Source organism: Mycobacterium sp. 134 (assembly GCF_048282715.1).
Lineage (GTDB): Bacteria > Actinomycetota > Actinomycetes > Mycobacteriales > Mycobacteriaceae > Mycobacterium > Mycobacterium septicum.
Genome location: NZ_JBLVUN010000008.1, coordinates 4,705,226 through 4,819,506, shown reverse-complemented (window position 1 = coordinate 4,819,506; position 114,281 = coordinate 4,705,226). Strand labels below are relative to the sequence as shown.

The 114,281-nt window shown below is 66.3% G+C and carries 103 protein-coding genes, 1 tRNA gene and 1 pseudogene (2 of these 105 running past the window's edge); 48 read left to right on the top strand and 57 right to left on the bottom strand.

Annotation, left to right across the window (positions count from 1 at the left end):
* Positions 1-1,050, bottom strand: the 5' portion of a protein-coding gene (locus tag ACNQVK_RS27720; protein WP_418032094.1) for a DEAD/DEAH box helicase. Its footprint begins 450 nt before the window's first position; 1,050 of the gene's 1,500 nt are visible here — the first part of the coding sequence; the start codon lies at positions 1,048-1,050; the stop codon falls past the left edge of the window.
* A 294-nt stretch (positions 1,051-1,344) separates the two neighbouring features.
* On the opposite strand from ACNQVK_RS27720, the gene ACNQVK_RS27715 reads away from it, so the two are divergent.
* Positions 1,345-2,043 carry a ferritin-like fold-containing protein gene (locus ACNQVK_RS27715; protein ID WP_418032093.1) on the top strand — a complete coding sequence of 233 codons (699 nt, stop codon included), beginning with the start codon at positions 1,345-1,347 and terminating at the stop codon, positions 2,041-2,043.
* A gap of 37 nt (positions 2,044-2,080) precedes the next feature.
* On the opposite strand, the gene ACNQVK_RS27710 is transcribed toward ACNQVK_RS27715, so the two are convergent.
* Positions 2,081-2,848 (bottom strand): hypothetical protein, encoded by a 768-nt coding sequence (locus ACNQVK_RS27710; RefSeq protein ID WP_418032092.1) that lies wholly within the window; start codon positions 2,846-2,848, stop codon positions 2,081-2,083.
* A 230-nt stretch (positions 2,849-3,078) separates the two neighbouring features.
* Between ACNQVK_RS27710 and ACNQVK_RS27705 the strand changes: the two genes are divergently transcribed.
* The gene (locus ACNQVK_RS27705) at positions 3,079-3,318 is read left to right on the top strand and encodes a DUF3107 domain-containing protein (RefSeq protein WP_044516780.1); all 240 of its coding nucleotides are present in this window, start codon (positions 3,079-3,081) and stop codon (positions 3,316-3,318) included.
* Between the two features lie 2 nt (positions 3,319-3,320).
* On the opposite strand, the gene ACNQVK_RS27700 is transcribed toward ACNQVK_RS27705, so the two are convergent.
* On the bottom strand, positions 3,321-3,977 hold the full coding sequence (locus ACNQVK_RS27700; protein WP_003882780.1) for a TetR/AcrR family transcriptional regulator: 657 nt from the start codon (positions 3,975-3,977) through the stop codon (positions 3,321-3,323).
* 201 nt (positions 3,978-4,178) lie between these two features.
* On the opposite strand from ACNQVK_RS27700, the gene ACNQVK_RS27695 reads away from it, so the two are divergent.
* From ACNQVK_RS27695 to ACNQVK_RS27685, 3 genes and pseudogenes are all read left to right on the top strand, one after another.
* Complete coding sequence (locus ACNQVK_RS27695) at positions 4,179-5,216, top strand: DUF3152 domain-containing protein (protein ID WP_418032091.1); 1,038 nt, start codon at positions 4,179-4,181, stop codon at positions 5,214-5,216.
* A 125-nt stretch (positions 5,217-5,341) separates the two neighbouring features.
* On the top strand, positions 5,342-6,520 hold the full coding sequence (gene moeZ / locus ACNQVK_RS27690; RefSeq protein ID WP_418034372.1) for an adenylyltransferase/sulfurtransferase MoeZ: 1,179 nt from the start codon (positions 5,342-5,344) through the stop codon (positions 6,518-6,520).
* Positions 6,521-6,556: 36 nt separating this feature from the next.
* Positions 6,557-7,410: pseudogene (locus tag ACNQVK_RS27685) on the top strand (TIGR02569 family protein).
* Between the two features lie 15 nt (positions 7,411-7,425).
* Here the strand turns inward: ACNQVK_RS27685 and ACNQVK_RS27680 are convergent.
* Complete coding sequence (locus ACNQVK_RS27680) at positions 7,426-7,722, bottom strand: MGMT family protein (protein WP_211158080.1); 297 nt, start codon at positions 7,720-7,722, stop codon at positions 7,426-7,428.
* A 1-nt stretch (position 7,723) separates the two neighbouring features.
* Positions 7,724-8,497: an alpha/beta fold hydrolase gene (locus tag ACNQVK_RS27675; RefSeq protein ID WP_418032090.1), complete on the bottom strand. Its 774-nt coding sequence runs from the start codon at positions 8,495-8,497 to the stop codon at positions 7,724-7,726.
* Between the two features lie 124 nt (positions 8,498-8,621).
* Between ACNQVK_RS27675 and ACNQVK_RS27670 the strand changes: the two genes are divergently transcribed.
* Both ACNQVK_RS27670 and ACNQVK_RS27665 read left to right on the top strand, forming a co-directional pair.
* A complete protein-coding gene (locus ACNQVK_RS27670) occupies positions 8,622-11,768 on the top strand; it encodes an ATP-dependent helicase (protein ID WP_418032089.1) in 3,147 nt (1,048 codons plus the stop codon).
* The gene (locus tag ACNQVK_RS27665) at positions 11,765-15,073 is read left to right on the top strand and encodes an ATP-dependent helicase (protein ID WP_418032088.1); all 3,309 of its coding nucleotides are present in this window, start codon (positions 11,765-11,767) and stop codon (positions 15,071-15,073) included. The genes ACNQVK_RS27670 and ACNQVK_RS27665 overlap by 4 nt, the downstream gene beginning before the upstream one ends.
* On the opposite strand, the gene ACNQVK_RS27660 is transcribed toward ACNQVK_RS27665, so the two are convergent.
* The 4 genes from ACNQVK_RS27660 to ACNQVK_RS27645 form a co-directional block, all read right to left on the bottom strand.
* Positions 15,070-16,041 (bottom strand): IS481 family transposase, encoded by a 972-nt coding sequence (locus ACNQVK_RS27660; RefSeq protein ID WP_047328137.1) that lies wholly within the window; start codon positions 16,039-16,041, stop codon positions 15,070-15,072. The genes ACNQVK_RS27665 and ACNQVK_RS27660 overlap by 4 nt on opposite strands.
* Positions 16,042-16,149: 108 nt before the next feature.
* On the bottom strand, positions 16,150-16,641 hold the full coding sequence (locus tag ACNQVK_RS27655) for a DUF2231 domain-containing protein (protein ID WP_418032087.1): 492 nt from the start codon (positions 16,639-16,641) through the stop codon (positions 16,150-16,152).
* 35 nt (positions 16,642-16,676) lie between these two features.
* Entirely contained in the window at positions 16,677-17,390 is a 714-nt protein-coding gene (locus ACNQVK_RS27650) for a VIT1/CCC1 transporter family protein (RefSeq protein ID WP_418032086.1), read from the bottom strand.
* 147 nt (positions 17,391-17,537) lie between these two features.
* Positions 17,538-17,927, bottom strand: coding sequence for a hypothetical protein (locus ACNQVK_RS27645; protein WP_418032085.1), 390 nt, complete (start codon positions 17,925-17,927; stop codon positions 17,538-17,540).
* A gap of 75 nt (positions 17,928-18,002) precedes the next feature.
* On the opposite strand from ACNQVK_RS27645, the gene ACNQVK_RS27640 reads away from it, so the two are divergent.
* Together ACNQVK_RS27640 and nudC are read left to right on the top strand one after the other, a co-directional pair.
* Positions 18,003-19,097, top strand: coding sequence for a potassium channel family protein (locus ACNQVK_RS27640; protein WP_418032084.1), 1,095 nt, complete (start codon positions 18,003-18,005; stop codon positions 19,095-19,097).
* Positions 19,098-19,129: 32 nt separating this feature from the next.
* Positions 19,130-20,077, top strand: coding sequence for an NAD(+) diphosphatase (nudC, locus tag ACNQVK_RS27635; protein WP_418034370.1), 948 nt, complete (start codon positions 19,130-19,132; stop codon positions 20,075-20,077).
* Positions 20,078-20,080: 3 nt separating this feature from the next.
* On the opposite strand, the gene ACNQVK_RS27630 is transcribed toward nudC, so the two are convergent.
* Positions 20,081-20,329 carry a mycoredoxin gene (locus ACNQVK_RS27630; protein ID WP_170856455.1) on the bottom strand — a complete coding sequence of 83 codons (249 nt, stop codon included), beginning with the start codon at positions 20,327-20,329 and terminating at the stop codon, positions 20,081-20,083.
* Between the two features lie 94 nt (positions 20,330-20,423).
* On the opposite strand from ACNQVK_RS27630, the gene ACNQVK_RS27625 reads away from it, so the two are divergent.
* From ACNQVK_RS27625 to ACNQVK_RS27615, 3 genes are all read left to right on the top strand, one after another.
* Positions 20,424-21,566: an acyl-CoA dehydrogenase family protein gene (locus ACNQVK_RS27625; protein ID WP_418034368.1), complete on the top strand. Its 1,143-nt coding sequence runs from the start codon at positions 20,424-20,426 to the stop codon at positions 21,564-21,566.
* The gene (locus ACNQVK_RS27620; RefSeq protein ID WP_418032083.1) at positions 21,563-22,576 is read left to right on the top strand and encodes an acyl-CoA dehydrogenase family protein; all 1,014 of its coding nucleotides are present in this window, start codon (positions 21,563-21,565) and stop codon (positions 22,574-22,576) included. The genes ACNQVK_RS27625 and ACNQVK_RS27620 overlap by 4 nt, the downstream gene beginning before the upstream one ends.
* Positions 22,577-22,670: 94 nt before the next feature.
* Entirely contained in the window at positions 22,671-23,198 is a 528-nt protein-coding gene (locus ACNQVK_RS27615) for a helix-turn-helix domain-containing protein (protein WP_418032082.1), read from the top strand.
* Positions 23,199-23,231: 33 nt separating this feature from the next.
* Here ACNQVK_RS27615 and ACNQVK_RS27610 read toward each other — a convergent pair whose 3' ends face one another.
* The gene (locus tag ACNQVK_RS27610; RefSeq protein WP_418032081.1) at positions 23,232-23,531 is read right to left on the bottom strand and encodes a hypothetical protein; all 300 of its coding nucleotides are present in this window, start codon (positions 23,529-23,531) and stop codon (positions 23,232-23,234) included.
* Positions 23,532-23,719: 188 nt separating this feature from the next.
* On the opposite strand from ACNQVK_RS27610, the gene ACNQVK_RS27605 reads away from it, so the two are divergent.
* The 5 genes from ACNQVK_RS27605 (at position 23,720) to ACNQVK_RS27585 (ending at position 29,236) form a co-directional block, all read left to right on the top strand.
* On the top strand, positions 23,720-24,511 hold the full coding sequence (locus ACNQVK_RS27605) for an aldolase (protein ID WP_418032080.1): 792 nt from the start codon (positions 23,720-23,722) through the stop codon (positions 24,509-24,511).
* A 37-nt stretch (positions 24,512-24,548) separates the two neighbouring features.
* Entirely contained in the window at positions 24,549-25,490 is a 942-nt protein-coding gene (locus tag ACNQVK_RS27600) for a dihydrodipicolinate synthase family protein (protein ID WP_418032079.1), read from the top strand.
* A gap of 25 nt (positions 25,491-25,515) precedes the next feature.
* Positions 25,516-26,271 (top strand): SDR family oxidoreductase, encoded by a 756-nt coding sequence (locus ACNQVK_RS27595; protein WP_418032078.1) that lies wholly within the window; start codon positions 25,516-25,518, stop codon positions 26,269-26,271.
* Between the two features lie 54 nt (positions 26,272-26,325).
* Complete coding sequence (locus ACNQVK_RS27590; RefSeq protein ID WP_418032077.1) at positions 26,326-28,440, top strand: ATP-dependent DNA helicase UvrD2; 2,115 nt, start codon at positions 26,326-26,328, stop codon at positions 28,438-28,440.
* Positions 28,441-28,924: 484 nt separating this feature from the next.
* The gene (locus ACNQVK_RS27585; protein WP_418032076.1) at positions 28,925-29,236 is read left to right on the top strand and encodes a WhiB family transcriptional regulator; all 312 of its coding nucleotides are present in this window, start codon (positions 28,925-28,927) and stop codon (positions 29,234-29,236) included.
* A gap of 79 nt (positions 29,237-29,315) precedes the next feature.
* Here ACNQVK_RS27585 and ACNQVK_RS27580 read toward each other — a convergent pair whose 3' ends face one another.
* From ACNQVK_RS27580 to ACNQVK_RS27570, 3 genes are all read right to left on the bottom strand, one after another.
* Positions 29,316-30,650, bottom strand: a complete 1,335-nt coding sequence (locus ACNQVK_RS27580; protein WP_418032075.1) for an ABC1 kinase family protein — start codon at positions 30,648-30,650, stop codon at positions 29,316-29,318.
* Between the two features lie 58 nt (positions 30,651-30,708).
* Positions 30,709-31,557, bottom strand: coding sequence for a cyclodehydratase (locus ACNQVK_RS27575; protein WP_418032074.1), 849 nt, complete (start codon positions 31,555-31,557; stop codon positions 30,709-30,711).
* A 61-nt stretch (positions 31,558-31,618) separates the two neighbouring features.
* Positions 31,619-33,031: a zinc-dependent metalloprotease gene (locus tag ACNQVK_RS27570; RefSeq protein ID WP_418032073.1), complete on the bottom strand. Its 1,413-nt coding sequence runs from the start codon at positions 33,029-33,031 to the stop codon at positions 31,619-31,621.
* 91 nt (positions 33,032-33,122) lie between these two features.
* Here ACNQVK_RS27570 and ACNQVK_RS27565 point away from each other — a divergent pair, with 91 nt between their 5' ends.
* From ACNQVK_RS27565 to ACNQVK_RS27535, 7 genes are all read left to right on the top strand, one after another.
* Entirely contained in the window at positions 33,123-34,151 is a 1,029-nt protein-coding gene (locus tag ACNQVK_RS27565; RefSeq protein ID WP_418032072.1) for a PDZ domain-containing protein, read from the top strand.
* 96 nt (positions 34,152-34,247) lie between these two features.
* Positions 34,248-37,259: a UPF0182 family protein gene (locus ACNQVK_RS27560; RefSeq protein ID WP_418032071.1), complete on the top strand. Its 3,012-nt coding sequence runs from the start codon at positions 34,248-34,250 to the stop codon at positions 37,257-37,259.
* Between the two features lie 81 nt (positions 37,260-37,340).
* Positions 37,341-37,880 carry a hypothetical protein gene (locus ACNQVK_RS27555; RefSeq protein ID WP_418032070.1) on the top strand — a complete coding sequence of 180 codons (540 nt, stop codon included), beginning with the start codon at positions 37,341-37,343 and terminating at the stop codon, positions 37,878-37,880.
* A 25-nt stretch (positions 37,881-37,905) separates the two neighbouring features.
* On the top strand, positions 37,906-39,081 hold the full coding sequence (locus tag ACNQVK_RS27550) for an ESX-1 secretion-associated protein (RefSeq protein ID WP_418032069.1): 1,176 nt from the start codon (positions 37,906-37,908) through the stop codon (positions 39,079-39,081).
* Positions 39,078-39,608 (top strand): hypothetical protein, encoded by a 531-nt coding sequence (locus ACNQVK_RS27545; RefSeq protein WP_418032068.1) that lies wholly within the window; start codon positions 39,078-39,080, stop codon positions 39,606-39,608. Before ACNQVK_RS27550 ends, ACNQVK_RS27545 begins: the two co-directional genes overlap by 4 nt.
* Before the next feature lie 118 nt (positions 39,609-39,726).
* On the top strand, positions 39,727-41,121 hold the full coding sequence (locus tag ACNQVK_RS27540; protein WP_418032067.1) for an FAD-binding oxidoreductase: 1,395 nt from the start codon (positions 39,727-39,729) through the stop codon (positions 41,119-41,121).
* A gap of 84 nt (positions 41,122-41,205) precedes the next feature.
* A tRNA-Met gene (locus ACNQVK_RS27535) sits at positions 41,206-41,282 on the top strand.
* A gap of 226 nt (positions 41,283-41,508) precedes the next feature.
* Here ACNQVK_RS27535 and ACNQVK_RS27530 read toward each other — a convergent pair.
* Positions 41,509-42,024 carry a hypothetical protein gene (locus tag ACNQVK_RS27530; protein ID WP_418032066.1) on the bottom strand — a complete coding sequence of 172 codons (516 nt, stop codon included), beginning with the start codon at positions 42,022-42,024 and terminating at the stop codon, positions 41,509-41,511.
* Positions 42,025-42,207: 183 nt separating this feature from the next.
* On the opposite strand from ACNQVK_RS27530, the gene ACNQVK_RS27525 reads away from it, so the two are divergent.
* On the top strand, positions 42,208-43,347 hold the full coding sequence (locus ACNQVK_RS27525) for a hypothetical protein (RefSeq protein WP_418032065.1): 1,140 nt from the start codon (positions 42,208-42,210) through the stop codon (positions 43,345-43,347).
* A gap of 543 nt (positions 43,348-43,890) precedes the next feature.
* Here the strand turns inward: ACNQVK_RS27525 and ACNQVK_RS27520 are convergent.
* Together ACNQVK_RS27520 and ACNQVK_RS27515 are read right to left on the bottom strand one after the other, a co-directional pair.
* Positions 43,891-44,160 (bottom strand): hypothetical protein, encoded by a 270-nt coding sequence (locus tag ACNQVK_RS27520; protein WP_418032064.1) that lies wholly within the window; start codon positions 44,158-44,160, stop codon positions 43,891-43,893.
* A gap of 76 nt (positions 44,161-44,236) precedes the next feature.
* Positions 44,237-44,674 carry a hypothetical protein gene (locus ACNQVK_RS27515; RefSeq protein ID WP_418032063.1) on the bottom strand — a complete coding sequence of 146 codons (438 nt, stop codon included), beginning with the start codon at positions 44,672-44,674 and terminating at the stop codon, positions 44,237-44,239.
* Positions 44,675-44,677: 3 nt separating this feature from the next.
* Between ACNQVK_RS27515 and ACNQVK_RS27510 the strand changes: the two genes are divergently transcribed.
* On the top strand, positions 44,678-45,424 hold the full coding sequence (locus ACNQVK_RS27510) for a hypothetical protein (protein ID WP_418032062.1): 747 nt from the start codon (positions 44,678-44,680) through the stop codon (positions 45,422-45,424).
* A 26-nt stretch (positions 45,425-45,450) separates the two neighbouring features.
* Positions 45,451-46,536, top strand: coding sequence for an IS630 family transposase (locus tag ACNQVK_RS27505; RefSeq protein WP_025997290.1), 1,086 nt, complete (start codon positions 45,451-45,453; stop codon positions 46,534-46,536).
* Positions 46,537-46,940: 404 nt separating this feature from the next.
* Here the strand turns inward: ACNQVK_RS27505 and ACNQVK_RS27500 are convergent, their stop codons facing one another.
* On the bottom strand, positions 46,941-47,657 hold the full coding sequence (locus ACNQVK_RS27500) for a nucleotidyl transferase AbiEii/AbiGii toxin family protein (protein WP_418032061.1): 717 nt from the start codon (positions 47,655-47,657) through the stop codon (positions 46,941-46,943).
* Positions 47,658-47,762: 105 nt separating this feature from the next.
* Positions 47,763-48,539, bottom strand: a complete 777-nt coding sequence (locus tag ACNQVK_RS27495; RefSeq protein ID WP_418032060.1) for a hypothetical protein — start codon at positions 48,537-48,539, stop codon at positions 47,763-47,765.
* A 353-nt stretch (positions 48,540-48,892) separates the two neighbouring features.
* On the opposite strand from ACNQVK_RS27495, the gene ACNQVK_RS27490 reads away from it, so the two are divergent.
* Together ACNQVK_RS27490 and ACNQVK_RS27485 are read left to right on the top strand one after the other, a co-directional pair.
* The gene (locus tag ACNQVK_RS27490) at positions 48,893-49,102 is read left to right on the top strand and encodes a hypothetical protein (protein ID WP_418032059.1); all 210 of its coding nucleotides are present in this window, start codon (positions 48,893-48,895) and stop codon (positions 49,100-49,102) included.
* Positions 49,103-49,185: 83 nt separating this feature from the next.
* Positions 49,186-49,797: a hypothetical protein gene (locus tag ACNQVK_RS27485; RefSeq protein WP_418032058.1), complete on the top strand. Its 612-nt coding sequence runs from the start codon at positions 49,186-49,188 to the stop codon at positions 49,795-49,797.
* A 313-nt stretch (positions 49,798-50,110) separates the two neighbouring features.
* Here ACNQVK_RS27485 and ACNQVK_RS27480 read toward each other — a convergent pair whose 3' ends face one another.
* On the bottom strand, positions 50,111-50,914 hold the full coding sequence (locus ACNQVK_RS27480; RefSeq protein WP_418032057.1) for a TIGR02391 family protein: 804 nt from the start codon (positions 50,912-50,914) through the stop codon (positions 50,111-50,113).
* Between the two features lie 437 nt (positions 50,915-51,351).
* The gene (locus ACNQVK_RS27475; RefSeq protein WP_418032056.1) at positions 51,352-52,704 is read right to left on the bottom strand and encodes a hypothetical protein; all 1,353 of its coding nucleotides are present in this window, start codon (positions 52,702-52,704) and stop codon (positions 51,352-51,354) included.
* A 482-nt stretch (positions 52,705-53,186) separates the two neighbouring features.
* Here ACNQVK_RS27475 and ACNQVK_RS27470 point away from each other — a divergent pair, with 482 nt between their 5' ends.
* Positions 53,187-54,158 carry an IS481 family transposase gene (locus ACNQVK_RS27470; RefSeq protein WP_043988055.1) on the top strand — a complete coding sequence of 324 codons (972 nt, stop codon included), beginning with the start codon at positions 53,187-53,189 and terminating at the stop codon, positions 54,156-54,158.
* A gap of 334 nt (positions 54,159-54,492) precedes the next feature.
* Here ACNQVK_RS27470 and ACNQVK_RS27465 read toward each other — a convergent pair whose 3' ends face one another.
* Entirely contained in the window at positions 54,493-55,248 is a 756-nt protein-coding gene (locus ACNQVK_RS27465; RefSeq protein ID WP_418032055.1) for a hypothetical protein, read from the bottom strand.
* A 52-nt stretch (positions 55,249-55,300) separates the two neighbouring features.
* On the bottom strand, positions 55,301-57,283 hold the full coding sequence (locus ACNQVK_RS27460; RefSeq protein ID WP_418032054.1) for a glycosyltransferase: 1,983 nt from the start codon (positions 57,281-57,283) through the stop codon (positions 55,301-55,303).
* Between the two features lie 128 nt (positions 57,284-57,411).
* Here ACNQVK_RS27460 and ACNQVK_RS27455 point away from each other — a divergent pair, with 128 nt between their 5' ends.
* Entirely contained in the window at positions 57,412-58,263 is an 852-nt protein-coding gene (locus tag ACNQVK_RS27455) for a TauD/TfdA dioxygenase family protein (protein ID WP_418032053.1), read from the top strand.
* A 4-nt stretch (positions 58,264-58,267) separates the two neighbouring features.
* On the opposite strand, the gene ACNQVK_RS27450 is transcribed toward ACNQVK_RS27455, so the two are convergent.
* Complete coding sequence (locus ACNQVK_RS27450) at positions 58,268-58,975, bottom strand: hypothetical protein (protein ID WP_418032052.1); 708 nt, start codon at positions 58,973-58,975, stop codon at positions 58,268-58,270.
* Between the two features lie 369 nt (positions 58,976-59,344).
* Between ACNQVK_RS27450 and ACNQVK_RS27445 the strand changes: the two genes are divergently transcribed.
* Positions 59,345-60,241 (top strand): glycosyltransferase, encoded by an 897-nt coding sequence (locus tag ACNQVK_RS27445; RefSeq protein ID WP_418032051.1) that lies wholly within the window; start codon positions 59,345-59,347, stop codon positions 60,239-60,241.
* Positions 60,242-60,265: 24 nt separating this feature from the next.
* Here ACNQVK_RS27445 and ACNQVK_RS27440 read toward each other — a convergent pair whose 3' ends face one another.
* From ACNQVK_RS27440 to ACNQVK_RS27400, 9 genes are all read right to left on the bottom strand, one after another.
* Complete coding sequence (locus ACNQVK_RS27440) at positions 60,266-61,051, bottom strand: sulfotransferase family protein (RefSeq protein ID WP_418032050.1); 786 nt, start codon at positions 61,049-61,051, stop codon at positions 60,266-60,268.
* Positions 61,048-62,301, bottom strand: a complete 1,254-nt coding sequence (locus ACNQVK_RS27435) for a hypothetical protein (protein WP_418032049.1) — start codon at positions 62,299-62,301, stop codon at positions 61,048-61,050. Before ACNQVK_RS27435 ends, ACNQVK_RS27440 begins: the two co-directional genes overlap by 4 nt.
* Positions 62,298-63,419, bottom strand: coding sequence for a KamA family radical SAM protein (locus tag ACNQVK_RS27430; protein WP_418032048.1), 1,122 nt, complete (start codon positions 63,417-63,419; stop codon positions 62,298-62,300). Before ACNQVK_RS27430 ends, ACNQVK_RS27435 begins: the two co-directional genes overlap by 4 nt.
* Before the next feature lie 21 nt (positions 63,420-63,440).
* A complete protein-coding gene (locus ACNQVK_RS27425; RefSeq protein WP_418032047.1) occupies positions 63,441-64,481 on the bottom strand; it encodes a hypothetical protein in 1,041 nt (346 codons plus the stop codon).
* Between the two features lie 15 nt (positions 64,482-64,496).
* Entirely contained in the window at positions 64,497-64,751 is a 255-nt protein-coding gene (locus ACNQVK_RS27420) for a hypothetical protein (protein WP_418032046.1), read from the bottom strand.
* Between the two features lie 1,196 nt (positions 64,752-65,947).
* Entirely contained in the window at positions 65,948-67,246 is a 1,299-nt protein-coding gene (locus tag ACNQVK_RS27415) for an NtaA/DmoA family FMN-dependent monooxygenase (protein ID WP_418032045.1), read from the bottom strand.
* Positions 67,247-67,271: 25 nt separating this feature from the next.
* Positions 67,272-67,886, bottom strand: coding sequence for a TetR/AcrR family transcriptional regulator (locus ACNQVK_RS27410; RefSeq protein WP_418032044.1), 615 nt, complete (start codon positions 67,884-67,886; stop codon positions 67,272-67,274).
* Entirely contained in the window at positions 67,883-69,709 is a 1,827-nt protein-coding gene (locus ACNQVK_RS27405) for a flavin-containing monooxygenase (RefSeq protein WP_418032043.1), read from the bottom strand. Before ACNQVK_RS27405 ends, ACNQVK_RS27410 begins: the two co-directional genes overlap by 4 nt.
* 107 nt (positions 69,710-69,816) lie before the next feature.
* Positions 69,817-70,860 (bottom strand): class I SAM-dependent methyltransferase, encoded by a 1,044-nt coding sequence (locus ACNQVK_RS27400; RefSeq protein WP_418032042.1) that lies wholly within the window; start codon positions 70,858-70,860, stop codon positions 69,817-69,819.
* Positions 70,861-71,037: 177 nt separating this feature from the next.
* Here ACNQVK_RS27400 and ACNQVK_RS27395 point away from each other — a divergent pair, with 177 nt between their 5' ends.
* From ACNQVK_RS27395 to ACNQVK_RS27385, 3 genes are all read left to right on the top strand, one after another.
* Complete coding sequence (locus ACNQVK_RS27395; RefSeq protein WP_418032041.1) at positions 71,038-72,483, top strand: DHA2 family efflux MFS transporter permease subunit; 1,446 nt, start codon at positions 71,038-71,040, stop codon at positions 72,481-72,483.
* A 112-nt stretch (positions 72,484-72,595) separates the two neighbouring features.
* The gene (locus ACNQVK_RS27390) at positions 72,596-72,889 is read left to right on the top strand and encodes a hypothetical protein (RefSeq protein ID WP_418032040.1); all 294 of its coding nucleotides are present in this window, start codon (positions 72,596-72,598) and stop codon (positions 72,887-72,889) included.
* Between the two features lie 58 nt (positions 72,890-72,947).
* Positions 72,948-73,694, top strand: a complete 747-nt coding sequence (locus ACNQVK_RS27385; RefSeq protein ID WP_418034366.1) for an SDR family oxidoreductase — start codon at positions 72,948-72,950, stop codon at positions 73,692-73,694.
* 70 nt (positions 73,695-73,764) lie between these two features.
* Here ACNQVK_RS27385 and ACNQVK_RS27380 read toward each other — a convergent pair whose 3' ends face one another.
* Positions 73,765-73,914, bottom strand: a complete 150-nt coding sequence (locus ACNQVK_RS27380; RefSeq protein ID WP_019348586.1) for a hypothetical protein — start codon at positions 73,912-73,914, stop codon at positions 73,765-73,767.
* Between the two features lie 237 nt (positions 73,915-74,151).
* On the opposite strand from ACNQVK_RS27380, the gene ACNQVK_RS27375 reads away from it, so the two are divergent.
* Positions 74,152-75,645: a PucR family transcriptional regulator gene (locus ACNQVK_RS27375; RefSeq protein WP_418032039.1), complete on the top strand. Its 1,494-nt coding sequence runs from the start codon at positions 74,152-74,154 to the stop codon at positions 75,643-75,645.
* On the opposite strand, the gene ACNQVK_RS27370 is transcribed toward ACNQVK_RS27375, so the two are convergent.
* Genes ACNQVK_RS27370 through ACNQVK_RS27360 form a run of 3 tightly spaced genes read right to left on the bottom strand, consistent with a single transcriptional unit; the run spans position 75,605 to position 79,433 of the window.
* Complete coding sequence (locus tag ACNQVK_RS27370; RefSeq protein WP_418032038.1) at positions 75,605-76,771, bottom strand: CaiB/BaiF CoA transferase family protein; 1,167 nt, start codon at positions 76,769-76,771, stop codon at positions 75,605-75,607. The genes ACNQVK_RS27375 and ACNQVK_RS27370 overlap by 41 nt on opposite strands.
* The gene (locus ACNQVK_RS27365) at positions 76,768-78,228 is read right to left on the bottom strand and encodes an aldehyde dehydrogenase family protein (protein ID WP_418032037.1); all 1,461 of its coding nucleotides are present in this window, start codon (positions 78,226-78,228) and stop codon (positions 76,768-76,770) included. Before ACNQVK_RS27365 ends, ACNQVK_RS27370 begins: the two co-directional genes overlap by 4 nt.
* Positions 78,228-79,433 carry an acyl-CoA dehydrogenase family protein gene (locus tag ACNQVK_RS27360; protein ID WP_418032036.1) on the bottom strand — a complete coding sequence of 402 codons (1,206 nt, stop codon included), beginning with the start codon at positions 79,431-79,433 and terminating at the stop codon, positions 78,228-78,230. Before ACNQVK_RS27360 ends, ACNQVK_RS27365 begins: the two co-directional genes overlap by 1 nt.
* Positions 79,434-79,640: 207 nt before the next feature.
* Between ACNQVK_RS27360 and ACNQVK_RS27355 the strand changes: the two genes are divergently transcribed.
* Positions 79,641-81,704, top strand: a complete 2,064-nt coding sequence (locus ACNQVK_RS27355) for an acyltransferase family protein (RefSeq protein ID WP_418032035.1) — start codon at positions 79,641-79,643, stop codon at positions 81,702-81,704.
* 3 nt (positions 81,705-81,707) lie between these two features.
* Here ACNQVK_RS27355 and ACNQVK_RS27350 read toward each other — a convergent pair whose 3' ends face one another.
* The 5 genes from ACNQVK_RS27350 to ACNQVK_RS27330 all read right to left on the bottom strand — a co-directional run bounded on the left by ACNQVK_RS27350 (position 81,708) and on the right by ACNQVK_RS27330 (position 86,449).
* Positions 81,708-82,130, bottom strand: coding sequence for a nitroreductase family deazaflavin-dependent oxidoreductase (locus ACNQVK_RS27350; protein WP_044516906.1), 423 nt, complete (start codon positions 82,128-82,130; stop codon positions 81,708-81,710).
* 60 nt (positions 82,131-82,190) lie between these two features.
* The gene (locus ACNQVK_RS27345) at positions 82,191-82,517 is read right to left on the bottom strand and encodes a hypothetical protein (RefSeq protein WP_418032034.1); all 327 of its coding nucleotides are present in this window, start codon (positions 82,515-82,517) and stop codon (positions 82,191-82,193) included.
* A gap of 91 nt (positions 82,518-82,608) precedes the next feature.
* Entirely contained in the window at positions 82,609-84,186 is a 1,578-nt protein-coding gene (locus ACNQVK_RS27340) for a M20/M25/M40 family metallo-hydrolase (protein ID WP_418032033.1), read from the bottom strand.
* An 18-nt stretch (positions 84,187-84,204) separates the two neighbouring features.
* Complete coding sequence (locus ACNQVK_RS27335) at positions 84,205-85,356, bottom strand: zinc metalloprotease (RefSeq protein WP_418032032.1); 1,152 nt, start codon at positions 85,354-85,356, stop codon at positions 84,205-84,207.
* A gap of 121 nt (positions 85,357-85,477) precedes the next feature.
* Positions 85,478-86,449, bottom strand: coding sequence for an NADPH:quinone oxidoreductase family protein (locus tag ACNQVK_RS27330; protein WP_418032031.1), 972 nt, complete (start codon positions 86,447-86,449; stop codon positions 85,478-85,480).
* 69 nt (positions 86,450-86,518) lie between these two features.
* Between ACNQVK_RS27330 and ACNQVK_RS27325 the strand changes: the two genes are divergently transcribed.
* Both ACNQVK_RS27325 and ACNQVK_RS27320 read left to right on the top strand, forming a co-directional pair.
* A complete protein-coding gene (locus ACNQVK_RS27325) occupies positions 86,519-87,616 on the top strand; it encodes an NAD(P)-dependent alcohol dehydrogenase (protein ID WP_418032030.1) in 1,098 nt (365 codons plus the stop codon).
* Positions 87,617-87,659: 43 nt separating this feature from the next.
* On the top strand, positions 87,660-88,583 hold the full coding sequence (locus ACNQVK_RS27320) for an alpha/beta fold hydrolase (protein ID WP_418032029.1): 924 nt from the start codon (positions 87,660-87,662) through the stop codon (positions 88,581-88,583).
* Between the two features lie 7 nt (positions 88,584-88,590).
* On the opposite strand, the gene ACNQVK_RS27315 is transcribed toward ACNQVK_RS27320, so the two are convergent.
* On the bottom strand, positions 88,591-89,943 hold the full coding sequence (locus ACNQVK_RS27315) for a flavin monoamine oxidase family protein (protein WP_418032028.1): 1,353 nt from the start codon (positions 89,941-89,943) through the stop codon (positions 88,591-88,593).
* 27 nt (positions 89,944-89,970) lie between these two features.
* On the opposite strand from ACNQVK_RS27315, the gene ACNQVK_RS27310 reads away from it, so the two are divergent.
* The gene (locus ACNQVK_RS27310; RefSeq protein WP_418034364.1) at positions 89,971-90,942 is read left to right on the top strand and encodes a TIGR03617 family F420-dependent LLM class oxidoreductase; all 972 of its coding nucleotides are present in this window, start codon (positions 89,971-89,973) and stop codon (positions 90,940-90,942) included.
* Between the two features lie 44 nt (positions 90,943-90,986).
* Positions 90,987-92,471, top strand: a complete 1,485-nt coding sequence (locus ACNQVK_RS27305) for a flavin-containing monooxygenase (protein ID WP_418032027.1) — start codon at positions 90,987-90,989, stop codon at positions 92,469-92,471.
* A gap of 39 nt (positions 92,472-92,510) precedes the next feature.
* Here ACNQVK_RS27305 and ACNQVK_RS27300 read toward each other — a convergent pair whose 3' ends face one another.
* Positions 92,511-93,266, bottom strand: coding sequence for a helix-turn-helix domain-containing protein (locus tag ACNQVK_RS27300; RefSeq protein WP_418032026.1), 756 nt, complete (start codon positions 93,264-93,266; stop codon positions 92,511-92,513).
* Between ACNQVK_RS27300 and ACNQVK_RS27295 the strand changes: the two genes are divergently transcribed.
* Complete coding sequence (locus ACNQVK_RS27295) at positions 93,265-93,663, top strand: DUF4345 domain-containing protein (RefSeq protein WP_418032025.1); 399 nt, start codon at positions 93,265-93,267, stop codon at positions 93,661-93,663. The genes ACNQVK_RS27300 and ACNQVK_RS27295 overlap by 2 nt on opposite strands.
* A gap of 6 nt (positions 93,664-93,669) precedes the next feature.
* Here the strand turns inward: ACNQVK_RS27295 and ACNQVK_RS27290 are convergent, their stop codons facing one another.
* Together ACNQVK_RS27290 and ACNQVK_RS27285 are read right to left on the bottom strand one after the other, a co-directional pair.
* Positions 93,670-94,785, bottom strand: a complete 1,116-nt coding sequence (locus ACNQVK_RS27290; protein ID WP_090433864.1) for a hypothetical protein — start codon at positions 94,783-94,785, stop codon at positions 93,670-93,672.
* Positions 94,786-95,931, bottom strand: a complete 1,146-nt coding sequence (locus tag ACNQVK_RS27285) for a phosphotransferase family protein (protein WP_418032024.1) — start codon at positions 95,929-95,931, stop codon at positions 94,786-94,788.
* A gap of 45 nt (positions 95,932-95,976) precedes the next feature.
* Here ACNQVK_RS27285 and ACNQVK_RS27280 point away from each other — a divergent pair, with 45 nt between their 5' ends.
* From ACNQVK_RS27280 to ACNQVK_RS27255, 6 genes are all read left to right on the top strand, one after another.
* Positions 95,977-96,585: a TetR/AcrR family transcriptional regulator gene (locus ACNQVK_RS27280; protein ID WP_090433868.1), complete on the top strand. Its 609-nt coding sequence runs from the start codon at positions 95,977-95,979 to the stop codon at positions 96,583-96,585.
* Positions 96,586-96,657: 72 nt separating this feature from the next.
* Positions 96,658-97,974: an MFS transporter gene (locus ACNQVK_RS27275; protein ID WP_418032023.1), complete on the top strand. Its 1,317-nt coding sequence runs from the start codon at positions 96,658-96,660 to the stop codon at positions 97,972-97,974.
* On the top strand, positions 97,971-99,335 hold the full coding sequence (locus tag ACNQVK_RS27270) for an LLM class flavin-dependent oxidoreductase (protein WP_418032022.1): 1,365 nt from the start codon (positions 97,971-97,973) through the stop codon (positions 99,333-99,335). Before ACNQVK_RS27275 ends, ACNQVK_RS27270 begins: the two co-directional genes overlap by 4 nt.
* A gap of 33 nt (positions 99,336-99,368) precedes the next feature.
* Positions 99,369-99,767 (top strand): SgcJ/EcaC family oxidoreductase, encoded by a 399-nt coding sequence (locus ACNQVK_RS27265; RefSeq protein ID WP_418032021.1) that lies wholly within the window; start codon positions 99,369-99,371, stop codon positions 99,765-99,767.
* A 2-nt stretch (positions 99,768-99,769) separates the two neighbouring features.
* The gene (locus ACNQVK_RS27260; protein ID WP_418032020.1) at positions 99,770-100,444 is read left to right on the top strand and encodes a PIG-L deacetylase family protein; all 675 of its coding nucleotides are present in this window, start codon (positions 99,770-99,772) and stop codon (positions 100,442-100,444) included.
* A gap of 30 nt (positions 100,445-100,474) precedes the next feature.
* Complete coding sequence (locus ACNQVK_RS27255; RefSeq protein ID WP_418032019.1) at positions 100,475-101,521, top strand: zinc-dependent alcohol dehydrogenase family protein; 1,047 nt, start codon at positions 100,475-100,477, stop codon at positions 101,519-101,521.
* Here the strand turns inward: ACNQVK_RS27255 and ACNQVK_RS27250 are convergent.
* The 11 genes in view from ACNQVK_RS27250 to nuoE are tightly spaced (at most 31 nt apart) and all read right to left on the bottom strand, a layout consistent with a single transcriptional unit that may run on beyond the window.
* Positions 101,518-102,285, bottom strand: coding sequence for an enoyl-CoA hydratase (locus ACNQVK_RS27250; protein ID WP_418032018.1), 768 nt, complete (start codon positions 102,283-102,285; stop codon positions 101,518-101,520). The genes ACNQVK_RS27255 and ACNQVK_RS27250 overlap by 4 nt on opposite strands.
* A gap of 19 nt (positions 102,286-102,304) precedes the next feature.
* Positions 102,305-103,870 carry an NADH-quinone oxidoreductase subunit NuoN gene (gene nuoN, locus ACNQVK_RS27245; RefSeq protein WP_418032017.1) on the bottom strand — a complete coding sequence of 522 codons (1,566 nt, stop codon included), beginning with the start codon at positions 103,868-103,870 and terminating at the stop codon, positions 102,305-102,307.
* Positions 103,871-103,872: 2 nt separating this feature from the next.
* Positions 103,873-105,486 (bottom strand): NADH-quinone oxidoreductase subunit M, encoded by a 1,614-nt coding sequence (locus ACNQVK_RS27240; protein WP_418032016.1) that lies wholly within the window; start codon positions 105,484-105,486, stop codon positions 103,873-103,875.
* Complete coding sequence (gene nuoL / locus ACNQVK_RS27235; protein ID WP_418032015.1) at positions 105,480-107,360, bottom strand: NADH-quinone oxidoreductase subunit L; 1,881 nt, start codon at positions 107,358-107,360, stop codon at positions 105,480-105,482. Before nuoL ends, ACNQVK_RS27240 begins: the two co-directional genes overlap by 7 nt.
* Before the next feature lie 7 nt (positions 107,361-107,367).
* Positions 107,368-107,667, bottom strand: a complete 300-nt coding sequence (nuoK, locus tag ACNQVK_RS27230; protein ID WP_044516943.1) for an NADH-quinone oxidoreductase subunit NuoK — start codon at positions 107,665-107,667, stop codon at positions 107,368-107,370.
* 4 nt (positions 107,668-107,671) lie between these two features.
* Positions 107,672-108,433, bottom strand: coding sequence for an NADH-quinone oxidoreductase subunit J (locus ACNQVK_RS27225; protein WP_418032014.1), 762 nt, complete (start codon positions 108,431-108,433; stop codon positions 107,672-107,674).
* Positions 108,430-108,954, bottom strand: coding sequence for an NADH-quinone oxidoreductase subunit NuoI (nuoI, locus tag ACNQVK_RS27220; RefSeq protein ID WP_418032013.1), 525 nt, complete (start codon positions 108,952-108,954; stop codon positions 108,430-108,432). Before nuoI ends, ACNQVK_RS27225 begins: the two co-directional genes overlap by 4 nt.
* A complete protein-coding gene (gene nuoH, locus ACNQVK_RS27215; protein WP_044516948.1) occupies positions 108,947-110,170 on the bottom strand; it encodes an NADH-quinone oxidoreductase subunit NuoH in 1,224 nt (407 codons plus the stop codon). Before nuoH ends, nuoI begins: the two co-directional genes overlap by 8 nt.
* The gene (locus ACNQVK_RS27210; protein WP_418032012.1) at positions 110,170-112,554 is read right to left on the bottom strand and encodes an NADH-quinone oxidoreductase subunit G; all 2,385 of its coding nucleotides are present in this window, start codon (positions 112,552-112,554) and stop codon (positions 110,170-110,172) included. Before ACNQVK_RS27210 ends, nuoH begins: the two co-directional genes overlap by 1 nt.
* 31 nt (positions 112,555-112,585) lie before the next feature.
* A complete protein-coding gene (gene nuoF, locus ACNQVK_RS27205) occupies positions 112,586-113,902 on the bottom strand; it encodes an NADH-quinone oxidoreductase subunit NuoF (RefSeq protein WP_418032011.1) in 1,317 nt (438 codons plus the stop codon).
* Positions 113,899-114,281: the 3' portion of an NADH-quinone oxidoreductase subunit NuoE gene (gene nuoE / locus ACNQVK_RS27200; RefSeq protein ID WP_418032010.1), read on the bottom strand. 346 nt of this gene lie beyond the right edge of the window; only the last 383 of its 729 coding nucleotides appear in the window; the start codon falls outside the window, past its right edge; it ends in the stop codon at positions 113,899-113,901. Before nuoE ends, nuoF begins: the two co-directional genes overlap by 4 nt.

The window sequence follows — 114,281 nt, the reverse complement described above, 5'->3', positions numbered from 1 at the left end:
GGCACGGCCGGTACGTCCGATGCGGTGCACGTAGGCCTGCTCGTCCTCGGGGCACTGGTAGTTGATGACGTGCGTGACGTCATCGATGTCGATTCCGCGGGCCGCCACATCGGTGGCAACCAGCACGTCGACGGCGCCGGTGCGGAACGACTTCAGGGCCTTCTCCCGGGCGCCCTGGCCCAGGTCGCCGTGCACCGCGTCGACCTTGAATCCGCGCTCGGCGAGTTCGTCGGACACCTTCTGCGCGGTGCGCTTGGTGCGGGTGAAGATCATCGTGGCGCCGCGGCCCTCGGCCTGCAGGATCCGGCTCACCAGCTCGGACTTGTCCAGCGCGTGGGCCCGGTAGGCGAACTGCTCGGTGGTGTCGTGGGTGGCCGCCGAGTGCGGGGCCTCGGCCCGGATGTGGGTCGGCTGGTTCATGAACGTGCGAGCCAGCGTGATGATCGGGTCGGGCATGGTGGCCGAGAACAGCATCGACTGCCGGTCGTCGGGGGTCAGCCGCAGGATGCGCTCGATGTCGGGCAGGAAGCCCAGGTCCAGCATCTCGTCGGCCTCGTCGAGCACCAGTACGGACAGCCCGCCCAGCTGCAGGTGTCCCTGCTGGGCCAGGTCGAGCAGCCGGCCCGGGGTGCCGACGACGACGTCGACGCCCTTGCGCAGCGCTTCGATCTGGGGCTCGTACGGGCGGCCGCCGTAGATCGAGGTCACCGAGAATTTCCGGTCGCCCGTGGTCAGGTACTTGGCCGCTCCGGCGAGGTCGCCATAAACCTGAATACAGAGCTCACGGGTGGGCACGACGATCAGGGCGCGGGGGGTGCCGTTGAGCGGGCGGGCCTCATCGGTGGAGATGCGATGCAGCAGCGGGATCCCGAAGGCGTAGGTCTTGCCCATGCCGGTGCGGGCCTGACCGATCAGGTCGTCGCCGGCCAGCGCCAGCGGGAGGGTCAGTTCTTGGATGGCAAAGGGGTGTTCGATGCCGTTCTCGGACAGTGCACGGACGATTTCGTCGCGGACGCCGAGCTCGGCAAACGTTTTATTCAGATGAGTCATGGTTGGAGGAGGTGGCCTTTCACTGTCAAACCTCATGGGCATCCAGCGCACACGAGTTTGACGGTGAAACGGTCGGGTTCGCCCGGATACGGTTCATATCCGTCGGCGCTGCCGATCCGTTGGGCCCAGCTCCACAGGGCGGGCCAACTGCGTGCACGCACATTTCCTGGTAGCGGTTCGGGCGCTGAAACAGTCGGCTCGAAGCCGTTACCAGATGCCATTGTAGCTGGTCGCGGGATCTGGACCCATTTGCCAGCAGATCACGGTGCCCCGACGGCGTCTAGAGTTGGCCTCATGAATTCGCCTCAGCCTGCCGCGGACCAGATCGTCGAACCGGTCGACTCGGGCGTGACGGCGGATCATCCTGGGGTCAACGAATTGTTCGCGGTGCTCGCCTACGGCGAGGTCGCCGCGTTCTACCGGCTCACCGAAGAAGCGCGCATGGCGCCGAACCTGCGCGGCCGGATCAACATGGCGAGCATGGCCGCCGCTGAGATGGCCCATTACGAGCTGTTGCGGGATGCGTTGGAGCACAGGGGAGTTGACGTCGTTCCCGCGATGACGAAGTACGCCTCGGCGTTGGAGAACTATCACCGGATGACCACGCCGAGCACATGGCTGGAGGCGTTGGTCAAGACCTACATCGGCGATGCGCTCGCCGCGGACTTCTATCTGGAGATCGCCGACGCGCTGCCCGAGCAGGTGGCCGCGGTGGTGCGTGCGGTGCTGTCCGAAACCGGGCATTCGCAGTTCGTGGTCGCCGAGGTGCGTGCCGCGGTGACGGCCAGCGATCGTCAGCGGCACCGGCTCGCGCTGTGGGCGCGTCGCCTCCTCGGAGAGGCCGTCACCCAGGCCCAGTTCGTGCTCGCCGATCACGACGAACTCGTCGACCTCGTGATGTCCAGCGGTGAGGGCCTGACGCAGCTGGCCGAGTTCTTCAGCCGGCTGCAGAACACCCACCAGTCCCGGATGCAGGAACTGGGCCTGGCGTAGTTCCGCCAGACCCAGTCGTCACTGCTCGGTTCGGTCGCTACTGCGTGCAGGTGGTGATCATGGTGTTGTTGGCCTGCGCGATGAGCACGGCGCCGGACGCGTCGGTGATCGAGCAGTTGAGCTGCCCTGCGACGCTCGTCGCGGTCACCGACTTGAGCGTGACACCCGGGTTGAGCACCACGGTCTTGGCCCAGGGCAGCGCGACGTTGATGTCGGTCTGCAGTGCGCCCTGCTCGTCGGTGTAGACGATGGTCACCAGGTCGATGAGCTGGCGGTTGCCGGTCACCCGGTAGGTGATGGCGTTCGGGGTCGCAATGCCCGCGGGCGGGGCCGCTTCTGGCGGCGCGGCAGGCGCGGGTGCGGCGGTCGCGCTGGGTGCCGGCGTCAAGGTGGTCACGGTCTCGGGTGACAGCGGCGCGGTCGGCGCTGCCCGTGGCGGAACCGGCTTCGTGCTGGCGTCCTGGGCCGGTTGGGTGGTCTGGGTCGGCTGAGCCGAGGGCGAGGTCAGCGTGGCCGATACCGAGCCGCTGTCGCCGCCGCCCAGGATCACCACGGTGCAGATCACCGCGACCAGCAGGATCGCGCCGGCGACGGCGGCCACCCAGATCCAGCGTCGGTCGATGGGGTCCTCGTAGAACGTGACCTCGTCGTCGTAGTCGGCGTCGTACCCGTAGTCCGTGTCGGCGTCGGTCGAGTAGTCCGTGTTGTAGTCAGGGGTGTGGCCGGAGTACCCGCTCGGCTCATACGGGCGGTCCCCGAACCGCTCGGTCGGGGTGGTGTCGTACGGCGAATAGTGCCTGGTCATGCGGGTGCCCCAGTCGTCTCGTCCAATATCGAAACTGATGCTATCGAGGCAGAAGTGACAGATGAGGTTGACCTCGGTGCGTGTCGGTCACGGTCAGGACTCGGTTCGGTATCTGCGTTTCGCGCACGGCGTACCTCTGGGCCAGACCGCTGGCGGCGGCGGGTCCCCGCTGTCCACTAGCCTGCTCAGGGAAGTCGACAAACGACGCGAGAAAGAAAGAAGGGTCCAGCGTGGAGGTCAAAATCGGTGTCACGGACAGCCCGCGCGAGCTCACCTTCAACAGTGCGCAGACACCCACCGAGGTGGAGCAGCAGGTAACCGAGGCACTCGCCAAGGATTCGGGTGTGCTGGCGCTGACCGATGAGAAGGGGCGGCGATTCCTGGTGCAGAACAGCCGGATCGCCTACGTCGAGATCGGCGCCGCGGATGTGCGCCGGGTTGGTTTCGGGGTCGGAGCGGAATCCGCCTGAGATCAGGACCGGGTGAGTGGCACGTGTGACAGTCCGCCCCAGGCGAACTGCACCGTGCCGTCCACGGCCGTGTTCCGGTCGATCGGCCGGTCATTGGTCAGCCAGTACCGCGCCGAGTCGACGCTGATGGCCACCAATCCGACCGCGATCATCCTGGCGCGGTGCGCCTCCAGACCGGAATCCCGGCTGATCAGATCGAACACCGCGTCGGTGCACGCCTCGGTGGCGACCTTCACCTGCGCCGCCACCTGTGGCTCGCTGACATAGTCGTTCTCGAAGATCAGCCGGTAGCCCTGGCTGTCGTGCTCGATGAAATCGAAGAACGCCTCGACTGCCGCGCGCAACCGCTGCCGGTTGTCGGTGGTGGTGCGCAGCGCCTGGCGCACACCGGACACGAGATTGTCGACGTGCCGCTGCAGCACCGCCAGGTACAGCTCGAGCTTCGACGAAAAGTGTTGATACAGAACAGGCTTGCTCACGCCCGCGCGTTCGGCGATCTCATCCATGCCCGCCGCGTGGTAACCGCGTTCGACGAACACCTCACTGGCGGCTGCCAACAGCTGTCCACGCCGCTCATCGCGAGGCAGACGATTGCCGCGTCGACCACCGGTCGCCGGCTTGTCACCTCGCCTCTCGGCGGTGTTGGCGAGATCGCTCATCAGGTCCTCAATCTGTATTGCTCTGGCGCACTTGGACATGTTCTTCCGAGCCGCTGATCGCACCGACACTACTACCGTGGCGGTCCACTTTCGCCGCGCGGTCGCTCGAGAAACGGGCAGGAGTTTCGAAATGACACCGGCGAGGTCACGGCATAGCTGCGCTGAGAACCGATCCACAGGAGTCTGTGCCATTCTGGTCCGGTGACCTACGACCCGGGACGTCGCGGGGGTGGCCGTGTCCCGGCGCTACGCAATGAGTGGCGGGAGCCGCTACGCGCTCAGCGAGATCCGATTGCCGCCGATTCAGGACGTGCGAGATCCAATCGGGACGACCACCAGCAGTGGCGTAAGCAGACGTGGATCGGCCGCTTCGTGTCCACCTACGGCTGGCGCGCGTATGCGTTGCCGGTGCTGATCGTGCTGACCGTGGTGGTGATGTACCAGACCGTCACTGGCACCAGTGCCCCACACTCCGCCCAGGACGAAGAGGGCCCGGTGCAGGGCCCGCCGACCATCGACGTGGCCAGCACCGCGATCATCGGTGCGCCCCCCAAGGGCCTGACCCAGTTCGACGCGAACCTGCCCACCGGGATCCTGCCCGCGGGTGGTCAGTTCACCGAGGCCGGGGCGCGGACCTGGCGGATCGTGCCGGGCACCACCCCGAAGATCGGTGAAGGCACCACGAAATCGTTCACCTACACCGTCGAGGTCGAGGACGGCGTGGACACCACGGCATTCGGCGGCGACGAAGGTTTCGCCCACATGGTCAGTGAGACCCTGGCCAACCCGAAGAGCTGGACGCACAACGGGCTGTTCGCGTTCACCCGCTTGGATGCCGGCAGTGGCGTCGAACCCGATTTCCGGGTGTCGCTGACCTCCCCGATGACCGTGCGAGAGGGCTGCGGGTACGACATCGAGCTGGAATCGTCGTGCTACAACCCGTCCTACGACGGGAATCAACCCAGGGTGTTCGTCAACGAGGCCCGGTGGGTCCGCGGCGCGGTGCCGTTCCAGGGGGACATCGGCTCCTATCGGCAGTACCTGATCAACCATGAGGTTGGTCACGCCATCGGCTACCAGCGGCACGAGGCCTGCGAGGCCAACGGCAAGTTGGCGCCGATCATGATGCAGCAGACGTTCTCCACCTCGAACGACGATGCCGCCAAGTTCGACCCTGGGACGGTCAAGGCGGACGGTCTGACCTGCCGGTTCAATCCCTGGCCCTACCCGATCGCATAACCGCATGTCGGCAGCCGGTAGCCGGGCGGCGGGAAGCATGTGCACCGGATTACCGTTGTGGGTACGAGCAGCTGGGACGATGAACCGACCCAGAAAAACTGAGGAGACATACGGTGTCCGCGAATTTGGACGTGTCGTTACCGCCGTTGGTTGAGCCGGCCGCCGAGCTGACGCGCGAAGAGGTCACGCGCTACAGCCGGCACCTGATCATTCCGGACGTCGGCGTGATCGGGCAGAAGAGGCTGAAGAACGCCAAGGTGCTGGTGATCGGGGCCGGGGGACTGGGGTCGCCGACCCTGCTGTACCTGGCCGCGGCGGGTGTGGGCACCATCGGCATCGTCGAGTTCGACGTGGTCGACGAGTCCAACCTGCAGCGGCAGATCATCCACGGCCAGTCCGACATCGGCCGGTCCAAGGCGCAGAGCGCCAAGGAGTCGGTGCTGGAGATCAACCCGCTGGTGACGGTGAACCTGCACGAGTTCCGGTTGGAGCCCGACAATGCGGTGGAGCTGTTCAGCCAGTACGACCTGATCCTGGACGGCACCGACAACTTCGCGACCCGCTACCTGGTGAACGACGCTGCGGTGCTGGCCGGCAAGCCCTACGTCTGGGGCTCGATCTACCGGTTCGAGGGCCAGGTGTCGGTGTTCTGGGAGGACGCGCCCGACGGGCTGGGGCTGAACTACCGCGACCTCTATCCCGAGCCGCCGCCACCGGGCATGGTGCCCTCGTGCGCCGAGGGCGGGGTGCTCGGCATCCTGTGCGCCTCGATCGCGTCGGTGATGGGTACCGAGGCCATCAAGCTCATCACCGGCATCGGCGAACCGCTGCTCGGCCGCCTCATGGTGTACGACGCGCTGGAGATGTCGTACCGGACCATCCGAATCCGCAAGGATCCGGCCACTCCGAAGATCACCGAGCTCATCGACTACGAGGCCTTCTGCGGCGTTGTCTCCGACGAGGCTGCGGCCGCTGCGGCTGACTCGACGATCACCCCGCTGGAGCTGAAGGAACTCATCGACTCCGGGAAACCGTTGGCGCTGATCGACGTCCGCGAACCCGTCGAGTGGGATATCAATCACATCGAGGGTGCCGAACTCATCCCGAAGCCGTCGTTCGAGTCCGGCGATGCGTTGGCCAAGCTCGCGGTGGACCGGACACCGGTCCTGTACTGCAAGACCGGGATCCGTTCGGCCGAGGTGCTCGCCATCGTCAAACAGGCCGGTTTTTCCGACGCGCTGCATCTGCAGGGCGGAATTGTGGCCTGGGCCAAGCAACTCGAGCCCGACATGGTGATGTACTGACGGCTGGTTTGCCGGTCAACACCTTAGGCTGAGGCTGTGAGTGTGGAACGGCCGCCGGAACATGTGCTGGCGGCGTTCGGCCTGTCCGGGGTGCGCCCGGTACCGCTCGGCTCTAGCTGGGAGGGTGGCTGGCGCTGCGGCGAGGTTGTGATGTCGATGGTGCCCGAGCACGCCCGTGCGGCGTGGTCGGCGAAGGTGCGGGAGTCGCTGTTCATCGACGGTGTGCGGCTCGCCCGCCCGGTCCGCTCGACGGACGGCCGCTACGTGGTCGCCGGGTGGCGGGCGGACACCTTCGTCGCGGGCACGCCCGAACCCCGTCATGACGAGGTGGTATCGGCGGCAGTGCGATTGCACGAGGCCACGGCGAAGTTGGAGCGGCCGCGCTTCCTCACCCAGCCCCCGGTCGCGCCGTGGGCCGATATCGACGTGTTCATCGCCGCCGATCGGGCTGCGTGGGAGGACCGGCCGCTGCACTCGTTGCCGCCCGGTGCCAGGGTTTCGCCGGCTCGTCGGACGGCCAACGCTCTGTGGAGCTGATCAATCAGTTGGCCGGTCTGCGCAGGCCGACCAGGAGTGCGAGCCAACTGGTTCACGGCGACCTCTATGGCACAGTGCTTTTCGCCGGGACGGCGGCGCCCGGAATCACCGACATCACGCCGTACTGGCGACCGGCGCCGTGGGCCGCGGGCGTGGTGGTGGTCGACGCGTTGTCCTGGGGCGATGCCGATGACGGCCTGATCGAGCGATGGCAGTCGCTACCGGAATGGCCGCAGATGTTGTTGCGGGCGTTGATGTTCCGGCTGGCCGTGCACGCACTGCACCCACGGTCCACCGCGGCGGCCTTCCCGGGCCTGGCGCGCACCGCCTCGCTCGTGCGGCTGATCCTGTAACTCGGCTGCTCGCGGTCAGAACCGGTGCCGGTACTCGGACAGGCGTACCCGCCCGTCGACGGCCAGCACCCCCTCGGCGCGCAGCCGCTCCAGCTGCCGGGTCGCGAGGTGCGGTGCGGGACGCCCCGAGGCGAGGATCACCCGGTGCCAGGGCAGGTCCGACGAATCTGTCCGCATGATCCAGGCGACGATCCGTGGGCTGGAAAGATCTGCGGCATCGGCGATGTCGCCATAGGTCGACACCTTCCCGGACGGGATCGCGGCGACCAGCGCCCGCACGGTCTCCACCTGTTCCTCGGTCACGGCAGGCATGTCAGCCCAATTGCTCGAGGATCAGTTTCGCGGTTTCGGCTGGTTTGGCCTGGGCCACCATGTGGTCGCAATCCCAGTCCAGCAGAGTGAAATCCGGACCGAGGTGCTCGCTCAGCGCGCCGATGAGACCGTCGCGCGCGTACGGCGGACTGGTGCGGGTGGCGCGGACCAGGACCGTGGGAGTGCCCTTGCGCGGCAGGGCGACCGCGCGGGCCAACTCGCTCCAGTAGGCCATCATGGCCGGGGTGCTGATCCGCCATCCGTAGCGGCCGTCGGGAAGTTCGACGAGATGCTCGTCGAGGTCACGCTCCAACTCTTCGGGGGCCACCTCGCCCCACGAACCATTGGCCTTCTCGGCGCGTGCCTCGGCGCGGTCGGGATAGTCGGGCGAGGCCAACATGGCATCGGCGATCTCTCGCATCCATTCGCCGTCGAGCTCCACCGCGGGGTCCAGCAACACCAGCCCGCTGACCAGATCCGGATGTGTGGCAGCGAGATTGAGCGCCACCGCACCACCGAACGAATGCCCGGCCACCAGGGTGGGGCCGTCCATTAGCGAGGCCAGGGCCTCGACGTTGGCGTCGAGCGACCACGGGGCAGCCCATGACGAGCGCCCGTGCCCGAGCAGATCGGGGGCAAGTAGTGCCAGCTCGGGCAGGTGCTGTTCGGCCAGGGTCTTCCAGCGTTGGCCATGCCCGGTCAAACCGTGGATGAGCAACAGCCGGGGCGGCTGGTCGGGGCCGTAGCGGTGAACGTGCAACTTCTCGGCTGACATTCCATAGATGCTGCCAGAGCAGCTACTTGTCGGGCCATCCGCTCCAATCCGCTCCGCTACTTGTCGGGCTATCGGCTCCAATCCGCTCCGCTACTTGTCGGTCCCTTCTGGTGTCATGCATTCCATGACCGCACACCACGTCCAGCCCACCCTGGCAGGCACCGAGCTGCTGGTACCGGGGCGCGACGGTGTGGTGCGGGTGCTGGGCGGCCCGGGCACCGGGAAGAGCTCGCTGTTGGTGAGCACCGCGGTCGATCACATCGCGGCAGGCACCGATCCCGAGTCGGTGTTGTTGTTGACCGGTTCGGCCCGGTTGCGCTCGGAGGCCAGGGCCGCCGTCACCGCGCGGCTGCTCGGGGCCGGGACCCATGGTGTGGTGCGGGAACCGCTGGTGCGCACCGTGCACTCGTATGCCTTCGCGCTGCTGCGGCTGGCGGCCCAACGCAACGGTGATCCGCCGCCGCGGCTGATCACCACCGCCGAACAGGACGGCATCATCCGCGAGCTGCTGGCCGGCGACCTGGAGGACGGTGCTGATTCGCCCGTGGGCTGGCCCGAGCAGCTGTGGCCGGCGCTGAGCACCGCGGGTTTCGCCACCGAGCTGCGTGATCTGCTGGCCCGCTGCACCGAGCGCGGTGTCGATCCGCGTGCCCTGCAACGGCTGGGCCGCTCGGCCGGGCGTCCGGAATGGTTGGCGGCGGGCCGGTTTGCCCAGGCGTACGAGCAGATCATGCTGCTGCGGTCGGCGGTGGGTATGGCCGCACCGCAGGCCACGGTGCCGGCACTGGGCGCGGCCGAACTCGTCGGTGCGGCGCTGGAAGCGCTCGGGACCGACGCCGACCTACTGGCCGCCGAGCGCGCGCGGATCAGCCTGCTGCTGGTCGACGACGCTCAGCACCTCGACCCGCAGGCTGCCCTGTTGGTCCGGGTGTTGGCCGCCCGGTCAGGTCTGACAGTCATCGCCGGCGATCCCGACCAGTCGGTGTTCGGGTATCGCGGCGCCGATCCGATGTTGTTGCGCGATCACGGCGGCGAGGACACCCCGGCGATCACCCTCACGCACTCGCACCGCTGTGCCCCCGCGGTGGCGTCGGCCATCTCGGGTATCGCGCGCCGGCTGCCCGGAGTCGGGCCCGGCCGCGTGCTGGAGGGCAACCCCGAACGTGGGGAGGGCGCGGTCATCCTGCGGTTGGCGGCCACGCCGCACGCCGAAAACGCCTTCATCGCCGATGCCCTGCGTCGCGCCCACCTGGTGGACGGGGTGCCGTGGTCGGAGATGGCTGTGGTCGTGCGTTCGATTCCGCGGGTGGGTGCGGGGCTGGCGCGGGCGCTGAGCGGTGCCGGCGTACCGGTGCAGTCGACGGGCGGCGATCTCGGGCTCGCGCAACAGCCCGCGGTCGCCGCCCTGCTGACGGTGTTGGAGGTGACCGCGTGCGGGCAGCTGGACGGCGACAGCGCGGTCAGCCTGCTCACCGGTCCGATCGGCCGGGTCGATCCGGTGACCCTGCGGCAGTTGCGCCGGGCGCTGCGCCGGGCCGATGGTTCCACGCCACCACGGGATTTCACCGATCTCCTGGTCGCCGCGATCGACACGGAGCCGGCCGGTTTGTCGGCAGAACACGTCAAGCCGCTGCGCCGGCTCCGCTCGGTGCTGGCCGCCGCCCGCCGCAGCCGGCGTGACGGCGCCGATCCGCGCTACATCCTGTGGCAGGCCTGGAACGCGTGCCGGCTGCAGCCGCGCTGGCTGGCCGCCAGCGAGCGGGGCGGCACCATCGGCGCGCAGGCGGACCGGGATCTGGACGCGGTGACGGCATTGTTCGATGTGGCCGACCAATACGTGAGCCGCACCGCGGGCGCGTCACTGCGCGGGCTCGTGGACCACGTGGCGACGCTGGGAACGTCGATGTCGGCCTCGGATTCGAGCCCGCAGACCGAGGCGGTTGCGGTGCTCAGCGCGCATGCCGCCCTCGGCCGGGACTGGGACTTCGTGGTGATCGCCGGCGTGCAGGAAGGTTTGTGGCCCAACACTGTTCCGCGTGGTGGCATCCTGGGTACGCAGAATCTCGTGGATGTGCTCGACGGGGTGGCCGCCCCGGACGACCGTGCGGTGTCGACCCGTGCGCCGCTGCTGGCCGAGGAGCGACGGTTGTTGATGGCCGCCATGGGCCGGGCCCGGACCCGGCTGCTGGTGACCGCGGTGGACAGCGACGGCGGCGACGAATCGTTGCTGCCCTCGCCGTTCTGCGCGGAACTGGCCGAGGTGGCGACTGAATCCATAGCGCTGCCACCATTGGCCGCGCCGCGGGTGCTGCTGCCCTCGGCGGTGGTCGGTCGGTTGCGGGCCGTGGTGTGCGCGCCTGAAGGGGCCGTCGATGACGAGTCCCGGTCTTGTGCGGCAACTCAATTGGCCAGGCTGGCAGCCGCAGGGGTGCCCGGGGCCGACCCGTCGCAGTGGCACACCATGACCGCGCTGTCCACCGAGGAGCCGTTGTGGTCGGATCCCGAACACGTGGTGAAGCTGTCGCCGTCGACGCTGCAGATGCTCACCGACTGCCCGTTGCGTTGGCTGTTGGAGCGCCACGGCGGCAGTGACGGGCGCGATGTGCGTTCGACGGTCGGGTCGTTGCTGCACGCGTTGGTCTCCGACTCCGGCAAGACCGAGAGCCAGCTGATCAACGACCTGCAAAAGGTCTGGGAAGACCTGCCTTTCGAGGCGAGGTGGTTTTCGGACAACGAGTTGTCTCGGCACCGGGCGATGCTGGAGACCTTCACCCGCTGGCGCGCGGACTCTCGGGATCAGTTGACCGAGGTCGCCACCGAGATCGACGTCGACGGCGTGATCGTCGAACCGGGACCTGGCGGGCCGAGCGTTCAGGTACGGGGCCGGCTGGACCGCCTCGAGCGCGACCAGGCGGATCGGCTCGTCGTCGTCGACCTCAAGACCGGCAAGAGCCCGGTCACCAAGGGCGACGCGCAGAAGCACGCCCAGCTGGCCACCTATCAGCTCGCGGTGGCCGCGGGGTTGTTGCCGCACGGCGATGAGCCGGGCGGGGGCCGATTGGTATACCTGGGCAAGGCGGGGGCGAGCGGCGCCACCGAACGCGAACAGGATCCGATGACACCCGACTCTCGTTCCGACTGGTTGGGCACCGTCGCGGATGCGGCGGCCGCCACGGCCGGGCCGCAGTTCGCGGCCCGGGTCAACGACGGCTGCGCGAACTGCCCGGTGCGTTCGTCGTGCCCGGCCCAGGCTGTCGGGGACCGGTCATGACGGAAACCGCTGCGACCGGCGTGCGGTACAGCCCGGCCGAATTGTCCACCGCGCTGGGCCTGTTCCCGCCGACCGAGGAACAGGCCGCGGTGATCTCCGCGCCGCCTGGGCCCGTTGTGGTGATCGCCGGCGCGGGCGCCGGTAAGACGGAGACCATGGCGGCCCGCGTGGTCTGGTTGGTGGCCAACGGCTATGCCACACCATCGCAGGTGCTGGGGCTGACCTTCACCCGTAAGGCCGCAGGCCAGTTGTTGCGCCGGGTCCGCACGCGGCTGGCCCGGCTCGCCGGCGCCGGTCTGGCTCCGGTACAGGGGGCGGGCGACGAGGTCGCCACGGTCAGCACCTATCACGCGTTTGCCGGCACACTGCTGCGTGAGCACGGGTTGCTGCTCCCGGTCGAACCGGACACGCGGCTGCTCAGCGAAACGGAGCTGTGGCAGTTGGCGTTCGAGGTGGTGTGTGCGCACCCGGGGGAGTTGGCCATCGAGAAGACTCCGGCCGCCGTCACCGACATGGTGCTGCGCCTGTCAGGTGCGCTCGCCGAGCATCTGGTCGACACCGACCAGCTGTGTGACACGCATGTGGAGTTGGAGCGCCTGGTGCACACCCTGCCGGCCGGGCCGTATCAACGTGAGCGCGGGCCCAGCCAGTGGCTGCTGAAAATGCTGGCCACCCAGACCGAGCGCACCGAACTGGTGCCGTTGATCGATGCGCTGCACCAGCGGATGCGTGCCGACAAGGTGATGGATTTCGGTATGCAGATGTCCGCGGCGGCGCGGCTCGCCTCGAAGTTCCCCCAGGTCGGTGAGCAACTGCGCCAACGTTTCCGGGTGGTGCTGCTCGATGAATACCAGGACACCGGACACGCGCAACGGGTGGCGTTGTCCTCGCTGTTCGGTGGCGGCGTCGACGACGGCCTGGCGCTCACCGCGGTGGGTGATCCGATCCAGTCGATCTACGGCTGGCGGGGAGCGTCGGCGACGAACCTGCCCCGGTTCACGACGGACTTTCCGCTCGCCGACGGCACGCCGGCCCCCACCCTGGAATTGCGGACCAGCTGGCGCAACCCGCCGAGTGCCCTGCATCTGGCCAATGCGGTGTCGGCGGAGGCGCGCCGCCGTTCGGTGACGGTGCATGAGCTGCGGCCCCGGCCTGACGCGGAGCCCGGCACCATCCGGTGCGCACTGTTGTCCGATGTCGAGACCGAACGTGACTGGGTGGCAGACCATCTGGCCCGGATCTATCACGGCGCGGTGGCTCAGGATGCGGCCACACCCACCGCTGCGGTGCTGGTGCGACGGAACGCCGACGCCGCGCCGATGGCCGAGGCGCTGAGCTCCCGCGGGGTGCCGGTCGAGGTGGTCGGGGTGGCCGGACTGCTGGCGGTGCCCGAGGTGGCCGACCTGGTCGCGATGTTGCGGCTGGTGGCCGACCCTGCCGCGGGGTCGGCGGTGATGCGGGTGCTGACCGGGCCGCGATGGAGGTTCGGCGCCCGGGACATCGCCGCGTTGTGGCGGCGCGCCAGGGAATTGGACGACAGGTCGGTGGGGGAGCCCAGCCCCGCCGAGATCGTGGCACAGGCCGCCCCGGATGCCGACTCGGCGTGCCTTGCCGACGCGATCTGCGATCCCGGTGCCGCCGAACACTATTCGACGGCCGGCCATCAACGAATCGAGGCACTCGGGCGCGAGCTGACCATTCTGCGTGCGCATCTGAGCCACCCGCTGCCCGAGCTGGTGGCCGAGGTGCGGCGCGTCGCCGGACTGGATGCCGAGGCTCGCGCGGCGCGCCCGGTTGCCGCGGGCTGGACGGGGACCGAGAACCTCGACACGTTCTGTGACCTCGTGGCCGATTTCGCCGGCCGGCCGGGTGGATCGGTGCTGGCGCTGCTCGCCTATCTGGATGTGGCAGCCGAAGTGGAGAACGGTCTGGCCCCTGCCGAATTGACGGTGTCGCACGATCGGGTGCAGATCCTCACCGTGCATGCCGCCAAGGGGCTGGAATGGCAGGTGGTGGCCGTTCCGCATCTGAGTGGCCGGGTGTTCCCGTCGACGGCGTCGGCCCGCACCTGGCTGACGGACCCGTCGGATCTGCCGCCGCTGCTGCGCGGTGATCGCGCGACCGAATCAGAGCTCGGTGTACCGGTGCTCGACACCTCGGACATCAACGACCGGAAGATCCTGGCGGACAAGATCTCCGATCACAAGCGGAGCCTCGAACAACGCCGTGTCGACGAGGAGCGTCGGCTGCTCTACGTCGCGATCACCCGGTCCGAGGACACCCTGCTGATCTCGGGGCACCACTGGGGTGCGACCGAGAGCAAGCCGCGCGGACCGTCGGAATTCCTGGGTGAGATCAAGGCCATCGTGGAGGATGCCGCCGAGCAGGGGAACCCGTGTGGCGAGATCGAGCAGTGGGCTCCGGATCCGCCGGCCGGTGAGGTGAATCCGTTGCGGGACAAGGCTGTCGAAGCCATCTGGCCCGCGGCTCCGACGCGGGCCTCTGACGTCGACCGGGGTGCGGCACTGGTGGCGCAGGCGCTGGCGGGCGACGGTGGCCACGACGGCAGCGCGCAAGACGACGTAGTCGATGGGGAAGGCTGGGCCGCCGACGTCGATGCGCTACTGGCGGAACGGGATCGCGCGCCGCAGGTCGCCCCGGCTGAACTGCCCGGTCAGCTGTCGGTCAGCACCTTGGTGGAGCTCAGCCGTGATCGGCAGGCCGCCTTGCAGCGCCTGCACCGGCGGTTGCCCCAACGTCCGGACCCGCATGCCCTGCTGGGCACCGCCTTCCACGAATGGGTGCAGCGGTTTTTCCACTCCGAGCGGCTGTTCGACCTCGACGACCTGCCCGGCGCGGTGGACAGCGATAGCGGGCGCGCCGGTGCAGCCGAACTGTCCGAGCTGCAGGACGCCTTCGTCATGTCGTCGTGGGCCGCACGCACCCCGATCGAGGTGGAGGTGCCGTTCGACATGGCCATCGGGCGGACCCGGACCACCGTCGTGCGTGGTCGCATCGACGCGGTGTTCGCACAGGAGGACGGCACCACCACCGTGGTGGACTGGAAGACCGGCGAACCCCCGGCGACACCGGAAGCCATGGCGCAGGCGGCAGTTCAGCTCGCGGTATACCGCCTGGCGTGGGCTGCACTGCGCGGGTGCCCGCCGGAATCGGTGCGGGCCGCGTTCCACTACGTGCGCTCGGGAACGACCGTCAGCCCCGAATCGCTGCCCGGTGAGGACGAACTCGTGGCCTTGCTGACCGACCCCACGACCGGTTCGCAAAATCTCGCCCAGCAGCCCTAGCTGTTCTTCACGGGTAGGTTGTGAACGCGTAGGCGCTCGATTGGTGTCATTCCGCCGATGCCGGTGTGGGGTCGGTGGTGATTGTAGTGATGCAGCCAGTGCTGGTAGGTTCCGGCGCGTTCGGCCTCAGAGCGGTAGGTCTGCGCATAGGCCCATTCGGTGGTCAGGGTGCGGTTGAATCGCTCGACTTTGCCGTTGGTCTGTGGCCGGTAGGGCCGGGTCCTCTTGTGGGTGATGTCGGGGCCGAGCGCTTCAGCGAAATTCTTTGACCGGTAACAGGATCCATTGTCGGTCAACACTCGTTTGACGGTGATGCCGTGGTCGGCGAAGAACGCGTTGGCGCGTTTCCAGAATCCCGCGGCGGTTTCTTTGCGTTCGTCGGTGAGGTCCTCGGAGTAGGCCAGCCGGGAGTGGTCATCAACGGCGTGGTGCAAGAACGTGTATCCCATGCCGCAGCGGTTGCGCCGGCCGGCTTGGCGACCCAGCTTGCGATGGCCGCCCCCGTCGGGGATGCGGCCCAGTTTCTTGACGTCGACATGGACCAAGTCGCCGGGAGCCGGGTGCTCATAGCGGCGGGGTTTGGGCCGGCGTACCGGTAACCCGGTGTTTTGGTCCAGGTGCCGCAGCAATGGCATCCGGTAGCGGCGCAGCACCGCCTCAACGGTCGAGCGTGGCAGGTGCAGGTAAGCGGCGATGCGATGTGGGCCCCAGCGCCGGGTGAAGCGCAGGTTGACGATGCGCCGCTCACGTCGTTTCGGCAACCGCAACGGACTGCGATGCGGCCGGCTGGGCCGGTCTACCATCGCTGCTTCGCCACCGTCGCGATAACGGTCGGCCCATTTCTTGGCTGTGGCCACCGAACATTGGAACCGCTCAGCCGCGCGCCGCAAACTCCAGCCCTGATCAACAACCGCCTGCGCAAGCCGCAACCGCCCACGAGGAGTCAACGAAGCATTAGCGTGGACCATGAGGACCTCTCGGTAATCGGATGTGCGTATTTGGTAACCACACCGATACCGGAGGTCCTCACCTACTTCCGCTCACCACGCCGTTCACAACCTGTCTGGGAGTTACACCTAGCCGTCGCCGGCCGAGGTCAGGTTGGCGATCTCGGATCCCCACACCGACCGTGCTCCGAGATCACCGATCCGATAGATCTGAATGATCGAGGTCACTCCCACGAGCACGGCGACCACCGCGACAACGCTGTTGTATGTCAGCCGCCGTCGGTCGTTGCGCCGTTCGGCGAAATGCAATCCCACCAGCGCCAGTGCGACGACCAGTAGTGCGAGCGAGAAGTAGATCATGGTGTCGCCGCGCTCAGCGTGCTCTTCCAGCACGGCATCGTGAGCGGGTCGCAGGTCGTAGAGCCATTCGCCGGCGTACGTCGTGAGCGGCGTCAAAACCGTTGTCACGACTGCCAGAACGAGAGTGAGCCATAACAGATGACCTCTGCGGGCGGCCGGCCACAGCGCGCAGAGCATCTCCAGCGCCGCGGTCAGCGGCACGAGCACGACCAGTGCGTGGACGAGCAGGACGTGGGCGGGCAGGCCGTTGAAGACTGTCACTGGGCTCCTTGGCTGGTCGGGATGATGCGAAGTGGTCAGGTGATGGCGGTCCCCACCAACAGGCCGATCAGATAGGTGATCACCAGGGCCAGACCGCCACCGATCACGTTGCGCAGCACCGCGCGTCCCTGCGGTGCTCCACCCAGCCCGGCCGACACCGCCCCGGTGAGCATCAGTGCCAGCAGCACGGCAACCACGGTCACCGGGATGCGCCATGTCGTCGGCGGAACCAGGATCGCGATCAACGGCAACAGCGCACCGATGGTGAACGACAGCGCAGAAGACGCGGCAGCCTGCCACGGATTCGTCAGATCCTTGGGATCGATGCCCAATTCGACCTCGGCGTGTGCGGCGAACGCATCGTGGTCGGTGAGTTCCTCGGCCACGGTGCGTGCGGTCGTCGTCGACAGGCCCTTCGCCTCATAGAGGGCGGTCAACTCGTCCAGTTCGGCGGCTGGGTCGTCACGCAGCTCGCGGCGTTCCTTGCGCAGCAATGCGCGTTCGGTGTCACGCTGTGTGCTCACCGAGACGTACTCACCCAACGCCATCGACACCGCGCCCGCGGCCAGGCCGGCGATACCGGCGGTCAGGATCGGCGCCTTCTCCACCGTGGCGGCCGCCACGCCCACGACGATGCCGGCCGTGGAGACGATGCCGTCGTTCGCGCCCAAAACCCCGGCGCGAAGCCAGTTCAGTCTGGACGTCAGCGAACCCACGTGCGGCTCGGACGGATGGCTGGGATTCGTCACGGTCCGACGATATCGGCGAAAACCTCACGCCACCAGCAACGATAGCCTTGCCAAACTTGGCCCGGTGCGGTGCCGGAGGCCGAGCCGGGCAACGAAACAGGCTGCTGCCCAGGCATTCTGGTCAGCCGGCGAGTCAGGTGTATGCGACTAGGAGTTGCGGTACACCCGCAGGGCCCAGGTGATCATCGGGATCTGCAGCGGCAGTCGGGCGATCGCCACGATCCGCATGGGCCATGGCTTGTCCCACCACAGCCGGACCATGTTCACGTTCCCGGGGAACACAGCGATGAACAGCGCCACGGCGGCCAGCGCGCCGAGCCGCCGGGTGCGGGGCACGGCCACCAAGGCACCGGTGGCCAGCTCACCCACCCCGGAGGCATAGGTGTAGAAGCGGGCGCTGCCCGGCAGCTCGGCCGGGATGATGTCGTCGAACGGTTTGGGCGCGACGAAGTGCAGCGTGCCCATACCCAGGAGTAGGGCTGCCAGGCGTTGGGCGGCGGGTGCGGAGGAGATCCGCTGAGGCTGGGGTGCGGTCATGGTTACATTGTGGCGTGCGTCTGATCAGATTGATCCCGGCGCGTCCCGGGGCGCTTTGCTCGATGATGGGGTCGCGTGGCTAAAGGCAGGCTGCGGCGCCGCCTCGCCGCGATCGACTCGAACCTGACCTCGCGCCCGGACGCCGCGCTCGTCGATGTGTTGCGCATCCCCGAGCCGTTCATCAGTCCGGCTCGCAAGATCTTCATGCGGGTGTTGTACGCCTTGGGGGCGTTGTTCGCCGCAGTCCTCATCGTCTACGCGGATCGCTACGGCTACCGGGACAACGACAGCGCCCCGGACGTCAACAATCCGCTCTCGTTCCTGGACTGCCTCTACTACGCGACGGTGTCACTGTCGACGACCGGGTACGGCGACATCACGCCGTATACGGATTCGGCACGTCTGGTCAACGTCATCGTCATCACGCCGCTGCGGGTGGCCTTCCTGATCGTTCTCATCGGTACCACCGTGGAAACCCTGACCACCCAATCCCGGCAGGCGCTGAAGATTCAGCGATGGAGGAACAAAGTGCGTAACCACACCGTCGTCGTCGGATACGGCACCAAGGGCCGCACGGCGGTCGCGGCGATGGTCGGCGATGAGGTCTCCCCGGCCGACATCGTCGTCGTCGACGAGAACGCGGCCGCCCTGGAACGCGCCAAGGGTGCGGGGCTGGTGACCGTGCACGGCGACGCCACCAACTCCGGTGTGCTCCGGCTGGCGGGGGCTCAGCACGCCAAGTCGATCATCGTGGCGGCGGACAATGACGCCAGCGCGGTGCTGGTCACGCTGACCGCCCGTGAGTTGGCGCCCAAGGCCAAGATCATCGCGGCGGTGCGGGAGTCGGACAACCTGCATCTGCTCAAGCAGTCCGGTGCGGACTCCACGGTGGTGTCCTCCGAGACCGCAGGCCGGCTGCTCGGTATCGCGACGCAGACCCCGAGCGTGGTGGAGATGATGGAGGATCTGCTGACCCCGGATGCCGGCTTCGCCATCGCCGAACGTGAGGTGACGCCCAAGGAGGAGGGCGGCTCGCCACGGCACCTGCACGACATCGTGCTGGGTGTGGTGCGTGGCGGCCGTCTGGTGCGGGTCGATGCGCCGGAGGTCGATGCGCTGGAGGCCGGGGACCGGCTGCTCTACATCCGCAGTGCGGACACCGAGCGATGACCGTCGGCGGGCAGGAGCGCAGCGACCGGGGAATGACGCAGCGCCTCACCTTCGGCCTGCGCAACGTCCCCCTGCTGTCGCGGGTCGGTGCCGATCGTGCCGATGCGCTGCGGACCGATATCGATGCGGCGACCGAGGGCTGGCAGGACGCGCTGTTGCTGCGGGTCGACCGACGCAACCAGGTACTGATCTCGGGTGGCCAGGTGGTGCTCGGCAAGGCATCGAGCCTGGGCGGCGACAAGCCGCCGGAGAACGCCGTGTTCCTGGGCCGGCTGGGCGATGGGCGGCACGTCTGGGGAGTCCGTAGTGCGCTGGAGGCGCCCGAGGACCCCGATGCGGCCGCCGAGGTGCTCGATCTACGCCGGGCCGGTGAGGTCTTCGACGACGTCAGCGCGCAGTTGGTGGCGACCGCCACCGCCCTGCTGAACTGGCATGACCGGGCCAGGTTCAGTGCGGTGGACGGTGCGGCGACGAGGTCGGCGAAGGGCGGCTGGTCGCGGGTCGACCCGGTCACCGGGCATGAGGAATTCCCGCGTATCGATCCGGCGGTGATCTGTCTGGTCCATGACGGCCACGACCGTGCGGTGCTGGCCCGGCAGACGGCGTGGCCCGAACGGTTGTTCTCGATCCTGGCCGGGTTCGTCGAGGCCGGAGAATCCTTCGAGACCTGTGTGGTGCGTGAGATCGCCGAGGAGGTCGGCCTCACGGTGACCGACGTGCAGTATCTGGGCAGCCAGCCGTGGCCGTTCCCGCGATCGCTGATGGTTGGCTTCCATGCCATCGGGGATCCGGAGCAGCCGTTCTCGTTCAACGACGGTGAGATCGCCGAGGCCGACTGGTTCACCCGCGCCGAGATCCGCGAGGCGCTCGATCAGGGTGACTGGAGCGCGGCCGACGGCGATTCACCTTCGAGGCTGCTGCTGCCCGGATCGATCTCCATTGCCCGCGAGATCATCGAGTCCTGGGCGGCCCTGGACTGACGATCAGCTGAGCTTGGCCTTGACCTGCTTGATGGTGGGGTTGGTCAGAGTCGACCCGTCGGCGAACTTCACGGTCGGCACCACATGGTTGCCGCCGTTGACGGAGCCGACGAACTCGGCTGCGGCCGGATCCTGCTCGATGTCGACCTCGGTCCACGAGATGCCCTCGGACTTCAGCGCGGTCTTGAGCCGCGAGCAGTAGCCGCACCAGGTGGTGGTGTACATGGTCAGAGCAGTCGGTGTAGCAGTCATAGTGCACATAACGTAGCCGAACCGCCGTCCCATGCCCGCGGTGACGCAGGTCTCCGGCCTGCGGCGGTAAGTTGCTAATCCGCAGTGGACGGAGCTGAACATGACCAGGTTGGTGCCGCCGGTAGCCGGCGACCCGCATGCGCTCGACGAGTTGCGGCTGCAGGTGCGGGAGTTTGTCGCCGAGCAGCAGCACGCCGGCAAGATCGGCCGGTACGCCGACAGTTGGCTGACCGGTTGGGACGAGGACTTCAGCCGGGCGCTGGCGGCCCGCGGTTGGCTGGGGATGACGGTGCCCGTTTCCTACGGCGGGCACGGGCGCAGCCACCAGGAGCGGTTCGTGGTCACCGAGGAACTGCTGGCCGCCGGGGCTCCGGTCGGGGCGCACTGGATCGCCGACCGCCAGATCGTTCCGTCGTTACTCAAGTACGGCACCGAGGAACAGCGGCGAAAGTTCTTGCCCGCCATAGCCAAAGGCGAGTGCTACTTCGGAATCGGGATGAGCGAGCCGGACTCCGGATCGGATCTGGCCAGCGTGCGCACCAAAGCGGTCCAGGTAGACGGTGGGTGGGCGATCACCGGTGCCAAGGTGTGGACGTCGGGGGCGCATCTGGCGCACGCGTTCATCTGCCTGGCCCGCAGCACGCCGGTGGATCCTGCGCACCGTCACGACGGCCTGAGCCAGTTCATCGTCGATCTGCGGGCACCGGGCGTCGACATCCGGCCGATCATCTCGATGAACGGCAAGCATCATTTCAACGAGGTGATCCTCGATGAGGTGTTCGTGCCCGACGACATGGTATTCGGCACGATCGGCAACGGCTGGCAGCAGGTGACCTCGGAGCTCAGCTTCGAACGCAGTGGGCCCGAGCGCTTCCTGTCGACGTTCCCGCTACTGGCCGACATGGCCACGCACGTGCGGGACGGATCTCTGCCCCGCCATACCGACCTGGGGCGTTACCTGGGCCGCATCACCGGCCTGCACCAGATGTCGATGGCGGTGGCCGGTGCGCTGGAGCGTCACGAGCCGGCTGATACCGCGGCGGCCGTGGTCAAGGTGCTGGGCACCTCCACCGAAGGTGACATCGCCGATTTCGCCGACGTACTCGGTGAGACCGATGACGAGGGGTACCGGTCCATGCTGGCCGATGCGGTGGTCCAACGTCCGGGATTCACCCTGCGCGGCGGTACCAACGAGGTTCTGCGTGGGGTCATCGCGCGGGGATTGGGCATGAGATGAGTGTCGACGCCGAACTGGCCGAGATGATGTCGGCGGTCTTCGCCGCGCACCGCGAACAGCATCAGCCCGGTGAGGGCATCGCCGAATTGTGGGGCCGGCTGGGGGAACTCGGTCTGGTCCGCCTCACCGGGTCCGAGGAGTCCGGGGGCAGTGGCGCGGGCTGGGCCGAGGCCGTCGAGTTGCTGCGCGCGGCCGCCTCGCACGGGGTGAAAATCCCTCTGGCCGAACATGATCTGCTGGCCTGCTGGCTGTTGGAGGCGGCCGGGCTGGGGGTCGATGACGCGCGACGCACGGCGTGTCTGCTCGACGACGCCGGTGCCGCACGTGGTGTGCCCTGGGCGGCGGACTCCGCGCGGGTGGTGCTGATCTGGCGCGACGGCACCGGCTACCGCGTGACCGATGCGGACACCGCGTCGCTGTCGGTCACCGCCGGACACAACAACGCGGGGGAGCCTCGCGACGAGGTCCGTGCGGACCTCGCGGCCCTGACCGGGAACCCGGTGCCCGACAGCGTGGTCAGTCAGTTCACCCAGCGGGCCGCTCTGGTGCGCGCTGTCCAGGTGTGCGCCGCGCTGGACCGGATCCTGGAGCTGTCGGTGGCGCATGTCCGCGAACGCACCCAGTTCGGCCGTCCGTTGGCCAAGTTTCAGGCCGTGCAGAATCTGGTGGCCGACATCGCCGCCGAGTCGGCGTTGGCCCGGGCGGCCACCGACGGCGCCCTGGCCGAGGCGCTGCGATCGGACTGGTCCTCGCCGTACCTGGATTTCTTTGTCGCTGTGGCACGTTCGTGTGTCGGACATGCCACCTCGGTCGTGGTGCGCAACGGCCATCAGGTGCACGGTGCGATCGGCACCACGGTTGAACACCGGTTGCACGAGTTCACGATGCCCGCGCTGTCCTGGCGCTCGGAGTACGGCTCGGTCGCGCACTGGGACCAGGTGCTCACCGACCATGCCACCGCCGCCGGTGCGGACGGTCTCTGGGCGTTGGTCACCGCCACCGGCACCTGATCGGCTCGCGGTCGGCGATTCGGAATGTCGACGATATGACACCCGCTGTCCTATGGGACCATGGGCGGAGCGGGCGTCGTGAGCAGGAGGTGTTATGAGCGCTCTCTTGCGTGCCGTGCGTCAGCAGCGGGGCATGACCCTTGAGGAACTCGCCGAGGCGACCGGACTGACCAAGAGCTATCTGTCCAAGGTCGAACGACAGCGATCCACCCCGTCGATCGCGGTTGCGATGAAAGTGGCCCGTGCACTCGAGGTCGATGTCGCACAGCTGTTTTCCGAGGATCCAGCGGTCACGACGTTGTCGATCGACCGCGCCGCCGATCGGGGAGACAACCGGTATCAGGCGGTGGCTGCCGGCATGCTCGGAAAGTCGATGTCGCCGTTCATCGTGCGGCCGACACTCAAGTTCGCCGAGCACCCGCATCCAGAACACGCCGGGCAGGAGTTGGTGTTCGTCCACGCAGGCGTGGTGGAGCTGCGCTACCAGGACGAGTTGGTCATCTTGGAAGCCGGCGATTGCGCGTACTTCGACGCCTCCTTGCCCCACCAGTTGCGGCAGCGGGGAAGCGTGCCCAGCGAGGTTCTGGTGATCACCCACACCGAGTACAGCCGCAACCGCTGACGGCTGACTTCCTTGCGCCGAGGCGGCGGTTCGTCAGCATTTGAGGTTGACGTGCACCGTCGGGATGGGTTCGAAATCCGGCAGGCCGTGAATGGTGACCGTCTTCGCCTGCGGGCGTACGACGACGGCACGGACATCGGTCACCGTGCACTCACTGAGCGGGCCGCTGCCGACTCTGTTGATGATCACCCGCTTGCCGTCGGCTTGTAGGCGCGCGATGGTTTCGGCTGCCGACGGTCCGGTGGGGGCCGCGGCGGCGACAGCGGTTCCTGCCGTGAGCCAGCCGGCGGCAGCGCCGATGGAAATCGCCGTGGATATTGCGAAGTGTTTCATGGCTTCTCGCTCCCTCGTCGTCTGTTCGTTCGATTCGCCTCCAATCATAGGACACAAAGTGTCCTTACGGAAACACGCGAGACGCATGCGTGGTTGGGCGCCTGCAAGTCGGGTGTTGACGGAAGGACACGAAGTGTCCTATCGTCGAGATTGTGTCGCCGGTCCCTCAACGCGAAAGGTATGCCGAGATGACCACCACGCTTGGTGATTCGAAACAAGTTCTGATGCAGCGCGCACTCGATGGTCTGTCGACCCATATCGAGGAGTCCACGCTGACGACGCGGCAGAAGCTGGCCCTGACGTGCCGGGCCCTGTTCGACGCGGGCCACGACTCAGGCCTGGCGGGCCAGATCACCGCACGAGCCGAGAAACCGGGTACCTATTACACCCAGCGACTCGGTCTGGGTTTCGACGAGATCACCGAAGACAATCTTCTGCTCGTCGACGAGGATCTGAACGTTCTCGAAGGCGGGGGAATGGCCAACCCCGCCAACCGATTCCACACCTGGATCTACCGCGCGCGGCCGGATGTGCAGTGCATCGTGCACACCCATCCGTTCCACGTCGCGGCGCTGTCGATGCTGGAAGTCCCGTTGCAGGTGTCTCAGATGGATATCGCACCGTTGTATGACGATTGCGCCTTTCTGGCCGACTGGCCCGGAGTTCCTGTCGGCAATGAAGAGGGCGAGATCATCAGTGCCGCGCTGGGGGACAAGAAGGCCATCCTGTTGGCGCACCACGGTCACGTGATCGCCGGAGCCAGCATCGAGGAGTCGTGCTCACTGGCGATGCTGATCGAACGCGGCGCCCAACTGCAACTGGCTGCCATGGCAGCGGGAACGATCGCCGACCTGCCGCCGCGACTGGCCCGCGAGGCCCACGACTGGACGCTGCGGCCCAAACGCAGCCAGGCCAACTTCGCGTACTACGCCCGCCGTGCGCTCCGCAATCATCCCGACGCGTTGACCAGCTGCCCCTGATAACCGCCCCGATCGCACCCCAAGAAGGAGCCGAAACATGCCATCCAGCACTGAGATCCACGGAATTCTCGCCTATCCGGTGACACCCTTCACCGAAGACCACAAGGTCGACACGGACAAGCTCGCCGCCCTGGTCGACCGTTTGGTGACCGGCGGAGCCCACGGGATCGTCCCACTGGGCAGCACCGGTGAGTCGGCATATCTCACCGAGGCCGAGTTCGATGCCGTCATCGACACCACGATCGGCGTGGTCGACAGTCGGGTGCCCGTCATCATCGGCGCCTCGGATCTGACCACTGCCAACACCATTCGCCGGGCCCGGTACGCCGAGCGGTCCGGCGCGGATGCGGTGATGGTGCTGCCCATTTCCTACTGGAAACTGTCCGAACTGGAGATCGCCCAGCACTACGCCGCGATCGGCGCCGCGATCGGCATTCCGATCATGGTCTACAACAACCCGGCCACCAGTGGCATCGACATGCGGCCCGAACTGCTGGTTCAGATGTTCGCCGACATCGACAACGTCACCATGGTCAAGGAATCCACCGGCGACATCACCCGCATGGAGCGCCTGTCCGAGCTCACCGGCGGCCAACTGCCGTTCTACAACGGCAGTAACCCGATGATTCTCAAGGCCTTCAAGGCGGGGGCCAAGGGCTGGTGCACAGCGGCGCCGAACCTGCTGCCGCAGCCGTGCCTGGATCTCTATGCTGCGGCACAGGCCGGAGACTGGACGAAGGCCGAGGCCATCTACACCGAACTCAAGCCCTTCCTGGAGTTCATCGTGGCCGGCGGCCTGCCCACCACCATCAAGGGTGGACTCGACCTGTTGGGTCAGGGCGTCGGAGACCCGCGTCTCCCGTTGTTGCCGCTCGACGACGGCGGCCGCGAGGAGTTGCGCCGGCTGCTGCGATCAGCCCGGCCTGCCCAACAGCTTTCGGGTGCGCGCAGGCGCTGCGGCCGGAATAGTCCGAGATAGATGGTCACACGGAACGGGAGACATCATGCGAATCGCAGTGGCAGGCGCGACGGGAAACATCGGGGCGCGCGTGGTCGCCGCCCTGCAGGGCGCAGGACACGAGGTGGTGGCGATCAGCCGCTCGAACGGGGTGGACCTGTCCACCGGCCAGGGTCTCGACGCGGCCCTGGCCGGGGTGCGGGCGGTCGTAGACGCGATCAGCGCCCCGCCCACCGACCGGGACAGCACCGTGGATTACCTGGGCACCGCCACCGGCAACCTGCTCGCCGCCGAGGGCCGGGCGGGGGTGGCGCATCACGTGCTGTTGTCGATCGTGGGGATTCACGACATCGACGGCAATCCGCACTACGCCGGAAAGCGCGAGCAGGAGCGGCTGGTCGCGACGGGGCCGGTGCCGTGGACGGTTGTGCCCGCCACCCAGTTCCACGATTTCGCCGAGATGGTGGTGGGCTGGACCGAACAGGACGGCCCCGACGGTGCCATCGCGCCGATCGCGCCGCTGTTGGTGCAGCCCATCGATCCGGACGACATCGCGGCCGTGCTCGCCGAGGTCGTGGTCGGCGACCCGCAGGGCCGCCATGCCGACGTGGCCGGCCCGCAGACGCAGGATCTCGTGGACATGGCCCGGCGGACCCTTGCGGTGCGTGGCAGGGAGGTGACGCTGGTGCCGACGTGGTCGTCGATCTTCGGTGTAGAGATGGCGGGCAATGCGCTGTTGCCCGGAGACGGCGCGCGCATCGCGCCCACCACCTTCGAACAGTGGCTGAGCCGGCAGCAGTGAGTTCGGGCCACGCCGGGCCCGAGACTGTCACCGGTCCCTGACATCATGGACCGCATGCCGTTGGAGGCTCCCTCGCCCGCCCTGGGTGATCTGGACGATGAGCAGCGGGAGGCAGTACTGGCCGCCCGCGGCCCGGTGTGCGTGCTGGCCGGCGCGGGTACCGGTAAGACCCGCACCATCACCCGGCGGATCGCGCACCTGGTCGCCGGCGGTCACGTCGCGCCCAGCCAGGTGCTCGCGGTGACGTTCACTGCGCGCGCCGCCGGCGAGATGCGGGGCCGGTTGCGGGTCCTGGGCCAGGAGTCCGGGGTGAACACCGCTGCGGTGCAGGCGGTGACGTTCCACGCCGCTGCGCGCAGGCAATTGCAGTACTTCTGGCCGCGTCTGGTCGGCGACACCGGGTGGGAGCTGCTCGACAGCAAGTTCGCCGTCGTCGCGCAGGCCGCGAACCGCGCCGGCATGCAGACCAGTACCGACGACGTTCGTGACCTGGCCGGTGAAATCGAGTGGGCCAAGGCGTCTTTGATCACACCGGAGGCCTACAGCACCGCGGTGGCGAAGGTCGGGCGCGACATCCCATTCGATGCGGCCAAGGTCGCCGCCGTCTATTCGGGGTACGAGGCGCTCAAGGCCCGCAGGGACGGCTCGGCGCTGCTGGATTTCGACGATCTGCTCCTGCACACCGCCGCGGCGATCGAGAACGACGCCGCGGTCGCCCAGGAATTCCGCGACCGCTACCGCTGCTTCGTCGTCGACGAGTACCAGGACGTCACGCCGCTGCAGCAACGGGTGCTCGATGCCTGGCTGGGGGAGCGCGACGACCTCACCGTTGTCGGCGACGCCAACCAGACGATCTATTCGTTCACCGGGGCCACCCCGCGTTTCCTTTTGGATTTCTCGCGGCGCTTCCCGGACGCCGCGGTGGTGCGGCTGGAGCGTGACTACCGCTCCACTCCGCAGGTGGTCTCGTTGGCCAACCGGGTGATCGCGGCCGCCCGCGGCCGGATGGCGGGCAGCAAGCTGCACCTGGTAGGGCAGCGCGACCCCGGTCCGGAGCCGACGTTCTCGGAGTATCCCGACGAGGTGGCCGAGGCCAATGCCGTTGCCCGGTCCATCAAGAAGCTGATCGAGAACGGAACGGAGCCGGCTGAAATCGCGGTGCTCTACCGGATCAACGCGCAGTCCGAGGTGTACGAGGAGGCGCTCACCGAGGCCGGGATCGCCTTCCAGGTGCGCGGCGGTGAGGGCTTCTTCAGCCGCCAGGAGATCCGCCAGGCGTTGGTGGCGATGCAACGCTTCGCCGAACGTGACGTCCCCGAGGACAACCTGCCCGCCCTCGTGCGGGAACTGCTCGAGCCCCTCGGCCTGACCGCCGAACCACCTGCAGGCACCAAGGCCCGCGATCGCTGGGAAGCGCTGACGGCGTTGGCCGAGTTGGTCGACGAAGAGGTTGCGGTGCGCCCCGAGCTGGATCTGCGGGCTCTGGTCGCCGAGCTACGCCAGCGGGCCGACTCCCGGCATCCGCCTGTGGTGCAGGGCGTGACGTTGGCGTCGCTGCACGCGGCCAAGGGCCTGGAGTGGGATGCGGTGTTCCTGGTCGGCCTCGCCGACAACACCTTGCCGATCTCGCATGCCCTCGCGCACGGGCCCGACAGCGAGCCGGTGGAGGAGGAGCGCCGTCTGCTCTATGTCGGGGTCACCCGGGCCCGGGTGCACCTGGGGCTGAGCTGGGCGTTGGCCCGCACCCCCGGCGGCCGCCAGGGCCGGCGGCCGTCGCGGTTCCTCAACGGCATCGCGCCGCAGCTGCAGAATTCCACCGGCTCGGGCCCGGACCGGTCGCGTCGTCCGCGCGGCCCGGCGCCGCGGTGCCGGGTGTGCAATGCGCCGCTGTCGACGCCGCCGGCGATCATGTTGCGCCGCTGCGAAACCTGTCCGTCGGACCTTGACGAGGAGCTGCTCGCCGAGCTCAAGGAGTGGCGGCTGCGCGTCTCCAAAGAGATGAAAGTGCCGGCGTACGTGGTGTTCACCGACAACACCCTGATAGCCATCGCGGAGTCGATGCCGGCCGACGAGGCTGCGCTGGTGGCGCTCCCCGGAATCGGTGCGCGCAAGCTCGAGCAGTACGGCCCGGACGTTCTCGAGTTGGTCCGCGGCCGCCAAAATTCGTAAAGATCGAGCCAAAACCGCAGGTAGAAAATAGGTTGTGCGATTCGGCTGTTAGGCTTTAGCCTCGTAACACAGCTCTGGTGACGAGACGGAAGGAGGGTGCCCGCAATGGATAACAACATCGAATTCAGCGGTGTAGCGGTTGCTGGCATGCCGTCGTCCGTGCTCGCCGTCGCCGTTTCCCCGGTTGCCCCGGAGGGACGTCGGCACGCCGCACCCGCTGCCCCCGCCGCCGGATGGCCGGCTGGCGCCGCTGCTATTGCACCGCAGCATAAGCGCCGTGCCGCCGCCGCGACTGGCACGTCCGTGGATCGGAGCCCCTACTAGGTAGAGCTCCCATCACCAGCCAAATGGCCACGGACCGCAGTCAAAACGGATCCGTGGCCAATTTTTTTGGGAGTCGTTCTCCACCCCCAGAAACCTGGTCGCAGATCCATCGAAAGACAGATCGCAGACAACTACGACCAGGAAGTAGGGGGATAAGCACATGTCCATTGCGATGACCGCTCCGGAGGTGAGCGTCGCGCCGTTGACATGCGAGGAGCGGCTGCCGGCGGTGCCGTGCCACATCGGGAATCCCGATCTGTGGTTCGCCGAGAGCCCAGTCGATCTGGAGCAGGCCAAGGCGCTGTGCGCGGATTGCCCGATCCGCAACGCGTGCCTGGCCGCCGCGCTGGAACGGCAGGAGCCGTGGGGCGTTTGGGGCGGCGAGATCCTCGACCGCGGAACCATCGTGGCCCGCAAGCGGCCGCGTGGGCGGCCGCGGAAGAACGCCACGGGTAACCCGGCCGCCGCGTGACGCCTGAAGACACCGACGGCGCCGAGTGCGAGACACTCGGCGCCGTTCGGTCGTTCGGCGTGCAGCGAAATCCGTTGCGCTAGGCCGCTTCCTCGGCGAAACCCGGAACCAGTTCGGTGGCAATCGCTTTCACCGGCACATGGGCATCCAGCTGGCAGCACATCGCGATGGTCGAGGCGATCACTCGCAGCGGGATGGCCAGGTTCGGCGGCAGGTCGAGCTGGCGGGCCGTTCTGATCTGGGCCACCCAGTTGTCCATCTGCCCGGCCGCCATCCGCTGAATCCACCGGCGGTTGTAGTGGAAGACGTCGACTTCGATCGGTTCGACGTACTGACGCAACATGTCGTCGACTTCCTCGATCGAAACCTGCTCGCCCTTCTGGATGAAACCGGCTTCCTCCATGGTGGGCAGCAGTTCGTCGTAGTTCTTGTCCCGGGCCAGCCGGATGCACTCGCCCAGGGCGGTCGGGAAGCCGTCGGGCAGCGGTGCGACCGCGCCGAAGTCGATGACGCCCATCCGGCCGTCGGGCAGCAGCATGAAATTCCCGGGGTGGGCATCGCCGTGCATCATCTGCAGGCGTTTGGGCGCGTCGAAGGTGAGCTCGGACAACCGGGTGCCCATCAGGTCGCGCTGCTCGGGGGTGCCATCGCGGATGATCACCGACATCGGGATGCCGTCCATCCATTCGGCGATGACGACCTTCGGCGCACTGGCGACGATCGCGGGCACGGCGAAGTGCGGATCGTCGCGGTAGGCCTTGGCGAAGGCGCGTTGGTTGTCCGCCTCCAGCCGGTAGTCCAGCTCCATCTCGGTGCGTTCGAGCAACTCGTCGACGATGCCCTGGATGTCGACACCGGGGGCCAGCTGCTTGAATACGCCGACCATGCGCTGAATCGTCTTGAGGTCGGTGCGCAGCGCCTCGTCGGCGCCGGGGTACTGGATCTTGACGGCCACCTCACGACCGTCCGACCAGACCGCCTTGTGCACCTGACCGATGCTGGCCGAGGCCACGGGGGTGTCGTCGAACGAGGTGAACCGCTCCCGCCACTTGGTGCCGAGCTGCGCATCGAGCACCCGGTGCACCTTGGCGGCAGGCAGCGGCGGGGCCTCGCGCTGCAATTTGGTCAACGCTTCGCGGTACGGCTTGCCGTACTGCTCGGGAATGGCGGCCTCCAGCACCGACAGCGCCTGGCCCACCTTCATCGCCCCGCCCTTGAGCTCGCCGAGCACGGCGAACAATTGTTGAGCGGCCTTGTCCATCAACTCGGCGGTGACTTCGTCCTTGGACTTGCCGGTCAGACGCTTGCCGAAGCCCAGCGCGGCCCGACCCGCCATGCCGCCGGCCAAGCCGGCGAGCTTCGCATTCCGTGCCACGCTTCCACGTTTGATGTCAGACACCAGACCATCATCCATGACTCGCCTGAATCGCCCACAACCAACTGGCAACAAACGTTTTCAACACTGACAATTTTCAACACTGGCAGTCGGGGTGGCGGGACCAGTGCCGCGCGACGATCGAGTAGCCCGCGGCGTCGAGTTCCAGGGTGGTGTTCAGCGTCGGCGGTGCTTCGGGCGCGGGCCGACCGTCGCCGGTGTGCCCGACCGCCCGGATCACCAGGTCCACCTGGTGCATCGCCAACGCGGCGGTGGCCAGGATGGTCGCCCGGCTGGCGCTGCCGACGGCGCCCCGGAGCTGGGCGGCCACCGCCGGCCACGCCGCATCGCGGTCGGTGCGGTGCAGGTCAGCGCAGTGCAGGCAACTGGTCAGGCCAGGGATCACCAGTGGGCCCACCAACCCGGCGCCGTCACGGACCCGCACCGGCAGGTGGGCGATGCCGCCGTGATGCAGTTCGCGCAGCAGCCGCGGGTCGGTGATCAGGTAGTCGGCCAGCACCACCAGGTCGGTGGTGGCTGCCACGTTCCTGGTGTGCGGGTTCGTGCTGTGCCTGACCTTCGCGCCCGAGCAGCGCAGGCCGTTGGCCAGCAGTTCTGACAGCGGGCCGCGACCGTGGACGCGAATGGAGGCCGCGCGGGTCCGTCGCGGGCCCGAGACGGCCGGCGTCGTGAGCATTCCGGTCCGGGTCAGTGCGTCGAGCAGCTCGTCGATGGCCGCCGCGTCGCCGAATGATTCTGCGGCCGTGCCCAATTCGTCCCGGGTGGTGCCGACCTGCAGTGCGCGCAGCAGATCCGCCAGTTGTGTCTGGGTCATCCCGCGCGGGGGACGGACCAACATCGCGCGCCGCGGATCCCAACCCAGCTGCATCGCCCCGTCGGGACGCAGCAGGATCGGCCTGTCCGCGGCCAGCACCAAGCGCGTCATCCGATGACTGTGCCACGGCGGCGGGGACGGCCGTTTCAGTTATCCACAGGCCGTGCGGGGCTCAGGACTCGCCGTCGTCCTCGCGCTTCTGTTCCTTCTCCAGATCGGCTTCTTTTTCAAGATCAGCCAAAGCCTGCTCGAAGGCACTGTCGATGCCGCTGGTGTCGCCGCCGATCATCCGGTCGATGAAGCCTGCCGGCTCGTCGAGATCGGCTGAGCTCGGCAACAGGTCCGGGTGCTGCCAGACACCGTCGCGGACGTCGGTGCCCACCGCCTCGGTCAGCCGTTCCCACAGCACCGCGGCCTCGCGCATCTTGCGGGGGCGCAGTTCCAGGCCGACGAGCGTGGCGAAGGTCTGTTCGGCGGGCCCGCCGGTCGCCCGGCGCCGACGCAGTGTCTCGGCCAGTGCCGAGGTGCCGGGGATGCGATCGCCCAGTGCCGCGGTGACGACGGTCTGCACCCAGCCCTCGATGAGCGCGAGCAGGGTTTCCAGCCGCTCCAGGGCGGCCTCCTGCTCAGGGGTGGCCTTGGGCTCGAAGATGCCCTGGTTGAGCAGCTGCTCCATCTCGGAGGGATCGCCGAGGGAGGCCGGGTTGAATCCGCGGGCGAAGTCCTCGATGCCCGTCATGTCGACCTTCATGCCCTTGGCGAAGGCCTCGACCGTTCCGAGCAGCTGGCTGGACAGCCACGGCACATGGCTGAACAGCCGGTGGTGGGCGGCCTCGCGGGCGGCCAGGAAGGTCAGGATCTCGCTGCGCGGACGTTCGAGCCCCTCGGCCAGCGTTTCGATGGCCTCGGGCATGAGCGCGGCGACACCCTTGGGGCCCAGCGGCAGGCCGACGTCGGTGGACGTCAGCACCTCGCGGGACAGCTTGCCCAGCGCCTGGCCCAGCTGGGAGCCGAACGCCATACCGCCCATCTGCGACATCATCGCCAGCAGCGGACCGGCCATGCTCTTGGCCTCTTCGGGCAACGCCGACGCCCACACCGACGAGATCTGCTCGGCCACCGGGTCGCACAGCCGCTTCCAGGTGTCCAGGGTGTTGTCCAGCCAGTCGCTGGGAGTCCACGCCACCGACCGGGTGGTGCCCGCGGGCAGCGGGGTGACCCCGTCGAGCCAGGTCTCGGCCAACCGCACGGCGTCGGCGACCGCGCCGATCGTCTTCTCCGGCACGGGGGCGACGAACCCGATCGAGTTGGACGCCAGCTGCCGGGCCAGGTCGTAGTTCACCGGACCGGACTGTTTGCCGCCGCCCATCGCGCTGCCAGCGCCGCTGAACATCTCGCCGAGCTTGGTGAAGATCTGCCCGAGGTCACCCATGTCGAAGTTGGCTCCGCCCATGCCGAAACCAAACGGATCCGATCCCGGACCTGGTCCGGAGTTGCCGGAGCCGGATCCCGAATCGGGGTCCTTCTTATCTTTGTCTCGGTCGGGGTCATTCCCGGCGGAGAAGCCGAAGGGCAGGTCAGCCATACCCACAACGGTACTCATCACCGGGTGCCCGGGTGCGGCTGCGGGTCACGCTGTGGGTGAACACGACGGCGAAGGCTTTACTGTGGGCGGCGTGAACAGGCGGATTTTGACGCTACTGGTTGCGCTGGTGCCGATCGTGGCGTTCGGCGTGCTGCTGTCGGTGGTGACGGTGCCCTTCGTCTCGTTGGGGCCCGGTCCGACCTTCAACACCCTCGGCGAGGTCGAGGGCAAGCAGGTGGTCGACATCGAAGGACCGGACGCTCACGTGCACCCCACCACGGGGCACCTGAACATGACCACGGTGTCCCAGCGCGACGGACTCACCCTGGGCCAGGCGATGGCGTTGTGGATGTCGGGCCGTGAGCAGCTGGTTCCGCGCGACCTGGTGTACCCGCCGGACAAGTCCAAGAACGAGATCGACGAGGCCAACAACTCCGATTTCAAGAAGTCAGAGGACAGCGCGGCGTACGCGGCGCTGTCCTTCCTGAAGTACCCGGTGGCGGTGACCGTGCAGAGCGTCACCGATCCCGGTCCTTCGGCGGGCAAGCTGCATGACGGCGACGCGATCGACGGGGTGAACGGCACTCCGGTGGCCAACCTCGACGAATTCCAGGCCATCTTGAAGAAGACCAAGCCCGGTGACCAGCTGGTGATCGACTTCCGTCGCAAGAATGCGCCGCCCGGGGTCGCGACCATCACGCTCGGCGACAACCCCGACCGGGACTACGGCTTCCTGGGTGTGGGCGTACTCGATGCCCCGTGGGCGCCGTTCGACATCGACTTCAACCTGGCCAACATCGGTGGCCCGTCGGCGGGGCTGATGTTCAGCTTGGCGGTCGTCGACAAGCTGACCACCGGTGACCTCAACGACGGCAAGTTCATCGCCGGCACCGGAACCATCACCGGCGACGGCAAGGTCGGGTCCATCGGCGGCATCACCCACAAGATGCTGGCCGCCAAGGAGGCCGGGGCGAGCGTGTTCCTGGTGCCCGCCGACAACTGCACCGAGGCGCGCTCGGAACCCCAGGACGGCATGGATCTGGTGAGGGTCGACACGCTGACCCAGGCGGTCGACGCGTTGCACACGATTTCTGCCGGTGGCGAACCGCCTCGTTGCTAGACCGCGCGCGGCCCGCGGATGGCTAGAGTTGTAGAAAATCGGGCGGCCCCGCCGGGCATGTCACGAGTCCACCGAGGCTGAAACGGGAGTTCACGAGTGGGGATGCGGCCCGCGGCGAGGATGCCGAAGCTGACACGGCGTAGCCGGGTACTGATCGGGCTGGCACTGGTGGCGGTGCTGGCGCTGTTGATCGGACCTCGGGTGGTCGACGGGTACGTCGACTGGTTGTGGTTCGGCGAACTGGGGTACCGCTCGGTGTTCACCACCGTGCTGGCCACCAGGCTCATCGTGTTCCTGGTGGTGGGGCTGCTCATCGGCGTGGTGGTGTTCGCCGGCCTGGCGCTGGCCTACCGCAGCCGTCCGGTGTTCGTCCCGGCCGCGGGCCCGAACGATCCCGTGGCGCGTTACCGCACCACGGTGCTGGCCCGGCTGCGGCTGTTCGGGATCGGGGTGCCGGTCTTCATCGGCCTGCTGGCCGGGGTGATCGCGCAGAGCTACTGGGTGCGGGTGCAGTTGTTCCTGCACGGCAGCGATTTCGGGATCACCGATCCCCAGTTCGGCCGGGATCTGGGCTTCTACGCGTTCGACCTGCCGTTCTACCGGCTGGTGCTGACGTACCTGTTCGTCGCGACGTTCCTGGCGTTCGTCGCGAATCTGCTGGGGCACTATGTGTTCGGCGGGATCCGCCTGACCGGTCGCAGTGGAGCGCTGAGCCGTGCCGCGCGCATCCAGCTGATCAGCCTGGTCGGCTTCCTGATCCTGCTCAAGGCGTTCGCGTACTGGATGGACCGCTACGAGCTGCTGAGCAATACCCGCACCGGCAAGCCCTTCACCGGTGCCGGCTACACCGACATCAACGCCGTGCTGCCGGCCAAGCTGATCCTGTTGGCAATCGCGCTGATCTGCGCGGTGGCGGTGTTCTCGGCGATCGTGCTGCGCGACTTGCGGATTCCCGCCATCGGTGTGGTGCTGCTGCTGCTGAGCTCGATGGTGGTGGGTGCCGGGTGGCCGCTGATCGTCGAGCAGTTCAGCGTCAAGCCGAACGCCGCCCAGAAGGAAAGCGAGTACATCAGCCGAAGTATCACCGCGACCAGACAGGCCTATGGGCTCACCGACGACACGGTGACGTACCGCAATTACGAGAGCAACGGTCAGACGACGGCCGCGCAGGTGGCTGCGGACCGGGCGACCACGTCCAACATCCGGCTGCTGGATCCGACGATCGTCAGCCCGGCATTCACCCAGTTCCAGCAGGGCAAGAACTTCTACTTCTTCCCGGATCAGCTGGCCATCGACCGCTATGCCGGACCTGACGGCGGTCTGCGCGACTTCGTGGTCGCCGCACGTGAACTCAACCCGGACCGGTTGATCGAGAACCAGCGTGACTGGATCAACCGGCACACCGTCTACACCCACGGCAACGGATTCATCGCGTCCCCGGCCAACACGGTGCGCGGTGTCGCCAACGACCCCAACCAGAACGGCGGTTACCCCGAGTTCCTCGCGAGCGTCGTCGGCGCCAACGGCAAGGTGGTCTCACCCGGACCGGCACCGCTGGACCAGCCGCGGGTCTACTTCGGTCCGGTGATCGCCGACACCTCGGCCGACTACGCGATCGTCGGCAAGAACGGTGACGTCGACCGCGAGTACGACTACGAAACCAACACCGACACCAAGAACTACACGTACTCGGGCACCGGCGGTGTGTCGATCGGCAACTGGCTGGCCCGGACGGTGTTCGCCGCCAAGTTCGCCGAGCGGAACTTCCTGCTGTCCAACGTGATCGGTGAGAACAGCAAGATCCTGTTCAACCGTGATCCGGCCGAGCGGGTGGAAGCGGTGGCGCCGTGGCTGACCACCGACACCAGCGTGTACCCGGCGATCGTCAACAAGCGCATGGTCTGGATCGTCGACGGCTACACCACGCTGGACAACTACCCGTATTCGGAGCTGACCACGCTGTCGAGTGCGACGGCCGATTCCAACGAGGTCGCGGTCAACCGGCTGGCTCCGGACAAACAGGTGTCCTACATCCGCAACTCGGTCAAGGCCACCGTCGACGCCTATGACGGCACCGTGACGCTGTACGCCCAGGACGAGCAGGATCCGGTGCTCAAGGCTTGGATGAGCGTGTTCCCGGGCACCGTCAAACCGAAGGCGGACATCTCCCCGGAGTTGCAGTCGCACCTGCGTTATCCCGAGGATCTGTTCAAGGTGCAGCGGTCCCTGCTGACCAAGTACCACGTCGACGATCCGGTGAAGTTCTTCACCAACGCCGATTTCTGGAACGTGCCGCTCGATCCCAACCCGACGGCGAGCAGCTATCAGCCGCCGTTCTACATCGTCGCCAAAGACCTTGTGAACAACGATGGCTCACCGTCGTTCCAGTTGACGAGCGCGCTGAACTGGCTGCAGCGGGAGTTCCTGGCCGCCTATGTCAGTGCCAGCTCGGATCCGGCGACCTACGGCAAGATCACCGTGCTGACCATCCCGGGTGAGGTCAAGGGCCCGAAACAGGCATTCAACGCGATCAGCACCGACACGGCCGTGACGCAGGACCTCGGTGTGATCGGACGCGACAACCTGAACCGGATCCGGTGGGGCAACCTGTTGACCCTGCCGGTGGCCGATGGCGGATTGCTGTATGTGGCACCGGTTTACGCATCGCCGGGTACCAGCGACGCGGCGTCGACCTACCCGCGGTTGATCCGGGTGGCCATGCTCTACGGCGACAAGGTCGGCTACGGTCCGACCGTCGGTGCCGCCCTCACCGAACTGTTCGGGCCGGGGGCGGGCGCCACCGCCACCAATGTGGCTCCCACCGACGGTAAGCCGCAGGCTGCTGCCGGGGCACCGGAAGCGCCGCAGGCTGCCCCGCCGCCGGCCAATGCGGATGGTCAGGCACCGCAGGTTGTTGCGCCGCCGGCCGCGGCGATCCCGCCGGGTGAGCCCGTGCAGCTGTCGCCGGCCAAGGCCGGCGCGCTCAAGGAGGTCGAGTCGGCGCTGTCGGCGGCACAGGATGCGCAGCGCAGCGGTGACTTCGGCAAGTACGGGGAGGCGCTGCAGCGGTTGAACGACGCGATGAACAAGTTCAACACCGCCAAGTAGCCGTCTGTTCTCCGTCGAATATTGGTGCGTCACCGGGCTCGTCCGGCGGGTGACAATGGACCGGTATTCGGCGGATGACGGGTGGATGAGGAGTCGCTGGTGGCGGTGACGATCTCGCAGGTGCTGGGCAGCCATCCCGAGCAACTGGTGTCAGCTGCCGGGGAGGTTGGCGCGGCGGCGGGTGACATCGACAATCAGATCGCCCGTGAGCGCCTGCAGTTGACCAGGTTGGCGTCGGACTGGCGCGGCACGGCGTCCGACACCGCACAGGACCACGCCAATGAGATGTTCGGCGATCAGGAGATCTACCGCGACAGGCTCAAGTTGCTGCACACCGCGATGTCGTCCGGTGGTCAGGAGCTCGGCGGCATCCGCAGCCGGGTGTCGGATCTGGTGTCGAGTCCTGAGGCCGACCTGTTCGACATCTCCGACGAGGGCCGGGTCTCGCTGGGATGGCGGCTGAAGTTCTTGGTAGCGACCAATCCGGCACTCGCGCTGAAGTGGGGGATGCGGCGCCTCGCGCTGCAGACAGCCATACAGACCGCGTTGGCCGAATTCGACGCGGCCGACAAGTCGACGGCCAACAAGATGGACCGGATCAACAAGGGGCTCGTGAAATGAAGCCCCGGGACGCCGGCTGCCTGACATGAGTGACGCCACGCTCTACGTCGATGAACAGACAATGCGCGATACGGCGTCCACCTTCGACAGTGCGGGCCACGACGTCAGCGGCAATCGCGGCGGATCGGCCATTTCCGGTGCGGCCGGGGCGATGCCGTCGCTGGCGGTCGGGGCGGCCTGCGGGAAGATCGGATCCACACTCACCGAACAGGCGAAGCTACTCGGCGGCGATGTGACCGTGTACGCGCAGAAACTGCGGGTGGCCGCCGACCGTTACGAGCGCGGTGACGACGAGGCGGCCGAACGCATCGATTTCACCGGGACGGCCGAACTTCCTGATCTGGGTGAGCATCCGCCGGTCAGCGACTACGAGCAGGCATTGCGTGATGCCGGGCTCCTCACCGGACCGGTGGTGCCGGGGTCGAAATACGCTCAGTGGCTGGAGAATGCGTCCAAGCACGGGGTCGATCCGCAGACCATGGTCGACATCGCCCGTCAGCAGAACATCACCCCGCAATCGTTCGACGTGCTCAACGGACTCCAGGAAGTCAAGGACAAGGACGGCAAGTCGTTCTTCATCCTGCCGCCCGGCACCAGCAAGGAGGACGCGAAGAAGGCGGTGGTGATGACCTACATCCTCAACGCCGGCACCGACTATGACGCCGCCGAGGCAGGGGCCGACGGGAAGCTGGGCACCGCCGATGACGTTCACAACGATTTCGAGGAAACGCCCTACTCGGCCTCCGAGGTGCAGCGCATCATCGACAGGCAGAACGCGAACTCCTGGAGTTATGACCAGATTTTCGACAAGGGCGGCGGGGGATCATTGGCGACGACACCCAACGGCATGCTGATGGGTCTGGGCGGGCCGGTGATGGACAAGATCGGCGTCCACGGTGGCACGACCTACGGCGATGTGTTCGTGATGAACATCGACGGATCCAAGGATCCGGCAGCGCAGCTGAGTCAGATCATCCAGTCGGGGGCCAACTGGGGACAAAGTGACAGCGGTGTGCCGTTCCAGAGCACCCTCGACCTCGACCGCTTGTTGCACCACGAGGAGCGCCATTCTGAACAGTGGGCCCAGAAGGGATTCGCCTGGATGGCACGGGATTACGGGCTGGGTGCGATCATCGAACAGAAGACCGGCATCAACCCGCTGGAACGCGATGCCGGCTTGTCCGACGGGGGCTATTCGTGAGGTCCTGGCTGGCCGTGCTGTTGACGCTGCTGGTGGCGGCGGGGCTCACCGCTTGCCGGACCGGGGACCGCCCGTGGTCGGATGCGCCGTTCGCCGCCCCGATGCGGCCGGCGTTCGGTGCCCGGGTGACCGACGGCAAGCTGGCGATCTGGATGCCGCCGGGCTGCGTCGGGGTGCGGTCGGTGGAGGTCGGGTTTGGATTTGGCCCGAAGCTCGTGTTGACCGATACCTCCGGTACGGCGACTCTCGACCGGTTCACCGTCGGTGGACCCTATCCGGGTCTGACCGTGATGGAAGCGCCGCCGCCTGACTTCGATTGGCGCACAGAAGAATATTTATTCCTCAATGTGCAGTCCACGCCGGCGGGGTACCCCGCGACCGCTCGGACGGCCGAGGTCGTTGCCGGATCGAACAGTCATCCCGCCGACACCTTCTTCTTCGAAGGCGTCGGTTGGCTCGACCCCGCGGGCGTCGCCGAGAAGGAGGGCAAGGAGTTCGAAGGGGTGTGCACGCCGCAAAAGAAGTGACGCGGCTCAGGTCTACTGCCGATCCACTGCCTCTCTGAGCTGGCCGCCAAGTCAACGCCAAGTCGTCCCGGTGATGCTGTGCGCCGAGAATTCGCACAACTTTGCCGAGAGGACCCCGATGACCCTGACCGACCTTCCACACGAGGGCCTGGACGACGCGCTGGAGGGACTACGCGCCCACGTCGCCGCCCCCGTCGCGCTGCCGGGAGAGGCCGGCTACGAGCGCGCCACCCCGTGGAATGTGGCGGCCACTGTGGAGCCCGCCGCGGTGGTGCTGGCGGCATCCGCCTACGACATCGCCAACACCGTGGGCTTCGCCGCCGCCCGGGGGTACCGGGTGAGCGTCCAGGCGACCGGCCACGGCGCCCTTTCCGTCGCCTCGGACACGATCCTGGTGGTGACCTCCGGCATGACCGCCGTCACCGTGGATCCGGTGGCCCGCACGGCGCGGGTGGCGGCCGGGGCGACGTGGCAGCACGTGCTCGACGCGGCCGCTCCGCACGGCCTGGCCGGGCTGTGCGGATCCTCGCCTCAGGTCGGCGTCGTGGGATTCCTGACCGGCGCAGGGATCGGCCCGTTGGTGCGCAGCGTCGGATTGTCGTCGGACTACGTGCGGTCCTTCGAGTTGGTCACCGGCGCAGGGGAGTTGCTGCGCGCCACCCCGGAGGAGAACGCCGAGCTGTTCTGGGGGCTGCGCGGCGGCAAAGCGACGCTGGGCATCGTCACCGCCGTCGAGATCGAATTGCTGCCGATCCCTGAGTTCTACGGCGGTGCAGTGTATTTCGACGGTGCGGATGCCGCGGTGGTGCTGCGTGAGTGGGCCCGCTGGTGTGCCGACCTGCCCGAGTCGGTCTCGACTTCGATCGCGCTGCTGCAGCTTCCGCCGCTGCCCGGAATTCCCGAGCCGCTGGCCGGCCGGTTCACCGTCGCGGTGCGCTACGCCACCATTGGTGACTTCGCCGAAGCTGAACGCCTTTTGGCGCCGATGCGTGCGGTCGCCACCCCGGTGCTCGACACGGTCGCGGTGATGCCGTATGCCGCAATCGGTGCGGTACATGCCGATCCGGTCGATCCGATGCCGATCTACGAACACCACACGCTGTTGCGGGAATTGACCGCGGAGACGGTGCAGGTGCTGCTGGACGCCGCCGGGCCGGATTCGGGGTCGGTGCAGACCATCGTCGAAGTCCGGATGCTCGGTGGGGCACTGGCACGTGAGGCACAACACCGCAGCGCCTTCTGCCACCGCGACGCCGCCTTCTCGGTGACCGTCATCGGGGTCATGGCGCCCCCGGTTGCCGAGCTTGTGGTGCCGCAGGCAGGCGCGCTCATCGTGGCGCTGTCGCAATGGTCCAGTGGCGGTCAGATCGCCAACTTCGCTCCCTCCGAGGATCCGGGGCGGGCCGTGCGGGTCTACGACGAGGAGACCCGGCACTGGCTCGCCGCGCTGGCCGAGCGGCACGACCCGGCAGGGGTGTTCCGGTGCGGTCAGGTGGTCCGTCTGGTGCGCTGATTTCCGGTCGTTGTCGGGCCGGAAACCTCTCTGAGCACCCGATTTGGAGCTGTGCGTAAGACCCCGGTAACCTTGTATTCGCAACGCGGGGTGGAGCAGCTCGGTAGCTCGCTGGGCTCATAACCCAGAGGTCGCAGGTTCGAATCCTGTCCCCGCTACCAGCGCCAGGCCAGGTCAGAGAAGTTTTCTGACCTGGCCTGGCTACTTTGTGCGATGTGTGTGCGATCCCGCTCACCCGGAGTATTCCCAGCCATGTTCGATCAACCCGTCGGTGATAGCACTTGCTGACCGGACCGTAGCCCGCCAGCGCCGCACGCCAGATACCTCGCGCTTGGCCCTGTAGCCGATTCTGGCGGGCCATCACATAGCGGTCGGTGCGTTCCCTGGTTACGGGCCCCAGAATCCGAGGAACACGCCTGCCCCCGTAATCGCGACGCCGAGGGCGGCTATCGACAAGTCGGCAGCCTGAGACTCGCTCCGCCGTTTCTCGTTCTCTTCCATTCTGGCGATTGCGTGGGCCAGCGCCTGCGCCGCAGCTGTTTCAGCGTGCTTTTTCGCCTCTTCGACGGCGCGACCAACGTTGTCGATTTGAGCTTGCAGCGGGCCAATCATCAATCGCAGTTCACGCACGTACGCCACGATCTGCGCGAGCTGGTCGGCTACTGCTGTCTGAGGGTCGATGTTGAGCCCGATCCTGGCATCGGGTCGGCCACCAAAGATTTCGCCGCTCGGTATGCCGGTCGGCCCGATGGTTTGCGTTTCGGGGCGCTTGCGGCGCAGCCAATCCCACACTCTTCGCACGCGTGGTGGCAGGCCCTGATCGCGTCCATACGCGAATAGCAGCCCGTATGCAGTGACCGTTGTTCCGACAAGCTCTAGCAACGTCGGTGCCCAGTGCGGCATGTCCGACACGCTAGTCCGCACGTACTGGCCCTGTGCGCGGTTCTGTATCCACACCCAAACAGATTGGGCCCTATGTCGTATCTAGTCGGGTAGTGCGCGCTAATCTACGAACCGTCAGGCAGGCTTAACCTTCGGTCGCCGGGGTCGGGCCGCACATGAAATCATCGGTCAGGGGGGCGAGGGGTGTCGGATAATCTCGAATCTGCACTTGAAAGATCTAGAAAAGCGATTCTTGAGAATCTGGAACGCCTTCTCACCGGTGATAACTCGGTCAATCGACATCCGGTCGAGGAATGCTTGGCTGCTCTAGCAGACATGATCACTGTAGTCGGCGAAGCGTTCGAACGCTTCGAAAAGAATGCGCTTGAAATTAGGGGCGTCTTCGTTCCGGGAGAATTGTCCCAACTGGAGCAACATCGTGACCTGTTGGTAGAAACCTTTGACCTCTTAGCGGATAAAGTTTCTATCGCGCCAGACCTCTATAAACGCGACGGAACCGTAACGTTTCAATTGGGTCAGGTATGCAGAACTGGTGCTCTTGAAGCACTGGCCGGCATTACACGCGAGCGCAGTGCATCAATGGGGAATCCGGATGTGTCGCTGGGAGCGGTCCTCGCGGAGTTTAGCGGTGTGATTGGTGGCTTTCTGGTCGGCGAGATCGATCCTGCGGTTCGCATACTGCAGGATCTGCCAGCCAATCGTGACCAAACAGAGGTCGTGGTCGGAAACCGTGCCCGTTCTCGCCTGACAGAAATGAAGGCAGCGCGGGTTAGTGAAATTGAGGATATCGCCGAACGCAGTCTGGAGAATATACGCGCTGCTGCTCACGGTGTCGGTGTTGGCCGCCTCGCGAAAGACTTTGAGTCGGGCCGCGACACTGAAAAGGAAGGCGCGAAATTCTGGACGACCGCAGTCTTTCTTTGTGTCGCGGCCGCAGTGTCGCTGCCCATCCTCATTTTGTCAGTCGACACCCACTTGTTCAGTCAGCTGTCCGGCCCCACAGGCGTTGCCATCAAGGCACTCATCGGTCTTCCATTCCTGGGGCTGGCCGGATACTGCGCACGTATCGCGTCCCAACACCGCGAGGCAGCTCGACATTTAGCGATTCTGACGACCCAGATGGACGCCCTACGAGCTTATGTCGACGGCCTGCCTGCTGAGGACCAACGAGAAATCACCATGATCCTGGGCAGGCGCGCTTTCTCCAATCCTGAGCTCGGCGCGCGGGATAGCGGACAGATCAACGCACTTCCAGATGATGCAGCGAAGGCGCTCGAGAAAGCCTTCGACCTCGCAAAGGATGCGCTGAAGCGCTCTCAGTAGTAGGGCACGCTGCTGGCACCTCACTTGCTGCACGCATGGTGTCGCGGTCTGTGTGACGGCCCCCAACGCTTCTCCTGAGTTGAATGACTAGAACCGCCGAATGCGCCAAGGCCAAGTGCTCAGCTTGTGCGCTACTGCCTGGGTGACGGCGGCAGGCCGGGATGTGAACCGGCTGGTCTACCCGGTGGTGTCTCCTCGTCTAGCACCGTCACCAGATGGGACACACGGTCGAACCCGGTGCCGTCCTCGGTGACCAGATACGTTGGCGGTCTGGGCTTTCCTGGATTCATCGTTTCACTCCCGTCGCGCGCCTGCGTGGTGTAGTTCTCGGCTCCCGCATCTCTGCCCTTGGCCGTGGCCCGCCGCGCAGCCCTCGCGGGTCTGGCAATAGTTGCTGGCGATTCTCGGAGGCCCAGCCGCATTCAGCCCAGAACGCCCCTACATCATCGGGTACCTCGGCAGTCTCGCCTCCGGTGTAGACCTTGCCGTTGTGGCAGACGCGGATACCCTGCGTCACAGTGACTTTCATGATTCACAGCCCTCCTATGCGGTGAGGTCGCCGACGACGACACCGAGTGGTGCGTAAACACTTGTGGCATAACGACCTTCACGCCGCGCCCGAATCAGGTTCTTGGAGAAGTCATCCGCGTTCGATGTTTCCGACCACTGCACCCCGGTACCCGTGTGGTCGGTGTCGAGAGCCACCGCGTCCTTGGCTACCGTGTGACTGACACCGGCGGCTTGCGCTACCGCGACGACGACGGGCACACCGAACAGCCGGCGAGCCGCACTGTCGAACGGAATCCCTTGCACGTCAGTAGCTCCCGACGTGGCGAGCAGAAGTTCGACAGCTTCCCAGTCGGTCGGATCGAGAACAAAATATCCTGGCTCATAGCCCGCAGATTCCAGCAAGGTCAGCGACTTGCGCAGTTGTCACTAGTGGGCTGGTCGCGTACGCCTGCGCTTGCAGGCCGCTGGTGGCGTTGATGTCGGCCAGCACCTTGGCCTCCACCGCCATGCGCAGCCCGTAGTCCAGTTCGACGTTGAGGAATCCTTGTACGGCGGCGTTGTCGATGAACCAGTAACGCGGGACGCCCTCGGACAGATGCGCGACCACCTTCAACGAGTCCTCCACCCGTACAACGGAGTACACCGATGTGGGTTTGACGGCGTCTTCGGCCACCACCGCCGCATTGTTGGTCCGCACCGACTGGCGCAGATAGGAGAACTCGGCGGTGTCGTGGGCTTGCACCGGCAGCACATCGAGCAGAGAGTGCGCAGGCTTGCCCAGTGCGATCGGATCGGGCCGGAACTCCTGATCCACCACGGCATGGCCGCTGACGCACTTACCGCCCACACCGCCGACGCAAAGCTGGGCCGAGATGCGCTGCTGGTGTGCGACACCACTGAGATGGTCGACGCCCTCAACTTGCGCATCCACAACGACCGCATCGCCCCGGACGCGGCCACCGTCACGGTTGCCCGAGGACAGAAGGTGGCGGTCGGGGATCTGATCATCAGCCGCTGCAACAACCCCGCCATCGCGTTCCACCACTCCACTCCCAGCGCCGAATCGCTACCGTCAGTGCGCAACGGAAACCGCTGGCGAGTCGCGGGGATCGACACCAAACGCAATCTCCTTGGTGCCGAACGCCTCGACGACGGAGCTCGTGTGCTCTTCAACTCCGATTACTTTCGCGAACACATCAGCCTCGGCTACGCCGTCACCGTGCACTCCGCCCAAGGAGTCACCGCCGACGCCAGCACCGCCGTCCTGCGCGAGAACACCAGCCGCAGCCTGCTCTACGTCGCCATGACCCGCGGACGCCATGCGAACCACGCCCACATCTACGAACGCTGCACCGGGTCAAGCGAATTCAGCCACGGAGCACGCGCCGGAACCCACATCGCCCAACGGGGTGACAACCACGAAGCCGCCACTCTCCTGCGCGCCATCCTCGCCAACGACGAACCCGCAACGACCGCCCACGACTACGCCGCACACACCCCCGATTGCGCACTACCCGACCGCGTCCGCGACCTCCTCGCCACGCGCACTAGTGTCCTGAGTCATTAATTACGATCTAGCTGTTAGACTGGGTCGTGCCGACTCCGCGTGCTGCCAAGATTGTGTTGACCGCTGATGAGCGGGCTGAGCTTGAGGGTTGGGCCAGGCGTCGGACTAGTGCTGCAGGCTTGGCGATGCGGTCGCGAATTGTGTTGGCAGCCGCCGATGGTGGGTCCAATACCGAACTGGCGCGGCGGCTGGATCTGTCGATCACCACGGTGCGTCGGTGGCGTAATCGGTTCGTCGTGGACCGCTGCGACGGATTGCTCGACGAGCCGCGCCCGGGCCGGCCGCGTGTCGTGGGTGATGAGCAGATCAAGGATCTGATCACTGCAACGTTGGAAACGACTCCACCGGATGCCACGCATTGGTCGACGCGGTCGATGGCCGATCACCTGGGCTTGAGTCAGTCGATGGTCTCGCGGGTCTGGCGCGCATTCGGATTAGCTCCACACAAACAGGATTCATGGAAACTGTCCAAGGATCCGCTGTTCGTGGAAAAGGTCCGCGACGTGGTCGGTCTGTACCTGGACCCGCCGGAGCGGGCGGTGGTGCTCTGCGTTGACGAAAAGACGCAGATCCAGGCTCTGAACCGCACCCAGCCCGTGTTCCCGATGCTGCCCGGTACCCCAGCGCGGGCCAGTCACGACTACATCCGCCACGGCACCTCGAGCCTGTATGCGGCCTTGAACCTGACCACAGGAACGGTGATCGGCTCACTGCACGCGCGCCACCGCTCCACTGAATTTCTCGCCTTCTTGAAGAAAATCGACGCCGAAGTCCCCGCCGATCTGGATTGTCACGTCGTGCTCGACAACGCCTCCACCCATAAGACCCCCGCCGTAAAACGTTGGCTGACAAGCCATCCCCGCTTTGTGCTGCACTTCACCCCGACCAGCTCATCATGGCTCAACCTGGTCGAACGGTGGTTCGCCGAGCTGACCACCAAGAAACTGCGCCGCGGCACCCACACCTCAGTGCGCCAACTCAACGCCGACATCCGAGCATGGATCGACACCTGGAACGACAATCCGCGCCCCTACGTCTGGACGAAGACCGCCGACCAAATCCTAGCCAGCATCGGGAACTACTGCACTCGAATTAATGACTCAAGACACTAGCGCCCGCCAACACCGCAACGACAGTTACCAAGCCTGGAAGACCCAGCAGCAAGAACACGACCGCGGCGTGGCCGAATCCCAAGAGCAACAGATCAGCAGGAGCAAACACCGCAGCACCGACTGCGGACTCGAACTCTGACGAGACGATATTGGCCTCATGCAGGCCAAGTTGAGGGTTTTCGTTACTTCAATATTCGAAGTCCCACACAGGAAGTGTCGCGGCGTGGTGGTTGTGCCGACCCGCGGGAGAGGACCATCACGGTACTGGTCCGGCGTTCAGAGTGTGACCGCGCAACGGTTGGCCGTGATCACGTGGCTGTTCCTGCGGCAGCTTGGCCGGATTACCCGTAGTGCTTCATTTCTGACTGCTGCTGGGCCGCATGGTGTCCCGAATGCCTGTCATATCAGGCCAAGATTTCTGCGGTGAAAGCCTGAACGGCCAGTTGAGCATCCGCGCCCGCAGTGGTGGGGTCGAGCTCGGGATGATCCAACGTAATCTGGTCGATGTACGCAATCGTTCCTTGAGCATCCGCGTCAGCGAAGTTGCTCTGCAGATCGATCACCAATGTGCGGATAGCGCCGATAGCGTCGGGGAAAACCTCGCGTACACGAACAGCCGCGGCCACCGGGTCACCATCACCATAATCATTGTGCAGCAACACAAAAGCGATGTCGTACCAATCCTTTGGCTTATGCCGTCCGTGCGCGGCCGCCATCTTCGCAAGCAGAAAGCCGGCCAACCCCGTCACGTTGATCTCAGCTTCACGCCAAGTTCCGTGGTCGTACGCACGAATCCTGTGGCTCACAACATCCATTGCGGCGTAACCGGTCCCGCGCAGGTTGACGGCTCCAAGCTCGTCGCAGTTGTCGAATGTGATGACGGCTTCGTTCGGTTCGGTGTCGAGGTCAGCGAGCAGCTCAAATTTCACGACAGTGGGCGAATCGGCGAGCTTCCACCTCCAAACGTGCTCACCACCGGGGACAAATTCGGCATTTCTCAGAGCTGTTTCGAGCCGGCCAGCATCGGCAGAGCCACTTGCGATTTCGAGGTTGACCTGAACATCGACATCGGTGGTGCCGGCATGTCGCCGGCCGGAGCCGGCGCACAGCAGAGCGGGCACCAGTCCACCAAGCAACACGAAGCCCGGTTTCTCTCCGTAGTGGTGGACGACGCGTACAAGGGCAAGTTCAGCCGCGCGCCGGCGTCTTCGGACCGCCCGATTTCTTCATCGCTCACTTGTCATCAACTCCTCGCGCAAATGATCAGCCGCATCTTCGCCACGAACACCGGTCATGCGCAGGTCAGCGTAGACACGAGGCCACAGCATCGATCGAAAATCATCCTTATCCTTCGTGATGAGCCTGTCGCCAGCTGGTGTTGGAAACGGGCGCAACAATAGGCGCCCACCGTCCATCGCTCGCAGACCAGCCGCATAAGCCACGCGGCCTAGGTCGCTGGGTGTCCGGCCCGCCACATAAATTTCCAGCGGGCTGACTTCGGTGAGCAGGGGCGCAAGCTGCGTCGCCGCCAGTGCTCCGGTCGCAGCCCAGGAAATACTGTTCCGCGCCATGATCTGGCCGAAGTGAATCGTGTCGGCGACCGGATGAGGCCACAGTGCGCCGACCCGCAACAGGATTGGTGATCGAAGCCGCTCGGCCGCGGCCGCATAAGCATCTAATAACATTCCACGTTCGACGAGCTGTCGGCCTGACGCGGGACCACGGGCAACGGCACCCTCTAGGTGACCGTCTCGTTCGAGGAATTTGAGCGCATTCGCGGCGCTCCCCATCGAAAGGCCCGTGGCGGCGACCACTGAGTTGACTGTGGGCATGGCTTTTTTTGCTAGCAGTGCCTCGCAGACGGCAAGAGTGGCTGGACGCCAGCCAACTCGTGCGTCCAATGGCAGGGCGGGATCGCCCTCGGTCTCGATTCTGATGGTGGTGCCTGTTTCTGGGTTCCGGTAGTGGATGGAAGCGGCACCGGATTCGTCGACCCAGCCCACTCCCGCATCGTGCGCTGCCTTTCGCGCCCCCGGCGAGACGGCTCTGGCGGCCAGGATGTCTGGCCGGGGCAAAGTGTGGATGGCCTCAGCAACTTGGCGCGGCCACCCTACGGGCAGCCACCGCACCAGGAGCTCATCCTCATTGCCGAACGTCACGATGACGTCGCGGTGGGGACCTTCCGGTGTGCGTGCACGTAGAGCCTCATGTAGCACCGCCTCTAGTGCGTTCACAGCGCGTTCTGCCCAAGACATAAACTGGATCATACTTCACTTGATAGCCATACTTCACTAGAGTAGTAGAGTACAGTTTTTTAGTGAAGTACTTGGAGCATTACGGAAAGGTGAGGTCCAAGATGAGCAACATCGTGATTAGTAAGAAGTTCCACGATGGCATGTTCTTCGTGCAGGTCAACGGTGGCGACGAAGTCGAGGTACATCCGAGTTCGTGGAACGACCCGTCGCAGCGAGCGTCGATCATCGCTGCAGAACTCGGCGTCGAGCCGCAACCGTGGATGGGTGAACTTGGAGACGAGCAGCGCACCGAGCTCGAGACGGACCTCTGAGCCGTCTAACACGCCACAACGCTGGAACAGACGAACTCCCGGGGTACAGCCGTTCCGCATCGCTTCCTCGTAACCTTGGGAACGTGGTAAAGGAACGCGGGCCGAAGGCGCGCATCATCCCATCCGTACTTATGTCGGTGACCGCCGGGGGGTTCCTCACCTGGCATCTGGTGAACCCCACTGCCCAAGTCACCGGCTGGACGATCGTCTTGATCGTCATCATCTTCCTGCCCTGGTTGGGTGCCGTATTCGAGAGCCTGGGGTTCGCCGGCGCGAGCGTCAAGTGGCGGCGCGAGGTAGAGGAAGAACAAGAGAGGCAGGCAGACCAAATCGAAACGATGCAGTTCCTGCTCGCGAGGTTCTTGTCTGAGCCCGAACAACAGCTCTTGCTCCGGCTTGCGAGTGGTGACTCGGTGCAGATAGAGGACGGCGTAGGCGGCTCAACTATCCAACACGTCGACAAGTTGAGGCGAATGGGGATGATCGCAGTCAGGTCCGAGCTTCTGGAATCGTTCCGACAGCGGGAAGCGAAAGGACACACGTCGATGGACGTCGATGTGGTGAATGAAATATTCGCCGTGACGGATAGTGGTCGGCAATACCTTGGTCTTATTGCCAAACTGCCCGGAGGGAACGGGCGGATCTACCCAGATGGATCAAGCTTGCGAACTGGCCCGTCGACACCGCCGCTCTAAGCCTCACAACATCCCGCCAGGACGCGCGGCCGGGTCGGGATGCGCCCGGTTGGTGGCGAGTGCAGAAGACCAAGTAGTCGACCGGCTGATGCGTCGGTGCCCGCAGCGCGGCTATAGCGACCACTGGGAAGTAGTGCGGGAGGAGGCTGAGCTAGTGCATGCCGTGCAGGCGGTGATCCTCCCAAGAGCTGGCGTTGCCGCGTGGCTATGCGTGTACCGCCGTGACCCAGAGAGCTGCCTGAATGCCTGGTGCATTGGGACGGCGATTCGCGGAAGGCGCGCCGCTGTCCGTTTGCGCTGCTGGTGGGTCAGTTCATGGCGTTCGGCGGGCGCTGTCGAGGCGGCGGTGGATCATCGACAGGGTCCCAAGCACATCCAGCGCGTCCTGCTCGGACACCTTCCATACCAGCCGGGGTTCGTGGGCAGCAGGGTTTCGGAATGCTGCGAAGACGCCTTCGGCCAGCAGTGCGATGCCCTCCTGTTCGTTTCGCTCGGTGACGGTGGAACAGTCCGTCAGAAGGACTCGTGGCTGTTTGCCGCGGAGAGCCGCCTGGACGAGGGCACGACCGTCCTCGTCGAGCTCGGACTTCTCTCGCAGCCGGGCACCGAGGCCCTTGACCGCTTCGAACACGGCTTCGTAGCAGTCCTTCCGTAGCAGTTCAGGCCGACAGTGACGGACAACGTCCGGGTGAGCGCCGCGGGCCGAGAGCAGCTTGTGGAGCCGCTCGCTGCGGGCTGACGCCTCGGAGGCTGTGGTCGTACGCGCGGCCCTGATCACCTGCCCGTCCTCTCGGACTGCGAAGCCGGACAGCGACAAGACCTGACTAAGTTCGTCGCGGGCGACTGCAGCCTCAGACTGTCGGGACCAGATCCGGTCCGACGCGAAAGCAACGCGGACGAGCACGAGGAGCGGCTGCCCGTCACCTTGCCGGGCCTGCGTCGCATGGATCGCTGCGGCGAGGCGCTTCCACTTCGTCTGTCCTTCTCCAAGCGGGTCGAGGAACTTCGCGTCCACCATGACCCGGGTCAATTCGGATCCGCTGTACAGGTCACCGATAACCCTCGCGACGGCCTCGATCGTGCCTGCTGAGAACGCCTGAACGGTCTTATCTGCCACGGCGGCAGGATAACCCCGCGGTAGGACAACGCCGCACGCACGAGTGCACGGTGAACCGCCGGTCGTGAACGTCGTCGACTCCTACGCTCAATGACGCGCATGTCGAGATGTCGGGTGGTGATGGGCTCGACCCACAGTGACGGAGGCCTTCCGCGAAGCCCGGTCGAACTCAGAGCGGCGCGGGAAGTTTGAGAAAGCTGACGGCGCGCTACTTCGACTTGGACCCCTGTTATCGCAGCAGTACAACGCGGCGCACTGCTGAAGCGACTGGCGTGGCCGGAAAAGTAAGCCCGGCAACGGGATTGATCTCGTTGTTCGGAAACGCGACAGCGACGAATTCAGTGCGACGGTTGGGTAGACGAAGTGGTTCGGTATCGCGCAGCCGCCATGGAGACGGCCGGTGTGATACGTCCCGACCCAACCGATCCACGGAGGAATCACTTCTCCACTGCCTCGGACCTTCGGATCTCAGTGCCGGACGTCATCGGCTTCCTGCCTCGACAAGAGGTCTCGATCTGCAGATCAGGGCGGATACGGTGATGCGCGGCTCCAGCTAAATGTTCAGTGTCAAACGGATACAGTGCGTTTGGATTGTGAAAGACGTCCATGCCCTCAACCCATGTTTCTGGGTTTCCTTCTCCGATCACTTCTTCGAATGGGGTCGGGGTGGACGAGTCTGGATTTGGATCCCACAGCGTTCCGCGCCGAATGAGGGTGATGTTGGCGGCGCCAAATCCAGCCCCGACGCCCATGCGGTTGAACTTGTTAAGCGTGCCGGAGTTATTGAACACTACGGCACTTACATTCTCGGCGTCGGGCAGTGAGAAGAAACCCGATGGCACATCCTTTGTGCCCCAACGGTGGTTCGCGATCGGTGTTGCTTCGATTATCAGCCGGCGCGCGCTGTCGCGATGTGGCGTGTGAGTGACACCGTAGAGGTACATCGGCAACGCCGGATAGCTGTAAGTCATCGACAGGGGCGCGTGAAAGTCTTGGATTGCGAGCACCAGTGGCTTTCCACGAGCAGCGTCGCGGGTCCAGTACTTCTTTGCGAGCTTGGTGGTTAACGGGCCCGCATATCGGATTGGTAGATAGTGACGGATATACGCAGCCATGTCCGCGGCATTGGTTGGAATTGGAGGGGTATCGGAACTCCCAGTAGTCGGGTTGATCGTGGTCGCTTCTATCGTGAATTCGCCGTGGATTCCCTTGGCTAATATGTCGGGCGCCGGTCTTGGGTGTTCGACCTGAAGTCCCGCTTCGGCGAGCGTTGCGAATAGATAGAGTTCCCACATTCGCGCATCGAATCCGGTTGTCTGGAACTGCTCGACAAAATTACCGTCAACGTCCTCATGCCAATGCATCAATTCGCGCACAAGTGATTTCGCAGCGGAGTAATCCTCTTCGTTCGCCAGTTTCCGGAAGCGCGGGTTCAGCTTCGTATCCGGTGCGCGCTGGGCGAAGAGATCGGTGACCCTGCCGGATTCGTTCCCTTGATTTCGCAGCGCATCGATCTTGGTTGATATCTGTTGGAGCACTTCCGTTAGATTGGAAGCCGCGGCATTAAATGATTCGTAGGGTCCTCTTACCCAGACTAATCGGAATCGCTGAATTTTGTCTCGTGCGAAGAATGCAGTCAAGAAGTCGCTCTCCGTATCGGCGGCGACCATCGCAAGCACTTGATGTTCGTTGGACTCGAACCAGGCTTGTTCTTGAAAGAGTATTTCTGCCCCAGGCAGCCGGCAGTAGGATGCAAGCGCGTTCCACCTCTGGAGACTGATCTGTTGCATCGCTCTCATCTTCTCGCATCAAGCCCTTGCGCGGGCATCGATATTGCGGCACGGCCGAGCCCAGTTATCCAGCTCTACCTGCTTTTCTCTCGGCACGTCAAGAACAATAACGGCAGGCTCGGACACATCGAGCCATTCAGATAAGCAACGCCGCGTCCGCAACCGAGAAAACTCCGCTCGCGAGCCACGGACGCTGGCTGAATGATTTGGCGTCGACAACCAGGACGTGTCGATCTTCAGCGTGCTGCCCGTCGCGCGACTCGATCATGCAGCGCTGCTCGTTCAACGAGACGGTAGTGGCCCCCTATTTCTCCGGGCTAGTGTCCAATCCTCTCGTGTGCCGGTATGAGCTCTCTAGGTTCGGGCCGGCCTAGGTGTAACTCCCAGACAGGTTGTGAACGGCGTGGTGAGCGGAAGTAGGTGAGGACCTCCGGTATCGGTGTGGTTACCAAATACGCACATCCGATTACCGAGAGGTCCTCATGGTCCACGCTAATGCTTCGTTGACTCCTCGTGGGCGGTTGCGGCTTGCGCAGGCGGTTGTTGATCAGGGCTGGAGTTTGCGGCGCGCGGCTGAGCGGTTCCAATGTTCGGTGGCCACAGCCAAGAAATGGGCCGACCGTTATCGCGACGGTGGCGAAGCAGCGATGGTAGACCGGCCCAGCCGGCCGCATCGCAGTCCGTTGCGGTTGCCGAAACGACGTGAGCGGCGCATCGTCAACCTGCGCTTCACCCGGCGCTGGGGCCCACATCGCATCGCCGCTTACCTGCACCTGCCACGCTCGACCGTTGAGGCGGTGCTGCGCCGCTACCGGATGCCATTGCTGCGGCACCTGGACCAAAACACCGGGTTACCGGTACGCCGGCCCAAACCCCGCCGCTATGAGCACCCGGCTCCCGGCGACTTGGTCCATGTCGACGTCAAGAAACTGGGCCGCATCCCCGACGGGGGCGGCCATCGCAAGCTGGGTCGCCAAGCCGGCCGGCGCAACCGCTGCGGCATGGGATACACGTTCTTGCACCACGCCGTTGATGACCACTCCCGGCTGGCCTACTCCGAGGACCTCACCGACGAACGCAAAGAAACCGCCGCGGGATTCTGGAAACGCGCCAACGCGTTCTTCGCCGACCACGGCATCACCGTCAAACGAGTGTTGACCGACAATGGATCCTGTTACCGGTCAAAGAATTTCGCTGAAGCGCTCGGCCCCGACATCACCCACAAGAGGACCCGGCCCTACCGGCCACAGACCAACGGCAAAGTCGAGCGATTCAACCGCACCCTGACCACCGAATGGGCCTATGCGCAGACCTACCGCTCTGAGGCCGAACGCGCCGGAACCTACCAGCACTGGCTGCATCACTACAATCACCACCGACCCCACACCGGCATCGGCGGAATGACACCAATCGAGCGCCTACGCGTTCACAACCTACCCGTGAAGAACACCTAGGCCACTGATTCCTAGTCAGCGGTCTGTGTGTGAAACGCTGATGGCGGTTGTTGTCTGTGCGGCCCGGGATGGCCCGAATTTTGGGAACACTTTTGGGAACACAACGCTGCGAAACACCCCAAAAAGCATGGGACCCAGCGGTACTGAGCGGACCTACGCAACGGATTGACCAGTATCTTTGGGATTTCGTCTGATGCCGAAAACGCCCAGTGCCTGTCTCATAACCCAGAGGTCGCAGGTTCGAATCCTGTCCCCGCTACCAAGAGGAAATGGCCCTCGGACTTCGGTCCGGGGGCCATTTTCATGCCCATCGTGGGCTGGTTCGGGTTCCGGCTTACTGCGTCAGTTTGTCCCGCATCCCCGGCGCGAGAACGCCGGCAAGGGTGTCCCAGCTCACCGTGACCGGGTAGTAGTCGCCGAGCACATGCGCGACGGGGATGTAGACGACGAGTCCGTCGTCATCGGGCAGCCAGTTGGCGAGCTGATCGGCAACCGGTTCGGGCGCAGACTGGTTGGCCAGCTTCTCCTCGGCCGCCATCGCGGACTTGATCCCATCGACCAGTGCGGTGAACCCGGCAGTCTGGTCGGCGAACAGGTCGGTGATCATGATCGGCGCGGCGGTGTGGGCGTCGATCACCGTGGTCGCGACGGCGTTGAACGGATGCGCCGCATGGTCGACGAAGATGTTGAGCAGCAGCACGCCGGCCACCGCGCCGGTGCCGATGTGGCTCACCTCGCTGCGGTCGTCCTCGCCGAGCACCCCGGGCGCGACGGTCACCGGGACGTTGTCTTCGGTGGGCTTGAGGTAGTCGTCGAGGGCGGCACGCATCCCGGCGTTGAACTTGTCGCGGACCGCGGCGTCTCCGCCTTTCAGTTGGGGAAGCTCCGCCTTGTAGGTGACCGTTCCCGCGGTGCCGTCGAGGGATTCGACGAAACCCGTGAACGGTGTGACCTCGGCGGTCGCAGATGCGCTCATGGTCGTCGTCTGCCCGGGCTCGGCATTCTCTGACGTGCACGCCGTCCCGATGCTGAGCATCGAGACGACGACCGCCACCGACGCCAGCCTGCGCACCACCGTTGTGTCGCTCATTTTTCGACCCTAGCCTCGCGTGGACTCTCGTGACCGCCGAATGGCCTCGGCGTCAGAGGCGTTCCCGCAGTGGACGGAGCGAGGGGATCGCCGCGAGATCCGAACGGGCGCCTTTGCGCCATCCCCACACCGGGTCGACCCGACCGAACACGATGACGCCGAGGTCATGCAGGCGCCGCAGCGCATCCATGAGGAGTCGGCGGTCATCCTGGCCGTCACCGCGCCTGGCGGCGACCGCGTCGATCACCTCCTGTGTCGTTCGGTGGCCGTCGCAGAGTTCGAGCAGGGCAACCACGTTGGGGTCCACCTCCAGCTCACCCGGCATCAGGTTCACCGTGCGGTGGAACAGGAACAGGCACTGCCTGGCTTCTGCGCGCATCAGGGGATCGTCGGTGGGTTCGCCTGGCTGCGTCACGCCGAACACCCTGGACACGTCGTGGTCGAAGTCCTCCACCACGACCGAATTCCCGCGCACCGGGTACAGCTCGGTCAACTCGGCCGTGCTGAACGTCCGGTCGTGAAGTTCGTCGACAACCGCAAACGGTGGCGGTGAGCCGGCCACATCGAATCCGGCGCGAACGCGGGCGGCGGTGAACCGCAGCGCTTCAGCGAAAACGGCTCGGCGTTCTTGTCTCAAGTGCGCCGGCAGACCCTGGCCGAGAACGGAACAGAAGTCGAGCGCACAGCCCGGAAGGCCCGCGTCCCCGCCGGTGTCGAGGAACCGGTCGACAACGCCGGGTCCCACGGTCTCGGCGTACGCCAGAAGCGACGGCACAGCCACCTCAAGCGCCGCCCGGCGGGCCGCCGGACCCGATGGTGCTGCCGCGCCGGTTCTGTCGGCAGAACACCGGCGGTAGCGCTCGAAGAGGTCCTCCCACGCCACGATGAACCGCGGGTACGCGTCGGGTTGGGCCACGGCTTGGGCCCCGTCCGCTCCGATCTGCCGTGCCCTCTGCGGATCGTCGACGACGGAACGGAGGCACTCGGTGAGCTCATCGGTGTCGCGGGGATCGGTGACGACGAGAAGATGGGCTCCGTCGGCCAGTTGGCTACGCTCCCACTGCTTGTCGGCGATTTCTTTCGAGACGACGAGGCAACTGCCACATGCCAGGACTTCTCGCGCGACCATCGGCCCATGGATCGCCACGCGAAAACCGCGCTCCAAGAAGCACACAGCGGTACAGCCGCGAATGAACTCGGGGACCCGCCAGTTCGGTAGGAACGGCAGAATCACTGTTCGCTCGGCGATACCGGCCTCTTCCAACGCGGTCCGCATTGCCGCTCCCGGATCGTCACCCACCATCGCGGCGAAGCGGAAGGGCCGACCCTCGGCGGCCAGCCGGCCGAGGGCCGCGATCAAATCGAACGTCCCTTTCGTCGCACCGATTTTGCCGTATACACCGAACGTGGGACCCCTCACCGCACCCATGTCGAGGGCCACACCATGAGGTCTGAAGAAGCGGGAGTCATGACGGTAACGCGGCGCCTCCACAATCCGCGATGGGTGCACACCCATGCCCGCGAAGCGGCGCACGAGTCGGGGGAAGGTCAGTACCGCGGTGGCGTCGCGGAGGATCTCCTTGTAGGCCGGCCCGAGGTCAGGCGCTCTGGCGAGGCGGTCGATGTCACTGGCGGCATGCCGGATCAGCAGCGGCCGATCGCTTCGCTGAGCGGCGAACCACCCTGCCATCCCATAGGGCTCAAGGTAGGAAGCCAAGATCACGTCGCACCCGTATCGGCGCGTGACGTCGGTGGCCAGCGACGCCAGCCGGGTGAAGTAGGGATTGGCCTCCGGGATGTGTGCCATCGCGATGGGGTCGAACGACTCGATGTGATGGACGCGGACGAAGCCGCCGTTGTCGAACTGTGGCTGCAGCATCGCGGAGTCACCCGCCTCGAGTCGTATCCGAAACCGGTCCTCGACCTCGTCGGCGTTGGTCACGATGTGGATCTCGTGGCCCCGCTCGGCCAGACCGCGCGCCAACCAGTACGTCGTCGCGCTCACTCCGCCCTCGACCGGTGGGTACTTGCCCACGATGCACACGCGAAGTGGTGTCGTCCTCACCCGTCGGACCGCCCCGCAACTGCCGAAAGTCGCTGCACAATGGTCGCCCACCGTGGTGTCATAGTTTCGAACTCTTGCACTTAATAAGGACCACAGCAATGAGCACCTCAACCCCGGCAGCACCTCCGGTCACGGTGACAAAGCTGACTAGCAGAATCGGTGCCCGGGTCGACGGCGTGCGGCTCGGTGGCAACCTCGATCCGGCTACCGTCAACGAGATCCGCGAGGCACTGTTGGCCCACCGGGTGATCTTCTTCCGTGGCCAGTCCCACCTCGATGACGATCGGCAGCTCGCGTTCGCCAGACTGCTGGGCACGCCCATCGCCCATCCGGCCGCGTACCGGACCCGCCGCGGAAGGCCGACGTTCTGGCACACCGATCTCGCGTACTTCCCGAACTACCCCGCGGCCTCGATCCTGCGTCCGGTCAACCTGCCCGCATATGGCGGATCGACCTTGTGGGCGTCCACCGCGGCGGCCTACGCGGAGCTGCCCGAACCGCTCAAGGCACTCACCGAGAATCTGTGGGCCCTGCACACCAACCGCTACGACTATGTGATGACGGAGGCGATCACCGACGAGCAGCAGGTACCGGACTTCCGCACCGAGCATCCCGTCGTGCGGGTCCACCCGGAGACCGGCGAACGGACCCTGCTGGCGGGCGTGTTCGTGCGCGGTTTCATCGGCCTGGACAGTCACGAGTCGCACGTGCTTCTGGAGTTGCTGCAGCGACGAATCACTCTGGCCAACAACACCATCCGGTGGAATTGGAAACTTGGCGACGTCGCGATCTGGGACAACCGGGCGACACAGCATCGGGCCGTCGACGACTATGACGACCAACATCGGCTGATGCACCGGGTGACCCTGATGGGCGATGTGCCCGTGGATGTCCACGGGCGGCAGAGTCGAATGATCAGTGGCGCGCCGCTGACACCGGCCGTCGACTGAACCGCTATTCGGTTTCGAACGCAGCGCAGGGATCCTCGAGGCTGTTCAGGATCGACACCACAATCCGGGAGTATTCGGTCCAGGGCCGGTCGGGGTCGTGACCGGCCCTGCGTGACAGGCAGTACAAGGCGCGTTGCGACATGGCCAACGGCAGGCCGAGTGCCTGTAGCCAGCCTCGGACGAGTATGTAGTCGTCGAACCCGAGTGGCGCCGACTCGCCCTCTGTGGCCGACGGTTCGATACCGGGGCAGGGCTCCAGACCGGCAGCCAAACGCAGGCCGCTGGCGGCAGCGCGCACGCGCCAGTCGAACACGAGGTGGTGGCTCGGCCAGAGGGCGGCCAGCAACGACGCGGTGGTCGACACGTCCGCGCCCACCAAACTGGTGCGCAGCGATTCCCACGACGCGGGGTCGTCTCGATCGACCTGCACACCCGTCGGGGTTTCCAGGGAGCCGGCGGTCCTGGGTTGTTGCCCCGGAATTCCCTGAAGCCGGCAGGGGGAGAGCCACCGGGTCCGTGGTCTCTTGAAGTTGCCCACCGCCAACACGAGATGGTGCCATCGGAGCGCCCGGTCATCTGGGGTACTCGCGGCCCAGAACTGCCGACCGAGCCACTCCGCATCGTCCCAGAGACCGTCGTCGCGCCAGTCGGTGGCGAGCCTGCGTGCTCTCGACGCGGTGAAGCCGGGAAGCGGGTCCGATTCCGGTGGCATAGTTGAGACGGTATGACGCGACTGCGGGTTTCGCCCGAAGTTGCTGATACCAGGTGATCGTCGACGATCCAGGTGCCCACTGGAGGAGTCATGCTGGCAGGAAAGAAGATCCTGTGTGCCGCGGCCCCCATCTATGGACACCTGGTGCCCGTCTTGACGACGGCGCTCGAGCTTCAAAAGGCCGGAAACGACGTGCAGATCATGTCGTACGACGAAGCGACGCAACAGCTGTGCGATCGACACCGGGTGAGCACGAGGGCCGCCACGTTGCGCCGGCAAGATCCGCTGCAGAATCTGTTGCAGGTCAAGGAAATCCTGCAGGACTGCCAACCTGATGTCACCATATGTGACTGGAACAAGTCGCTGTGGTTGGCGCTGCGGGCGTGGCGGCCGGCCTGCCGGGTTTCGATCCTGCGCTGCGAACTCCTGTATGGCTATCAGCGCCGCAATCTGTCCCTGCCGGATAAGTTTCCGTTCGAAACGGTGGGGGTGCTCGACAGGCTCAATACACACCTGTCTGGGATGGGACTGGAACCCCTCGCCGACTGGCGGGATCTCTGCCGAGCCGAAATCATTGTGGTTCCCGGCATTCCAGAGATCGATCCGCTGCCGGTCGGGGTTCAGGACCGCTACTCCGAATCGACATTCGTCCGCACCGGGCCGCTGCTGCTGCAGCTCGGCAGCACTGCCAGTGCGTCGCTGTGTGAATGGATCGCGTCGTCTCGGCGAAACGGCGATCCGGTCGTCCTCGTCACGCTCGGCACCGTGTGGGAAACGAGCATCTACACGGCTCTGGCCGATTGCCTGCAGCGAACCGAGTTCGCCGTCGTCATGGTCGTTCCCGACGACGATCAGCGGCATCAGCTCGAGCAGCGAAACGGTCGACGATTTCAGGCCATCGGGCTCACCGACCTCCGCGATCTGGCCGAACGGGTGGACCTCGTCGTTCATCATTGCGGCCACGGCACGCTGCACACCGTTCTCCTCGCCGGAACGCCGTCGCTGACGGTTCCGAGCGGTCAATACGACCGGGAGGACAACGCGTCACGTCTTGAGGATCTCGGGTGCGGACGGCACCTCGGCAACGACTTCTTCAGCAACGGGCTCGATGCGAAGGAGTTTTCGGCCGCCGCCAACGACGTGCTGAGCGACAGCACGATCGGCAACAGCGTGTCGGCGATGTCCCAGACCGTGTCGGACTACGTCCGGACACGTGGCCCGGCAGAGTTGGGGCGCGCCCTCGCCGCCCATCGCACTCTGCGATAACCGATGCGACGCCTGCACCAAAGGTCAGAGCGGCGTCGGCGGTTGGAGTCGGTAGCCATAGCCTTCGGCGACGCGGGCTGTTTCCGGCGAATACTCGATCACTGTGGTGGGCGGCGTCGCCGGACGGGTCTGCCGCGCCGCGTCGTGCAGCATCTCTGTGGCGGCCGGTAGCCGGAGGAAGGCGAATACCCGCGAGAGTTCCGTGTCGGGGTGTGCACACAGGTCCTCATAGCGGAAACTGTGGACCCGGCCGGGTAGCTGAACGCGCAGCGCCAGCGCTTGTCGCTCATGGAAGGTCCACTGCTCGACCTTCTCCGCGCGGGTGAGTCCGAGCCAGAAGTCGCCCCCGTGCCTCTCGTTGAAGCGGTCCGAGCTGAGCGCCACCGAAAACGGGTGACGCACGATGTGCAGGAATCGGGCATCGGGAAAGTGCTCGAGGATGAACCTCACCAGTCGCGGATCGCCGTGTTGGAACGGCTTCTTGTCACCGATCCACAGAAGCTCGGGTTTCGTCTGGGCCGGCAGGAACGGGGAACCGGCTTCCATGAGCCGCTGCTGGACGGCCAGGAGATTCTCGCGCGGGTTTCGCTCCCTGCGGAACAAGTCTCCGCAGCTCTGCACGGTGTGCCGAAGACCGCGGTCCGAATCCCACGGATGGGACCGAAACGGCTCGCCGTGGGCGAACTGGTATAGCGCCCAGACGATGTCGGATTCGTGTGAGACGAAAACCTGTGGGTGCAGGTTCAGCAGCCGGACCAGATGTGATGTTCCCGAACGCTTGTTCCCGACGATGAACAGAAAGCGGGTCATGATCGCGCCCTGTGCCCGGCACTGTGGCACGGCTCCGGTGCGGGTTCTGTCTCGATCTCGAAATCGTCGAGCAGTCGCCGCATTCGAGCCTCCACCTGGGTGACGGAGTCTCCGTACACGTGCACGCCAGCGGACCCGAAATGCGAGTGCCGCCGCGGCTGGATGACATCTCCCGGCTGGAACCTGACGAACCCGTCGAGGACCTCTGATCGCGTGAGCAGTTCGCTCAGCGGTGTGATCTTGGTGATCCGGCCGGCAGGGGCCGGGAAAACCAAATCGCCCACGAAGCGGAACTGTGTGGGGGTCAGGTCGGGCACTCGGCCCACATGGATGTCGAGCAACGCATCGAACACGTCGTAACCGAAAGCCAGAGAGTGGTTGCGAGGAATCAGCCCACCGGCAAGTCGTGCCGCCACTTCACCGAACGTCAATCTGCCGCGGTGAAGGAAGAATTCGGAGTGCAGGTACCCATCTTGGAGTCCGAGGCCGCTGACCACCGCCTGGGCGACGTCAACGGGCCGCACCGGAAAGTCGCTGGGAACTTCGCGGTAGGTGATGTTGGCGTTCATCGCCCCGTCGACGATCGCCAGCGGGCGCTCGGGCATCGATGAGAGAAACACCGCGAGTACGCGGCCATGTTGGAACAGTGCGCACAGTTCGTATTCGATTCCATGCTGATAGGCCTCGACCACCATCGGTTTCTGATCGATGCCGCCGAGCTCCATGACGTCTTTCTCCCCGCAGACCAGATGGGCGCCGATACAGGCGAAGCCGTCGCGCGGTTTCACCACCACCGGCCAACCGTGATCCGCGGCGAAGCCGATGACGTCGTTGGGGGCCTTGACAACCGCGTGCGCAGCGACCTGGAAGCCGATCTCCCGCAGTTTGTGTTTCATCGCTGACTTGTCACGGACCCACGACACCTGTTCCGCGCTCAGCGCCGGAAGGCCGGCGTGGCGGGCGAACTTCTGGGCGATGTCCTGACGGGCTTCGCTGGAGTTGCAGAAGTGCTCGACAGGCTTGCCCTGGGCGGCCATCCACGCCCTGAACCGCTCGGCCTCCGTGGCTGTGTCACGGCCGGTGTCGACGACGAACGTGGGCAGATGCTTTGTCGCGGAAAGGTGTTCGTGGGGCAGAGCGGGAAGCGAATCGGAGAACCTCACCAACACCGCGGTCAGATCGGTTCGCTTCGTGAGCGCGTCCAGCAACGGGCTCGGCTGATTGTCGACGAAGACCAGGGTCGGGCTCAATGAGCGCCCCCGGCGTCGGGGAGATCCAATCGCACCGTGTCACCCGGGGCATTTCGGGCCCACACCGTTCTGCCGACCTGGGACAGGTGGTCACCGTCCACCCGAATCTTGCCGATCGTGGTGGTGATGACGTACTCGGGTACGGCGAAACCTGTCGTCGACCATTCGAGCCGGCGCATGATTTCGCGTCCGGCGCGAAGCGATGTCTGAAAGTGGCTCACGCCCATCACGTTGTCGCAGTGATAGAGGTAATACGGGCGTACCCGCGCTCGGACGAGCCCGGTGTTCAGCGCCCGCATGGTGTCGACATCGTCATTGATGCCGCGCAACAGCACCGTCTGATTCTGGACGGGGACCCCGGCGCGCAGCAGCCTGTCGCACGCCGCCTGCGCGTCGGGCGTCAGTTCCTTGGGGTGATTGAAGTGGGTGCTCACCCACACCGGGTGATGCGGCTGCAGCATGTCGCAGAACGCCGCGGTGATCCGTTGCGGCAACAGGACCGGGAATCGCGTTCCGATCCGGAGGATCTCCACGTGGGGTATCGCCCGCAACCGGCCGAGCAGGGAATCGAGCTTGGCATCGGAGTAACTCAGCGGGTCGCCGCCGGTGAGGAGCACATCGCGAATCTCGGGGTGTGCGGCGATGTAGGCGATGTCTTCGTCGAACGGCAGCGCCTCACTGTCGCCGAAATAGGTCCCGTCGAGATTCGTGGTGTGGAACTTGCGCGTGCAGTGGCGGCAGTAGACGGGACATATTCTCGTGACGAGCAGGATCGCTCGATCAGGATATTTGTGTACGACTCGATTGGTCTTGCGATATTGCCTGTCGCCCACCGGGTCGACATCATCGCCGGGCCGGATCTCGAACTCGCTCAGCCTCGGTACCGCCTGCCGGCGCACCGGACACTCCGGATCGGCGGGGTCCATCAAGGCGGCGTAGTAGGGCGTGATGCTCCACCGATAGACGCCCGCACACGCCTCGATCGCCTTCGCCTCGTCGTCGGTGACATCGATCCATTTGCGCAGCATGCCCACGGTCACAATGCGATTGGCGAGATGCCACCGGTAGTCATCCCACAATTCAGAATCGATCGGGCCGTGCTGCATGGACTTCGGCATCGTCAATTCACCTGCTTGGCCTCAATCGCCGGCGGCGCGCGTGAACAGCCCCGTCTCTTCCAATCCGTCGGCGATCGCCTGTCGCTCATCGTCGGTCAGGAGCCCCGGTAGCTCGTTGACATCGAATTGTGTTGCACCGGCGCAGAAGGCGATCGCTTCGCGTGCGACGCGGGCAACCGTCAACTCTTCCACCCAACCGTGTTCGGTCTGGACGCCGAGAGCGACGCAATCGCCGGTTTCCCGACAGTCGAGGGCCAGCTCGGGGTCGGAACGAACCAGAATGCGGGCTCCGGACGAATCGGCGTCCATGAGCTCGGTCCCGGCAAGTCCGTGAACGAGGCGTCGGGTTCCGGCGGAGCCTTGCCGCAGGCACCGCTCAAGCAGGTGCGTCACCGGAACGGTATCGACCTGGTTCAGGAACTGGGCAATCGCGCGAAGCTTCAGTTGCCGTTGCCGAGTCGCGATGACCTTGTCGTAAGACGCGCCGTAAACCGAGAATCGGCGAGCGGCGAACTCGTCCAGAACGGGCAGGCATTGTTCCCGGTCTGTCGGCGGTTGACCATCGTGTGGGCTGCTCACGTGCATCGACAGCGACCACTTGTCTGTCGGGTTGCGCGGATCGTGGATGCACGGTTGGTAAATGAAGCCGACATCTCCGGCGCGGGCATCGAAGAGGTTCTTCGGCACCAGAGCCTGGCGGCGGTACGACTCATCGCGGTCGAAGGTCTGGACGACCAGCTGATTGTGGCAGACGCTGGTGATCGTCCAGTCCGTGTGCTCATGCGCACCGGCATTGCTCCCCGGCGGCCAATAGCCGAAGGCGAACCGGACTCCGTACCCAGGCACGGTGAAGAAGGGGACCAGGTTCTGACGGCGCCGACGCGGCCGCTCAAGCAGGGTCAGCTCGTATCCGATGCAGTCGACCAGGAACTCCTCGTCGCGAACGGCTGTGGTCATCGCGGCCCGGGCAGCCAGGACCGCATCCTTGTCCGGCAGGTCGCGTACCTCTTCGTCGGGGAATGCGTGCCGCTCGAACAACTCACAGAGGTCATCGAGTTTCACCGCACACCCCCACTGTCAACCGACGCGGAGGACCTTGAGGTCCACCAGTGCCGAGACCAGCGAAACCCTTTCCTGGTCGGTCAGGTCGCCGGGTACTTCACGGACGTAGAAGGCGCCCGTGTCGACGATGAATCGCAGCGCGCCCTCCGCGATGAGGCTGACACTGAGCAATACTCGGCGCCGGCCGTCGATGAGGTCGACCATCGCGCCGTCGGAGCTCAGCGTCCATTGGCCGGGAAAGTAGTTCACCACTCGACGGCGGAGGGTCACCCAGCTCGAAGTCTTCCCAGACCGCAGGCAGATCCGTGCCGAACACTTCGCGGTACCGATCCCGGAACTCGGCCGGCGTCGCCTCAGGAGCGTGCTTGTCGCCGGTGTCGGGTGCATTGCTCGGAGCGTGGTGGCGATAGCGACCGAAATGCCTGGCGCAGAACGCGCTGTACTCCGCGGTGAAGAGCACGAACTGGTGCCAGGCCTCATCGACGGCCAGCGAGTGCATCTTCCAGGACTTCGTGCGGTCGAGATTCGACAGCACGAGATACCGCTTCACTTCTGTGAAAAGCGCAAGCGCATCTTGGGCCGTGTCGACAAAGCGTTCTTTCACCAACTTGTCGATCACGAAGGGCGCTTCGTAGTCGAGCGCCGCAAACGGGTCCGTCAGGACGTCCGGCACTGAGAGGGCCATGATCGGTCCTTGATTGGCGGCGCAGCCGAACCGGCTACGCGGATGCTTCCTTCTCGTAACAACAACAATCGCCGCATGTGCCGCTGCAATTTGACTGGCCCTCAGCGGAAGAACGCAACAAGATCCGCAAACGGCCACTCTCGATCTCTGTGATGTCGATCGTGTCGATGCCGGTACTCATGCACATGGATGCTATCATCCGCCAGCTATTGTGTCAGGATCATCTGGAAGTTTGCTGTGGGTCCGATGTGGTTGCCTTTTCACCTGCTGTACCGGCCGATACAGGGGCTGATTCCGCCCATTGCTCCGCGATGTGGCGTGCGGAGGTGGATCGGTGGGCGGCGCGGTCGGGCCCTGCCTGATCGGCCGGTGGGCCACGGTTTGACGGAGTCTCGTCAACGTGCGGTTGGTGGGGTGGTACCGGCTCGGTGATGCGCCCACGGAGAGCCGGTGAGCGCCTATTCGTTTGCCAACGGAAATTGTGATTCCGCAAGGTTTCTCACGGAGTCGCTACGCACTGGTGTGCGGGCTTCGCCCCAGCCGCGCCAATGTCGGCCGGAGCGACGACTTCCGCTTCGAAGGATGCGGAGACCTGCTGGGGAAATCCGGTTTCCTGTGCCCGGGTCACGTGCCGGGCGGGGCGGGATGCGATGCGGTGTGGCCGTCGCTCATGGCGGGATCGGCTCGAGCGTGCACTCGCTGAAGCTCGGGGCAATCGTTTGGTTGCTCTATCCGCACAGATGGCGCCGGTGGCAACTGCGTTCCGGCGCGCTTCCTTGCGTCAGAAACGTTCTCGCAATGGGCGGTCGGCCGGGGTGCTGCGATAGATGCCGCGGTCGATGAGTCGTGGCACCACCTCGTCGATGAACTCCCGGATGGATTGTGCTCCGGCGGAGAACATCAGGTTGAATCCGCCGACGTTGCCGTCGGAGTGCCAGGCCGCGAAATCGTCGACGATGTCGTCATAGGAGCCGACGAACTTGCGATGCGTGGCACCGCCGCGGCCGACCGCCTGGGCCACCACGTCGCGCACGGTCACACCCGGCCGCTCTTGAATCCAGTTGTACAGCCCCACGTAATTGCCGAACGTGCTCTTGATCGTCTTCTCGACATCGGCGGGAACTGGCAGTGCCTCAACCGGGAAGGGCGCGGTGATGTCGTCAAGCGGGATGTCGATACCGAACTGGCCCAACGCGAATGGTGCGATGGGGGCCCAGTCGACGTAGCTGTCCAGTTCGCGTAGTTTCTCCTCGGCTTCCTTCGCGGTGCGGCCCAGGTAGGGGATGAGTCCGGGGATCGGCGGGACCGAGCCCGGGGCCCGCCCCTGGTCGACGAGCGCTTTGTCCAGGGTCTCCCGGTATACCGCCGCGCTCTCGCGGGTGGACGAGTTGGTGAACACCATCTCGGCATGCTTGGCGGCTACCTTGATGCCGGCTCCCGACCCGCCCGCTTGCGCGATGAGCGGCCGGCCTTGTCGGCTGGGCGCGATGTTGAGCGGACCCGAGACCTGAAAAAGGTTGCCCCGGTGGTTGATCGGTTCGGCATAGAACCGCGTACGGCCATCGGGGTCGCGCCGTAGCTCCCGGTTGTCCCACAGCGAGCGCAGCACATCGAGGAACTCATCGGCACGCTGATAGCGCTGCTCGCGGTCCAGATGCTTGGCCAGGCTGTAATTCAGCGCGAAGTCGTCGATGACCGACGTGACCGCGTTGTATCCGGCGCGACCATCGGAGGCCTGGTCGAGTGAGGCCAGCAACCGGGCCAGGTTGTACGGGTCGTAGAACGTCGTCGATGCCGTTGCGATCAGGCCGACATGCTTGGTGTGCTGTGAGATCGCGGTCAGCGCGGTGATGGGTTCTGCCGGTCCGCCGTCGAAGGCCGGCGATCCCTGCATGCCGGGGATGTCGCCGACGAACAGCGCGGTGAACAAGCCCTCGTCGCCGAATGTCCCGTACTCGAGCAGGCGCTCGAAGGTGGTGCGATCGGGCACACCGTTGGCCTGCTCGTACCCGTGCGCACCTTGGTGCAGGTTGATGTCGTTGGCTACCAGGTTCAGATGCAGATAGCGTCGATCGGGCATGGGTATTCCTGTCCTAGTGAGGGATTCAGCGCATGGTGGCGTACAGGGCGTCGGTCATCGCCTCGATGGCGGCCTCGCGGTCCAACGGCCAACCATCGACGAGCCACAGATGCATGAAGGAATCCACCATCGTGTACATCATCGCGATGGCCAGGCGGAGCTGGGCCTCGGTGGCGCCGGGCATGGCGTTGTTCTGGATCCAGTCATCGACGTTGGCTTCCATCGTGGACCGGTGAGCCGCGGCGAATTCCGGGTCGGCGGCCCGGGCCTGATGCAGAGCCGTGTAGAGCTCCGGAGCGGAAGTGTAGAAGTCGACCACCTTCTCGAAGAAGGCGCGGATCGAGGGCCGTCCGGAGGGGCCGCCCCGCGGGGCGTCCTGCTGCGACCACACCGTCATTCGGGTGTTGCGGAGTTCGCGGAGCACTGCGGCCTTGCTGTCGAAATGGAGGTAGAACGTCGCCCGTCCGATACCGGCACGCCGCACGATGTCATCGATGGTCACCGGGACGTAGCCGCGTTCGGCGAAGGCTTCCAGGGCTGCGGCCATGATGTGCTCGCGGGTCATGATGCGGTGACGGTCGCGCATCGTGAGCTTCGGTGCGGCGCTGGTGGTTTCGGTGACCTGGGTAGCCTCGGTCATGTGAGGGTCACCCCCTCCAACTGGCCTGTCGATCGCCATTTGTGCAGCATGTCGAAAAAGTCGACCGGTTTGCCGCCGAAGTTGTTCGCCAACATGCTGTGTGGGTTGTCCCTGTCGCCCTCGGAGCTCAGATAGCTCGGGGTGCAGTCGGCATAGAAGGCCTTCGGTTGCACTGTCGACTCGTTCATCTCCGACAACCACTCGTCTTCGGCTTGCTGAGTGGCCTCGATGACTGCGGCGCCACGCTCGGCCCAGGTGCTGACCAGGTAGACGAAGTGGCGGGCGCGTTCCTCAGCGGTGTGGGTGTAGTTGGGGGAGACCCCGGACTGGGTGTAGCCGAGGAAGAAGCAGTTGGGAAAACCGTGGCTCTGTAGGCCGTGCAACGTCCGCATGCCCTTGGCCCACTTGTCGCTCAGCCGCACGTTGTCCCGGCCGGTGATCTCGAATCCGAGACGCCGGGTGAACTCGGTGCCCACCTCGAAGCCGGTCGCGAAGATCAACGCGTCGAGTTCGTAGTGCACCCCGTCCACGACGGCGGCGGTCGAGGTGAACCGCTCGACTCCGCGCCCGTCGGTGTCGACCAACTCGACATTGTCGCGGTTGAACGTCGGCAGATAGTCGTCGTGGTAGCCCGCGCGTTTGCAGTTGAGCTTGAACCAGGGCTTGAGGGCTTCGGCGGTCTTCGGGTCATGGACGGTCCGGCTGACGCGGGCGCGCAGGCGCTCCATCGCCACATAGTCGGCCCGGTACAGGAACGCCTCGATCTCCTCCGGCGTCATCTCCCTGCCGAGGCGGGCCGTCTCGCGGATCACCGCGGGATCGGTGAGCTCAAGGGCGTTGCGGGTCCACCCGTCATCGGTGAGATCGAGGTCCATCTCGACACCGCAGGTCACCCTGGTGAAATTCGCCATGCGCTCTCGCTGCCAGCCCGGTGTCAGGCTCGCCGCCCAGGCGGGATCGGTCGGCCGGTTGTGCCGTTCGGCGACGGTGCTCGGCGTCCGTTGAAACACATGGAGCTGCTGTGCCCACCGGCCGAGGTGCGGTATGCATTGCAGCCCGGTCGCGCCGGTGCCGATGATCCCGACGCGCTTGTCCTGCAGTCCGGTCAGTCCACCGGACTCGTCACCGCCCGTGTAGCCGTAATCCCAGCGGCTGGTGTGGAAGGTATGCCCCGAGAACTCGTTGATGCCCGGGATCCCCGGCAGCTTCGGCCGCGTCAGGGATCCCGGCGAGACAGCGACCAGCGACGCGGTGAGCACGTCCCCTCGATCGGTCGAGACCTGCCAGTGCCCGGCCCCGTCGTCCCATCGCATGCCGGTGACGGTGGTCTGCAGCAGGGCGTTCCGGTACAGCCCGTAGTGGCGTGCGATGGCCTGCAGGTGCTCCCGGATCTCCGGACCGTGGGCATAGCGCTCTGTGGGGGTGTAGCCCAGCTCTTCGAGCAATGGCAGGTAGATGTAGGACTCGATATCGCACTGGGCACCGGGGTAGCGGTTCCAGTACCAGGTGCCGCCGAAGTCACCCGCGGTGTCGACGATCCTGATGTCGTCGACACCGGCTTCTCGCAGCCGTGCCGCCGCGATCAGGCTGCCCAGGCCGGCCCCGATGATCAGCACGGTGACGTGGTCGTGCACTGGTTCGCGTTCGAGAGGCTCGGCCCACGGATCGTCGGCATAGTGCGAAAAGTCGGCGGTGACCTCGACGAATTGGCCGACGGCGTCACTGCGAAGGCGCTTGTCGCGTTCCAGCTTGTACTTCGCGCGTACCCAATCGGCGTCGTATTCCGCCGGCTGCGGCCCCAGGGAAGTCGCCGTCTCTGGCATCGCGTGGCGCTCCTCGCATCGTCAATTTCGCTAGACAGACTGTCTCTTCAACAGACTCTGCAGCATCTTGCCAGACAATGCGTATTTTGTAACGGTCACGTCCAAGGTCACGCTGGTCGGCGCGCCGACGCGAACAGGTTGATGCCCGTGGCTTCGCGCCGCACCTCGACCGGCGCGTGCCCGAACTCCGATTGCGCGAACAGATCAGCCAGGTCCTGGGGTGACCGGTGGATCAGCTTCCAGTCGAGCAGGTGGTCCATGAACGCCCGGTCCGGATTGTCGATATCGAAGTTCCCGACGATCGCCGTGCCGCCGGGACGCAGGTGTTGGTGGATCCAGTCGAGCAGCTTGATGACGAGGTGATCGGCCAGGTAGTCGATCAGGCCGATCGAATAGACCAGATCCTGATCGTCCAACTCCAGCGATTGACGTCCCAGGGCCAGCTTGACGACGTTGGCTTGCACGAACGCGACTTCCGCGGTCACACCGACGCTGTCCGCGATGCTCTGGGCGTAGGCCAATGCCTGGTCGTCGATGTCCAGGCAGGTGGCGATGATGTCCGGGTGGTCGGGCTCGCCGAAGATGTCGAAGATCTCTCGGGCGGGCCCGCAGGCCAGGCTCGTGATCGCGATCGGCCTGTCCTGGCAGGCGCTCGCGGTGTCGATGATGATGTCGCGCAACAGCTGTCGGCGATTCTTGACCGCGCACGACGCCGGTATGTCGAGAAACCACCGGTCGATGTAGGGGCCGAGTCTGCGTACACCGTCGGCCTGGTCGTCGTACACCATCTGCAGGGTCAGGTAGTCACCGGCGTAGCCCCGTGGCTTGGTGTAGGAGCGGTCGATCAGGGTGCTCAATCCCAGGTACGGGTAGGTCTCCCTGTGTATGAAGGCGCCCATCTCCTCGGCGTCGCGGGCCCCCGGCCGCAAGTGGATGTGGATCTCGTCGGACAGGGCGTTGCAGGCGGACGTAATGCGGGCTTGGACTTCATCGTTGGTGGCGTGACCTTCGATGATCAGCCTGTCCGCGTCCGACATCGCTGCTTTGAAACTCGCTGCGGTGAGGGTGAGGGGATGTGGCATCCCATTGGCGGACAGCGGGAATGAGGGGATGGTGCCGTCGAGGTTCGGTGCCGCGTCGGTGATGGTCATGGCCTGATGCTTTCGCTTCGCCGTCGCGGCGTATGCAGTAGTGCACTACTCCAATTTCTGCCGACGTCAATTTCCGCCGGGGCGACGATGTGGCAAAAACCGGTTTCCCTGACGCGGGGTGTCCCACCTACCCTGGGTGGCTGCGCAGTCGACGCTCGGGGGAGCAAGGGGAGTGAAATGATGACGGGCCCGAGCACGGGGGAGATCGCGGCGCGGCCGCGCGCCCAGTCGAGCGCGAACGTCATCATCGGGCTGCTGGTCGGTTCGGCGTTCGTGATGATCCTCAACGAGACGATCATGAGCGTCGCGCTACCCGCCCTGATTGTCGACCTGGACATTTCGGCGAGCACGGCGCAATGGCTGACCAGCGGGTTTCTTTTGACGATGGCTGTGGTGATCCCGATGTCGGGTTCGCTGTTGCAGCGTTTCCCGGTGCGGAGCATCTTCTTGGCGTCGATGACGTTGTTCTGCACCGGCACGCTGGTGGCCGCGCTGGCACCGGGGTTCGCGGTCCTGCTGACCGGACGGATCGTGCAGGCATGCGGTACGGCCGTGATGATGCCGTTGCTGATGACGACGGTCATGACGTTGATCCCCGCCGAGCGGCGCGGGCAGATGATGGGCACGATCTCGATCGTCATCGCTGTCGCGCCGGCGATCGGCCCGACCCTGTCGGGGTTCATCCTGCGCTCGCTGGACTGGCGGTGGATGTTCTGGATCGTGCTGCCCATCGCGCTGGTGGCGCTCAGCGCCGGTCTCGTTTGGCTGCGGGTCGACGATGAACGGCAGGAGCCGACGCCGATCGATCCCGTCTCGGTACCGCTGTCGGCGATCGCGTTCGCGGGCTTGGTGTTCGGGCTGTCGCTGATGGGTGAATCCGCCCACGGCAGGCAGGGGATACCCGCGTGGGTGCCGATGGTGATCGGCGCGGTGGCGATGGCCCTGTTCGGCGCGCGGCAAATACAGCTGCAGCGACGCGACCGCGCGTTCCTCGACCTTCGGCCGTTCACCTATCGGCGGTTCTCGGTGTCGCTGGGCCTGGTGGTCCTCGGCTTCATGGGGCTGTTCGGCGCCATCATCATGGTCCCGCTGTACGTGCAGGACGTGCTGGGGCAGAGCGCGCTGGTCGCCGGACTGACGAGCCTGCCGGGCGGACTTCTGATGGGTGTGGCTGGTCCGCTGGTCGGCCGGGCTTACGACCGGCACGGCGCTCGACTGCTGGTCGTCCCGGGGTCGATGATGCTGTGCGTGGCGCTGTGGGGGTTCACCATGCTCTCGGCCGCGTCGCCGGTCTGGGAGCTTGTCGTCCTGCAGACGATCATGATGGTGGGGTTGTCGATGATGTTCACCCCGTTGATGACTGACGCGCTCAGCGTTCTGCCCGACCGGCTCTACTCACATGGCAGCGCCATCCTCACGACACTGCAACAGGTCGGGGGCGCGGCCGGTACGGCCCTGTTCGTGACGGTCATGACCAAGGCGTCGCAATCAGGTGGGGCCCCTGACCTTCCCGGTGTGCATGCGGCATTCATGGCCGCGGCGGTGATCAGTGTGATTGCCGTGGCCACTGCGTTCTTCACCGCACCGCGCCCGAGTCCCGCGGGCGGTACCCCGACGCACTGAGGCCCGGGTCCTGATGGAGTAGCGCACTACGCGTGCGTGGGGCTGTGACCGCGGATGACAGTGGGAGGGCCCATCGACCAGGGGGCATCGGCACTCGACGCAGGAGTTCAACATGAGCTGGAGATGGACGGGTAATCACGGGGACGCTCCGTCGGCGGCGGCCGCGGCCACCGCATCGGGAGCAGGCCCCGGTGAGGCGATCTTCGAGGTCAACGACGGCGGCACCGTCGGCCTCTACATATTCGACAACAACACCGGCACCGGCGGCCGTGCGTGGAACTGGACCGGCAACCACGCCGATGCCCCGTCGGCGGTGGCGGCTGCCAACGCCGCCGGCGCCGGCGCCGGCGAGGCGGTCTACGCGGTGAATGACGGTGGCACGGTGGGTCTTTACCTGCTCCGCTGAATTTCCTCGCCTCGGCGCAACCGGCGATCCCGGATGCGCCGAGGCGAGGTCGGGCACAATCGAACCCGTGCAGAAAGTCGTGATCATCACGGGCGCCGGAACTGGCATCGGCCGCGCGACGGCCCGGGTTCTGTTGGATGCCGGGCATCGGGTGGTGCTGACCGGCCGCCGGTCTGAGCCGTTGGTGTCGGTTGCCGACGGGAACCCGAATGCCCGCGTCGTCCCGACCGACGTCACGGATTCCGCCTCGGTGCAGGCGCTGTTCGTCGATGTGGCCGCCGCCTTCGGGCGTGTGGATGTGCTGTTCAACAACGCCGGTGTGTTCGGTCCGTCGGCTTCGATCCTCGACATCGACGACCAGCAGTGGCATTCCACGTGGCGCACCAACGTCGACGGCGCGGTGTTCTGCGCCAGGGAAGCCGCGCGCGTCATGGCCTCCCAGTTGCCCAGGGGCGGGCGGATCATCAACAACGGATCGATCTCCGCGCACCGGCCTCGCCCCAACAGCCTGGCCTACACCGTCACCAAACACGCGATGAGCGGGTTGACCGCGTCGATGTTGTTGGACCTACGTGATCTCGACATCTGCGTCACCCAGATCGACATCGGCAATGCCGCCACGGACATGACCGCCGGATTCAGTCACCAGACCTTGCAGGCCGACGGAAGTCTCGCGGCCGAGCCGACTTTCGACGTCGAGCATGTGGCCCGCGCCGTCGCGCATCTCGTCGACCTGCCGCTGGAGGTTTCGGTTCCGTCGCTGACCGTGATGGCCCGGGCCATGCCGTACTTCGGCCGCGGCTGACGGTTCTGCCTTCGAAAAGCAACAGAGCCGGGGCCCTCGGGCCTCCGGCTCTGTAAGCGGAATCGGTGCTTCAGTGCTGTGCGTCTTGAAGCTCGTACCGCTGGACCACTGCGATCAACTCTTCGCGAACCGATGAGTTGGGCAGTTCGTTGATCCGCGCGTAGAGGCGGCGCCGCATGTTGGCCCGCTTCTGGTTTGCACGGAATTGTGCGAACGACATACTTCTCACTCCTCAAAAGTGCCCCGGATCACGGGTACTCGTTTTTCGACATCCACATCGGGGATCGCCCGAAGAAAAGGACACCTTCCATGCTCCCGGTCGGCGGTGATTAAAACCAATTCTTAGAGTGTGAGTTTCACTACAGCTCAACCTCATTCGCCGCCGGCAAGTGCTCGCCGTCACAATTCCCCACCGGGGTGACGCCGGTGACCGCCGAAAAGGAGTAAGACTGCTTCTGTGGCGATCACCGTGCGGGACCTGGCCGAGGTCGACAGCCTCGGCCTTGCCGTGGTGGCCGGGGCGCGCAACGCCGACCGCGAGATCGCCTGGGCGCATGCGATCGAGCTGCCGGATCCGACCCCGTATCTGGCCGGTGGTGAGCTGGTGATGACCACGGGTATCAACATCGGTGCCGACGCCGCCGCGCAATCCGCCTACGTCGCGCGCCTGGCCGCGGCCGGGACGGTCGCCCTGGCCGTTGACACGGGTACCACGATCGCCGACGTCCCCGCTGCCGTGCGCGCTGCCGGCGACGAATTCGGACTGCCGGTGCTCGAGGTGCCGGCCTCGACGCCGTTCATCGCGATCGCGCGGGTGGTGATCGACGCGCTCAAGGCCGACGAACTGCGCTCGGTGCAACGGGTTGTCGACGCCCAGGAGGTACTGGCCCGGGCGACGCTGCGTGGCGGCATCCCAGGAGTGGTCGGCGCGCTGGCCGATTCCCTGTCGGCGACGGTCGTCGTGGTCGACACCGACGGCACCGTGCTGGCCGCCGGGGGAGATGAGCGAGAGCGGTTGATCGCTGTGCTGGGCGAGCAGGTCCCGCCCTCGCGCCGGCATGGTGCCCACGTCACCGTCGACGGGGACGCCTATGTCACGATCCAGAACCTTCGGGCCGCCCAGCCGGTTCGCGGCCGGCTCGCGGTGCGCACGCCTGGCCCGATGTCCAACGCCGACCGCCTGTTGGTCGCGCACGCGGTATCGCTCATCTCGATCGCGATCGAGAAGCCGGACCGGGTGGTCGACGCCGAGCAACTGTTGCGAACGGCGGTGACGCGCGAGCTGCTCACCGGCTCAGGTGCTGTCGACGGTGCGGTGTTGCGCTACTTCGGTTTCGAGCCGGACGGTGACGTCGTGGTGGCGTCATTCACCGGGGCGGGGCCGGTGTTGGCGGCCGAGCACGTCGTGGGCCACGTGCTGACCTCTTTTCTGATGGCGCCGACGGGTGAAGAGATCGTGATCGTGGTTCCGGCCGGCGGGAGCCGAGGCCGTGTCCGCGCTGTCGTCGAGGAGCTCGAACGGCAGACCGGTATCACCGTCGGCGGCGGCGTGAGCCGGCCGGCCCGTCTGGATGATCTGCACACCGCGGTCGAGCAGGCCCGCATTGCGGCGCATTCGAACGCCGGGCGATTCAGCGAGTTCGGTGAACTCAGTCCGATGGGAGTGTTGCTCGAGGGGCGCAGCGTCGCCGAACTGCGCGTGCTGGCATCGCCATTGGACGCACTGGCCGGTGGTGACGAGTTGATCCCCACGCTGGCCGCGTTCCTCGCGCGCAACGGTCAGATGGAGTCCGCGGCCGCCGAGCTCGCGGTCCACCGCCACACCATGCGCAACAGGATGCGGCGCATCTCCGCGTTGTTGGGCGACGACCTGGAATCGGCCGATACCCGGGCGCAGCTGTGGTTGGCCCTCAAGGCCTGGCAGCTGCTGGCGTCTCGCCGGCCGCGGTGAGGTCACTGATGTCCACCTGGTCGGCGCCCAGTGCCGGCGGCCCGGTGCGGTAGGTGACCGGTGTCGCCGACAGCGTGATCGGGTTGGCCACTTGGGGTGTGGACGACCCGGGCACCGGGACCGTCGCCTCGATCCCGAGCTCGCCGGCGAACGCGAAGGCTTCGGAAAGGTCATTGATCGGCCCGGCCGGGACACTCGCCGCGGTCAGCACCGAGTACCAGTGGTCGGCACCGTTCTTCTTCATCGCGGTTTCGATGATGGCGCACAACGCATCCCGGTGGGCGACCCGCTGTGGGTTGGTGCCGAACCGGGGATCGTCGGCCAGCGTCGGCTCACCGATGGCGGCGGCGAAGGCCCGGAACTGTTTGTCGTTGCCGACGGCGACCGCGATCGGACGGTCGGCGGTGTCGAATGTCTGATACGGCGCGATGCTCGGATGTCGATTGCCCATCATCTGCGGGACCGCACCGGCACCGAGATACCCGGACGCCTGGTTCACCATGGAGGACAACAACACCGAGAACAGATTGGTGTCGACGCGCTGTCCCTGTCCGGTGCGGTCGCGGTGCGCCAGCGCCGCCAGGATTCCGGTCGACGCGTGAAGACCGGCCAGCACGTCGACCAGTGCCACCCCGGCCTTGGTCGGATCGCCCGGTTCGGTTCCGGTGACGCTCATCAACCCGCCGACCGCCTGCACCAGCAGGTCGTAGCCCGGCAGCTCGGCACCGCCGTCGCGGCCGAATCCGGTGATGGAGCAGTAGATGAGATCGGGACGGATCGCGCGCAGGTCCTCGTAGCCGAGTCCCAACTTTTCCATGGTCCCCGGCCGGAAGTTCTCCACTACGATGTCGGCGCCGGCCACCAGGGAGCGGGCTTGCTCCCGGTCGGCCGGGTCGGTCAGGTCCAGCACGACCGACCGCTTGTTGCGGTTGACAGCGTTGAAATACGTTGCCACGCCCGATGAATCGTACGGCGGACCCCACGCCCTGGTGTCGTCGCCGGTGCCCGGCCGTTCGATCTTGATCACCTCGGCCCCGAAGTCGCCGAGCATCATCGTCGCGTACGGCCCGGCCAGCACCCGGCTGAAATCCACGACGACGATTCCGTCGAGGGCACTCGTACTCATGCTCCCGCCCGCCCGCCGCGCAGGTACACCGTCGTGGTGTGGGTGAAGAATTCGCGGGCAGCGCCGCCCTGTTCCTTGGGGCCGAGACCGCTCTTCTTGGCGCCACCGAACGGCACGTGCGGATCGGCGCCGGCCGACTCGGAGTTCACGTGCAGCACGCCCACGTCGATCTGCTCGACGGCCTGCAGTGCCCGGGTCAGGTCCTGGGTGAATATCGCTGCCGAGAGCCCGAACTCGCTGTCGTTGGCCATGGCGAACGCGGCGTCGGCATCGGTGGCCCGTCGGACCGCCAGGACCGGTCCGAACAGTTCTTCGGTCCACACGTCGGCCGGTGCCCCGTTGAGTTCGACGATGGTCGGCGCGATGAAGTAGCCCTCGGACAGTGGGCCTTCGGTGTAGGGGAGCCCGCCGGTCAGCACCGCGGCCCCCTGCGCCGTCGCAGCGTCGATACTGGACGAGATGGACTGGTGTGCCGCGTCGTTGATGACCGGACCCATCTGGGTTGCGTCGTCGGTCGGGTCGCCGACGGCCAGGGCCGCCGCGCGCTCGGCCAGCTCGGCCAGGAACTCGTCGGCGATCCCGTCGGTCACGATCAGGCGGGACGTGGCCGTGCATTTCTGCCCGGTCGAGCGGAAGGCGCCCAGCATCACCTGCTCGAGGGCCAGTTCGACATCGGCGTCATCGAGGACGACGGCGGCGTTCTTGCCGCCCATTTCGGCCTGCGCCGGAATTCCGCGCGCGGCAGCGGCAGCAGCGATGCGGCGGCCGACACCGGTGGAACCCGTGAACGTGACGGCGTCGATGCCGGGGTGGTCGACGATGGCGTTGCCGACGTCGGATCCGCCGATCAGCAGATTGAGCACGCCCTCGGGCAGGCCGGCTTCGGTGAGCGCCTGTGTCAGCCGAATCGCCAGTAGCGGAACGGTGCTCGCCGGCTTCCACACCACGGTGTTGCCGTAGATCAACGCGGGGGCGATCTTCCAGGCCGGGATGGCGATGGGGAAGTTGAACGGGGTGATCACCCCGACCACGCCCAGGGGTTTGCGGGTGACCAGGATCTGCTCACCGGCCCGGGGCGAGGAGAAGATCTGGCCGGCCTGCCGGTCACCCTCGTTGCCGTAGTAGCGCAGGATCTGTGCGGCCCGCCGAACCTCGCCGATGCCTTCGGCTTTCGTCTTGCCTTCCTCGCGGGCCAGCTCCAGGCCCCACGCCTCGGCGTTGCGGTCGACGATGTCCGCCGCGCTCAGCAGCACGGTGCCGCGCTGGTGCATCGGTGCGGCGGCCCAGGATGTGGCTGCCTTGCCGGCGGCACGCACGGCGGCGTCGACATCGGAGGTGTGTGCGTTACTTCCCTGGGCCACAATCAGGCTCGGTCGCGCCGGGTTCACGCTGAGTAGCGCATCGCCGGTGCCGGTCACCCATCGCCCGTCGATCAGGTGCTCGATGGCGACGGTCATCAGCGGAAGGCCGCCTGACCGGTCAGCGCCTTGCCGATCGACAGCAGATGCATCTCGGAGGTGCCCTCGTAGGTGAGGACGGATTCGAGATTGTTGGCGTGCCGCAGCGGCGAGTACTCGAGGGTGATTCCGCTGCCGCCCAACAGGGTCCGGCAGTCGCGGGCGATGGCCAGGGCTTCGCGGACGTTGTTGAGCTTGCCCAGGCTGATCTGCTCGGGCCTGGCCCCTTCGGCATCCTTGATGCGGCCCAGGTGGATCGCCAGCAGCATTCCCTTGCCGAGTTCGACCGTCATGTTGGCCAGCTTCTCCTGGGTGAGCTGGTAGCTGGTCAGCGGCTTGTCGAACACCTCGCGTGAACCCGCGTAGTCGATCGCGGTCTCCAGGCTGTCGCGGGCCGCACCGAGCGAGCCGAACACGATGCCGAACCGGGCCTCGTTGAGGCACGACAGCGGGGCCGACAGTCCGTCGGCCAGCGGCAGTTGTGCCGAGGCCGGCAGCCGCACGTTGTCGAGCACGAGCTCGGAGGTCACCGAGGCCCGCAGGGAGAGCTTGCGATGGATCTCGTTGGCGGTGAATCCGGGGGTGTCGGTGGGTACCAGGAATCCACTGATATCCCCGTCGCCGTCCCCCGTTCTCGCCCACACCGTGGCCACATCGGCCAGGTTGCCGTTGGTGATCCACATCTTGGTGCCGTTGAGCACCCAGTCGCTTCCGTCGCGGCGGGCGCGGGTGCGCATCCCGGCCGGGTTGGAACCAAAATCAGGCTCGGTCAGACCGAAGCAACCGATCGCCTCACCGGCGGCCAGCCGGGGCAGCCACTGCTGCTTCTGTTCCTCGGAGCCGTAGCGGTAGATCGAGAACATGGACAGCGAGCCCTGTACGGAGACGAAACTGCGGAATCCGCTGTCGCCGGCTTCCAGCTCCATGCAGGCCAGGCCGTAGCTGACGGCGTTGGTGCCCGCGCAGCCGTAACCCTGAAGGTGCATGCCGAGCACCCCGAGCTTGCCGAACTCCTTGGCCAACTCCCGAGGCAAAGTGGCCTCTTCAAACCACTCGCCGACATTGGGCTTCAGCCGCGTGTCGACGAACTGCCGCACCGTCGCGGCGATGTCGCGCTCGTCGTCATCGAGCAGCCGGTCGGTGTCGAACAGCTCCAGCGGCCGGTAGGTGGACTTCTTGGCAGCCGGTGCGGTGGTGGCGGTCATGGGTCAAGGCTAGATTTGCCGGGCAGATATGCCTATGGCCGGTTCGTATATCGGTGGTGACAATGCTGTCCAAGACGGCGAGTTGAGATGCCCGCCCACCGACCTCGACCACCTGTTCCGGTGGCCTATGCTCGGTGCGTTGAACGGCGTGCCCCAGGTGAACTCGTCGTCAGTGAACGGCGAAGACGGCCCAGGGAAAGTTTGACCGTGCAGGTAATTGTTCGCGATCCGGTTCGGGTCCCCGTCCTACGGCGGCGGGTTCGTGATGACCTGATCGGGTTGTGTGGCGTGGCCATCGTGCTGGTGGTGGTCTGCCACTTCTGGTTCGGACGGGCGTGCGGCGGCCTGGATGTCCTCCTGGTCCTGTCCGGTTTCTTCGTCGGCGGCCGCGTTCTTCGCCACATCGATTCAGCACGCCCGATGGCCCTGGCCGCCGAGGCGGGACGGGCGGCGCGCTGGCTGGTGCCGCCGCTGGTTCTCGTGGTGGTCGTGAGTGCGGTGTTGACGGTGCTGGTCCAGCCGCAGACCCGGTGGGAGGCTTTCGCCGACCAGACGCTGGCCAGCCTGGGCTTCTACCAGAATTGGCAGCTACTCCAGTCGGCGGACGATTACGTGCAGGCCGGTGAGGCCGTTACCCCGCTCCATCACCTGTGGGCGATCTCGGCGCTGGGCCAGTTCGTGCTCGCGTTCTTCGTGCTTGCCGGCACGGTCATCGCGGTGACGGTCCGTCGGGGTCGCGGCGCACGACGCACGATCCTGGTTGCCACGTCTGGTGTCGCGGCGGTGGCATCGCTGTATTACGCGGTCACGACCCAGTCGGACAATCCGATGCTCGCGTACTACAGCACCGCCGCTCGGGCCTGGGAGATGCTGGTCGGAGTGCTGGCCGCGGCTCTCGTGGCCGGCCCGGTGGGGCGACTCCGGTGGCCCGGCTGGTTGCGGGCCGGTGCGGCTGCGGCGGGGCTGGCGGCCATCCTGGTGTGCGGTGCTCTGACAGAACGGACCATGCAGTCTCCGGGCGTCTGGACGTTGATCCCGGTGGCGGCCACTGTCCTGGTCATCGTCAGCGCGGCCCAGGGGACGTCGCCGAGGACGAACGAGTTTCTGCGCAGCACCCCGCTGGTCACGATCGGGGCGGCGGCCTATCCGCTGTACCTGTGGCACTGGCCGCTGCTGATCTTCTGGCTGGCCACCATCAACGACGACGCCGTCGGCCTGGTCGACGGCAGTGCGGTCCTGCTGGTGGCGGTGCTGCTGGCATTGCTCACCGCGCGTTGGATCCAGCTGCCGTGGCGCCGGGCGACCGACGTGCGACTGGTCTCGAGTGCGGTCGTCGTGTTGGTCGCGGTGGTGCTGGTCGCGACGTCGCTGATGTGGCAGGGCCAGGTCGTCCTCGCCCGGGCCAGCGGTGCGGAACTGGGCATGCTCTCGATTCGCGACTATCCGGGCGCACAGGCGCTGATCGAGAACCGCCGGGTCGCCAAGCTGCCGATGCGTCCGAGTGTGCTGGAGGCCGACGACGACATCCCGCCGTCATCCATCGACCACTGCGTCACGGGATTCACCGGTGCCGAGGTCATCACCTGCGTGTACGGAGATCCCAAGGGCAGCCGCACGATTGCGCTGGCCGGCGGGTCGCATTCGGAGCACTGGCTGACCGCCCTGCATCAGATCGGGCGTCAGCACGGCTTCAAGGTGACCACCTACATGAAGTTCGGCTGCCCCTTGACCACCAAACGCGTGCCGATCATCGCGGGATCCTTCGAGGCATACCCGTCGTGCCGGACCTGGTCGGACAACGCACTGGCGCAGATCATCGCCGACCGGCCGGACTATGTGTTCTTCACCTCGACCCGACCGATCCTCAACAGCCCGGGCGACTATGTGCCCGACTACTACCTCGGGATCTGGGATGAGTTGTCCGCCAACGGAATTCCAATGCTGGGCATGCGGGACACGCCATGGATGATCCGGGACGGGTGGTTCTTCTCACCGGTGGACTGCCTGGCTAAAGGCGGTGACGCCGACTCCTGCGGGCTGCCGCGGGAAGACGCCCTGGCCCAGCGCAACCCGACCCTCGACTATGTGGCCGACTATCCGCTGATGAAGGTCCTCGACCTCAGCGACGCGGTGTGCCGGCCCACCATCTGCCGCGCTGTGGAGGGCAACGTGCTGGTGTATCACGATGCCCACCACCTGTCGGCGGCCTATGTGCGCACACTCACCACCGAGTTGGCTCGGCAGATGTCCGACGCCCTCGGATGGTGGTAGTCGTCACTCGACGATGAAGACCGGAATCTGTCGAGTGGTCTTGGTCTGATATTCGGCGTACGGCGGGTAGGCCTCGACGGCCAGCTTCCACCAGTGCTCGCGCTCGTCACCGGAAAGCTCACGAGCGGTCAGCGATGCGGTCTTGTCGCCGTCCTGCACCGTCACGGCCGGGTTGGCCTTGACGTTGAAGTACCAGGACGGGTGCTCCGGGTCGCCGCCCTTGGACGCCACCATCGCATAGCGGCCGTCCTCCTCCACGCGCATCAGCGGTACATACCGCTTCTTGCCTGACTTGGCGCCCGTGGTCGTGAACAGCACGATCGGGCGGTCCAGCACCTCGACTCCGTCGGTGGTGCCTTGTTCCAGGATGCGTTGGGTCTGGTCGCGTACCCAGTCGGTCGGGCTCAGTTCAGCTTGCTCACTCACGCACCGCGCAACACCGGCCACGTCGCTGCTATTCCGCGCCGCCCCCGATTGCTTGCGGCCTCAACCTCCTGGCGTGATCGGGGTGAGGACGAGTTGCCGGGCCTCCGCGGTCACGATGGAGAACGTCTCGTTCCAGTCTGGCAGCGAGATCGTCAGCACATCGCGGCCGGGCTGATGCTCGACGGACCAGCTGCCGGACTGACGGGCGCCGCGGTCATCGGGTCCCGGTGTACCCACGACGGCATTGTGGTCGGGCAGCAGGGTGAAGGTCGTTCGTCCGCGCGACGGCGGCAGCGGATAGTCCGCGGGCCGGAAGGTCTGGGTCGCTCCGCGGTCCTCCTCGTGCGAATGCGTCCATGACCCCAGGACCTGAGTTTCATCGATCACGGCGGGCACCCTTCGAGGCCGGTTGCGGCGTAGTCGCCGGTTCCATATTCGCCCGAAAGGACGAAGCGCGTGGCAACAATGTGACAGACGCCTAGCCCAGCGCCGCGGTCACGAAAGCCACATTCATGCGCAGGATCTCGACCGCCAGATGAATGTCGATGAACTCCATGGTGTCGGCGGCGCTGTGAACGTGGTCGTTGGCGCCGTCGGCGCCCTCGATGGTCAGGACGGCCGCGATCCCTTGATCGATGAACGGCACGTGGTCGCTGTTGAACGGATTGAGACTGGTCTGTACGGTCAGCCCGGTGTAGGTGTGTGCCGCGTCGGCCAGCCCGTCGATCACCCGCTGCGACACCGCGGCCCCCTCGAGCAGCACGGTGGGGTCTGCGGTGTTGAGTGTCGCGATCATGTCCATGTTGACCACTGCGCGGATCCGCGACCGTTCGGTCGCGCTCAGGCTTGCAACGTAGGCCAGGCTTCCGAACAACCCTTCCTCCTCGCCGCCGAAGAGGATGAAACGCACATCGTGTCGTCCCGAATGATGTTGGACGGCACGGGCAATGGTCAGGACACCTGCGCTGCCCGACCCGTTGTCGTCGGCGCCCGGCGCGGGTGCGGCAGGGCCACCGGCCAGATTGATCGAATCCAGGTGTGCGGTCACCAGCACCACGTCCCGCGGAGCGGGCGCCGAGCCGTCCCGTTCGGCGATCACGTTGCGGCTGGTCCTGCCTCCCACGTCGATGGTCTGAGTACGGGTGCGGTAGCCCGCGGTTTCGAGTTCGGACTGTGCCCAGTCGGCGGCCTGGCCGAACTGCGCGCTGGTGGAATGCCGGGTGCCGAAGCCGACCAGTTTGCGCAGATCGAGCCCGTACCGTTCGGCCGACACGGCGTCGACGCATTTCTGTACCGCCGGCTCGGGCTCGCGGGCAATCCGCTGTCTCGTCTCGAAAACGGCGCTGCCCCACGGCACATCGCGCACGCTGTAGCACGGGAAATCGTCGTCCGTAACGTCGTTTGACGGGTCGGTCCCGACGTCGACCACCAGATAGCGCCCCTTGTCCGTGAGCACGGCGACGTCGGGATGAGCCTTCTGGTAGAGCCGTCCGTGTTGGACCACCAGTCGCAGCTGCGCCCGGTGGGCCCGGGATGCGGGGTGTGTCGCGTCGCGGCGCAGTACGGTGTCGCCCAACCGAACCCAGTCGGCACCGGCGAACTCCTGTACCCGGGGCGGCAATTCGGACAGCGACTCGATATCGCCACCACCTCCGCCGGGTGCGCGAACCTGGATGGCATTGAGGCCCAGCATGCGCGCGGCCACGACGTGTGCGGGGTTCTCCGTGATGAACAGGACGTCGGCGAATGCCAGCGCGGGGTTGGCCTTGGCGACGGCCTTGGCGAAGAACTCTCTGGCCGGCTTGTGTACACCGACTTCACCCGACAGCGTGACGTGTGTGTCCACCGGTTCGAAAAAGGAACGGATGCCGAGATTTTCGAGGATGTCGTAGTACTGCTGCGCGGGTTCGTCGAAGTCCGAGGCGAGCCCCAGCAGCACGGGGTTGCCGTCCCCGTCCCGGAGTTCGGCGATGTCGGTCAGCGCCTCGAACGCCCCGGGTAACAGGACATCGCCGTCTTCGAGGGTCTGGCCGAGGTCGAACAACACGAGTTTCATCGCCGCTGCCTGCTCCGGCTAGCTGCGGGCGACCAGGGTGGCGATCTGAGCGAGAACGGACCGCAGTTGTGCCACCTCGCGACGGAGCTCACCGACCTCCGCATCGGCCGTGTCGCCGCCCGGCGCGGTGGCGACGGCAGGTGCCGGCGATGCCTGCGGGGCCTCGGCTCCATTGCTACCGACCGTGGCGCCGACCAGCACCCGGGGTTGCGCCGGCTGGGCCGGGGCGGCGGTGCGCGCCAGGAACGAGGCACGCGGGCCCTCCAGCGTCGCCGACATGCGAACCGACTGACCCGCGGTGAACATGAACATCCCCGCGTCGTCGGTGTAATCCATGTAGTTCATGAACATGTCGCCGTGCGGGCCATTACTGCAGGTGACGTGGGGGAACGTGGGCCTGCCGAAATTCGCCCGGGCCTGATTGGGTGTGTCATCCACCAAATCGCCACCGCTGCATCCGGATCCGTCGTCGCCCCAGATGTGGCGCAGGCTCAGCCAATGACCGATCTCGTGGGTCGCGGTGCGTCCGAGGTCGTACGGGGCGCTGACCGTGCCGGTGGTGCCGAAGAACGTGTGCGCGATCACCACGCCGTCGGTTTCCGGTGGCCCACCGGGGAACTGCGCGTAGCCGAGGATGGCCTGCCCGCCGCTGCGTAGCTCACCGCAGACCCAGAGGTTGAGGTAATCCAAGGACGGCCAGGCGTCGGCGCCGCCCGTCGCGCTCGATTTCACGTCTTCATCGTCGGCGGTGAAGAACGTCTTGTCCGTCGCGGTGCGGGTGACGCCGTCGGTCGGGTTGCCCTCAGGGTCGACGCTTGCCAGCTCGAACTCGACCTCGCAGTCGGCGATCAGCTGCGTCCAGACGGCCGGCACACCTACCCGGTCGGGGTTGGTGGCCCGGAAATCTTGGTTGAGGACGTCGATCTGGCTGTCGATCTGTTCCTTGCTGATGTTCTCGGCCGGCGACGCAGGATTGTGCAGGACGTGGACAACGACGGGAATGGTCACGATGCCGCGTTTGGGTGCGCGCATCCCCGACTCGTACGCCAGCGCCCTGTTCTCGAACTGATCGCACCGTTGCCGGTAACTCTCGCTCTTGTTGAGCAGGTTGTAGTGGATGGCCATCGTGGCGCACAGTTGGCGCGACAACGGAACCTGTTGTTCGTCCATGGCCGTTCCTTTCGGCGAACCGGGGGTGTCCGTGCCCGCTTAAAGTATTGGCGGGACGAACTTTCCGGACACGCGTAGTCGACTACTCGACTTTGCGGATCGGCCTGATCTGCGTCGGGGGTCAGCGCAGCTTCAGCACCACTTTTCCTTTGGCGCTGCGGTTCTCCAGCGACGCGATGGCCTGTGCCGCCTGCTCCAGCGGGTACACCTCGGGCTGCGGTGCGGCGACCGCGCCGGAGGCCAGCAGCGGCTGCAATTCGGCCCACTGCTCCTGCAGGTAGCCGGGGTGGGAGAACGTCCAGGCGCCCCAGCCGGCGCCGATCACGTCGACGTTGTTGAGCAGCAGGCGATTGACCTTGACCGTGGGGATCTCGCCGCCGGTGAACCCGACGACCAGCAGGCGTCCCCCCACGGCCAGCGACCGCAGTGAGTCGGTGAACCGGTCCCCGCCGACCGGGTCGAGGACGACGTCCACGCCGTGGCCGCCGGTGAGTTCCTTCACCGCGTCGCGGAATCCGTCGGCCAGCACCACATCCGATGCGCCTGCGGCCCTGGCGATCTCGGCCTTCTCCTCTGTGGACACCACTGCGATGGTGCGCGAGGCCCCCAGCGCCGGTGCCAGCCGCAGGGCCGAGGTGCCGATCCCGCCTGCCGCACCGTGCACCAGGACGGTCTCGCCCTCGGCCAGCCTGCCGCGGGTGCGCAACGCGAACTGCACCGTCAGGTCGTTGAACAGGATGCCTGCGCCGGCCTCGAAAGACACGGCGTCCGGCAGCGCGAACACCCGCTCGGCGGGCAGTGCCACGACTTCGGCCATGCCGCCGGACAACATGGTCAGGCCCAGCACGCGATCACCGGCGCGGACATGGGCATCGGCCGGGGCGCTACGCACCACGCCTGCGACCTCGGCGCCCGGGGTGAACGGCAGGTCCGGCTTGTACTGGTAGAGCCCACGGGTCAGCAGGGTGTCCGGGAAGGCGACCCCGGCTGCGTGGACGTCGATGACCACCGCGTCGTCGGAAGAGGGTTCCGCCACCTCGGCCACCCGCACAGCGTCGGGTCCGTCGAGCCGGGTGATCTGTGCTGCACGCATCGGTGTCTCCTTCAGGTGGGGTCGCCAGCCAATTGTGACAGGTGTCAACTCGGTGGTTAGCATCACCGGATGCTCAACGCCCGCGCCGCGGTGGTGCTCGACGCCGGAGCCGATCCACGGCTCACCGACGTTCAGATCCGGGAGCCGCTCGGCGACGAAGTGCTGGTCCGCATCGACGCGGTGGGTATCTGCCACACCGACGTGAGCGTGGCCGCGCGCTTCCGCAAGCTGCCGATGGTGTTCGGCCACGAGGGCGCGGGCACCGTGGTGCAGGCCGGGCCGAACGCCGCGCCACGAGTCGGCGACCAGGTGGTTCTCACCTTCGCCAGTTGCGGCGCCTGCCGTAACTGCCAGGCTGATGCCCCGGCGTACTGCGAGCGTTCGACCGACCTCAACATGCGTGGCGGCCGCCGCGACGAGTCCAGCGCACTGCACGCCGGCGGTGCGCCCATCGGGGCTGGATTCTTCGGCCAGTCCAGCTTCTGCACCTATGCGATCGCAGGCAGTCGCAACGCGGTGGTGCTGCCCGAGCCGATCGACCCGGCGCTGGCGGCCCCGCTGGGCTGCAGCGTGCAAACCGGTGTGGGCGCCGTGCTCAATGTGCTCGCGCCGCAACCGGCGGACGCGCTCGTGGTGTTCGGTGCCGGCGCTGTCGGGCTTTCGGCGGTCATGGGGGCCCGCATCGCGGAGTGCCGGACCATCGTCGCCGTCGACCCGATCGCGCAGCGGCGCACGCTGGCAAGCGAATTGGGAGCGACCACGACGATCGACCCGACCACGTCCGACACCGCTGCGGTCATCCTCGAGCTGACCGGGGGAGCAGCCGCCGCGGTCGACACCACCGCGCGGCCCGATGTTCTCGCCGCGGCGGTGGGGGTGCTGCGTGAGCGCGGCACCCTGGCGCTGCTGGGCCTCGGTGCGCTGACTGCCGATCTGCCCGTCGCGGCCATCATGGGCAAGGGCCTGACCGTGCGCGGCGTGGTGGAGGGGGACAGCGATCCGCAGACCTTCATCCCGCGCCTCGTCGATCTGCACCGCCGTGGCGAACTTCCGCTCGACAAGTTCGTCAGCCGGTACCCGTTCGGCGACTTCGACCGGGCCTGGGCTGCCGCCAAGGCCGCTGACGTGGTCAAACCCGTGCTGATCACCGGAGCGGCAAGCTCATGAATCCCCAGTTTCGCTTGGCGACGACGCCTATGATCGGAGCAGCATGACCCTTCCTCAGCTACCACCGGGACGCAAGGTCGAGGTTCGCGCCATCGACGGAGTGCGGCTGCATGCCGAGGTGTTCGGGCCCGAGGACGGCTATCCGATCGTGCTGGCCCACGGCATCACCTGTGCCATCGGGGTCTGGGCCCACCAGATCGCCGATCTGGCCACCGACTACCGCGTCATCGCCTACGACCATCGCGGGCACGGCCGCAGCGAGACTCCGCACGGCCGTCGCCGGTACAGCCTCAACCACCTCGCCGCCGACCTGGACGCGGTACTCGACGCCACGCTGAAGCCCGGTGAGCGGGCCATCATCGCGGGACATTCGATGGGCGGCATCGCGATCACCTCATGGTCGCAGCGCTATCCGGCCCGGGTGGCTGCCCGTGCCGACGCGGTCGCGCTGATCAACACCACCACTGGGGACCTGCTGCGCCATGTGAAACTGGCGCCCGTGCCCGCCCCGCTGTCGGGGGCGCGCATCCGCGCGGCCGGCACCTTCCTCAAGACCTTCGGTGCCACGCCGGTGCCCCGCCTCGCCGACGGGCCGAACAAGCGGTTTGTGGCTTATCTGGCCGTGGGCCGCGACGCCGAACCGTGGGTCGCCGAGTTCGTGCACCACCTTTTCGCCGCCACGCCACCGGCCAGTCGTGGCGGCTGGGCCCGCGCTCTCGTGGACAGTTTGGGGACCACGCACATCTCGCTGCGTAACCTTGTCGTCCCGACCCTGGTGATCGGCAGCACCAAAGACCGGCTGCTGCCGATCGTCGCCTCACGCCGCATCGCCACCGACGCGCCGAACCTCGCCTCGTTCGTGGAGCTGTCGGGAGGTCACTGCGCGATCCTCGAGCAGCCGGGCGAGGTCTGCGCCCACCTGCGTCGTCTTACCGAATCCGTTGCGCCACAGCGCCGTATCGGCTGAGGCGGAATCAGCCGGCCAGCAGCCCGGCCACCTCGTCTGCGGCTCGTTGCCCGGACCGCACCGCCCCGTCGAGGAAACCGGTCCACACATCGGCGGTCTCGGTGCCGGCCCAGTGAATGGCGTCCACCGGTTCGCGCAGCCACCGACCGTATTGCGTCCACGATCCCGGCGGCACCGCCGCCGTCGGCCCACCGGGTGCGAATTGTTCTGTGCTCCAACAGTGGTCGACGTAGTCAGTCGGCTGCAGCGCCGCATCGCCGAACAGGGTCGCGAACCCGGACAGGGCCTGCTCGCGTCGTTCATCCGGTGACAACCGGTCGAACGTGCGGGAATCGGTGAACCCGAGCAGGATGCCGGGGCCACCGTCGCCCGGGCTGACATCGAAGGTGATGAACACCGGCCCCTCATCGGACAAGGCCTCGCCCGAGCAGCCGTTGGCGCGCCAGAACGGTCGCTCATAGGCGGCGTAGGCCTTGCTGAGGTTGCCCTGCGGCCAGTTCGCCGCCAGTTCGGCGTAGGGCTCGGGCAGTGGCGGGCTGAACTCGATCCCGGTCCGGTGCTGGGGCGGGATCGCTACGATCACCGCGCGTGCCTGCACCTCGCCGGCCGGGCTACTCACCACCACGGTGCCGTCGGCGCGGCGTTCGATGCGGCCCACCGGGGAGTTGAGCACCACTCGCTCTCCGAGTTCCTCGGCGATCTTGCACGCGATCTGCTGGGTACCGCCAGGAAACCGGTCCTGCTGGGCGCCGCCGCGGACGTCGAGCATGCGGTCCAGCCCGCCAGCGGCCTTGACGTAGCGGGCGGCGTGCAGCATCGACACCTCGTCGGGCTCGGCGCCCCAGGTGACCCGGGACATGATCGCCATGAGGTTGCGCGTCGATGCGTTGGCACCGGCCGAGCGCAGCCACTGCTCCAGTGTGAGCTCGTCGAGTTTCTGGGCGTTCGGGCTCTTCCACGGCTCATTGACCCGGATCAGCCGGCAGAGCCGTTCGAAGCGCCACTGGATGCGGGAGACGTCGAAGAGTTCCATCATCGACAGGCGGGGGATGGTGCTGCGGTAGGCCCGGACCCGCCCGTGCCACAGGATCAAATTCTTGCCGCGGTCGTAGGTGGGCACCGTCTCGCACCCGAGCTCGCCGGCCAGCGCCAGCACCGCGTCCTGGGTGGGGCCGACGAACGTGCCGCCCAGGTCGACCGGCACCCCGGCGATCTTCGTCGTCGACGAACGTCCACCCACGCGGTCACGCCCTTCCAGCACCACCACCTGGTATCCGAGCCGGACCAGGGCGCGGGCGGCGGACAGGCCGGCGAAGCCGGCGCCGACCACGACGACGTCGGTGCTGGTTGGGATGCTCACCTGTCTAGGCTCTCACGCGTGAAGGTCATGACAGCGTTGTTCGGGCCGCAAGACGCGATCGGCCGTGCCGCAGCCTTGCGAGAGGCCGGTGCCACCGGGGTGTTCACGTTCGAGGGGCCACACGATGTGTTCACCCCCTTGACGCTGGCGAGCACGGTCGGGGATCTCGACCTGATGACCAACGTCGCAATTGCGTTTCCCCGCAACCCGATTCATCTGGCACACCAGGCAATCGACCACCAGATCCTGTCCGGCGGGCGGTTCACCCTCGGGCTCGGCACCCAGATCCGCACCCAGATCGAGAAGCGGTTCGGCGCGGAGTTCGACCGGCCGGTGGCCCGGATGTCCGAGTTCGTCGCGGCGTTGCGGGCGATCTTCGCGGCCTGGGACACCGGCGAACGGCTCGATTTTCGAGGCGAGTACTACCGGCACACCCTGATGACTCCGACGTTCACTCCCCGGGACAATCCGTACGGTCCGCCGCCGATCTACGTCGGCGCGCTGGGGCCGCGGCTGACCCGGGCCACCGCGCAGTTCGCCGACGGCCTGCTGGTGATGCCGTTCGGGTCCAGGCGGTTCCTGCACGAGGCGACGTTGCCCGCGGTGCGTGGCGGGCTCGCCGCCGCCGGACGTGACCAGCGGGAGCTGGCCATCGTCCCGGAGATCATCGTGTCGGCCGGTGACGATCATGACGCGGCGCGACGGCTGCTCGCCTTCTACGGCTCGACTCCGGCCTATCTCCCGGTGCTGGAGGTACACGGGTGGGGCGATTTGCAGCCCGAGCTCAACGCGCTGTCCAAGCAGGGGCGGTGGCAGGAGATGGGTTCGCTGATCGACGACGAGGTGCTGCACACCATCGCGGCCTGCGGTAGCCCCGCCGACATCGCCGCCCACATCCGGGACCGTGTGGGCGGGGTGTCTGACCGGATCTGCCTGTACCAACCGGGTCCGATCGCGGTGGATTCGCTTGCCCAGATCGTCGACGCGCTGCGCGACTGAGCACATAGGGTGGTGGTACTGCGCGGGACCAAAGGAGGTTCGCTATGGACGGTGCGCGTCGCGCTGCGGATCCGCACTACTCGGATGTGCTCATCATCGGGGCGGGGATCTCAGGGTTGGGCGCGGCCTACCGCGTCCATGAGAAGAGCCCCGGGCTGACCTACACCGTGCTGGAACGCCGGGAGCGGATCGGTGGCACCTGGGACCTGTTCCGCTACCCGGGGATCCGCTCCGACAGTGACATCTTCACGCTGAGCTTCCCGTACCAGCCGTGGACCAAGCCGGAGAACGTGGCCGACGGTGACGACATCCGCGACTATCTGACCGAGACTGCCAGGGCACACGGCATCGATCGCCACATCCGGTTCAACACCCATGTGCTGTCGGCGGATTGGGATTCGGACACCGACGCCTGGACCGTTCAGGCCGAACAGGACGGTCAGGCCGTCACGTACCGGGCCCGGTTCCTGTTCTTCGGCACCGGTTACTACAACTACGACGAGCCCTACACCCCGGAATTCCCCGGGATGGAGAACTTCGGCGGCGAGGTGGTGCACCCGCAGTTCTGGCCCGAATCGCTGGACTACTCCGGCAAACGAGTCGTGGTGATCGGCAGCGGGGCCACCGCGGTCAGTTTGGTGCCCGCGCTGGCGCAACAGGCCGGCCACGTGACGATGCTGCAGCGGTCACCGACCTACATGGTGGCGGCGGACCGGGTTGTTCCGTCGGTGCAGACCATCCGTAAAATTCTGCCGCGCAAGCTATCCCATCAAGTTGTGCGGTTCCGCAACGCGATGATCCACGTGCTGAGCTATTTCTTCTTCCGCAAGGCCCCCGATCTCGGTCGCAGTTACCTGCGCAAGCAGATCGTGGCGGCATTGCCCGAGGGCTATCCCGTCGACGTGCATTTCAAGCCGCGCTACAACCCATGGGATCAGCGGTTGTGCCTGGTGCTCGACGGTGACCTGTTCGCACACATCAGTGACGGCCGGGTCGAGGTCGTCACCGACCACATCGACCACATCGATGCCACGGGCATCGTCCTGAAATCCGGTGCGCGGGTGGACGCGGACGTGATCGTCACCGCGACCGGCCTGCAACTGCAGGCGCTCGGCGGGATCAGGCTCGCGGTCGACGGGAACGAGGTCAAGCCGACCGAGCGGTTCGTCTACAAGGAGTTCCTGCTGGAGGACGTTCCGAACCTGGCCTGGTGCATCGGTTACACCAACGCGTCGTGGACGCTGCGGGCCGACATGACCGCACGGGCCTTCGCAAACCTGCTGGCGTACATGGGTGCTCACGGCTACACCCATGCCTATCCGCACAAGGGCGCGGCGCCGATGCCGGAGAAGCGCACGTGGGATCTGGAGGCCGGCTACATCCAGCGTTCCGAGCACGCATTGCCGCGTTCGGGCACCAAACGGCCGTGGCACGTGCGGCACAACTATGTGCTCGACGCGATCGACCACCGCTTCGACCGTATCGACGAGTCGATGGTCTTCGGCCGCGCACCCGTCGCCGTGGCCTGATCACCGCGAGTTCCTGGGCACCGCGAGCGAGGTCGCTCGTCAGGGGGTACGGATGCGCAACCCCGTCGTCAGCAGCTGCGTCGCCGACAGCCCGAACGTGGTCTTGAAGGTGTCGGCCAGGTGCGACGGGCTGGCGAATCCGGAATCGGCCGCCGCTGTGGTCAGACTCTTTCCTGCTGCCACGGCGGTTCCGGCTGACACGAGCCTGCTCCACATCCGGTAGCGGCGCAGGCTGGTGCCGGCCTCACGCCGGAACAGATGCAGGAACCGCGATTCGGACAACCCTGCGGCGGCGGCGAACTCACGCGCCGATACCGCTGCCGCCGGATCTTCGCGAATCTGCTTGGCCACCAGCTCGATCCGGGGATCGATGCGATGCGGTGTATCCGGGGCGGCCAGGTCCAGCCAGCGCCGGGCGGCATCGTCGTCGTCCGGCCTCGCCGTCAGGACCGGTTCGGCGGCATGGCCGACGCCGATGCTGCCGCAGAACTCGGCGAACTGCTGACGGCACGATGCGCTGCGCTGCGAGCTGGGATCGAGATAGCAGGACACCAACCCACCCTGCATCGACAGGTGATGGGTGAGCCGCGGAGGAATCAACACACTGCGTGCGACGGTCGCGGCGCCCTGCACCGTCACCGTCAGCGGTCCGTCGACACCGACGGCCATGCACCACACCGATCCGGAATGCGGCTGCAGACCGAGACCGGGCCCGGAATAGAGCGCCTGCCCCGGCCACAGCCACACCGTGGGGCAGCAGGTTTGTGGAAGCGCAGGCACGGGTTCAGTCTGCATGCTGAACGGACACCGTGAACAGGAGGTCACCGTGACCATCGCTCTCATCGCCGTTGTCGGCGTGTTCTTCGCCGGCATGGGTCTGTACGCACTGGCGGCCCCGGCGGCGATCCTGCGTCCCTTCGACTACGACCTGAGGACGGCCGCGGCCCGCGCGGAAGTCCGTGGCGTGTACGGCGGCTTCGGTCTCGCCATCGCCGCGGTGCTGGCATACGCCGCCGTGGCGCCGGGGGAGGTGCGCACCGGGGTACTGATCACCGTCGGTGCGGCACTGGCCGGAATGGCAGTCGGCCGTGCCGTCTCGGCGGTGTTCGACGAACGGACGGCCTTCTACCCCAACTGGTTCTACTGCCTGGTAGAGGCGGTCGGCGCAGGCGCGCTGTTCTGGGCTGCCTGAAAGTGACTACGGGGCGACGGTGAGCCAGTCGGCGAAGCCGGACGGATCGTGCCGGCCCAGTGCGCCGTGCTCGAACAGGCCCCAGCCTTCCACCGGCGCACCGTTGCCCTCGGTGCACAGGGCCCGTCCGACGTGGTCGATCACGCCGAACGCGGTCCGCCCGACGACCGCCGGGTCGTTCATGTCATAGGTGCGACGCTCGGTGAACTTCTCGCCCTTCCACACGCCGTGAATCCAGTCGACGTCGCCGCCGTAGCCCCCGCCGACGTGAATCGGCACGGGCAGTTTGGATTCCACGTCGAACCGGACGGGAGTGCCGTCCGGTGCGGTGGCCTCGATCGTGGCCCCGGTCGGGATCCGGGTCCCCGAGCGGTAGTGGATCTTCACCCGCGGCCAGCCGAGCTGCTCGACGCGACCGTCCTTGAAGACCCGGCTGCAGTCGTTGAGCGAGCGGAACCCGCTGGGATCCTCCTGGATGATGAAGACGATCGAGAAGTCGTCGAAAGCCATCGGCACATACAGCCACCACATGCCTTCGAACGGCGGGTCGGCCGGACGTCCGGCGGGCTCGGCCTCACCGACCGGCCGGATACCCCAGGACCGGTCGCGCGAGCCGATCCAGGTGTCTGGGGTGACGTCGATGCGCTGGCCGTCGATCTCCAGATAGCCGCTCCAGGAACCCAATTGGGCGAAGCGCTGGGCGTCGAGGGTGACCCGGTTGCCCTGGCGCATCAGATGCGGCTGTTCCTGGACGACGTCGAACAGCCCGTCCCAGGTGAGATCTGCGGCGACGCCCTCGGTCTCGTCGAGCACGATGCGGATCTTCTTGAGCGGCTCGGTGACCTCGACCCGGTAAGCGCCGACGTGCTGGTTGAGCCGGTCCTGATCGATCGCGTCGGACAGATGGACCGCCGTCTGCTCATCGCCGCGCCGTACGAGGAAGTACGCGTCCTTCACCCCGAGGTTGGGGTAGTAGCCCAGGCCCGTGATGACGAAGATGTCGCCGGTGCGGTCGTGGGCGTTGAAATACGAACGGTCGTAGAAGTTCCGGTCGGAAGACCCGGGCCAGGCGATCGGCTGGGGGACTTGGTGGACCGGGAATTCGTCCATCGGGCCGAGCATTTAGGACTCCTCGATCAGACGCCGCAGCAACGGCGCGTGGTAGAACATCGTTTCGACGTCGTCGGGCTTCTCGGTCTCGCCGAAATGCACCCGCCGGGCGCCGGTGCGCATGAACACGCAACACCAGATGACGCCCGAGTAGATGTAGAACCAGCGAAGGTCGCCGAGTTCCGCCCCGGTCAACTCGCGGTAGGTGGCGCGGACATCCTCCTCGCGCATCACGTCGGGCAGGCCCGGCAGCCCCGCCATGCCCGCCAGCTCCTGAAACACCATGTGCGCAAAGATGATCCAGGAGACATCGAGTTCACGAGGGCCGATGGTGGCCATCTCCCAGTCCAGCACGGCAGCCGGCCGGAAGTCGTCGTAGAGCACGTTGCCGATCCGGGAGTCTCCCCAGATCAGCACGGAGTCCGTCGCCGCCACGTCCTCGGGGAAGTTGTCCTCGAGCCACTGCAGCGACCGCTCGACCAACGGGGAACGGCCGATATCGGGGACCGAGTACTCGTACCAGTCCTTGAGCCAGCCGAAGTGCCGGCGCAGCGGGGTGTCGCCGGGAGGATCGATCTCGGACAGGAACCCGAACCGCTCCGCGGCGTCCGGGATCGCGTGCAGTTTCGCGAGTACCTCGACGGTGCTGTCCTGCAGCTCGCGCTGGCGTTCGAGCGGGGCATCGGCGAACCAGTTGCCGCCGAAGGTGTAGGGCATGACGTCGGGCGGCACCTGGCCGTCGACCCGGTCCATCAGGAAGAACGGAGTGCCCAGCACCTCGCCGGTGGTGTCCATCCAGCGGACGTTGGGGACCGGCACATCGGTGAGTTCGCCGACCTGACGCATGACCTCGAACTGGTGATCAAGCCGGTACGACGAGAACACCGGGACATCATCGGCGGTGGGGGCGACGCGGGCCACCCACTTCTGCTCCTTCGGCTCGCCGTTCTCGTCCCAGCGCCCGGTCAACATGATCGTCTCCGAGGACATGCCGTTGGAGTCGACGCCGCTTTCCACGGTGATCTCGGGGGCGACGCCGCCCGGCATCACGGTGGACAGCCATTTGGACAGCACCGTCGGCAGGGTGGTGACGTCTCGGCTGGAGCGTTGCAGGTGGTCGACGTTCTCCACAGGAGCGTCCACGGCCTCGTTTGCCATTCAACTGTTCCTTACGGCCACAATTACGATACTGTTAGTAGCGTTATGAAAGCAGAGCCATCATCAGTTGGCAAGAGCGCCGGAGCGGGACGCCCCCGCGACCCGCGCATTGACGCTGCCATATTGCAGGCGACCGCGGACCTGCTTGTCGAAATCGGCTACGCGAACCTGACCATGGCGGCGGTCGCCGAGCGGGCCCAGACCACGAAAACCGCGCTGTACCGCCGGTGGTCGAGCAAAGCGGAGTTGGTGCACGAGGCGGTGTTCCCCGCTGCCGCGACCGCGCTGACGGCGCCGGCGGGTGACATCGCCGCAGATATCCGAGCGATGATCGGTGCCGCCCGCGATGTGTTCACCAGCCCGGTGATGCGTGCGGCACTGCCCGGACTGGTTGCCGACGTCGTCGCCGACACCGACCTGAACGCCCGGGTGATGCAGCGGTTCGCCGGGACCTTCGTCACCGTGCGCGCCCGGATCGTCGACGGCATCGTCCGCGGTGAAGTCCAACCGGATGTCGACCCGGACCGCCTGGTGGAGCTCATCGGCGGGTCGACCATGCTGCGGATGCTGTTGTGGCCCGAACGCGAACTCGACGACGAGTGGGTGGCGCAGACGGCGGCGATCCTGGTGCATGGGGCCACCGTCGGAAAGTAGCGTCTGACGCCTTTGCGTCAGACTGAGGACAAATCTTCCGGGCCGTTCGGACCCCGCATAGCCTGCGGCCACGTGACTATTACCGACCCACGTTCAGCGGCCACCGCCAAGCCGAGTGCGCGCACCGTCGCGCTGGGCAGTGCGGTCGGCACCACGATCGAGTGGTACGACTTCTATCTGTACGCCACGGCCGCGGCCCTGGTCTTCAAACCGTTGTTCTTCCCGAACATCTCGTCGACGGCCGGCACGCTGGCCTCGTTCGCGACCTACGCCGCGGGGTTCGGCGCCCGGCCCCTGGGTGCCCTGATATCTGGTCACTACGGAGATCGGCTGGGGCGCAAGGTGGTTCTGGTCGCCGCGCTCGTGGGGATGGGGCTGAGCACCTTCGCGATCGGGCTCCTGCCGACCTATGCCCAGATCGGGCTGCTCGCGCCAGCGCTGCTGGTGGGCCTGAGGCTGCTGCAGGGCCTGGCGGTGGGCGCCGAATGGGGCGGTGCGGCACTGCTTTCGGTGGAGCATGCACCGCCAGGTCGCCGCGGCCTGTTCGGCAGCTTCACCCAATTGGGTTCCCCGGCAGGCATGTTGCTCTCGACGGCGATCTTCTACGTCACGAGAACGGTCACCGGTCCCGAAGCCTTCCTCGCCTACGGTTGGCGAATCCCGTTCCTGCTCAGTGCCGTCCTGGTCGTGATCGGCCTGGTGATCCGGCTGAGGCTCACCGATGCCGAGGTCTTCACCGAGGTCCGAGACCGCGGTGAGGTGGCGCGACTGCCGGTGCTGGAGGTGCTGCGCACCCAACCGCGCAATGTGTTGATCACCACCGGACTGCGGTTCTCGCAGATCGCCCTGTTTGTCCTACTGACCACGTATTCATTGACCTACCTGCAGGATTCGTCGTCCGCGGGCAGCCAGGTCGGCTTGACGGCCGTCCTGATCGCGTCGGCCATCGGCCTGGTCACTACGCCGGCATGGGCATTGCTGTCCGACCGGATCGGCCGGCGGCCTCCGTATCTGTTCGGTGCGGTGGCCGGTGTGGTGGCCCTCGTCCTGTTCTTCGTTGCGGCGGGCACCGGGTCCCACATCGCGATCGTGTTGTCGATCGTGTTCGGTGTCAACATTGCTCACGACGCGATGTACGGGCCGCAGGCCGCCTGGTTCTCCGAACTGTTCGACACCCGGGTGCGCTACAGCGGTGCCTCGTTGGGGTATCAGATCGGTGCCGTGCTGTCGGGCGGCTTCGCACCGTTGATCGCGGCGGCGCTGCTGGTCGCGGGTGGCGGCAGCCCGTGGCTGATCGTCGGGTACTTCGTGGTGCTGACGGCGATCACGTTCGCGGCGGCCTATTTCGCGCGGGAAACGCATCGGGATGAGATCGGGGACGCGCGATGAGCAGGATCTATCTCAACGCGTTCGACATGGCCTGCGTCGGACACCAGTCGGCGGGTTTGTGGCGCCACCCCGAAGACCAGGGCTACCGGTACCGCGAGCTCAAATATTGGACGGATCTGGCCCGCACGCTGGAGGCCGGTGGCTTCGATGCGCTGTTTCTGGCCGACGTGCTCGGCGTCTACGACGTGTACGGCGGATCGCGGGATGCCGCGGTGGCCGATGCCGCACAGGTACCGGTCAACGATCCGACACTGGCCGTCTCGGCGATGGCGGCGGTCACCGAGACCCTGGGTTTCGGTGTCACGGTGTCGTTGACCTACGAGCAGCCCTATGCGCTGGCACGCCGGTTCTCGACACTCGACCACCTGACCGACGGCCGCGTGGCCTGGAACATCGTCACCTCCTATCTCGACAGTGCCGCCAGGAATCTGGGGCTGGACGCCCAGATCCCGCACGACGAGCGCTACGAGATCGCCGAGGAGTACCTCGAGGTCTGCTACAAGCTGTGGGAGGCGTCGTGGGAGCCCGGCGCCGTCGTCCGGGACCGGGAGCGAGGCGTGTTCACCGATCCGGCGAAAGTCCATGACATCGAGCACAAGGGCCGCTACTTCAGCGTCCCGGGGCCGTTCCTGTGCGAACCGTCCCCGCAGCGCACCCCGATGCTGTTCCAGGCAGGTGCCTCGCCGCGAGGGGTCCGGTTCGCCGCGGCACACGCCGAGGCGGTGTTCGTGTCGGGGCCGACGCCCGAGATCGTCGCCAAGCCGGTCAAGGCGCTGCGTGCCGCCGCGGCCGAGCATGGACGAGATCCCCGGTCCATCAAGGTGTTCACCATGCTGACTCCGATCGTCGCCGAGACCCGTGAACTGGCCGTCGCGAAGCTGCACGAGTACCGGCAGTTCGTCAGCGCGGCCGGGGCATTGGCACTGTTCGGCGGTTGGACCGGCGTTGATCTGGCCGAGCTCGGGCCTGACGAATCCCTGAAGTACGTCCAGACCGAGGCCAATCGTTCTGCGCTGGCATCGTTCACCACGTCGGACCGGAACTGGACCGCGGGGGAGCTGGCTCACGAGGTCGGTCTCGGCGGCCGCGGCCCGGTCGTGGTCGGCTCGCCCACCGAGGTGGCCGATGAACTCGAGCGGTGGGTCGAGGAGGCCGGCGTCGACGGGTTCAACCTGGCCTACGTCACGACGCCGGGCACCTTTGTCGATTTCGCCCGCCATGTCGTACCCGAGTTGCGTCGTCGCGGCCGGCTACCGGATCAGGCTGAGCGGTCCACCCTGCGTGAGCGGCTCGGTGGCGCCGGACCGTTGCTGGCTCCCGGGCATCCGGGCGCGGCCTATCGACCGCAGGGCTGGGGTTGACATGAACCAATGTTCAGGTCCGACACTGGTCTGGTGAACGCGAAGGATCAACAGGACATCAGGGCCGTCATGGATGCCGCCACCGACCTGTGGGTAGCGCACGACATGAACGGCTGGGGCCGGTATTTCACCGAGGACGCCGACTTCGTCGCGCACAGCGGCCTGTGGTGGACCTCGCGCGACGACAATGTCGAGGGGCACCTCGATGTGCCGGAAGCCGTTGTCGGCCAGAAGCGCAACTACACCCAGCGGGTCGAGGCCATCGCCGAGATCGCGCCGGGCGTGGCGCTCGTGCACACTCGCTGGGATTGGCCCGGCCACGTGCCGGCGGGAGCCCAGCCGGAAGACCGCAGTGGCATCGTCAGCTATGTCGTCGTCGAACACGACGGGCGCTGGCTGATCCGCTCCGCACACAACACGCGGGTGAGCTAGCCATGGCGGTGCAACCTTTTCCCGCCGATTGGCAGACCGCGCTGGTGTTGGTGCCGCACCCCGATGACCCCGAGTACGGGGTCTGCGCGGCGGTCGCGAAGTGGACCGCCGCGGGCAGGAGCGTGCATTACGCGCTGGCGTCGCGGGGCGAGGCCGGTATCGCCGGCATGCCGCCCGAGCAGGCCGGGCCGCTGCGGGAAGGGGAGCAGCGCAGGTCCGCCGCGATCGTCGGGGTCGACGACGTGGCGTTCTGGGACTTTCCGGACAGCAACATCCGCGACACCTCTGAGCTGCGCGCGAAGATCGCCGAGACCATCGTCGCGATCCGGCCCGATGTCGTGATCACCATCTACAGCGGTCCGGCCTGGGCGCCCGGTGCGCCGAACCAGCGTGATCACATCGAATTCGCCCGCGCGGTGGCGGCGGCCTATGACAGCCTCGCCGACCCGCCGGCGTGGCTCTTCGAGAACGGGCCGGAGCCGACGCACTGCGAGGTGGTCGACGGCTACACCGACGTGGCGGTGAATTCCCTTGCCGCTCACGAGGTGTACCTCTCGGTGCTGGATCCGGAGACGCCCGTCGTCGAACAGGCCCGCCGGCAGGTGGAGATGTCGACACCGGCACTACCGGGACTCGGCGCGCGAACCGTCGGCTTCATCCTGAAGCGGCATCGCTGAGCCTGCCGGAGTCGGCCTACCATCGCAGCTGTGCGTGCTGTGATGTATTCCGAGGTCGGTGTGCTGCCCGGGGTGGTCGAGGTGGCCGACCCCGAATGTCCGGACGACGGAGTGGTCGTGGAGGTCGCGGCCACCGGTGTGTGCCGGTCTGACTGGCACGCCTGGCGGGGGCATGATCCGGTAGCCCTGCCGATCGTCCCAGGGCATGAATTCGCCGGAACCATCGTGGCGGTCGGTCCTGGGGTATCGGGCTGGCAGGCGGGTGACCGGGTGACCGCTCCCTTCGTCCTGGGCTGTGGACACTGCGAATTCTGCGTGACCGGTGACGCCCAGGTCTGCCCGAACCAGCTGCAGCCCGGGTTCACCCTGCCGGGCTCGTTCGCACAACGGGTCGCGGTGCCGCGGGCCCAGGCCAACCTCGTGCGGCTGCCCGACAGCGTTTCGTTCGTCGCGGCGGCGTCGCTCGGGTGCCGCTTCGCGACGTCGTTCCGGGCCGTGGTCAGCCACGGCGGGGTGCAGCCCGGCCAATGGGTGGCGGTGCACGGGTGCGGAGGAGTGGGCCTGTCGGCGGTGATGATCGCGAAAGCGTTCGGCGCCAGGGTCGTTGCCGTCGACCGCGACGCGCAGGCGCTCGCCACCGCCGGTCGCCTCGGAGCCGACGAGCTGATCGACGGTGCCGAGATCCCTGATGTCGCAGCCGAAGTCGTGCACCGGACCGGAGGTGGCGTGCATATCGGGGTGGATGCCATCGGCCATCCCACCGTCGCGGCAGCCTCGGTCTCCTCGCTGCGCCGCCGGGGCCGGCATGTTCAGGTGGGGCTGCTGCTGGGTGACGCGGCGCAGACCGCCTTCCCGATGGACCGGGTGATCGCCCAGGAACTCTCAATCCTCGGGTCGCACGGTATGCCCGCCGTCGACTATCCGGCGATGCTCGACCTTCTCGCGTCCGGCGCGCTGCAGCCGGAGTTGCTGGTCACCCGGCGGGTCGGGCTGGACGACGCGGGCGTGGCGATGGCCGCAATGGATGCGCCCGCGGGGCCGGGAATGACGATCATCGAGCCCGGCCTGGCGGGCTAGTCGTCGATCTGTCCTCGGTTCCGTTGGGCCACAGCGCGGTAACGGTCACCGAGGCCGTCGAAGTCGCGCGTCTGTGCACCGGCGATGGCCTGCTCGGCGGCGAGTGCCGGACTGATGAGGGGATCGCTGCCACGGGTGTAGATCTCCTTGAGGCCGGCCATGGTCGGTCCCGGAACCTCGGCGATCTGACCGGCCAACTCCAGCGCCCGGTCCAGCAACCGCTCGTGCGGTACCACCTCGGTGACCAGACCCAGACGTTCGGCGCGGGCGGCGTCGACGACTTCTCCGGTCATCGAGAGCCGGCGGGCCATCGCGGCGCCGACAACATGGGGGAGCCGTGCCGTCATCCCGCCACCGGGCAGTATCCCGACCCGAGCATGGGTGTCGGCGAACACCGCGCGTTCAGAGGCGATCAGGAAGTCGCAACCCAGGGCCATCTCCAGCCCGCCGGTGAACGTCGCACCGTTGATGGCTCCGACGATCGGTGTGCGGAGCTCGCCGGTCTTGGTGATGCAGTTGTGGGACCGGAATTTCGCGAAATACTCCATGCCGAGCGTTTGCGCCTGTTTGAGGTCCACCCCGGCGCAGAACGCGGGGTCGGTCCCGGTGAGCACGATGACGCGCACCGTCTCGTCCGCGTCGGCGTCGCCCAGGGCGCTATAGAGCTCCTCGATCAACTCACGGCCCAGAGCGTTCCGGGCCTCGGGGCGATGGAGGGTGAGGACCCGGACCGCGCCGTGGTCAGCTGTGAGGACGGTCGTCATCGTTCGAATGTAACGGACCTCACCGCAGGAAGGCCTCGGCATTGTTGGCCAGATCGAGCAGCGGCTGGGGCAGTGCACCGAGCGCGAAAGTGATGGCCGCGGTGACGGTGATGACGGCGGTGGTGAGCCCGCTGGGGACGACCACCTCGGGTGCGTCGTCGGGTGGATCGGTGAAGAACATCAGTACGATCACTCGCACATAGAAGTACGCCGCGACGGCACTGGCGATGACGCCGACGATGACCAACGGGATCGCCCCGCCTTCACCCGCGGCTTTGAACACCGCGAACTTGCTGACGAACCCGCTCGTCAGCGGAATCCCGGCGAACGCCAACAGGAACAGTGAAAACACCACGCCGACAATCGGATAGCGTCGACCCAGCCCGGCCCACTGGGCCATCCCGGTGGCCTCCTCGCCGGTGGCGTTGCGGACCAGGCCGACGACCGCGAACGCGCCCAACGTGCTGAAGCCGTACGCGAAGAGATAGAACAGCGTCGCGGACACCCCGGCGGGGTTGGCGGCGATCACACCCGTGAGGATGAAACCCGAGTGTGCGACCGCCGAGTAGGCCAGCATGCGTTTGACGTCGGTCTGGGTGACGGCGGTGATCGTGCCGACCACCATGGTCAGGATCGCGATCGCCCACAGGACCGGCCGCCAATCGTCGCGCAACTGCGGTACTGCGACGTAGAAGATCCGCAGCATGGCGCCGAACGCGGCGATCTTGGTGGCCGCGGCCATGAACGCGGTGATCGCGGTGGGGGCACCCTGGTACACGTCGGGGATCCATGAATGGAACGGAACAGCACCGACTTTGAACAACACCCCGACCAGCAGCAGGGCGATCCCGATCAGTGCCAGCGGGGTGTTGGGTGCTCTGGTGTCCACAGCGGTGGCGATCCCGGCCAGGTCCAGGGTGCCGGCGTAGCCGTACAGCATCGCCGCGCCGTACAGGAAGAAGGCCGACGAGAATGCGCCCAGCAGAAAGTATTTCAGCGAAGCTTCCTGCGACAGCAGTCGCCGGCGGCGGGCCAGCCCGCACAGCAGATACAGCGGCAGCGACAGCACCTCCAGCGCGATGAACATGGTCAGCAAATCGTCGGCGGCAGGGAACAGCAGCATCCCGCCGATCGCGAACATGGTCAGCGGAAAGACCTCGGTCTGCATCACACCGGTCTTCGTGGCCATCTTCTCGGCCACACTTCCCGGTACCGCCGACGCCTGCGGTGTGAAGCCGTCCAGACCGCGGGGATCGCCGGAAGTCTCTGAGGCAGGCTGGCGTTCGGCGATGAGCAGGATGCCCAAGATGCCGACCAGGGCGATGGTGCCCTGCAAGAACAACGCGGGGGCGTCGAGCACCACCGAGCCCAGAACCGCGGGCCTGCCGGGGGTCCCGTGCAGGTCGCGGGCAAGCAGCGCGACCGCCGCGACGGCGGCCGCCAACCCACCCAACGCAAGGGTGACCTGCACCCGATACCGGGCCGCACGGGGCAGGAAGGCCTCGACCAGCACACCGGCCACCCCGACCCCGAAAACGATCAGCATGGGGGAGAGCAGGCCGTACTCGATGCTCGGCGTCACCATGATCAGCGGCCCCCCTCGGCGATGGTCGGTGGTGCGCTCGGGACCGGATCGCTCTGTCCGATGGTGGTCAAAGTGTGCTGTACGGCCGGATTGATCACGTCCAGCGCGGGTTTGGGATAGATGCCCAGCACCAGCAGCAGCGCGATCAACGGTGCCACGACGACGAGTTCGCGCGGCACCAAATCACGTAAGCCGCGCACACCGTCGTCACCTTCGAGCAGTCCGTCGCGGACCGGACCCGTCATCATCCGCTGGTACATCCACAGGATGTACACCGCGGACAACACCAGCGCGGTGGCGGCGAACACCGCGACCACCGGATAGCGCGTGAATGTGCCGATGAGAACCAGGAATTCACTGATGAAGGGCGCCAGACCCGGTAGCGACAACGTCGCCAGGCCCGCAACCAGGAACGTTCCGGCGAGTACCGGGGCAACCTTCTGCACGCCGCCGTAGGCGTCGATCAAGCGGGAGCCGCGCCGCGACACCAGGAACCCGGCGATCAGGAACAGTGCGGCCGTGGAGATCCCGTGATTGATCATGTACAGCGTCGACCCGGCCTGACCCTGACTGGTCATCACGAAGATGCCGAGAATGATGAAACCGAAGTGTGAAATCGAGGTGTAGGCGATCAGACGCATCACATCGGTCTGGCCGATCGCGAGAATGGCACCGTAGATGATGCCGATCACCGCGAGCGTGATGACCAGCGGACGGAAATACGTCGAGGCATCGGGAAACAGTGGCAGGCAGTAGCGCAGCATGCCGAATGTGCCGACCTTGTCCATGATCGCCATCATCAGCACCGCACTGGCCGGGGTCGCCTGGACCGCGGCGTCGGGCAGCCAACGGTGGAACGGCCAGAGGGGTGCCTTGACCGCGAACGCGAACATGAAACCCAGGAACAAGAAGTTCGCCACAGCGGGGTTGATCACGAACTCACCCGACGAGATCGCCGCGACGATGGCGCGGAAATCAAAGGTGCCCGACGCGAATGCGTCGCTGCCCGCGGTGACCACGTACAGGCCGATCACCGCGGCCAGCATGACCAGGCCGCCGAAAAGGTTGTACAGCAGGAACTTCACTGCCGCTTTGGAAGCTTGAGCTCGGTTTCCGCCGAGTCCTCCGAACCCGCCGATCAGGAAGTACATCGGGATCAGCATGGCTTCGAAGAACACGTAGAACAGCAGGATGTCCAGAGCCACCAGAGACATGAAGACCATGCCCTGGACAGCCAGTGTCAGCGCCAGGTAGGCCTGCACGCCCCGGCCGCCGAGCCCGGTCTGGTGGGCAGCATCGTTCCAGCCCGCGACGATCAGCAGCGGCAGCAGCACCGCCGTGAGAACGACCAGGGCCAGAGCGATCCCGTCGACCCCGAGGATGTAGCCGGTACCGAACGACGGGATCCAGCGATGGGATTCGACGAACTGATACTGCTCACCGGCCGGATCGAAGCCGACGGCGATCACGCCCGCCACACCCAGGGCTGCCAGCGAGATCGCCAGTGCCAGCCATTTCGCGAGTGTCCGTTGTGCGGCCGGGAGCAGCATCACCACCGCGGCGCCCACCGTCGGGAGCGCCCACAGCGCCGTCAGCCACGGAAATGAGCTCACCACAGTCGCACCGCCAGGATCGTCGCCACCACCAGAGCCGCCCCGCCGAGCATGGACAACGCGTATGACCGGGCGAAGCCGGTCTGCAACTGGCGCAATCCATTCGACGTTCTGCTCACCAGTGCCGCCAGCCCGCCGGCGGTGCCGTCGACCACCTTGTCGTCGACCGCGACCAGCGCCGCGGTCAGGGTCTGGCCACCTCGCATGAACACCGCCTCGTTGAACGCGTCGCCGTACAGATCGCGGCGGGCGGCCACCGTCAGCGCCGACCCTTCGGGCACCTCGGCCGGGACCGGCCGCTGCGCGTACATCCGGTAGGCCACCGCGATGCCGACCGCGACGACCGCGAGCACCATCACCGTGACCACCCACGCCGGGATCGCGTGGTGCGCCTCGTGAGCGCCGACAACCGGCTCGAGCCAATGCGACAGGGTGCCGCCGATGGCCAGTGCGCCACCGGAGACCACCGAGCCCACAGCGAGCAGGATCATCGGCCAGGTCATCACGGTCGGGGCCTCGTGCGGATGTGCCTTCTCATCCCAGCGCGGCTCGCCGAAGAAGGTCATCAGCATCACCCGGGTCATGTAGAACGCGGTGATCCCGGCGCCGAGAATCGCTGCCCCGCCGAGGATCACGCCCCGGATGCCCCCGGCGCCCAGCGCCGCTTCGATGATGCTGTCTTTCGAGAAGAAGCCTGCCAGCGGCGGCACCCCGATGATGGCCAGGTAGCCGAGCCCGAAGGTGGCGAACGTGATCGGCAGGGCCTTGCGCAGCCCGCCGTAGCGGCGCATGTTCACCTCGTCGTTCATGGCGTGCATCACCGACCCGGCGCCGAGGAACAGACCGGCCTTGAAGAAGCCGTGGGTGAGCAGGTGCATGATCGCGAACGCGTAACCGGCCGGCCCGAGCCCGGCGGCCAACACCATGTAACCGATCTGGCTCATCGTGGATGCGGCCAGGGCCTTCTTGATGTCGTCCTTGGCGCAGCCGACGATCGCACCGAACAGCAGCGTGACGGCACCGACGATGACCACACCGGTCTGGGCGCCCGGGGCCAGATCGAAGATCGGCCCGGACCGCACGATCAGGTAGACACCGGCGGTGACCATGGTGGCGGCGTGGATCAGCGCCGAAACCGGGGTCGGGCCCTCCATCGCATCTCCGAGCCAGGACTGTAGCGGCACCTGGGCTGATTTGCCGCAGGCGCCCAACAACAGCAACAGCCCCATCGCAGTGAGCGTGGGCTCGCTCAATGCCGGTGCGGCGCTGAAGACCCCGGCGAACGAGATCGACCCGATGGTGGCGAACATGATCATCAGTGCGATGGCCAGGCCCATGTCGCCGACGCGGTTGACGACGAACGCCTTCTTGGCCGCGGCGGCGGCCGACGGCTTGTGCGACCAGAACCCGATCAGCAGATATGAGGCCAGGCCCACGCCTTCCCACCCGGCATACAGGCCGAGGTAGTTGTCCGCGAGGACGAGCAGCAGCATGGCTGCCAAGAACAGATTCAGGTACGCGAAAAACCTTCGCCGATCAGGATCTTCGGCCATGTACCCGATCGAATAGATGTGGATCAAGGACCCGACGCCGGTGATCAGCAGCACGAAGCACACCGACAGCTGATCGAGCTGCAATCCGAAGTCGACCTGAAGGCCGGCCACGGGCACCCAGGAGAACAGGGATTCGCCGACCGCACGGTGCTCTCCGTCGCGGCCCAGCATCTGGGCGAACAGCACTGCCCCGAGGACGAACGCGCCCAGCGCCGTCGCGCAACCCAGCAGATGTCCCCACCGATCGGAACGGCGGCCGCTCAACAACAGCACAACGGCTCCGGCGGCGGGCAGGGCGATCACGAGCCATATGGGAATCGTCATGTCGCCCTTAGTGCCTCAGCAGGCTGGCATCGTCGACCGAGGCCGAACGGCGGGTGCGGAAAATCGTCATGATGATGGCCAGGCCCACGACCACCTCGCAGGCGGCGACCACCATGGTGAAGAACGCCACCACCTGGCCGTCGAGCTGACCGTGCATGCGGGAGAACGCCACGAACGCCAGATTGGCGGCGTTGAGCATGAGCTCCACGCACATGAACATCACGATGGCATTGCGTCGCAACAGCACTCCTGACGCGCCGATGGTGAACAACAACGCCGACAGGTACAGATAGTTGTCGGGATTCACGGCATCACCCCTCCCCGTTCGCCGAGTTACTCATCGTGCGGTGCGGCAGAATGGCGCTGACCGATGACGCCGCGTCGGAGCCGTCGGGCAGCCGGGCCGGGACGTCGACCGCGTTGTGGCGGGCATAGACGCCGGGGTTGGGCAGCGGGGTCGGATGCCCTCCGGCCTGGAACCGTTCGACGGCCAGTTCGCGCTGGGTCTTGCGGCGCTCGACGCGTTCCCGGTGTGCGAGCACCATCGCGCCCAGCGCCGCCGTGATCAGCAGTGTGCTGGTCAATTCGAACGCCCACAGGTAGCGGGTGAAGATCAGCGCCGCGAGCCCCTCCACATTGCCGCCGCTGTTGGCCTGCGCCAGCCCGGCGAAACCGGCGACCGATACATTGCCGATCCCGGCGATCAACAGGATGCCGAATCCGGTACCGGCGGCGAGGGCCGCAAGACGTTGGCCGCGCAGTGTTTCCGCGAAGGATTCGGAAAGGTCGACACCGATGAGCATCATCACGAACAGGAACAGCATCATCACCGCACCGGTGTAGACCACCACCTGGACCACCCCGAGAAACTGGGCGCCCTGGGCGATGTAGAGCACCGCCAGCGAGATCATGGTGCAGGCCAGGAAGACCGCGGAGTACACCGCTTTCGGTGCGGCTACCACTCCGATGGCGCCGAGCACTGCGACGGTCCCGAGGATCCAGAACAGAATCGCCTCCGACGTCGACGTGCTCGCCATGCCTTGCGCGGCGAGTAGCACGACGTCGGGGCTCACTGGACGTCCTCGGTCAGCGGGTTGATCCGGCCGAGGTAGTAGTCGTCGTCGGTGCTGCCCGGTGCCATGTCATGCGGCGGCACCTGCATGCCGGGTTGAAGCGGGGCCAGCAGCTTGTCCTTGCCCCAGATCAGATCCGCGCGGTTGTCGTCGGCCATCTCGTACTGGTTGGTCATCGTCAGGGCGCGTGTCGGGCACGCCTCGATGCACAACCCGCATCCGATGCAGCGCAGGTAGTTGATCTGGTACACCCGGCCGTAGCGCTCACCGGGTGAGAACCTTTCCGCGTCGGTGTTGTCGGCGCCTTCGACGAAGATGGCGTCGGCCGGGCAGGCCCAGGCGCACAACTCGCAGCCGATGCACTTCTCCAGGCCGTCGGGGTAGCGGTTGAGCTGATGGCGGCCGTGATAGCGCGGTGCCACCGGACCAGGTTTCTCCGGATACTGCTCAGTGAGTGTCTTTTTGAACATCGAACTGAACGTGACCGCGAATCCGGCCAGGGCGTCGAGGAGTTTAGGCATCGACGGCCTCCTTCCCAGCGTTCGGCAGCGGCGGTACCGGATAGGCCCCGGTGCTCTGCTGCGGTATCGGCTGAACGGTTCTGCCCCGCAGCGCCTTCCACAGTGCGACGGCCAGCACCGCGACGACGACCACCGCCGTGGTCACCAGGCCGGTGGCCCAGTTGTGGTAGCCGTGCTCGCGCAGGCTGTGGGTTACCGCCACGACCATGATCCAGACCAGGGACACGGGGATGAGCACCTTCCAGCCCAATGCCATGAACTGGTCGTAGCGCAACCGGGGCAGGGTGGCCCGCAGCCAGAAGTACAGGAACATGAACGTCCACACCTTGGCGGTGAACCACAGCAGCGGCCACCACCCGCTGTTGGCGCCGTCGATCAGGTTGAACGGGAACGGCGCATGCCAGCCGCCGAGGAACATCGTGGTGGCCAGGGCGGAGACCGTGGTCATGTTGACGTACTCGGCGAGCATGAACATGGCGAACTTCAGTGACGAGTACTCGGTGTGGAACCCGCCGACCAGTTCTCCCTCGGCCTCAGGCAGATCGAAAGGCGCCCGGTTGGTTTCGCCCACCATCGAGGTCACGTACACCACGAACGAGGGCAGCAGCAGGAATACGTACCAGGTGCGGTCCTGCGCCGCGACGATGCCGGAGGTGGACATGGTGCCCGCGTAGAGGAACACCGCGGCGAACGACAAGGCCATCGCGATCTCGTACGAGATCACCTGGGCGCTCGATCGTAGGCCACCCAGCAGGGGGTAGGTGGATCCGGACGCCCAGCCGGCCAGGACGATGCCGTACACCCCGATGGAGGTGACGGCGAGGATGTAGAGCACCGCCACGGGTAGATCGGTCAGTTGCAGTGCGGTGCGGTGACCGAACACCGAGACTTCGCCGCCCATCGGGATCACCGCGAACGCCATGAACGCCGGGATCACCGAGATGATCGGCGCCAGAAGGTAGATGGGCTTGTCGATTCCGGCGGGGGTGAGACCCTCCTTGAGAGCGAGTTTCACGCCGTCGGCCAATGACTGCAGCAGGCCCCAGGGACCGACCCGGTTCGGGCCGGGCCGCAGCTGCATGCGGCCCAGCACCTTACGTTCGATCAGGATCGCGGAGAGCACCGTGAGGAGCAGGAAGACGAACACCCCGAGCGCCTTGGCCAGGATCAGCCACCACGGGTCGTGACCGAACAGAGTGGGGTCGGGGTAGGTCATCACTCGGCCCGCCCGATCGAAACCAGTGCTCCGGCAGTCACCCCGAGTTGGCGATGGATCGCCGACCCCGGGGAATTGGTCGGCACCCACACCACCCGGTCGGGCATCTCGGCAATCGAGAGCGGCAGAGTGACAGCGCCGCGATCGGTGCTGACGGTCACCGGATCTCCCGGCGTCACACCGAGTTCGGTGGCCGTGGCCGGAGAGAGGCGCACCACGGGGCTGACCGCGGTGCCGGCCAGGTACGGTTCGCCGTCCTGAAGGCGTCCCGCGTCGAGTAGCAGACGCCAGCTGGCCAGCACTGCCTGCCCGGGGCCCGGTGCCGGGGGCGGCGAGGGTGCGCACGACGGGCCGGCGGCGCGGGGCCCGGTCCAGGTGCCGAGGTGGGCCAGCTCGCTGTCGGCGGCTTCGGGCCCGGTCAGACCGAGGTCGACGCCGATCTCGTCGGCCAGGTAGTGCAGCACCCGTAGGTCGGGGATCGCGTTGGTCTGCAGTGCCGGCTTGAACGGGCGAATCCGGCCTTCCCAGTTGAGGTATGCGCCGCCCTTCTCCACCACCGGCGCCACGGGGAAGACCACGTCGGCCAGTTCGGTGACCTCGCTCTCGCGCAGCTCCAGGCTCACCACGAACGGAGTGGCGCGCAGTGCGGCCAGCGCCGTGGCCGGGTCGGGCAGGTCGGTGACCTCGACGCCACCGACGATGAGCGCCGAAAGGTTTCCGTCGGCGGCCGCGGCCAAAATGGCACCGGTGTCGCGGCCCGCGCCATCTGGCAGATCGGACGTGTTCCACACGGCGGCGGTCTGATTCCGGGCCTCGGCGTCGTCGACGGGGCGTCCGCCGGGCAGCAGGTTCGGCAGGGCACCGGCTTCCAGCGCGCCGCGCTCGCCGGCCCGGCGCGGAATCCATGCCAGCCGGGCACCGGTGGCCGAGGCGAGTCGAAGGGCAGCCGACAGTGCACCTGGTGAGGTGGCCAGTCGTTCACCCACCAGGATCACCGCACCGGGGCGTCGCAGCCGCTCGTCTGTCTGCAGCGCATCCAGTGCGGCAGCTTCGGTCCCCGGAACCGCCGGAATCAGTGTGCCCGCCATCTTGGTCAGCCCACGGCTGGCGAAGGGTGCCACCGCGATTACCTGCTGGCCATTCTTGCGGGCGGCCTTGCGCAGCCGCAGGAAGACGATCGGGGATTCCTCTTCGGGCTCCAGCCCTGCGAGCAGTACCGTCGGTGCCTTCTCCAGTTCGGCGTAGCGCAGCGTCATGGGTTGTCCGGCGATACGTGCCGCGAGGAAATCTGCCTCCTCGGCGGAGTGCGGCCGGGCACGGAAGTCGATGTCGTTGGTGCCCAGCACCATTCGGGCGAACTTCGAGTATGCATAGGCATCCTGCACCGTGGTGCGCCCGCCCACCAGTACCCCGGTGTTCGTGCCTGCGGCCAGCAGTTCGGCCCCCGCCACCGTCAGCGCCTCCGACCACGAAGCCGGCCGCAATACACCGTCCTCACGGATCAACGGCGTGGTGATCCGGTCGCCGACGGTCGCGTAGCTGAAGGCCCATCGGCCCTTGTCGCAGTTCCATTCCTCGTTGACCTCGGGATCGTCGCCGGCCAAGCGGCGCAGTACCTTCCCGCGTCGATGGTCGGTGCGCTGGGCGCAACCCGACGCGCAGTGCTCACAGACACTGGGGCTGGAGACGAGGTCGAACGGCCGGGCCCGGAACCGGTACGCCGTTCCGGTGAGGGCGCCGACCGGGCAGATCTGCACGGTGTTGCCGGAGAAGTACGACTGGAACGGTTCGCCCGGGGCGATGCCGACCTGTTGCAGCGCACCGCGTTCCAGCAGCTCGATGAACGGGTCTCCGGCGATCTGTGCGGAGAACCGGGTGCAGCGCGCGCACAGCACGCACCGTTCACGGTCCAGCAGTACCTGCGCGGAGATGTTGATGGGCTTCGGGTAGGTCCGTTTGACGTCCTCGAACCGGGTTTCCGGGCGCCCGTTGGACATCGCCTGGTTCTGTAGCGGACATTCGCCGCCCTTGTCGCAGATCGGGCAGTCCAGCGGATGGTTGATCAGCAGCAGCTCCATCACGCCACGCTGTGCCTTGTCGGCCGCTTCGGAGCTGTACTGGGTGTGCACCACCATGTCCGGGCTGACCGTGGTGGTACACGAGGCCATCGGTTTGCGCTGACCCTCGACCTCGACGAGGCACTGCCGGCACGCCCCGACCGGATCGAGCAGCGGGTGATCGCAGAACCGGGGGATCTGGACGCCCATCAGTTCGGCGGCGCGGATCACCAACGTGCCCTTGGGGACACTGATCTGTTCACCGTCGATGGTGAGCGACACCATCTCCACCGGCGGGGTGTCCTTGGTCGGCTCAGCCAATGTCATTTGCGGCCCCCTTTCCTGCGGTGAGAGTCATCTACGCACCCGCCCCTTCGGTCGCCATCAACGTCGAGGCGTGCGGATCGAACGGGCAGCCACCGTCCAGGTGCGCCACGTACTCGTCACGGAAATGCTGGATCGAGGAGATGATCGGGCTGGCCGCACCGTCTCCCAATGCGCAGAAAGACTTTCCGAAGATGCCGTCGGCGATGTCGAGCAGCTTGTCGATGTCGGCCTGGCTACCCGCCCCGGTTTCCAGCCGGGCATAGATCTGGGCCAGCCAGTAGGTGCCCTCGCGGCACGGTGTGCACTTCCCGCATGATTCGTGGGCGTAGAACTGCGTCCACCGCCGCACGGCCCGCACCACACAGGTGGTCTCGTCGAAGATCTGCAGTGCCTTGGTGCCGAGCATGGATCCGACGGAGGCCATGCCCTCGTAATCCAGTGCCACGTCGATGTGTTCGGCCGTCAGCAGCGGTGTCGACGAGCCGCCCGGAGTCCAGAACTTCAGAGAATGGCCAGACCGGATCCCGCCGGCGTAATCGAGCAGTTCGCGCAGCGTGATCCCGAGCGGCGCTTCGTACTGGCCGGGCCGGTTGACGTGACCCGACAGCGAATACAACGTGAAGCCAGGGGATTTCTCCGATCCCATCGACCGGAACCAATCCACACCGTTGACGAGGATGGGCGGGACGCTGGCGATGGACTCGACATTGTTGACGACGGTCGGGCATGCGTAGAGGCCGGCGACGGCGGGAAACGGTGGGCGCAACCGTGGTTGGCCGCGCCGGCCCTCCAGGGAATCCAGCAGTGCGGTCTCCTCGCCGCAGATGTAGGCGCCCGCACCGGCATGCACGGTCAGTTCCAGGTCGACGCCCGAGCCCAGGATGTTGTTTCCGAGATATCCGGCCGCATAGGCTTCGTCGACGGCGGCCTGCAGACGCCGCAGCACGGGCACCACCTCGCCGCGTACGTAGATGAACGCGTGGCGAGCCCGGATCGCATAGGCCGCGATGATGACACCCTCGACCAGGAAGTGCGGAGTGGTCAACAGCAGCGGAATATCCTTGCAGGTACCGGGTTCCGACTCGTCGGCGTTGACCACGAGGTAGTGCGGCTTGGCGCCCGCCCCGTCTTCACCCTGCGGGATGAACGACCACTTGGTCCCGGTCGGGAAACCGGCGCCGCCGCGTCCACGCAGCCCGGAATCCTTGACCAGCGCGATCACGTCGTCCGGCCCCATCGCCAGGGCCCGCTCCAGCCCGCGGTAACCGTCGTGGCGGCGGTAGGTGTCCAACGTCCACGGTTCTGGTTCGTCCCAGAATCGGCTGAGTACCGGGGTCAGTGCGGTCATGTGATAGGACCTGCCTCAGGAGTGGACATTCCGCGTTTCCGGGCCTCGCGCAGGCCGGCCAGGGTGGCCGTCCCGGGGGCGCCGCCCGGGACATGCGGATTGGTCAGGCCGGCCAAGGTGCGAGCCGTTTCCCGGAAGGTGCACAGCGGTGCCCCGCGGGTCGGTGCCGGGGGTGTCCCGCCGCGTAGGCCGTCCACCAGATCTCGTGCCGACGACGGAGTCTGGTTGTCATAGAACTCCCAGTTCACCATCAGCACCGGGGCGTAGTCGCACGCCGCGTTGCACTCGATGTGCTCGAGGGTGACCCGGCCGTCTGCAGTCGTATCCCCGGCGTGGATGTCCAGATGATCCTGCAGTGCATCCAGGATGGCGTCGCCGC

Bases quoted from the DNA above. Each gene is read 5' to 3' on its own strand.
- ACNQVK_RS27340 (WP_418032033.1), bottom strand. From the start codon at position 84,186: ATGAAACTCGTGTTGTTCGACCTCGGCCAGACCCTCGAAGACGGCGAT.
- ACNQVK_RS27630 (WP_170856455.1), bottom strand. From the start codon at position 20,329: ATGACTGCTACACCGACTGCTCTGACCATGTACACCACCACCTGGTGC.
- ACNQVK_RS27540 (WP_418032067.1), top strand. From the start codon at position 39,727: ATGACCCTGACCGACCTTCCACACGAGGGCCTGGACGACGCGCTGGAG.
- ACNQVK_RS27260 (WP_418032020.1), top strand. From the start codon at position 99,770: ATGGCGGTGCAACCTTTTCCCGCCGATTGGCAGACCGCGCTGGTGTTG.
- ACNQVK_RS27440 (WP_418032050.1), bottom strand. From the start codon at position 61,051: ATGACCCGCTTTCTGTTCATCGTCGGGAACAAGCGTTCGGGAACATCA.
- ACNQVK_RS27570 (WP_418032073.1), bottom strand. From the start codon at position 33,031: ATGGCTGACCTGCCCTTCGGCTTCTCCGCCGGGAATGACCCCGACCGA.
- ACNQVK_RS27430 (WP_418032048.1), bottom strand. From the start codon at position 63,419: ATGCCGAAGTCCATGCAGCACGGCCCGATCGATTCTGAATTGTGGGAT.
- ACNQVK_RS27400 (WP_418032042.1), bottom strand. From the start codon at position 70,860: ATGACCATCACCGACGCGGCACCGAACCTCGACGGCACCATCCCCTCA.
- ACNQVK_RS27645 (WP_418032085.1), bottom strand. From the start codon at position 17,927: ATGACCGCACCCCAGCCTCAGCGGATCTCCTCCGCACCCGCCGCCCAA.
- ACNQVK_RS27395 (WP_418032041.1), top strand. From the start codon at position 71,038: ATGATGACGGGCCCGAGCACGGGGGAGATCGCGGCGCGGCCGCGCGCC.
- ACNQVK_RS27675 (WP_418032090.1), bottom strand. From the start codon at position 8,497: ATGTCAGCCGAGAAGTTGCACGTTCACCGCTACGGCCCCGACCAGCCG.
- nuoH (WP_044516948.1), bottom strand. From the start codon at position 110,170: ATGACCTACCCCGACCCCACTCTGTTCGGTCACGACCCGTGGTGGCTG.
- ACNQVK_RS27595 (WP_418032078.1), top strand. From the start codon at position 25,516: ATGCGAATCGCAGTGGCAGGCGCGACGGGAAACATCGGGGCGCGCGTG.
- ACNQVK_RS27285 (WP_418032024.1), bottom strand. From the start codon at position 95,931: ATGGCAAACGAGGCCGTGGACGCTCCTGTGGAGAACGTCGACCACCTG.
- nuoL (WP_418032015.1), bottom strand. From the start codon at position 107,360: ATGACGATTCCCATATGGCTCGTGATCGCCCTGCCCGCCGCCGGAGCC.
- ACNQVK_RS27380 (WP_019348586.1), bottom strand. From the start codon at position 73,914: ATGTCGTTCGCACAATTCCGTGCAAACCAGAAGCGGGCCAACATGCGG.
- nudC (WP_418034370.1), top strand. From the start codon at position 19,130: ATGACGCAGCGCCTCACCTTCGGCCTGCGCAACGTCCCCCTGCTGTCG.
- ACNQVK_RS27680 (WP_211158080.1), bottom strand. From the start codon at position 7,722: ATGCCTGCCGTGACCGAGGAACAGGTGGAGACCGTGCGGGCGCTGGTC.
- ACNQVK_RS27670 (WP_418032089.1), top strand. From the start codon at position 8,622: ATGACCGCACACCACGTCCAGCCCACCCTGGCAGGCACCGAGCTGCTG.
- ACNQVK_RS27280 (WP_090433868.1), top strand. From the start codon at position 95,977: ATGAAAGCAGAGCCATCATCAGTTGGCAAGAGCGCCGGAGCGGGACGC.
- ACNQVK_RS27660 (WP_047328137.1), bottom strand. From the start codon at position 16,041: ATGGTCCACGCTAATGCTTCGTTGACTCCTCGTGGGCGGTTGCGGCTT.
- ACNQVK_RS27360 (WP_418032036.1), bottom strand. From the start codon at position 79,433: ATGACCGCCACCACCGCACCGGCTGCCAAGAAGTCCACCTACCGGCCG.
- ACNQVK_RS27590 (WP_418032077.1), top strand. From the start codon at position 26,326: ATGCCGTTGGAGGCTCCCTCGCCCGCCCTGGGTGATCTGGACGATGAG.
- ACNQVK_RS27580 (WP_418032075.1), bottom strand. From the start codon at position 30,650: ATGGATGATGGTCTGGTGTCTGACATCAAACGTGGAAGCGTGGCACGG.
- ACNQVK_RS27710 (WP_418032092.1), bottom strand. From the start codon at position 2,848: ATGACCAGGCACTATTCGCCGTACGACACCACCCCGACCGAGCGGTTC.
- ACNQVK_RS27620 (WP_418032083.1), top strand. From the start codon at position 21,563: ATGAGTGTCGACGCCGAACTGGCCGAGATGATGTCGGCGGTCTTCGCC.
- ACNQVK_RS27295 (WP_418032025.1), top strand. From the start codon at position 93,265: ATGCTGAACGGACACCGTGAACAGGAGGTCACCGTGACCATCGCTCTC.
- ACNQVK_RS27390 (WP_418032040.1), top strand. From the start codon at position 72,596: ATGAGCTGGAGATGGACGGGTAATCACGGGGACGCTCCGTCGGCGGCG.
- ACNQVK_RS27370 (WP_418032038.1), bottom strand. From the start codon at position 76,771: ATGAGTACGAGTGCCCTCGACGGAATCGTCGTCGTGGATTTCAGCCGG.
- ACNQVK_RS27410 (WP_418032044.1), bottom strand. From the start codon at position 67,886: ATGACCGAGGCTACCCAGGTCACCGAAACCACCAGCGCCGCACCGAAG.
- ACNQVK_RS27665 (WP_418032088.1), top strand. From the start codon at position 11,765: ATGACGGAAACCGCTGCGACCGGCGTGCGGTACAGCCCGGCCGAATTG.
- ACNQVK_RS27310 (WP_418034364.1), top strand. From the start codon at position 89,971: ATGACAGCGTTGTTCGGGCCGCAAGACGCGATCGGCCGTGCCGCAGCC.
- ACNQVK_RS27715 (WP_418032093.1), top strand. From the start codon at position 1,345: ATGAATTCGCCTCAGCCTGCCGCGGACCAGATCGTCGAACCGGTCGAC.
- nuoI (WP_418032013.1), bottom strand. From the start codon at position 108,954: ATGCCTAAACTCCTCGACGCCCTGGCCGGATTCGCGGTCACGTTCAGT.
- ACNQVK_RS27700 (WP_003882780.1), bottom strand. From the start codon at position 3,977: ATGAGCGATCTCGCCAACACCGCCGAGAGGCGAGGTGACAAGCCGGCG.
- nuoN (WP_418032017.1), bottom strand. From the start codon at position 103,870: ATGGTGACGCCGAGCATCGAGTACGGCCTGCTCTCCCCCATGCTGATC.
- ACNQVK_RS27270 (WP_418032022.1), top strand. From the start codon at position 97,971: ATGAGCAGGATCTATCTCAACGCGTTCGACATGGCCTGCGTCGGACAC.
- ACNQVK_RS27335 (WP_418032032.1), bottom strand. From the start codon at position 85,356: ATGGACGAACAACAGGTTCCGTTGTCGCGCCAACTGTGCGCCACGATG.
- ACNQVK_RS27575 (WP_418032074.1), bottom strand. From the start codon at position 31,557: ATGACGCGCTTGGTGCTGGCCGCGGACAGGCCGATCCTGCTGCGTCCC.
- ACNQVK_RS27550 (WP_418032069.1), top strand. From the start codon at position 37,906: ATGAGTGACGCCACGCTCTACGTCGATGAACAGACAATGCGCGATACG.
- ACNQVK_RS27415 (WP_418032045.1), bottom strand. From the start codon at position 67,246: ATGCCCGATCGACGCTATCTGCATCTGAACCTGGTAGCCAACGACATC.
- ACNQVK_RS27585 (WP_418032076.1), top strand. From the start codon at position 28,925: ATGTCCATTGCGATGACCGCTCCGGAGGTGAGCGTCGCGCCGTTGACA.
- ACNQVK_RS27455 (WP_418032053.1), top strand. From the start codon at position 57,412: ATGAGCACCTCAACCCCGGCAGCACCTCCGGTCACGGTGACAAAGCTG.
- ACNQVK_RS27510 (WP_418032062.1), top strand. From the start codon at position 44,678: ATGGCCGCTGACGCACTTACCGCCCACACCGCCGACGCAAAGCTGGGC.
- ACNQVK_RS27605 (WP_418032080.1), top strand. From the start codon at position 23,720: ATGACCACCACGCTTGGTGATTCGAAACAAGTTCTGATGCAGCGCGCA.
- ACNQVK_RS27615 (WP_418032082.1), top strand. From the start codon at position 22,671: ATGAGCGCTCTCTTGCGTGCCGTGCGTCAGCAGCGGGGCATGACCCTT.
- ACNQVK_RS27210 (WP_418032012.1), bottom strand. From the start codon at position 112,554: ATGACATTGGCTGAGCCGACCAAGGACACCCCGCCGGTGGAGATGGTG.
- ACNQVK_RS27325 (WP_418032030.1), top strand. From the start codon at position 86,519: ATGCTCAACGCCCGCGCCGCGGTGGTGCTCGACGCCGGAGCCGATCCA.
- ACNQVK_RS27610 (WP_418032081.1), bottom strand. From the start codon at position 23,531: ATGAAACACTTCGCAATATCCACGGCGATTTCCATCGGCGCTGCCGCC.
- ACNQVK_RS27530 (WP_418032066.1), bottom strand. From the start codon at position 42,024: ATGCCGCACTGGGCACCGACGTTGCTAGAGCTTGTCGGAACAACGGTC.
- ACNQVK_RS27250 (WP_418032018.1), bottom strand. From the start codon at position 102,285: ATGACGACCGTCCTCACAGCTGACCACGGCGCGGTCCGGGTCCTCACC.
- nuoF (WP_418032011.1), bottom strand. From the start codon at position 113,902: ATGACCGCACTGACCCCGGTACTCAGCCGATTCTGGGACGAACCAGAA.
- ACNQVK_RS27300 (WP_418032026.1), bottom strand. From the start codon at position 93,266: ATGCAGACTGAACCCGTGCCTGCGCTTCCACAAACCTGCTGCCCCACG.
- ACNQVK_RS27365 (WP_418032037.1), bottom strand. From the start codon at position 78,228: ATGACCGTCGCCATCGAGCACCTGATCGACGGGCGATGGGTGACCGGC.
- ACNQVK_RS27405 (WP_418032043.1), bottom strand. From the start codon at position 69,709: ATGCCAGAGACGGCGACTTCCCTGGGGCCGCAGCCGGCGGAATACGAC.
- ACNQVK_RS27490 (WP_418032059.1), top strand. From the start codon at position 48,893: ATGAGCAACATCGTGATTAGTAAGAAGTTCCACGATGGCATGTTCTTC.
- ACNQVK_RS27290 (WP_090433864.1), bottom strand. From the start codon at position 94,785: ATGCTCGGCCCGATGGACGAATTCCCGGTCCACCAAGTCCCCCAGCCG.
- ACNQVK_RS27450 (WP_418032052.1), bottom strand. From the start codon at position 58,975: ATGCCACCGGAATCGGACCCGCTTCCCGGCTTCACCGCGTCGAGAGCA.
- ACNQVK_RS27470 (WP_043988055.1), top strand. From the start codon at position 53,187: ATGGTCCACGCTAATGCTTCGTTGACTCCTCGTGGGCGGTTGCGGCTT.
- ACNQVK_RS27465 (WP_418032055.1), bottom strand. From the start codon at position 55,248: ATGAGCGACACAACGGTGGTGCGCAGGCTGGCGTCGGTGGCGGTCGTC.
- ACNQVK_RS27320 (WP_418032029.1), top strand. From the start codon at position 87,660: ATGACCCTTCCTCAGCTACCACCGGGACGCAAGGTCGAGGTTCGCGCC.
- ACNQVK_RS27305 (WP_418032027.1), top strand. From the start codon at position 90,987: ATGGACGGTGCGCGTCGCGCTGCGGATCCGCACTACTCGGATGTGCTC.
- ACNQVK_RS27330 (WP_418032031.1), bottom strand. From the start codon at position 86,449: ATGCGTGCAGCACAGATCACCCGGCTCGACGGACCCGACGCTGTGCGG.
- ACNQVK_RS27600 (WP_418032079.1), top strand. From the start codon at position 24,549: ATGCCATCCAGCACTGAGATCCACGGAATTCTCGCCTATCCGGTGACA.
- ACNQVK_RS27475 (WP_418032056.1), bottom strand. From the start codon at position 52,704: ATGCAACAGATCAGTCTCCAGAGGTGGAACGCGCTTGCATCCTACTGC.